The following is a 114,056-nucleotide window of genomic DNA, read 5'->3' as shown; positions in this document are numbered from 1 at the left end:
GTGGCCGGAGCTCTACTTCGAGGGCGTCGGCTGGCTGCCCTTCGAGCCCACGCCCAGCCGCGGCGCCCCCGCCTCGTACACCCTGCCGAGCGCGACGTCGTCGACCGGTTCGACCCCGGGCGCCTCGTCGAGCGCGGCGCCGGAGGAGGAGAGCGAGGAGGAGGCGACCCCGACTCCCACCGCGTCGACGGCCACCGCGACTCCGGGAGCCGCCGGAACCGTCGTCGGCCCCTCGGCTCCGGCGGTCACCGCCTGGGTCCTCCTCCTGCTCCTGCTGCTCGTGCCCTGGCTTTTGCGCGTGGTGCAGCGCTCGCTGCGGCGACGCGCTGCGGGGGCGGGCTCCGCGGAGGCGGCCTGGGCAGAGGTGCTCGCGAGTGCCCGGGATCTCGGCGTGCCGGTGGAGGAGACCGACTCGCCCCGTGCTCAGGAGGCTCTGATCGGGGGCTCGCTCGGCGACGACTCCGACGCTCGTCGGGCGCTGGGCGGACTCCGAGACACCGTCGAGCGCGCCCGGTACGCCCCGGTGCCCGCGGCCGAGGCCTCCGGCTGGACCGCGGGCGCACGGGTGGTGCGGGCGCTGCGCGCCGCGGCGGGCACCCCGCGCCGCACCTTCGCCGCGGTGCTCCCGCGCTCGGCGCTCGGGGCGTTCTCCCGCGTCCGACGTCCGAGGGTCGACCTATGATCGCTAGGTGATCCCGGACCCCCTCGACGCCTCGCTCGCGCCGGTCGTCGGCCCGCGCACCGCCGCGGCCGTCGAGAAGGCCTTCGGCTACCGCACGGTCGGCGAGCTGCTGGGCCACTACCCCCGTCGGTACGCCCAGCGCGGCGAGCTGACGGAGCTCTCCCGGCTCCCCGTCGGCGAGAGCGTGACGATCGTGGCGGAGGTGCGCGAGGTCCGGGAGCGGCCGATGCGCAACCGCCGCGGCTCACTGCTCGAGGTCATCATCTCGGACGGCACCGGCACGCTGTCCCTGACCTTCTTCGGGCAGCCGTGGCGGGCGGCGAAGCTGCGGAGGGGAGTGCGGGGGATCTTCGCCGGGACCGTGTCGATGTTCCGCGAGACCGTGCAGCTCACGCACCCCGATTACCGGCTCTTCGAGGACGAGGAGGCCGCGACGGCCGAGGCCGACAAGGGCTCCGCGCTCGCGAAGGACTGGGCCGAGCGCCCGATCCCGATCTACCCCGCGACGAGCGCGATCTCGAGCTGGCAGCTGCAGGCCGCCATCGGCGTGATCCTCGACGGGCTGCGCGACGTCCCCGATCCGATGCCGGAGTCGGTCCGGGCAGGCCGCTCGCTGATGCCGCTGGGCCGGGCGCTCGAGCTGATCCACCGGCCGGCGCGCGAGGGCGAGGAGTCGCAGGCGCGCGAGACGCTGCGCTTCCACGAAGCGTTCCTCCTGCAGCTCGCGCTGCTCGAGCGCCGTGCCGCCGCCCGGGCGACTCCTGCGACCCCCCGGGTGCCGGCCCCCGGCGGCTGGCTCGAGCGCTTCGACGCCGCTCTCCCGTTCGCCCTGACGGGCGATCAGCGCTCCGTCGGCGCCGAGATCGCGGACGACCTCGCGGGGGAGAGTCCGATGTCTCGCCTGGTGCAGGGCGAGGTGGGGTCGGGCAAGACGCTCGTCGCGCTGCGCGCCATGCTGGCCGCGGCCGAGAGCGGCGGCCAGGCCGCTCTGCTCGCGCCGACCGAGGTGCTCGCGGGCCAGCATCTGCGCTCCATCGTGAGGACCCTCGGTCCGGAGCTGTCGACGGCCCTCGTCCCGACGCTCCTCACGGGCGGGCTGGGAGCGGCCGAGCGGCGCGCGGCGCTGCTGCGCATCGTCTCGGGCACGGCCAAGATCGTCGTCGGCACGCACGCGCTGCTCGGCGACAAGGTGACCTTCTACGACCTGGCACTCGTCGTCATCGACGAGCAGCACCGGTTCGGGGTCGACCAGCGCGACGCGCTCCGGCGCAAGGGCGCCGTGCCGCCGCACGTGCTCGTGCTCACCGCGACGCCGATCCCGCGCACGGTCGCGATGACGGTGTTCGGCGACCTCGACACGTCCACGATCCGCGAGCTGCCCGCCGGTCGTCCCGGCATCACGAGCCACGTCGTGTCCCTCACCGACACCCCCGGCCTGATCGCGAGGGCGTGGGAGCGGGCGGAGGAGGAGATCCGCAAGGGCCACCAGATCTACCTCGTCTGCCCGGCCATCGAGCCCGGCGAGGCGGCGGAGGGGGCGGCGGCGACCGCGCCGGAGGAGGCGGCCACGCCGCTGTCGACCGTGGCGCAGACGCTCGAGGGCGTCCGCTCGCACGCGCTTCTGAAGCACCGCCGCTCGGCCGCACTGCACGGCCGCATGACGACGGAGGAGAAGGACGCCGTCATGCGCTCCTTCGCTGCGGGGGAGATCGACGTCCTCGTGTCGACGACGGTGATCGAGGTCGGCGTGGACGTCCCCAACGCCTCGATGATGATCGTCCTGGACGCCGAGCGCTTCGGCGTCTCGCAGCTGCACCAGCTGCGGGGCCGGATCGGCCGCGGCGGCGTGCCCGGGGTCTGCCTCTTCGTCACGGCTGCGGAGGCGGGCACCATCGCGCGCGAGCGGGTGGAGGCCGTGGCCGCGACGCTCGACGGCTTCGCACTCGCGGAGGTCGATCTCGAGCTGCGCCGCGAGGGCGACGTGCTCGGCGATTCCCAGTCGGGCGGACGCTCCTCCCTGCGCCTGCTGCGGGTCGTGCAGGACGCCCACCTCATCGTCGAGGCGCGCGCGCTGGCCGAGCGCCTGCTCGAGGAGGATCCCTCCCTCGCCGCCCACGACCGGCTCCGCGCGGCCCTCGAGCGCCGAGTGCAGGACCGCGACCGGGAGTTCCTCGCGAAGAGCTGATCGCCCCTGACGGGTGACGCCGACGCCCGGAGGGGCGGGGGACCGGCCGGTACGCTGTCGGCATGGCCCGCATCGCCGTCGTCCCCGGCTCGTTCGACCCCGTCACCCTCGGTCACCTCGACGTCATCGAGCGTGCCGCGCGCCTCGTCGACGAGCTGCACGTGGTGGTCGTGCACAACCCCGCGAAGACGGCGCTTCTGCCGATCTCGCAGCGGGTCGCCCTGATCGAGCAGTCGATCGCGGAGGCGGGCATCGAGGGCTCGATCGTCGTCGCGTCCTGGAGCATGGGCCTGCTGGTCGACTACTGCGTCGACGTGGGCGCGACCATCCTGGTGAAGGGCATCCGCTCGCAGGTCGACGTGGCGTACGAGACCCCGATGGCCATCGTGAACCGCAACCTCGCGCACGTCGAGACGGTCTTCCTGCTCCCCGACCCCGCGCACGCGCACGTCTCGTCGTCGCTCGTGCGTCAGGTCTCGAGCCTCGGCGGCGACGTGGCGCCCTACGTGCCGCCGGCGGTCGCCGCGTACCTCACCGCCTGAACACCGCCGCGTCGGCCGGGCGGCGCGCCGAGGAGGAGAATGGACGGGTGAGTGCGACACGCGTCCAGGCCTGGGCCCTCGACGGGATCCCCGAGGTCTCGCCCGGGGACGACCTGCTCGAGCTGATCCTCGCGGCCGTCGCGGCGGCCGCCGACGAGGACCGCCCCGTCGACGGGGACGTGCTGGTCGTCACGAGCAAGATCGTCTCGAAGGCCGAGGGCCGCGTCGTCGCGGCGGTCGACCGCGAGGACGCGATCACCGCCGAGACCGTGCGGGTCGTCGCGACCCGCGCCCACGCCCACGGCGTCACCCGCATCGTCGAGAACCGCCTCGGCATCGTCCAGGCGGCCGCGGGAGTCGACGCGAGCAACGTGGCAGAGGGCACCGTGCTCCTGCTCCCCGAGGATCCCGACGCGTCCGCCCGCGCCCTCTGCGCCGGTCTCCGTGAGCGCCTCGGCGCCCGGGTCGGCGTGGTGGTGAGCGACACCCTCGGCCGCGCCTGGCGGGTCGGCCAGACGGACGCCGCCATCGGAGCGGCGGGGCTGCACGTCGTCGACGACCTGCGCGGAGCCGTCGACGCGCTGGGGCGCACCCTCGGTGTCACCATGCCGGCCGTGGCCGACGAGATTGCGGCGCTGGGCGACCTGGTCAAGGGCAAGTCGAGCGGGCGCCCTGTCGCCGTCGTCCGTGGGCTCGGACGGTTCGTGACCGGCCTCGACGCCCCGGGCGCGCGCACCCTGACGCGCACCGGACCCGAGGACATGTTCCGGCTCGGCGCCGACGAGGCGTACGCGGAGGGCTGGGCGGCGGCCGTCGCGGCCCGGGGCGAGGCGTCGGAGTGAGCACTCGCTGGAGCGCGGTCGTCGTCTTCAAGGGCCGGGGTGCGTCGAAGACCCGCCTCGAGCACGAGGGCCGGTCCGCCCTTGCCGAGGCGTTCCTGCTCGACACGCTCGCGGCGGTGGGAGCGGCGACCGGTGTCGACCTGCTCGTGCTGGTGACGTCCGACGCGGCCGCCGCCGCGCGAGCCGTCGGGCGGCATCCCGCCCTCGTGCTCGTGGAGGACCCGGGATCTCTGAACTCCGCCGTGACCGCGGGCGTCGACGCGGCGCTCCGCCTCGCCCCCGCTGCTCCCGTGATCGCCCTGACCGGCGACCTGCCCGCACTCGCCGCGGCCGATCTCGACGGCGCACTGACCCTCGCGACGGCGCTCCCGGCCGTCGTCGCCGACCGAGCGGGGACGGGCACCACAGCCCTCCTCGTCGCGGCGGCCGCGCGCGTCGCGCCCGCGTTCGGCCCCGACTCGCTCCGCCGCCACCGCGACGCGGGCTGCCGCGTGCTCGACGTGCCGCGCGACTCGACGCTGCGCCTGGACGTGGACACCGTGGACGACCTGCGCGACGCCGAGGCGGCGGGAGTCGGGCCCTGCACCGCCAGGGAGCTCGCGCAGGCGGCCTGAGGGTCAGCCCGCGAGCAGCCCCTGCTCGAAGGCGTCGGTGAGCTCGCGATCCACACGGAGCGGGGCGCCGTCGACCGAGCGGACCGGAACGGCGCGCCGCGTGCTCGAGACGAGCCACGCCGCGTCCGCGCCGCTCAGCGCCTCGACCGCCAGCTCCCGCCGATCGGTCGCGAGTCCCTGCTGCGCGGCCAGCTCCAGCACGCGGGCGACGGTCGTGCCGTCGAGGATCCCGTTGCCGACGGCGGACGGCGTCAGCAGCGCGCCTCCCGAGAGCAGGACCAGGCTGGAGGTGGCGCCCTCGAGCAGCTGCCCGTCGCTCGTGCGCCAGACCACGTCGTCCGCTCCGCGGCGACGCGCCTCCCGCAGGGCCGCGCGGGTGACCGCGCCCGAGGTCGACTTGACGCCGCCGAGGAGCCAGGGGGCCGCCTCCTGCGCCCCGCGGGCGTAGCCCCGGTCGAGCACGACGACGGCGACGCCGTCGCGCCGCAGGGCGCTCGCGTCGGCCGTGGGCTCCGCGCGCACGGTGCACCGGGCCGCCGGCTCCGCGTGACTCGCGACCAGCCGCACGGACAGATCGTGGACGCCGTCGTGCTCGGCCACGGCGAGGGCGACCGCCGCCTCCCAGGTGGATCGTGCGGGAAGGACGAGGTCGACGGCCGCGGCGGAGGCCTCGAGCCGGGCGAGGTGCTCGTCGAGACCGTGCGCGCGGCCGCGGATCACCGCGAGCGTCTCGAAGACGCCGTCGCCGCGGAGGTAGCCGGGTTCGTCGACCGCGACGAGTCCGGCCGAGGGATCACGCAGAACGGGCGTAGCGGAGGCGTCGATCTCGACGAGGACGGGGGATGACATGACCCCATCCTGGACCGGGCGGGCCGTCAGTGCTCGGCGAGTCCCGCGCGGACGTCGTCGGCGTCGGCGAGCTCGCGCCGCAGAGGTCCGGGGCGCGCTCCGGCCGCGACGAGCACGTCGGCCGCGGCGAGCGAGGAGACGTCGAGGCCGGTGACCTCGCCGATCTCGACGACCGGCACCTGGAAGGTGCGGAAGGCGCCCGGGCCGGGGGCGGCGGCCTCGCGGATCGGCTCGACGAGGTCGGACTGGTCGAGGAGGTACGCGCTGGCGGCGAGGGTGTCGCCGTCCGGGCTCCACGCCGCGATCTTCCAGAAGCGGCGGGGCACGCCGACCCCGCGGTAGACCGGATCGCCCTCGGCCAGAACGGGGCCGGTGAAGACGCTCAGGCGCGTGCGCCAGGTCTGCGCGTACTGGAGGACGAGGTCCTCCAGGCCCAGCCACAGCTCCTTCGACTGGTTGAAGCCGCTCGCCTGCGGAGCCGCGTTGGTGTAGCAGAAGCTGTCGTGGTTGGCCGCGCGCGCCTCGGCCGGCTCGCCCCACACCGGGTCGCGACGGCGCACGAGATGGCCGCGGTCGAGGTCGTTGCGGGAGTACACCTCGGGACCGGTCTGCTCGGAGGCGGGCACCCGGTCGTCCAGGTGCCAGTCGTCGCCGCGACCGAGGTCCAGGAGCGATGCCCCGTCGATGTTCACCGCGGTCGACAGCGCGAGCCGGCGCCGGGGATCCAGCAGCACCTCGAAGTGCGTGTAGGGGAGTCGCCGCACGACCCGGTCGGCCTGCGGCGCCGGCGCGATCAGCGCGGCGCCCAGGAAGGCGGGGTCGAACCCGGTGCTCACTCCGTCACGTCCGCGGTGGGCGTGGCCGTGGGAGCGGCGGTGGGAGTCGCGGTCGGCGCCGCGGGCTCGACCGGCTCGGTGGGAGCCGGAGCGGGCGCCGTCTCGGTCGGGGCCGGCGCAGGAGCCTGGGTCTCGGGAGCCGCGGCGGGCACCTGGGAGCCGTTGCTGATCAGCAGCGTGATGCTCGAGTAGCGCGCGATGGCCGTGCCGGCGCCGGGATCGGTTCCCGCCACGGTGCCCGCGGGGGCGGCGGAGTCGACGGTGCCCCCCTCCTCGACGTCGAACCCGAGGTCCTCGAGCACGTCCGTCGCGGAGTCGACCGAGCGGCCGGTCACGTTCGGGATCGTGACCTGGCGGCCGTTCAAGAGGGCGGCGCTGGGGTCGGCGAAGTCCTCCCCGCCGTACTTCTCGTCGGCGCGGGTCATCACCGCGTTCCAGATGTAGTGGCGGACGTTCGAGGCGTAGGCCCGCGTCCCGGTCTCGGCGTTGCGCACCCGGACGTTGCGCATGGACGCGTCCCCGGTGATGTTGCCCACCCAGACGACGGTCGCGACCTCGGTCGAGGCCCCGTCCATCCAGGTGTGCACCGCGTCGTCGGTGGTGCCGGTCTTGCCGATGTGCTCGATGCCGTCGTCCGGGTCGGAGGCGGCGGCGGTGCCGCCGGTGACGACGTCCTGCAGCGCGTCGGTCGCCACGGCGGTCAGCTCGGGGGAGAGGGCCTGGTTGCAGGTCGACACGGGCGGCTGCACCGGGTTCCCGGCGGCGTCCGTGATGGAGTCGATCGCGATCGCGCTGCACGCGGTGCCGTTGTTGGCGAAGCCGGCGAAGGCGGTCGCCATCGACAGCGGCGCGATCTGGTCGGCCGAGCCGAGGATCGCCGAGGGGAGGTACTGGAGCTCGGCGCCGGACGCGGTCTTCACGCCGAACGCGGCCGCCTGGTCGCGGATCGCGCAGAGGTCGAGCTGCTGGGCCATGGCGACGTAGACGGTGTTGATCGAGCGCATCGTGCCCTGGAGCACGCTGAAGGTGCCGGTCTCGTCGTCGTCGTTGCCGACGGGGAAGTCGCCGAACCACTCGCCGTCCGGTGCGCAGGAGGCCGGGAAGTCCTCGAAGGTGCGCTCGCGGCCGTTCACCGTCTCGTAGATGGTGTGCCCGTTGGCGATCCACTGCGCCAGGGTGAAGACCTTGTAGGTCGATCCGACCTGGAAGCCGTTGGACCCGCCGTAGGCGGTGTCGGTGTTGAAGTTGATGGCCGAGAAGTTCTCGCCGTTGACCGAGCCGGCCGCGTCGTAGTCCTTGTTCTGCACCATCGCGAGGATCCGGCCCGTGCCGACCTCCATCGAGACGGTCGAGCTGCCGATGTTGACCTCCTCGATGGGGGTCTTGGGCACCCACTGGTTCGTGGCGGCCGTGGCGACGGCCTGCAGGTCGCGGTCCAGCGTGGTGTAGATCTTGTAGCCGCCGCGCTGGAAGTTCGCGAGGCGAGTGGCCTCGTCGGCGCCGAACGCGGGGTCGTTCTGCACGACGCGCGTGACGTAGTCGCAGAAGAAGGCGGCGTCCTGGGCGGTCTGGCAGCCGGTCGGGGTCTGCGTGATGGCCGGCACGACCTCCTCGGCGGCGGCGGCGTCGTGGTCGGCCTGCGAGATCTTCCCCTCGTCGAGCATGCGGCCCAGGACGTAGTCGCGGCGCTCCTTGTTCGCGGCGATGTTCTCGGGCAGGTCGATGCGGAGCCCGTTGGGGTTGTTGACGGTGGCGATCAGGCTGGCGGCCTGCGCGAGCGTCAGAGCGGAGGCGGTGGTCGAGAAGTAGTACTCGGCCGCGGCCTGGATGCCGTAGACCTGCCCGCCGAAGCCGGCGATGTTGAGGTAGCCCAGCAGGATGTCGTCCTTGCTGTACTTCTTCTCGAGGTCGACGGCGAGCTTCATCTCCTTGAGCTTGCGCGCAGGAGTGGTCGCGGTGGCCTCGTCGTACGCGGCCTGGGAGGCGACGGGATCGCTCAGCGCCTCGGCCTGCTGGATGAGCACGTTCTTGACGTACTGCTGCGTGATCGAGGAGCCGCCCTGCAGGTCGCCGCCGATCACGTTGCTCACCACGGCGCGGATGGTGCCCTGCAGGTCCACTCCGCCGTGCTCGTAGAACCGCGGGTCCTCGGTCGCGAGGGTGGCGTCCTTGACCGACTGGGCCACCTGGTCGAACGTCACCTCCTCGCGGTTCTGCGCGTAGAAGGAGGCGAGCAGGCCGTCGGTGCCGTCGGCGTTCTTCGCGTAGATCTCGGTCTTCTGGGCCAGCTGCCCGAGCTCGAGGTACTCGGGGACGGTCTCGAACAGCCCGATCGGGTTGTTCGAGGCGAGGCCGGTGACGGCGAGAGCGGGGGTGACGCCGACCGTGATCAGCAGACCCCCGGCGACACTCGCCCCGACGATCCCCAGAACGCGGGCGAGCACGCCGCCGCGGGCGGTTCCTTGCGCAGACATGGCTACGAGAGTAGGCGACGCGTCCGACAAGCGCGCACCGGCGGAGCCGGGAGTACCGTGAGCGGATGAGCCGGAACCGAATGTGAGCGCCTCCGATCCCACCGTCGACGAGGGGGAGCGGCGTCGCCGGGCGGTCCTGGTCGTCGCGATCCTCGCCTCCTTCGTCGCCTTCCTCGACGGCACCGTCGTCAACGTCGCGCTGCCCGCGATCACCGACGAGCTCGGCGGCGGCCTGGCGGTTCAGCAGTGGGTGGTGGACGGCTACCTGATCACCCTCGGGGCGCTGATCCTCGTCGCGGGGTCGTTCGCCGACCGCATCGGACGCGCGCGCAGCATGATGATCGGCCTCGTCGGCTTCGGCGTCACCTCGCTGCTCTGCGCCGTCGCCCCCACGGCCGAGGTGCTCATCGTCGCGCGCATGCTGCAGGGCGCCGCGGGAGCGATCCTCGTGCCGAGCTCGCTCGCCCTCATCGTGTCGACGGTGCGCGGAGCGGCGCAGGCGAGGACGATCGGCGCGTGGACCGCGTGGACGGGCACCGCGACCATCGCCGGACCGGTGCTCGGCGGGCTGCTCGTGGACGCGGGCTCCTGGCGCTACGTCTTCGCGCTGAACGTGCTGCCGATCCTCGTCACGATCGTGCTGCTGCGCCGCCTCGGCCACGTGGACGCGGGCACGCGCGTGCCGATCGACGGCGTCGGAGCCGTGCTCGGCGTCGTCGGACTCGGCGGCCCGGTCTTCGCGCTGATCGAGCAGGAGCGGCTGGGCATCGCTCATCCCCTCGTACTGACGGCGCTGATCGTGGGGGTGGCGGCGCTGGTGGCCTTCGTCGTCTGGGAGCGGCGGGCGCCGCATCCGATGCTGCCGCTCTCGCTCTTCGCGTCGCGCAACTTCACGGTCGGGAACATCGCGACCGCCTTCGTCTACGGCGCCCTGTCGTTCGGCTTCTTCGCGCTGGGGCTCTTCCTGCAGCAGAGCCTGGGCTTCTCGGCGACGCTCGCGGGGCTCGCGACCCTGCCTCCGACGATCCTGCTGCTGCTCGTCTCGCAGTACGCGGGCTCCCTCTCGGCCCGGTTCGGTCCGCGGCTGTTCATGGGATTCGGGCCGATCCTCGCCGGAGGCGGCTTCCTCCTCATGGTGGGCGTGCGCGAGCCGGCCGACTACCTGACGCAGCTGCTCCCGGGGATCCTGCTGTTCGGACTGGGGCTCGCCCTGACGGTCGCCCCGCTGACCTCGACGATCCTGGGCGCCGTGGGGAGCGAGCACAGCGGAGTCGGCTCCGCCGTGAACAACGCGGTGTCGCGCATCGCGGGCCTGGTCGCCATCGCGGCCACGACGCTGGTCGTCGGCGGCACGCTGGACGACGGCGGCTTCTCGCGAGCGGCACTCGCGACCGCCGTCCTGCTGATCCTCGGCGGTCTCGTCTCGCTGGTCGGGATCCGGAACCCGGCGACCGACTCCAGGACCGCGACACGCCAGAAATAGTTGTAGCTACATGGAATAGTCGGATCCTCGATACGCTTGCATGTATCGGACGGGGAGGTGCTCCCCGCGACGACCGTTCTCTCGAGGAGTAATCATGACCGACACGCTTTCCATCCCCGGTTACAAGGCCGGCTCCTGGGTCATCGACCCCACCCACAGCGAGGTCGCCTTCAGCGTCCGCCACCTGATGATCAGCAAGGTCAAGGGCAAGTTCGAGCGCTTCACCGCGACGTTCACCACCGGTGAGAACCCGCTCGACTCGACCGTCGAGGCCACCGCCGAGGTCGCCTCCATCAACACCAACGAGCCCAACCGCGACGGCCACCTCCGCACCGGCGACTTCTTCGAGGCCGAGACGTACCCCGAGATCCACTTCGCGTCGACCGGCGTGCGCGCGAACGGCGACGACTTCCTCGTCGACGGGAACCTCACCATCAAGGGCGTCACCAAGCCCGTCACCTTCGAGGTCGAGTTCGGCGGCTTCGGCACCGACCCGTACGGCAACTACAAGGCCGGACTGACCGCGAAGACCACCATCGACCGCACCGACTTCGGTCTCACCTACAACGCCGCGCTCGAGACCGGCGGCGTCCTCATCGGCGAGAAGGTCACCATCACGCTCGACCTGCAGGCCGCTCACCAGGCGTGATCGTCTGAGAACGGCAGAGGCCGCCGCCCCCTCGGGGACGGCGGCCTCTCGCGTTCCGGCGGCCTCTAGAGCAGGCCGAGCTCGGTGAGCTGCTCCGAGATGCCCGCACCGTCGGGCGCGTAGACCCACGGCGTCCCACTGGTCTCGGAGCGGTCGGCGGCTTTCGAGCGCCCACCCGCCAGCACCGCCTCTCCGGTCGAGAGCTGCCGGATGGCGATCGCGGCGACCCTGTCGGGGTGCTCGCGGGCGAAGTCCGAGTAGATCTCCTCGTCGTGCTGTCCGTCGTCGCCGACGAGCAGCCAGCGCATGTCGGGGAACTCGGCGACCAGGCGGCGCAGGTTCTGCTCCTTGTGCTGCTTGCCGCTGCGGAACCAGCGGTCGTGCGTGGGGCCCCAGTCGGTGAGCAGCAGGGCGCCGGAGGGGTAGAGGTGGCGCGAGAGGAAGCGCGTGAGCGCCGGCGCGACGTTCCAGGCTCCGGTCGAGAGGTAGATGACGGGGGAGCCCTCGTTCCGGCGGGCGAAGCGGTCGAGGAAGACCGCCATGCCGGGAGTGGGCATCCGCGCGTGCTCGTTCAGCACGAACGTGTTCCACGCGGCGATGAAGGGCCGGGGGAGCGCCGTCACCATGACCGTGTCGTCGATGTCGGAGACCATGCCGATCCGGGCCTCGGGATCCACGATGAAGACCGGGGCCTCGACCGGTGCGGCGTCGGCCGTCGTGAAGGTGATCGTGTGCCAGCCCGGCTCCAGCGTGATCGGGATGTCGGAGTCGACGACACCGCCGCGGTCGGCGACGATGTCGTGCCGCTGCCCGTCCACCTCGACCGAGACCACCGCGCCGCTCACGAACACGCTCGTGAAGCTGCGCCAGCCGCGCACGCCCTCGACGGGCGACTCCTCCGCGGCGCCGGGCGGAGTGGGACGGGTGTAGAGCACGCGCGCCAGGACCCGGAGCTGTCCGGTGGAGCCGTAGCCGGTGTACGGGATCACCCGGGCGACGTAGCCCCGGCGCTTCACCCGCCTCATCCGGAACCGGTGGATCGCGTCCTCGAGGCGTGCGGCGCGGTGCATGACCTCCGCCGCCCCGGCGCTCATGGGCTTGCTTGCGGGCGTCAGCGGCATCCGCCCAGTGTGGCAGACGGCGCCCCGGGCCGCAGAGCCCTCTAGACCGGTCGGATGAGCTCCGGCCCGCTGCTGGAGACCGAGCCCACGGCGTCGCCGACCCGCTGGACCTCGAGCTCCTCGGCGAGCTCCGCGGCACCGTCCGACGCCGCGCGCAGGAGCGAGCCGTCCGGCTCCGCGAGCGGGTCGAGCCAGTCCTCGATCAGCTCGGGCTGCAGGAGGACCGGCATCCGCTCGTGCACGTCCGCGAGCACCCCGGCCGACGGGCGGGTGAGGATCGTCGCCGAGAGCAGCCAGGGCGCGCCCGGCTCCGCGGACCGCCACCACTCGTACAGGCCCGCGAACAGCACGACGGAGTCCCCGCCCGGCGAGACGAAGAGGGGCGACTTCGCGCCGTCGGCGCCCGTGCGCCACTCGTACCAGCCGGAGGCGGGCAGGATCGCGCGGCGGGCGGCGTATGCCTCCCGGAACGAGGGCTTCTCGGCGACGGTCTCGATCCGCGCGTTGATCAGCGGCGCACCGGCCGAGGGGTCGGCGGCGGAGCGGGGCACGAGGCCCCAGCGGGCACCCGCGAGACGGCGGCGGGGCGGGCTGCCCTCCTCGACCCCCTTCATCGACTCGGCGACGATCGGCACGCGCTGCGTCGGCGCGATGTTCCAGGACGGCTCGGGCAGATCCGCGCCGACGTCGTCGATGTCGAAGAGGGCGACGAGGTCGGCCGTGGTCTGCGAGAGGACGAAGCGTCCGCACATGGGGTCCTCCTGATGAGGGCGGTTCGTCCTGCGGCCGTCGCCCATCGGGGGGCGTGGAACACGAGGGACATTCGGCGAAGTGACGCGGACGGCGTGTGCGCGTGCGTACGATTGTAGGAACCGTCAGCGAAGGAGCCCGCCGTGCCTCTAGGAAATCTCGTGGATCGACCCTTCGGCGAATCCCCTCAGGTCCGCAACGAGCCCGTGCAGGTGCGCAGTGCCGCGCGACTCGCCTCGCTGCTGGACGCCGCGGCCGCCGTCGTCGACGAGGTCGGATTCGACCGCCTCACCACCGCCATGGTCGCCGAGCGCGCGGGTGCCGCCATCGGCACCGTGTACCGCTACTTCCCCGACCGCATCGCCGTGCTCCAGGCGCTGCGCGAGCGGGCGCTCGAGCGCTTCCGCAAGAAGGTCATCTCCGAGATCCGGGACACGAAGCCCGCGACGTGGTGGGGTGCCGTCGACTGCGCGGTGGACGCGTTCTGCGACATGCACCGCACCGAGGCGGGCTTCCGCTCGATCCGGTTCGTCGACACGGTCCACGCCCCCGAGGTCGCGGGCGAGGCGTTCGAGGCCGGCTTCTTCGCCCGCCGGTTCGCCGAGATCCTCTCGTCCGAGTACGGCCTGCCGGGCGGCGCGCAGCTGTCCTTCCGCCTGGAGGTCGTCGTCGAGGTCGCCGACTCGCTGCTCACCCGCGCGTTCCTGATCGACCCGAACGGCGACCAGCGCTTCATCGACGAGAGCCGGGCGCTGCTGCGCAACTACCTCTCGATGCACTACGGCCCGGTGGGGGACAGCGCTTAGTCGTCCTGGCCGCCGCGCGCAACACTCCGCCATCCGGTTGGCGGGCGTCTCCGAATGATGTTTTGCTGACAGCCGGGTTCGCGAGGTTCCCGACCCGGGACAGGCCCGGTACGGCGGAGCGAGAGCAGGCACAGGCGTGATCGAATTCCGTGGAGTGAGCAAGCGGTACCCGGACGGCACCCGTGCCGTCGACGACTTCTCGCTCGTGCTGCCGTCGCGGCGCACCACCGTCTTCGTCGGCTCCTCCGGCTGCGGGAAGACGACGATCCTGCGGATGATCAACCGCATGATCGAGCCCACGGGCGGCACGATCGAGATCGACGGCGAGGACATCTCGACGCTCCCGGCCGTGGCGCTGCGCCGCCGCATCGGCTACGTCATGCAGAACTCGGGCCTGCTGCCGCACCGCAGGGTCGTGGACAACATCGCCACGGTGCCGCGGCTGAACGGAGTCGCGAAGAAGGCCGCTCACGAGCGCGCGCTCGAGTTGATGGACACGGTCGGCCTCGACCGCTCCCTCGCCACCCGGTACCCGAGCCAGCTGTCGGGCGGGCAGCAGCAGCGCGTCGGAGTGGCGCGCGGCCTGGCCGTCGACCCCAACATCCTGCTGATGGACGAGCCCTTCGGCGCCGTCGACCCGCTCGTGCGCGCCGATCTGCAGCGCGAGACCCTGCGGCTGCAGCGCGAGCTCGACAAGACCGTGGTCTTCGTCACCCACGACATCGACGAGGCCTTCCTGCTCGGCGACCAGGTCGTGATCCTCGAGAAGGGCGGCCGGATCGCGCAGAAGGGCTCGCCGGCCGAGATCCTCGCGGCCCCCGCCAGCGACTTCGTCGCCGGCTTCATCGGCGCCGACCGGGGCAAGCGCACGCTCATCATCGAGGAGCGCGACGGGGTGCGCCTGGTGATCGACGGCGACGGGCGCCCCACGGGAGTGCTCCGCGGCCGGGACGGCGTCGATTCGTGAACTGGGTCGTCAACAACGTCGACTCGATCGTCGCGAACCTGCTCGCGCACCTCGCCCTCTCGGTGCCGCCGATCCTGCTCTCGTTCGTGCTCTCGGTGCCGTTCGGCTGGTTCGCCAACCGGTACCGCTGGAGTCGCGGCACGCTGCTCACCGCCCTCGGGGTGCTCTACGCGATCCCCTCGCTGGCGATGTTCATCCTGCTCCCGGCCGTGCTCGGCATCCCGCTGCGCTCGACCGCCAACGTCGTCATCGGCCTGACGCTGTACGGCATCGCGCTCATGGTGCGCACGACCGCCGACGCGCTGTCGGCGGTGTCGGACGACGTCATCCAGTCCGCGACGGCGATGGGCTACTCCAGCTGGGCGCGCTTCTGGAGGGTCGAGTTCCCCCTCGCCGGCCCCGTCCTGCTCTCGGGGCTCAGGGTGGTCACGGTCAGCACCGTCAGCCTGGTCACGGTCGGCGCCGTGCTCGGCATCCAGAGCCTCGGCCTGCTCTTCACCGACGGCTTCCAGCGCGGGATCACCGGCGAGATCGTCACCGGCATCGTGCTCACGATCGCGCTGGCCCTCGCCCTGGACGGCCTGCTGGTCCTGCTCGGACGCCTGCTGATGCCGTGGACCGCGGCGGACCGCGTCCGCTCCGACCGCAGAGCCTCCGCGCCCCGGAAGGCGGTCACGTCGTGAACCTCATCCTCGAGGCCTTCGCCTGGATCGGCGACGCGGAGCACTGGACCGGGATCTACGGCATCCCCACCCGGGTCGCCCAGCACCTGGGCATCAGCCTCCTCGTCCTCGTGATCGCCGCGGCGATCGCGATCCCGATCGGCTACGCGATCGGGCACACCGGCAAGGGCAAGGGCGTCGCGGTGCCCGTCGCCGGCGGTCTGCGCGCGCTCCCCACGCTCGGCGTGCTGGTGCTCGCCGCCATGAGCCTGGGCCTGGGCCTGGGCGCACCGCTCATCGGGCTGGTGATCCTCGCCGTCCCGTCGATCCTCGCCGGCGCCTACTCCGGTCTCGAGGCCGTCGACCGTCGCACAGTCGACGCCGCGCGCTCGGTCGGCATGACGGAGTGGCAGATCCTCACGAAGGTCGAGATCCCGCTCGGGCTCCCGCTGCTGATGGGCGGCCTCCGCTCGGCGACGCTCCAGATCATCGCCACCGCCACGCTCGCCGACTTCATCGGCGCCGGGGGGCTCGGCCGTTACATCTTCCAGGGCGTGAAGGCGGGGGACTACCCGCAGATGCTCGCCGGGTCGATCATCGTCATCGTGCTCACTCTGATCAGCGAGGTGGTCTACGCCGTCCTCCAGCGGGTCGCCGTCCCGCGCGGAGTGGTCCTCGGTCTCGCCGGCAGCGCCGCCGGCCGTTCGAACATCCGCGCCTCGTCGCCCCGACGACGCGCGGTGGTGGGGATCCCCACCGAAGAGAGGAAATAGCAATGTTCACAGCACACTTCACGAAGGGCCGTGTCGCGCTGGGCGCACTCGCGGTCGGTGCCGTCGTGGCACTGGCAGGGTGTTCCTCGAGCGATCCGCTGGACGAGGGATCGGGTGCCGCCGAGGGCGGCGACACGATCGTCGTCGGCTCGCAGGACTACTACTCGAACGAGATCATCGCCGAGATCTACGCGCAGGCGCTGGAGGACGGCGGTTTCACCGTGCAGCGCGACTTCCGCATCGGACAGCGCGAGATCTACCTCCCCGAGATCGAGAGCGGCTCGATCGACGTCTTCCCCGAGTACGGCGGAAGCCTCCTCCAGGCTCTCGAGCCCGACACCACCGCGACCTCCGCCGACGACGTGTACTCGGCGCTGACCGAGGCGCTGCCCGAGGGCCTGCGCGCCCTGGACGCGGCGGACGCCAGCGACCAGAACTCGTACACGGTCACCCAGGCCTTCGCGGACCAGTGGGGCCTCACCGACATCGCCTCGCTCTCGAAGGTCACCGACCCGATCGTGCTCGGCGGCAACTCCGAGCTGCAGACCCGCCCCTACGGGCCGGACGCGCTGCAGGAGAAGTACGGCGTCGCCACCACGTTCCAGGCGATCGAGGACAGCGGCGGATCGACGACCGTCGACGCGCTGACCAGCGACCAGATCCAGCTGGCGAACATCTACACCGCCGACCCCAACATCGAGTCGAACTCGCTGCTGCCCCTCGAGGACCCCGACGGCCTGTTCGTCGCGGACAACGTGGTGCCGATCGTCTCCGAGAAGGTCGACGAGGAGGCCGCGGACGTGCTGAACGCGGTCAGCGCCGAGCTGAGCGCCGAGGACCTCGTCTCGCTCAACTCCGAGAGCGTCAACGAGCAGAAGTCGGCCGCGGCCATCGCGACCGAGTGGCTCACCTCGGCCGGCCTGATCGGCTGACCGGGTCGGCTCCGGCCGACCGCACTGCGCAGGGGCGCGTCACTCGTCGAGGTGACGCGCCTCTGCTCGTGAGAGCAGCTTCTTGCCGCCGAGCACGAGCAGCACGAACAGCACGATGACCCCGACGAAGAGGTACCCCGCCCAGTGCAGGGTGTCCGAGAGCTCCCGGTAGCCGCCCGCGACCGCCGTGCCGACTCCGACGTAGGCGAAGGACCAGATGACGCAGGCGGGCGTCGTCCACGCCATGAACGTGCGGTAGCCCATCCCGCTCATCCCGACCGTGAGCGGGATGAGCGAGTGGAGCACGGGGAGGAAGCGCGAGAGGAAGACGGCGATCCCGCCGCGGCGCGCGAGGTAGCGCTCGGCGCGGAGCCAGTTCCTCTCGCCGAGCCGGCGCCCGAGGCGTGAGCCGCGGATCCGGGGCCCGAAGAAGCGGCCCAGTGCGAATCCGACGGACTCGCCGCCGAGCGCTCCCACGATCACCGTGAGGGCGAGGGCGAAGAACTGCAGGGGAGTGGTGACCCCCGTCGCGCTGACGATCACCACCGTGTCGCCCGGCACGATCAGTCCGGCGAGGATCGTCGTCTCGAGGAAGATCGCGAGCCCGGCGAGCAGGGTGCGCCACACGGGCGGCACGGAGACGACGACGTCCAGGATCGCGGTGAGAGCGTCGTTCACGTCGGACCCGTCGCCTCAGTGCACGCGCTTGAGCAGCGCCCAGAAGGTCTCGACGATCGAGCCCATGTCGACCTCGTCGTCGAGGAGCCACTGGATCTGCAGGCCGTCGGAGAGGGCCGTAATCATGCGCGCCGCGATCTCGGGATCGACGTCCGCCGCGATGAGCCCCTCGCGCTGGTCCTCGCGGACCCGCGACGCCAGGAGCTCGATGACCATGCCGTAGCGCTCGACGAAGAACGGGTGCGCGGGATGCGACCGGTCGGTCCCGTCGGCGGACAGCGTGGCGTAGAGGTGAACGAGCCCGGGCACGTCGCTGTTGTGCCGGATGAGGCGCACGAGCTCCTCGATCGCGGCGTCGCCCGACTGGTCGAGGTCGTAGGCCGTCCGGTCGAGGTCGTCGCGCTTGCGGAGGACCTCGGCGAAGAGCTCCTCCTTCGAATCGAAGTAGTGCAGCAGGCCCGCCTGCGTCAGTCCGACCGCCTCCGAGATCTCGCGCAGTGAGGCCTTGCGGTACCCCTGGCGCGAGAACACCTCGAGCGCGGTCTGCAGGATCTCCTCGCGCTTGGCGACACCCTTGGCGTAGCTCCCCTTGCTCGGCATGGATCGATCGTACGGGGCGCGGCCGGGCGTGCGGTGCATGCGCGGTCACCCGCGGTCACCCGCGCTGGACGGACGTTCAACACGCCGGTGCGATCCGTTCATCCTGAGAGGAAGCCGGGAACCGGGGCGTCGGATCCTCAGCTTCTGCGCGCTGCGGGAATCGCTCGTCCTCGAGACGTCCGCGGCAGCGCCTCTGCCGATCCCGAGTCCTTCTCGACCGTCCTCAGGCGGAGGTGTTCCTCGACGTCGAGACACTCCCCCTCGACGTCGACAGACCTTCTGCGCGCGGCCCTCCGGAGGCGGTCGAGAGCGGCCCGTGCAAGGGTGTCGCAGGAGGAGTCGGAAGGGGCGCACATCCGCCCCAGTACTGGGATCGGAAGCCATCGGCGGCCCGACGCGGACCTAGGCTCGGGGCCGTGAACGAACTCCTGGATCCGCTCCTGCTGTCGAGGTGGCAGTTCGGTCTGACGACGATCTACCACTTCCTCTTCGTGCCGCTGACGATCGGGATGGCCCTGACTGTCGCGATCTTCCAGACCGCCTGGGTGCGGACCTCGAAGATCCACTACCTGCAGCTCACGAAGTTCTTCGGGAAGCTCTTCCTGATCAACTTCGCGATGGGCGTCGTCACCGGCATCGTCCAGGAGTTCCAGTTCGGCATGAACTGGAGCGACTACTCCCGATTCGTCGGCGACGTCTTCGGCGCGCCGCTCGCGTTCGAGGGGCTCCTCGCCTTCTTCCTCGAGGCGACCTTCATCGGCCTCTGGATCTTCGGCTGGGACAAGCTCCCCGAGAAGCTGCACCTCGCCACCATCTGGCTGACCTCGCTGGGCACGACGCTCTCGGCGTACTTCATCATCGCCGCGAACGCCTTCATGCAGAACCCGGTCGGCTTCCGGATCAACGAGGCGAAGGGCCGGGCCGAGCTCACCGACATCTGGGCCCTGCTGACCAACAAGGTGGCGCTCGCGGCGTTCCCGCACACGGTCTTCGCCTGCTTCATGGTCTCGGCCGCGGTCATCATCAGCGTCGCCGCGTACCACCTCTCGCGCAGCCAGCACCTCGAGACCATGCGCCCGGCGCTCACGTTCGGCGCCTGGATGATGATCATCAGCGGCGGTCTCACCCTTCTGACCGGCGACCAGCTCGGCCTCGCGATGGTGGACACCCAGCCGATGAAGATGGCGGCGGCCGAGGCGCTGTACCGCACCTCGACCGGCGTGGACGCCTCGTTCTCGGTCTTCACCTGGGGCACGCCCGACGGCTCGAGCGAGCTGTTCTCGATCCGCATCCCCTACCTTCTGTCGTTCCTCTCGACGCACACGTTCACCGGCACGGTCGAGGGCATCAACGACCTGCAGGCGCAGTACGAGCAGGTCTACGGCCCCGGCGACTACACGCCGATCATCTGGGTCACCTACTGGTCGTTCCGCTGGATGATGGCGCTCGGCGTCCTCGCGATCGGCGTCGCCGCCGCCGGCCTCTGGTTCACCCGCAAGGGCCGCGAGCCGAAGCAGTGGATGTGGCGGATCGCGATCTGGGCCGCTCCGCTGCCCCTGCTCGCGATGATCGTGGGCTGGATCTTCACCGAGATGGGCCGCCAGCCGTGGCTGGTCTTCGGCCTGCTGAAGACCGCCGACGGCGTCTCTCCCGGCGTCAGCGGAGTCGAGGTGCTGATCTCGCTCCTCGCGTTCACCGCGATCTACGGCACCCTCGCGGTCGTCGAGTTCCGGCTCATCAAGCGGGCGGCCCAGGCCGGACCGGACGACGCCCCCGAGATCGACGAGGAGAGCGGTCGCCCGCAGCTCGTCGGCACCGTCTACTAGGAGGCACCACCATGGATCTGCCCACCCTCTGGTTCTGGATCGTCGCCGCGTTCTTCATCGGCTACTTCGTCCTCGACGGCTTCGACTTCGGCGTCGGCATGTCGCTCCCGTTCCTCGGTCGCGACGACACCGACCGCCGGGTCCTCATCAACACCATCGGCCCGGTGTGGGACCTCAACGAGACCTGGGTCATCGTGGCGGGGGCGGCGATGTTCGCGGCGTTCCCCGAGTGGTACGCGACGCTCTTCAGCGGCTTCTACCTGCCGCTGCTGGTGATCCTGCTCGCGCTGATCGCGCGCGGCGTCTCGTTCGAGTACCGCCACCAGCGCCCGGAGGCGGCCTGGAAGACCCGGTTCGACCGCATGATCGTGGTGGGCTCGGCGCTGCCGGCGTTCCTCTGGGGCGTCGCCTTCGCGAACATCGTGCAGGGCGTGCCGCTGGACGCCGACCACAACTACACCGGCACCGTCTTCGACCTGCTGAACCCCTATGCGCTCCTGGGCGGTCTGACGACCCTCCTGCTGTTCTTCACGCACGGAGTGGTCTTCGTGTCGCTCAAGACGGACGGGGAGATCCGTGAGAGGGCGCGCCGGCTGGCGACGAAGGCGGGGCTGCTCACGATCGTGGTCGCGGCGGTGTTCCTGGCCTGGACGAACCTGCAGTCGGGCACCGGCCCCTCGTGGCTGCTCTCGCTCGCCGCTGCCGGGGCACTGATCCTGGCCTGGGTGGCGAACCTCCGAGGTCGGGAGGGCCGCGCCTTCGGCCTCCTCGCCGGCACGATCGCCCTCGCGGTCCTCGCGCTGTTCACGACGCTGTTCCCCGCGGTGATGCCCGCGTCGAACGACGCGGCGAACAGCCTCACGATCGAGAACGCCTCGAGCACGCCCTATACGCTGACGGTCATGAGCTGGACGGCGCTGGTGTTCGTCCCGCTGATCGTGGGGTACCAGGCCTGGACCTACTGGATCTTCCGCAAGCGCATCACCCGCACGCAGATCCCGGTGGACGCCCACTGACGTGACGCCCGCGACCGGAAGCCCCCTCTGACGTGAAGCCCCTCGACCCCCGTCTGCTCCGCTACGCCCGGGCGGCGCGTGCGTTCCTCGTGCTCGGCGGCGCTCTCGCGCTCGCCCGCACCCTGGGAGCGATCGCGTTCGCCTGGCTGGTCGCGCAGCTCGTCGCCGGAGCGGTCGACGGCCGATCGGCGTCGGCGCTCGGTCCGCTGCTGGGCGGGCTGCTCGTGGTGGTGGCGGTGCGCTCGGCGCTGGCCTGGGCGACCGAGGTCACCGCGGTCCGGGGCGGAGTGGGGGCGAAGGCGCAGCTGCGCGCCGCGGTCCTCGAGGCCGTCGTCGCGCTCGGGCCGTCCGGGCGCTCCGGAAGCGGCTCCGGCGGCGACGTCGCGCTGCTGGGCGGCGGGCTCGACGCGCTCGACGGCTACTTCGCCCGCTACCTGCCGCAGCTGATCGCGACGGCGGTCACGACTCCGATCCTCGTCGGCGTAGTCCTGCTCGCCGATCCGCTCAGTGCGCTCTTCCTGATCGTGACGCTCCCGCTGATCCCGGTCTTCATGATCCTGATCGGCTGGGCGACGCAGGCCGTGCAGAAGCGGCAGTGGGACCGGCTGCAGGCGCTCGCCTCCGGCTTCGTCGACACGGTCGGCGGGCTCGCGACGCTCAAGATCTTCGGGCGGGCGGAGCGCCAGAGCGCGCGGATCCGCGCTCTGACCGAGGAGTACCGCGCGCACACCATGAAGGTGCTGCGCGTGACATTCGTGAGCGGGTTCGTGCTCGAGCTCGCAGGGTCGCTGTCGGTCGCGCTCGTCGCGGTCTCGATCGGGCTGCGACTGGTCGACGGGTCCCTCGCGCTGGCGGTGGGCCTGTTCGTCCTCGTGCTGGCGCCCGACGTGTTCCTGCCCGTCCGGCAGGTCGGCGCCGAGTTCCACGCGGCGGCCGACGGTGTGCAGGCCGCCGACGCGGCCTTCTCGGTGATCGAGCGCGCGGCGCTCCTGCCGGCGGCGTCCCCTGCTCCCCGAGCACGCGGCGCCCTCGAGCTGCGGGAGGTCGCGGTCGACGACGGAGCGGGACGCGTCCTCGCTCCCGTCGACGCGACCTTCGCCCCGGGCACGATCACGGCGGTGGTCGGAGCGAGCGGATCCGGCAAGTCCACCCTGCTCGGCGTCCTCGCGGGCTTCGTGCCCTCCTCCGGAGCCGTCCTCCTCGGCGGGGAGCCGGTCTCGACGCGGTCCGGCCGCGAGTGGCTGGCCTGGGCGGGGCAGCGCGCCGATCTGCTTCCCGGCACGGTGGCCTCGAACGCCGCCCTCGGTGCGAGGTCGGTGGACGCGGACCGCCTCGAGCGGGCCCTGCGGCTCGCAGCGGTGGACGTCGATCCGTCGCGCGGCGTGGACGCGGAGGGGACGGGCCTCTCGGGCGGGCAGAGCGCCAGGGTGGCCGTCGCGCGCGCCGTGCACCGCCTGCTCGAGCGGGACGCCGCCGTGCTGGCGCTCGACGAGCCGACCGCGGCGCTCGACGACGAGTCGGAGCGTCGGCTGCTCGCCGGACTGCGCAGCCTGGCCGACGACGGGGCGATCGTGATCGTCGCGACGCACCGACCGGCGACGATCGCCGCCGCCGATGCCGTCCTCGCGCTGTCTCCGGCCGGGGCGGTGCTCCGATGAAGCGCGCCGACGTCCTGCGCGCGGCGATGCCGCCCGCGCGGCGCTTCCTGCCCGGCCTCTCCTTCGGCCTGCTCTCCTCCGCCTCCGTCGTCGCCCTGCTGGCCTGCTCGGCGTGGCTGATCGTCCGCGCGGCGGAGCAGCCGCCGATCCTCTTCCTCTCGATGGCGGTCGTCGGGGTCCGCGCCTTCGCCCTCGCCCGGGCCTTCTTCCGCTACCTCGAGCGGCTGAGCGGTCACGACGCCGCCTTCCGGGCTCTCGCGGACCTGCGGGCCGGCGTCTACGACCGGCTCGTCCCGGTCGCGCCCGACGGGCTCGGCCGGGTGCGCCGCGGCGACCTCGTCTCGCGCGTGGTCGCCGACGTCGACGCTCAGCAGGACGTGCCGCTGCGGATCGTGCAGCCGCTGGTGGTGGCGCTGACCGTGTCGACGCTCGCCGTCGTGGGCGTCTGGCTCCTGCTCCCCGCCGCGGGAGCGGTGCTGCTCGCGCTCCTGCTCGTGGCCTTCGTCGCGGGGGCGCTGGGCTCCGGGCTCGTCTCGGCCCGCGCCGACCGCGAGCTGGCGCCGTTGCGCGGAGAGCTCGCGGAGCGGCTGAACCTGCTGATCACCCGTCTCGACGTCCTGATCGCCTTCGACGCGGCGGAGGGAGCGCTGGCCGACGTCGCCGAGGCGGAGGCGGCCCTCACCCGCGCGGCCCGGCGCCGCGCGATGTCGACGGGACTCGCCGCGGCGATCCTGGCGCTCTGCTCCGGCGGCGCGGTCTGGGCGTCGCTGGCGCTCGGCATCCCCTCGGTGGAGTCGCTCGGGGGTCCCGCCCTGGGGGTGCTCGCGCTGGTGCCGCTGGCCGTCTTCGAGGTCGTGGCGGTCGCTCCGGCGGCGGTGCAGTCCGCGCGGACCGCCCTGTCGAGCGCGCAGCGTCTCGCCGATCTCGACCGCGAGGCCGCGTCGCCCGCCCTGGCGACCGACGCCGACGTCGATCCGCTCGCACCGGCGCCGCAGGGTGCCGATCTCGTGCTCCGCGACGTGTCGGTGTCGTGGCCGGGTGCCTCCGCTCCGGCGCTGGCGAACGTGACCCTCGATCTGCCCGCGGGCGAGCGGGTCCTCGTGACCGGCGGCAGCGGATCCGGCAAGACCACGCTCGCCCACGCGCTCGTGCGCTTCCTCGACCACTCGGGCTCGTACCTCGTCGGGGGAGTGGAGGCGCGCCTGCTGCCGCAGGCCGACGTGCGCCGCGTGGTCGGCCTCGTCGAGCAGCAGCCCTACCTCTTCGACGACACCGTCCGGCAGAACCTGCTCTTCGCGCGACCCTCCGCGTCGGTCGAGGAGCTCGAGGCCGTGCTCGACCGGGTCGGTCTCGCGGGCTGGACCGCGTCCCGCGGCGGGCTGGACGCCCGCGTGGGGGAGCGCGGCTCCCTCGTCTCGGGCGGGCAGGCGCAGCGCCTCGCCCTGGCGCGCGCCCTGCTGGCCGACTTCGCGGTGCTCGTCCTCGACGAGCCCACCGCCTCGGTCGACGCCCCGGTCGCCGACGCGCTGCTCGCCGATCTGCTGGACGCCGCGGGCGGCCGCACGGTGATCCTGATCGCGCACCGCGTGGATCCGTCGCTCTCCTTCGACCGCCGGGTCGTCGTCTCGGGAGGGACCGCCGTCAGCGTGTGACGAGCGCGGCGGCCCGTGCGGGCATCCCGCCCTCGGACGCCCAGCGGTCCAGGACCGCGTCCATCCGTGCGCGAGCGCGCCCGTCGAGTGCATCGCGCAGGGGTCGCACCACGTCCCGGGCGAGCGGGTCCACGAGCTCGGCCACCCGGCCGTCGCGCACGAAGCCCTCCAATCGGGTCAGATCGGAGGCGCGCAGCAGAGCGACGCGGGACTGCAGCAGCACCACCGCGGCGAGCCGGTGCTCGAAGACGGGGGGCTGCCAGAGCTCCGAGGCGAGCGCGGTCACGCCGTCGTGGTCCAGCCCGCGGAACTTGTTCAGCGCGTCCCGGACGCTCCCGCGCACCGCTCCGACCGACGCCCCGGTCGAGTCCAGGTCGTTCCCCAGCCGCTCGCGCACGTCCTGAGCGCGCCACTCGTCGCCCTCGTAGGCGAGGACGGCGCGCAGGAAGTCACCGGCCTCGCTCATACCGCCACTGCGCGAGAGGCGCACGGGCGCCGTCGGAGGCGAGGAGGATCGCGAGCTCCTCGCGCTCGAGCGACGCGACCGGAGCGTGGTCGGCCATCGCGAGGAAGGCGCCGTCGGACGCTTCGTAGCTGCCGGCACCGCCACCGAGGGTGCCCGGGCGCTCGCCCTCGCCGAGGAAGAGGAGGTAGTCCTCGCCGGGGACGAGGAGGGGCTGTTGCGCGCTGGTGGTCAGCACGCCGTCGAGGACGCCGCCCCACTGCGTGATCACGAGGCGGTCCGGGCTCTCGCCCTTGTGCACGCCGGTCACGTCGAGCACGACCTCGGTGGTGGCGTGGGCGCCTTCGCTGCTCGCCGCCTCCCGCTCCTCCTCGGACGCCTCGGAGAGAGGGTTCAGGTACGGGTCGTCCCCCTCGAAGACCGGGTACGCGACGACGTCCGACGTCGAGACGACGGTGCCCTCGACGATCCGGTCGGCGTCCGCTACCAGTTCCTCGAGCTCGTAGTACGGGTAGTCCATGAGCGCCTGCGCGGTGCTCGTGACCGCGGGCGCGGCGGGAGCGGTCGCGCATCCTGCGACGAAGAGGGCCGGGAGCAGGAGCACCGCCGGGGCGACGGCACGGGTCGGAGGAGAGGGAGGCACCCCTCCATCCTGCAGGATCGGCAGAGCGCCGTCAGGGCAGGGGGCGTCGGAGCGCGTCCAGGCGGCGCCGCCACGCGTCGAGCCGGCCGGGCTCGGCGGCGAGCGCCGGTCCGCCGACCCAGGAGGTCGCCACCCGCGCCCCGTGCAGGGCGTTGACCACCCACACCTCCCGGCCGTCGAGCGACTCCGGCTCCGAGGGAGCCTCGAGGACATCGACGCCCAGGGCGCCGGCGAGCACCGAGATCGTGCGCGCCGTGACGCTGCGCACGCGCGGGCTGGTGGGCGGAGGGACGACGAGGGTGTCGCCGAGCCACCAGAGCACCGCGCTCGTCGCGCCGTCGAGGATCGCGCCGTCGGCGTCGAGGATCACGGCCTCGTCGGCGCCGTTCGCGATCGCCCTCGCCCGCAGGAGCGCGAGCCGGGCGATGTCCGGACCCTTCCACTCCGGGACGCGCCGCGGGTCGACGGGGCTGGTCCAGAGGACGACCGAGCGGGTGCGGGGCGGGGCGGGGCGCAGCCGCAGGCGCAGTCCGCCGGAGTCGAGCTCGACGCGGGGGAAGAGGTCGCCGGTGCGGGGGAGGGCGGTGACGGCCGCGTCGAAGAAGGCGCCGGCGTCGGCCGGGCCCCGGGCCGCCGAGACCGCACCGAGGAAGCGCTCGCGGTGCAGGTCGAGTCCGCGCACGCGGCCCTCGGAGACGAGCCACGAGTCGGCGGCGAGGAGAGGGGGGCTCGACGGCGCGCGCGGGGCGCCGAGCTCCCGCCCGTCCCAGTCCCGCACCTGCTCGTCGTCCACGACGGCCTACGCTAGCCCAGTGGTCGGCGCCCCGCTCTTCGAGGACCTGCACGAGGTGGTCCTGCCGTGGGTGGACCCCGAGCGGGCGTTCCTCGCCCTGTACCGCGACTGCGAGGCCGCCTTCTGGCTCGACTCCGCGACCGGCGCGGGCCGCTCCTTCCTGGGCTCCTGCGCGCCGTCCGAGGCGATCGTCGTTGAGGCCGGCGGCGACGTGCCGGAGGCGCTCGCCCGCGTCGATGCGGAGTCGACGGGCGGCGACCGCGCGCTCGGCCGCTACGGCTGGCTCTCGTACGAGGCGGGCGCGCCCTTCGTCGCGCTGCCCGTCCACGAGGCGTCCGCCGACGCGCCTCCGGCCCTCGTGCTCCTGCGCGGCGACCCCGTGCTCGAGTTCGACCACGCCGCGCAGTCGCTCCGGATCGTGTCCTCCCCGCCCCGGCGGACGGAGGCGGACCGCCTCGCCGCGGTGCTCACGGCGCTCGCCGAGGAGCCCCTCGCGGATCCCGCTCCCGCCGAGCCCGTGGCCGAAGTCCGCTGGCGGCACGGGCGCGATGCCTATCTCGAGCTGATCCGCCTCTGCCAGGCGGCGATCCGCGCCGGCGACGCCTATCAGCTCTGCCTCACCAACGAGGTCGTCGTCGAGGGCTCCTTCGACGCCGTCGAGTGCTACCGGCGGCTGCGCCGCTCGAGTCCGAGCCACCACGGCGGTCTGATCCGCTTCGGCGGGCGCTCCCTCGTCAGCGCCTCGCCCGAGCGCTTCCTGACGCGCGAGGCGGGCGGACGCGCGGCGACGCATCCGATCAAGGGCACCCGCCCCCGCGGTCGCGACGCCGCCGAGGACGAGGCTCTGCGCGAGGAGCTGCTCTCCAGCGTCAAGGAGCGCGCCGAGAACGTCATGATCGTCGACCTCGTCCGCAACGATCTGGCCCGCATCGCGAGTCCCGCGACAGTGCGCGTGGACCGCCTCCTCGAGGTCGAGACCTACCTGCACGTGCACCAGCTGGTCAGCGAGGTGTCGGCGCTGCCGGCCGAGGGAGTGGGACCCGCCGCGCTGATCGCCGCGACCTTCCCCGCCGGCTCGATGACGGGAGCGCCCAAGCGCCGCGCCGTCGAGCTGCTGCGTGAGTGGGAGCGGGGGCCGCGCGGCGTCTACTCCGGCGCGTTCGGGAGGATCGGCTCCGACGGCTCGCTGGATCTGGCGATGACCATCCGGAGCCTCGTGATCGAGCCGGATCGGGCACGGCTGGGCACCGGCGGCGGCATCACGGTCCTCTCGGTGCCCGAGGAGGAGGTCGAGGAGACGCGGCTGAAGGCGCGCGCGCTGCTCGCCGCGCTCGGAGTGCCCCCGGAGGTCGCGGAGGATTCGTCGCCCGGTCGCTAGGGGCCAGTAGGGTGGTTCGTCGGACGCCGCCCCCGGGGGCCGTGCGCGTCCTCCCCACCCTGATGAAGTAGGACACACCTGTGGCAGACGAGACCTCCCAGCACACCGGCGCGAACGACGAGGACCGCTACGACTTCCGCGCGCTTCAAGAGAAGTGGCTCCCGATCTGGGAGGAGACCCGCCCGTTCTCGACGGACCTCCCCGACGACAAGCGCCCCCGCAAGTACGTGCTCGACATGTTCCCGTACCCCTCGGGCGACCTGCACATGGGCCACGCCGAGGCGTACGCGCTCGGCGACGTGATCGCGCGCTACTGGCGTCAGCAGGGCTTTAACGTGCTCCACCCGATCGGCTGGGACAGCTTCGGCCTGCCCGCCGAGAACGCGGCCATCAAGCGCGGCCTGAACCCCCGCACCTGGACCTACGACAACATCGAGCAGCAGAAGCGCTCGATGAAGCGCTACGCCGCCTCCTTCGACTGGGACCGCGTCATCCACACGTCCGACCCGGACTACTACAAGTGGAACCAGTGGCTGTTCCTGAAGATGTACGAGAAGGGCCTGGCCTACCGCAAGGACAGCTGGGTCAACTGGGACCCGGTGGACCAGACGGTCCTCGCCAACGAGCAGGTCCTCGCCGACGGCACGTCCGAGCGCTCGGGCGCCGTCGTGGTCAAGAAGAAGCTCACCCAGTGGTACTTCAAGATCACCGACTACGCCGACCGCCTGCTGGACGACCTCAACCAGCTCGAGGGCTCCTGGCCGTCGAAGGTCATCGCGATGCAGCGCAACTGGATCGGCCGCTCCATCGGTGCCGACGTCGAGTTCGAGATCGAGGGCCGCGACGAGCGCGTCACCGTCTTCACGACGCGCCCCGACACGCTCTACGGCGCGACCTTCATGGTCGTCGCCCCCGACTCCGACCTCGCGACCGAGCTGGTCGAGGGCGCGGAGCCGGAGCTCCGGGAGGCGTTCCGGTCGTACCTCGAGAAGGTGCAGAAGTCGAGCGAGATCGAGCGTCTCACCGCCGACCGCCCCAAGACCGGCGTGTTCCTCGGCCGCTACGCGGTCAACCCGGTGAACGGCGAGCGGCTGCCGATCTGGGCGGCCGACTACGTGCTGTCCGACTACGGTCACGGCGCGGTCATGGCCGTGCCCGCGCACGACCAGCGCGACCTCGACTTCGCCCGCGCCTTCGACCTGCCGGTGCGCGTCGTCGTCGACACCTCCGCGCCCGTCACCGGCGCGATCCCCGTGATCCCCGAGGACCCGGAGGAGCTCGCCGCACTCGAGGCGCGCTACTCCGCCGATCCCGCGGTCACCGGCGAGGCGTTGACCGGCGACGGACGCCTGATGAACTCGGGCCCGCTCGACGGACTCTCCAAGCGCACCGCGATCGAGCGCGTGATCAAGCTGCTCGAGGAGCGCGGCCGCGGCCGCTCGGCGAAGAACTACCGCCTCCGCGACTGGCTCATCTCGCGCCAGCGCTACTGGGGCACGCCCATCCCGATCATCCACGGCGAGAACGGCGAGCTGATCCCCGTGCCCGAGGACCAGCTGCCGGTGGTGCTCCCGCCGACCGAGGGCCTCGACCTGCAGCCCAAGGGCTCGTCGCCGCTCGGTGCGGCGCAGGACTGGGTGAACGTGCCGAACCCGATCGACGGCACCCCCGCGCGCCGCGACCCGGACACGATGGACACGTTCGTCGACTCCTCCTGGTACTTCCTCCGCTTCCTGTCGCCCAAGGACGACACGCAGGCGTTCGATCCGAAGCTCGCCGAGAAGTGGGCGCCCGTCGACCAGTACGTCGGAGGCGTGACCCACGCGATCCTGCACCTGCTGTATGCGCGGTTCATCACCAAGGTGCTCTTCGACCTCGGCTACGTGTCCTTCACCGAGCCGTTCACGGCGCTGCTCAACCAGGGCATGGTGCAGATGGACGGCGCCGCGATGTCGAAGTCCAAGGGCAACATCGTGCGCCTGTCGGAGCAGCTCGACGAGTACGGCGTCGACGCCGTGCGCCTGACCATGGCGTTCGCCGGCCCGCCCGAGGACGACATCGACTGGGCCGACGTCTCGCCGTCCGGCAGTGCGAAGTTCCTCGCGCGCGCCTGGCGCCTGGCGAAGGACGTCACCTCGAAGCCCGACATCGAGTGGAAGAACGGCGACGCGGCTCTGCGCCGCCAGACGCACCGGTTCCTCGCCGAGTCGCCGTCGCTCATCGAGGCGTTCAAGTTCAACGTCGTCGTCGCCCGCCTGATGGAGCTCGTCAACGCGACCCGCAAGACGATCGACTCGGGAGCCGGAGGCGGCGACGCCGCGGTGCGCGAGGCCACCGAGGTCATCGCGATGGCGCTCAACCTGTTCGCGCCGTACACGGCCGAGGACATGTGGAACCGGCTGGGCTACCAGGGTCCCGTCGCGCACGTCGTCTGGCGCAAGGCCGACGCGACGCTGCTCGTCGAGGAGAAGGTCACCGCGATCCTGCAGGTCGACGGCAAGGTGCGCGACCGCCTCGAGGTGTCGCCCAAGATCTCGTCCGACGAGCTCGAGGAGAAGGCGCGGGCCACGGCCGGCGTCGCACGGGCTCTGCAGGGCCGCGAGGTCGTCAAGGCGATCGTGCGAGCGCCGCGCCTGGTGAACCTGGTGACGAAGGCCGTCTAGCTCTCCGTCTCGAGGGCGCGACTCCGCGTCCGGCCGCAGGGGCTCCTCCACATCGGAGGGGCCCCTGCGTCGTCCACGGATGAGTGCTGCCGGTCCGCTCGGCCGATCGCTGCGCTCCTACCGTTCTCGGATGCAGCAGAGCGACGGGACGGAGGAACTGGCGCTCCTCCTGCGCCCGCGGCGGCCCCGGGCCCGCTGGCGGATCGGGACGGGGGCCGCCGTCGTGCTGGTGCTCGCCGCGGCGGTGATCGCCGTACTGCTCGCCGGGGCGCAGGCGAGCGGCCGGACGAGAGTGCTGCCGGCGGTCGCCGCGGCGCAGAGCGGAGCACCGTCCGCAGCGCCCTCCTCCGCGGCGTCCTCGACGCTCTACGTGCACGTCGCGGGAGAGGTCGTGTCGCCCGGGCTCTACCTGCTGACGGACGGTGCGCGCGTCGCGGACGCTCTCGCGGCCGCGGGCGGGGCGACGGAGTCGGCCGATCCGGACGCCGTCAACCTCGCTCGCCGCGTGGTCGACGGGGAGCAGCTGCTGGTGCCCGCGGTCGGCGCGGTTCCGGCGGCGGGTGCCGCGCCGGGAGCGGCGGCCGCCTCCGACCCGGTCAGCCTCAGCACCGCCACAGCCGCGCAGCTCGAGGAGCTGCCCGAGGTGGGGCCCGCGACGGCGGCGAAGATTGTCGCCTACCGCGAGGCCAACGGGCCTTTCAGCTCCGTCGATCAGCTGCTCGAGGTGCCGGGGATCGGCGAGAAGACCCTCGAGGCCTTCCGCGACCGGGTGGGACCGTGAGGGCGGCCGACCTCCGGCTCGCGCCGATCGCCCTCGCGACGTGGACCGCCTCGGCCTCGTGCGGACTGCTCCCGATCTCCGTCGTCCTCGGCAGCGGCGCCGGGATCGTCACGACGGCCTGGGTCCTCGTGGTCGTCGGACTGCTCGTGGCGGTGCGGACGCGCAGAGCGGTCCTCGCGGTCGTCGCCGTCTCGCTCGCCGGAGCCGCCCTGGCGGTCACCGCGGTCGTCCTCTCGGCTCCGGGACGGCATCCGGAGCCGCTCGTGCGGGCGGCCGAGGAGCGGACGCGGATCGAGCTGGAGGTCGGGGTCGAGACCGCGGCCCGGCCTCTCGCCACGGGCGGCGTCTGGTTCGATGCGGTCGCGCTCTCGGTCCGAGGCGCCGCGACCGCCGCACCCGTCCGCGTGTTCCTGGCCGATCCCGGCGGACGGGTCCCCGTCGGCTCCGAGCTGCTGCTCGAGGTGAGGGCGGACGGCGGAGGGGACGATCCCGTGGGGGAGCGCACCCTCGTCACCGCATCGGCGGTCCTGGGCAGGCGACCGCCTGCGGGAGTCGCCGGTGCCGCCGAGGTCCTGCGGTCCCGCTTCCTCGCCCGGACCGCGGTGCTCGGCGGAGACGTCGCCGGGCTGCTGCCCGGGCTCGCGACCGGCGACACGACCGCCCTGCCGGCCGATCTCGAGGAGGACATGCGGACCGCGTCGCTCACCCACCTCACGGCCGTGTCCGGAGCGAACTGCGCCGTGGTCGTCGTCGCGGGCTGGACGCTCGCCTCCCTCCTCGGAGCGAGCCGGTTGCTCCGGACGCTCGCGGCCCTCGCCGCGCTGGCCGCTTTCGTGGTCCTCGTCACGCCGGAGCCGAGTGTGGTGCGCGCCGCGGCGATGGCGACCGTGGTCCTCCTGGCCCGCCTGAGTCGGCGATCAGGAGCGGCCGTGCCGGCGCTGCTGCTGAGCGTCGTCGTGCTCGTGGTCGCCGATCCGAGCATCGCGGGGAAGCTCGGCTTCGTGCTGTCAGTCCTCGCCACGGCCGGTCTGCTGCTGCTCGCCGAGCCGCTGATGCGCCGGCTCGCCGAGATCCTGCCGCGTCCCCTCGCCCTCGTCCTCGCCGTGCCGACGGCCGCACAGCTCGCCTGCCAGCCCGTCGTGCTGCTCGTCGACCCGTCCGTCCCCGTCTACGGGATCCTCGCGAACCTGCTCGCCGAGCCCGCCGCTCCGCTCGCCACCGGGCTCGGGCTGGTCGGCTGCCTGCTCGCGCCCTGGTGGCCGTCCGCGGCCGACGTCGCGATCCGCCTGGCCGCGGTGCCCACCTGGTGGATCGCGTCGATCGCCCGCGCCGTGTCGGAATGGCCGTCACCGCGGCTCGCCTGGTGGCCGGGGCTCGTCGGGGTGCTCGCGCTGACCGTGCTGACCGTGCTGGCGCTGCTCCTGCTGACGCGCTCGCGCCGATGGGCGGCGGCACGACGAGTGATCGCCGCCGGTCTGGCCGCTCTGCTCGTCGCCGGAGCGGCCTCCACTCTCGCGACTCCACTCCTGCGCTCCGCGTCGGTGCCCGAGGACTGGCGCGTGGCCATGTGCGACGTGGGTCAGGGCGACGCGATCCTGCTCCGGGGAGACGCGGGCGTGCTGCTCGTGGACGCCGGCCCGCTGCCGGAGCGGCTCGACGCCTGTCTCGACCTCCTCGGCGTCGAGCGCGTCGCGCTGCTCGTGCTCACCCACTACGACCTCGACCACGTCGGAGGGCTGGAGGCGGTGGTCGGTCGGGCGGACGCCGCGCTCGTCGGCCCCGCCGCCGAGGTCGAGGACGAGCGCGACCGGTGGGCGCTCCGGGAGGGAGGTGCGGAGGTGCGCGAGACGGCACGGGGCGAGGAGGGGGCACTCGGGTCCCTCCGCTGGCGCGTGCTGTGGCCTGGGCAGGGGAGCGCGCTGAGCGGCAACGCCGCGAGCGTCACCCTCCGCGTCGACATCGGACCGGACTCGATCGGCGGTCCGCTGTCGATCGCGCTGCTGGGCGATCTGGGGGCGGAGGAGCAGGGCAGGCTCGCGCGCCTGGCACCGGAGCGGGTGGACGTGGTCAAGGTCGCCCACCACGGATCGTCCGACCAGGGTCCCGCGCTGTACGACGCCCTCGACGCGCGCCTCGGTCTGGTCTCGGTCGGTGCGGACAACGACTACGGGCATCCCGCTCCGTCGCTGCTCTCGCTCCTCGCCGAGCGCGGGGTCGAGGCAGTGAGGTCGGATGTCGAGGGTACGGTCGTCCTGGCGTCGCGGCCCGACGGGATCGCGGTGTGGGCGAGCGGCGCGGCGGTGGTCCCGGCGGCCGCGGGCGGGCACGGGCAGACCGTAGGGTGGATGGCGCTCGAACGGGCGGGCGACGGCGATCGCAGGACGGAAGGACGACGGCATGGCAGGCAGAGCCCCCTCGCGCGCGAAGGCGGCGCCCTCGAAGGCGGCGATCCCGCAGCTCGCGTGGAACGAGACGAGGCCCGCTCCCGTCGTGCTCATCACCGGCCCCGAGCAGTTCCTCGCCGATCGCGCCCTGCGCTTCCTCCGCGAGTTCCTCCGAGCAGAGGATCCCAGCCTCGAGGTCAGCGACATCGACGCCGGCGGCTACGCGCCCGGCGAGCTGCTGACGCTCGCGAGCCCGTCCCTGTTCGACGAGCCGCGCCTCATCCGCGTCTCGAACGTCGAGAAGTGCACCGACGCGTTCCTCATCGAGGCGGTCGAGTACCTCGCGGCGCCCGCCGACGGAGCGACCGTGGTGCTGCGGCACGGCGGCGGCAACCGCGGCAAGAAGCTCCTCGACGCCATCCGCTCGGGCAGTGGAGGCGGCATCGAGATCGTCTGCGCCGAGCTCAAGCGCGAGAGCGACAAGGTCGACTTCGCCGTCGCCGAGTTCCGCACCGCCGGCCGCACCGCGACGACCGGCGCCGTCCGCGCTCTGGTGTCGGCGTTCTCGGACGACCTCGACGAGCTCGCGTCCGCCTGCCAGCAGCTCATCTCGGACGCCTCGGGAGAGATCACCGAGGCGACCGTCGCGAAGTACTACGGCGGCCGGGTCGAGACGACCGCGTTCACCGTCGCCGACTCCGCGATCGCCGGCCGTCACGGAGAGGCGCTGCTGGGCCTTCGGCACGCACTCGCCTCCGGAGCCGATCCCGTCCCGATCGTCGCCGCCTTCGCCAGCAAGCTCCGCACGATGGCGAAGGTCGCCGGCTCCCGCGAGGGCTCCGGCCAGATCGCCTCGCGCCTGGGCCTCGCCCCCTGGCAGGTCGACCGAGCGCGCCGCGACCTCCAGGGCTGGACCGGCGACGGCCTGGGCACCGCGATCGAGACCGTCGCCGACGCCGACGCGAACGTCAAGGGGGGCGGCCGCGACCCCGTCTACGCCCTCGAGCGCATGGTCTCCGTCATCTCCGCCCGCGGCCTGCACCTCTGAGGAGGTGTGGGAAGCGCGGGGGCGCGGGGTCTCGGGGTCTCTTGGTCTCGGTACGCCCCTGCGAGGCTGCTCGACCACCAGTACACCGGTCCACCCCGCGTGACAGACGACCCGCGTTCCGCAGCCGGACTCGACCCGCGCAGCGGGAGCCCTCCTCGACCAGCCGCGCACCCTGCAGGGTCACCGACGATCCGCGTGCCAGCGGATCGCCGTACCCGGAACGCACCACGCTCCTCCCACCGCGACCCCCTCCGCGAGCCGACCGCGCGACGGACGACGAGGAACGAGGAGTCCGTCGACCGCGAAGCGGAAACGACGAAGGGCCCGGCCATCGGCCGGACCCTTCGTCGTTGCAGCGCAGCGCAGAGTTACAGCGCAGCGACCTGCTTCGCGATGGCCGACTTGCGGTTCGCGGCCTGGTTCTTGTGGATGACGCCCTTGCTGGCGGCCTTGTCGAGCTTCTTGGCGGCGAACGCGAGGGCGGTCGCGGCCTGGGCGGCGTCGCCGGCGGCGATGGCGGTGTGGACCGAGCGGACGGCGGTCTTGAGCTGGCTCTTGACCGCCTTGTTGCGGTCGTTCGCCTTCTTGTTCGTGAGGTTGCGCTTGATCTGCGACTTGATGTTTGCCACGTGGATTACCTTCTTCTCGGATGTGCGTGTGTGCAGCCGGCTACTCGTCGGAGTGCCCCTTCCGGGCGGCGCGGGCCGTCCCGGTGCGACTGGAGGTCGCCGGCTTCTGATCACTCCACGTACGCCGGGGGTGCCGGTGGTGGAGCGCAAGCCAACAAGGAACTTTAGCGCACCCGTCGTCCCGCTTCAACCGCGGCCCGCCGACGAGTCGGCCCCTCGGGCGGTACGGTGATCAGCGATGCCACGTCTCGCCGATCACCTCCCCGCGGTGCCGCCGTCCGGCATCCGCCGTCTGTTCGAGATCGCCCTCCGTCTCGAGGGCGTCACCTTCCTCTGCGTCGGTGAGCCCGACGTGCCGACCGCGCCGCACATCATCGAGGCCGCGCGCGCGGCGTGGGCCGCGGACGACACGGACTACGGGCCCAACGGCGGCCTCCCCGAGCTCCGCCGCGCGATCGTCGAGAAGCTCGCCCGCGACAACGGCATCCGCGCCGATGTCGAGCAGGTCTGGCTCACGGTCGGCGGCACTCAGGCGCTCTACCAGGCGATGACGCTGACGCTGCGCACCGGGGACGAGGTGCTGGTGCCCGATCCCGGGTACACCACGTTCACCATGAACGCCCGGATGATCGAGGCCGTCCCGGTGCCCTACACGCTCCGTCCCGAGAACGGCTTCCTCCCCGATCTCGACGAGCTCGAGCGCATCGTCACCGACCGCACCCGGGTGATCATCGTGAACAGCCCGTCGAACCCGCTCGGGATCGTCTTCCCGCGCCCGGTCCTGGAGCGGCTCCTCGAGTTCGCCCGCCGGCACGACCTGTGGATCATCAGCGACGAGGTCTACGAGTACTTCACCTACGGGCGCCCGCACGTCAGCCTCGCGAGCATCGCGCAGGAGCTCGGGCACGACGACGACCGCGTGTTCAGCGTGTTCTCCTTCTCGAAGACCTACGCCATGACCGGCGTCCGCGTCGGCTACCTCGTCACCCCTCCCGGCCTGACGACGACCATGGTCACCGTGCAGGAAGCGGCGATCAGCTGCGTCGCCTCGCCCGACCAGCGCGCGGCCCTCGCGGCGCTGACCGGCCCGCAGGAGGCGGTGGCCGACGCCGCCGCGCACTACCTGTCGAACCTGCGTCTGGCGACGTCGATCCTCGACGAGCGGGGGATCCGCTACCGCGAGCCCGAGGGCGCCTTCTACCTGTGGATCGACCTGTCGCACGCGACCGGTGGCGACGTCGCGTCCTGGGTCGAGGCGTTCCTCCTCGAGACGCTCGTCGCCGTCGCCCCGGGCAGCGCGTTCGGGCGCACGGGCGAGGGCTGGATCCGGATCTGCCTCGCGGCGGACCCCGCCGACATCGAGCACGGCCTGCGCACGCTGCCCGCTCCGGCGCGCCCGTGAGCGCGGACGGGATCCTCGTCCGCCGCGTGCGCGAGGACGAGCACGCCGAGGTGTCGCGCCTGCGTCTGGCCGCGTACGCGCACGACTACGAACTGGGGGAGGAGTACGCGGCCGACGTCGCGGACGTGTCCCGGCACGACCGCGAGGGCGAGGTGTGGGTGGCCGAGGACGCCGACGGCCGGATCCTCGCGACGGTGACCACCGCCGCTCCGAGCACGAACCTCTACTCCCTCGGCCGCCCGGGCGAGCTCGACTGGCGGCTGCTCGCCGTCGCTCCCGAGGCGCGCGGCCGGGGCCTGGGCCGCCTGCTCACCGAGTTCGTCGTGATGCTCGCGGTCGAGCGGGGCCTCGACCGCGTCGTCATGAACAGCGGGACCGACATGGTCGCCGCGCACGCGCTCTACGAGAGCATGGGCTTCGTCCGCCTTCCCGAGCGCGAGAACCCGCCCGGAGTCGAGCCGACGCGCACCTACGGCCTCGACCTGTAGCGCAGAGCGGCGCACGCTCGCGGAGGGGGCGTCCCGGCCGACAGCGCCCGATCCCTCTTCTCCGCTCAGGTTCTGCACCGGATACCACCCGCCGCGCACCGACGTCACCGGCCCTCCAGGCCCTCCGCCCGCCGACGCACCCCGACCGTGGGACAATGGCCCCACGATGTCTCCACGTGCACACCTCGGGCTCGAGCCCGCCGCGACCGATCCGGCGTCCATCCGCAACTTCTGCATCATCGCCCACATCGATCACGGCAAGTCCACACTCGCCGATCGCATGCTCGGCATCACGGGCGTGGTCGAGGACCGCGCGATGCGCGCGCAGTACCTCGATCGCATGGACATCGAGCGCGAGCGCGGCATCACGATCAAGTCGCAGGCCGTGCGCATGCCGTGGGAGCACGAGGGGAAGACCTTCGCCCTCAACATGATCGACACCCCCGGTCACGTCGACTTCTCGTACGAGGTCAGCCGCTCGCTCGCCGCGTGCGAGGGCGCGATCCTCCTGGTCGACGCCGCGCAGGGCATCGAGGCGCAGACCCTCGCGAACCTCTACCTGGCGCTCGAGAACGACCTCACGATCATCCCGGTCCTGAACAAGATCGACCTCCCCGCCGCCGACCCCGACAAGTACGCGAAGGAGCTCGCGAGCCTCATCGGCGGCGATCCCGACGACGTGCTCCGCGTCTCGGGGAAGACGGGCATGGGCGTCGAGGCCCTGCTCGATCGCGTGACGCAGCTCATCCCGCCGCCCGTCGGCGACGCCGACGCCCCCGCGCGCGCCATGATCTTCGACTCGGTCTACGACGCCTACCGCGGAGTCGTCACCTACGTCCGCATGATCGACGGCAAGCTCTCGCCGCGCGAGAAGATCCAGATGATGTCGACGCGGGCCACTCACGAGATCCTCGAGATCGGCGTCTCGAGCCCGGAGCCGGTCGCCACCCAGGGTCTCGCCGTCGGCGAGGTGGGCTACCTGATCACCGGCGTGAAGGACGTCCGCCAGTCGAAGGTCGGCGACACCGTCACCACGGCGTCCAAGCCCGCGACGCAGGCGCTGCCGGGCTACACCGAGCCGCTGCCGATGGTCTTCTCGGGCCTCTACCCGATCGACGGCAGCGACTACCCCGACCTCCGCGAGGCGCTCGACAAGCTCAAGCTCTCGGACGCCGCGCTCGTCTACGAGCCCGAGACCTCGGTCGCGCTGGGCTTCGGCTTCCGCTGCGGCTTCCTGGGCCTCCTCCACCTCGAGATCGTGACCGAGCGCCTGGACCGCGAGTTCGGCCTCGACCTCATCACCACCGCTCCCTCCGTCATCTACGAGGTGACCACGGAGGACAAGAAGACCGTCACCGTGACGAACCCGAGCGAGTTCCCGGGCGGCAAGATCGCCTCGGTCACCGAGCCGATCGTGAAGGCCGCGATCCTCGCGCCCAAGGACTACGTCGGCACGATCATGGAGCTCTGCCAGAGCCGCCGCGGCACGCTGATCGGCATGGAGTACCTCGGCGAGGACCGGGTCGAGATCCGGTACCACATGCCCCTCGGCGAGATCGTCTTCGACTTCTTCGACAACCTCAAGTCCAAGACCGCCGGCTACGCGTCGCTCGACTACGAGCCGGCGGGCGACCAGGAGGCCGACCTCGTGAAGGTCGACATCCTGCTCCAGGGCGAGCAGGTCGACGCGTTCAGCGCGATCGTGCACCGCGAGAAGGCCTACGCCTACGGCGTGCTGATGACGGGGCGCCTGCGCAAGCTCATCCCTCGGCAGCAGTTCGAGGTCCCCATCCAGGCCGCGATCGGCGCCCGCATCATCGCGCGCGAGTCCATCAGCGCGATGCGCAAGGACGTCCTGGCCAAGTGCTATGGCGGTGACATCACCCGCAAGCGCAAACTGCTCGAGAAGCAGAAGGAGGGCAAGAAGCGCATGAAGATGGTGGGCCGGGTCGAAGTGCCGCAGGAGGCGTTCATCGCCGCGCTCTCCGGCGACGTCGAGACGAAGGACAAGAAGTGAGCATCCGGCGCTCGAGCTTCGAGGGGCAGCCGCAGGTCACCTACGCGGCCGTCGGCGGCACCCTCGCACCCGATCTCCTCGAGTACCCGCCGGACGGCTTCACCGCCGAGCGCTTCGAGGCGAGGCTGGGCTCGGGAGCCGAGCGCTTCGCGATCACGACGGCGTCGCTCATGACCTGGGGCGTGCAGCGCGGCAGCGGCATCCGCGTCGAGGACATCACGAGCGGCAGCGGCGTGCAGTACACGGGCGTCAACTTCGACTCCGCCGGAACTCCGATCGATCTCACGAGCCGCCCCACGGAGGAGCGGTTCGGCCCCGACGGCACTCCCTACATCACCGCCGGCGTCACCGCGGTGCTCAAGGTCGACCTGCTGGGCCGCACCTTCGACGCTCCAGTGCGCGTGGTCTACGTCGTCGACGAGCCCGACCAGGTCGGCTTCGCCTACGGCACGCTCGAGGGCCACCCCGAGAGCGGCGAGGAGTCGTTCGTCGTCGAGAAGCGCGCCGACGACTCCGTCTGGCTGGTCATCCGCGTCTTCTCGCGCCCCTCCACCCGCCTCTACCGCCTCGGCTCCCCGGTGCTGCGCGCGGTGCAGAAGAAGCAGGTCAAGAAGTACCTGCGCGCGCTGCTGCCGGCGCGCGTCAGCTGACGTGGGCAGCGCCCTCCCACTGGCCGACCCGGCCCCGCTCGACGGGCTCCTGCCCGGTTCCGCCGCCGACGGCGCCCAGCAGCGCGACCTCGGACTGTACGTGCACGTGCCGTTCTGCCGGGTGCGCTGCGGCTACTGCGACTTCAACACCTACACGGCGACCGAGCTGCGGGGCGCGAAGCAGTCCGACTACGCCGAGCAGGCCGTCGCCGAGATGACCCTCGGCGCCGAGGTGCTGCGCCGTGCGGGACTGCCCGAGCGGCCCGCCGCGACGGTGTTCTTCGGCGGAGGCACGCCCACGCTGCTCCCGGCGGAGGACCTCGTCCGCATGCTCGACGGTCTGCGCTCGCGCTTCGGCATCGCCGACGGCGCCGAGATCACGACCGAGGCGAATCCCGACTCCGTCGACGCCGCGTATCTGCGCGCCCTCGCCGACGCCGGGTTCACCCGCGTCAGCTTCGGGATGCAGTCGGCAGTGCCGCACGTGCTCGCGACCCTCGAGCGCACCCACGACCCCGAGCGCGTCCCGCTGGTGGTCGAGTGGGCGCGGGAGGCGGGCCTGCAGGTCAGCCTCGACCTCATCTACGGAACGCCGGGGGAGTCGCTCGCCGACTGGGAGCGGTCGCTCGACTCCGCTCTCGCGAACCGCCCCGACCACCTCTCGGCTTACGCGCTGATCGTCGAGGACGGCACGAAGCTCGCCCGGCAGATCCGCCGCGGCGAGGTCGCGACACCCGACGACGACCTCACGGCCGACATGTACGAGCTGGCGGACGAGCGCCTCGCGGCCGCCGGCTACTCCTGGTACGAGGTCAGCAACTGGGCGATCGACGACGCCCACCGCTCGCGCCACAACCTGTCCTACTGGCTCGGCCACGACTGGTGGGGCGTCGGACCGGGTGCGCACAGCCACGTCGGAGGCGTGCGCTGGTGGAACGTGAAGCATCCGGCGGCGTACGCGGACCGGCTGCGGGCCGGATCGAGTCCTGCCGCCGGTCGCGAGACCCTCGATGCCGCGACGAGGGGCGTCGAGGACGTGCTGCTGCGCTCGCGCCTCTCGGACGGCCTGCCCGTCGAGGCGATCGACCCGGAGCGCCGGCGCGAGGTCGCCGGGCTCATCGCCGACGGGCTGATCGACGGCCGGGCGGCTCTGCAGGGCCGCGTGGTGCTGACGCTGCGCGGCCGGCTGCTGGCCGACGCGGTGGTGCGCCGCCTGGCCGACGGCTGACGGGATTCAGCCCCCCCCGCTGGTCGAGTAGCCCGCGAAGCGGGCGTATCGAGACCGACCCCTGCAGAGGACGTGGGTCTCGATACGCCGCCTGCGGTGGCTGCTCGACCAGCCGAGGTCGCCTGCGGCTGCTCGACCAGCAGGGGGACGGGCCGCCCGACCGGCGGCAGCCGCCCTACTTGAAGAACGGGATGCTCAGCGGGTACGTGTAGTACTCGCCGGCGCTCGCGCGCACCGAGGCGATGATCGCGAACACGATCACGAGGATCGGCACGACGAGGAAGACGATGAACCCGACGAGGACGAACGTCAGGATCGTGCCCGCCACGTAGGCGATCAGCGTCGTCAGGTGGAAGTTCAGCGCGGTCTTCGCGTGCGCCTCCAGGAACGGGCCCCGGCCCTTGAACACGAGGTACACGATCAGCGACGGCAGGAAGCTGAAGAAGATGCCCAGGACGTGGGTCACGATCGCCCAGGTCTTCTCGTCGGCCGGGTTCAGCGGGGGCGCCGGCGTGCTGTACGCGGGGGGCGGGGGAGGGGGAGGCGTGGTCGACATGAGGTCTCCTGTTCCGGGCGTCATCGCGACGGGCGACCCCCGTGCGCTCGGCGTCCATCGTGGCACGTCGTGTGGCGCACCGCGCGGGCCGCGCAGCAGCACCGGAGGAGGAGTCCCCTCCGCACCACGCCGATCCCGCGCGATCCTCCGTCCGGCCCCCCGCTCGCGGGTATGATTGGCACTCGAAGTTGCGGAGTGCCAAGCTCCGTGCGGCGCGTCGGCGCCGCGGTGGTTCGTGCCGAGAGGCACCCGGAGCCCGGCGGGAGGTCGGTCGTATGGTGACGGAGCGCGGTCTCCAGGTCCTGCGCGTGATCGTGCAGGACTACGTGGCCCACCGCGAGCCCGTGGGCTCGAAGTCGATCGTCGAGCGGCACTCGTTCGGCGTCTCGGCGGCGACGATCCGCAACGAGATGGCGCAGCTCGAGGAGGAGGAGCTGATAGCGGCTCCGCACACCTCCTCGGGGCGCGTTCCCACCGACAAGGGCTACCGCCTCTTCGTCGATCAGCTCACCGACCTGCGCCCGCTCACCGCCGCGCAGCGCCAGGCCATCGAGACCTTCCTCGGCCAGAGCCCCGACCTCGACGAGGTGCTGGTCAAGACCGTGCGGCTGCTCTCGCAGCTCACCAACAGCGTCGCGCTCGTGCAGTACCCGTCGTTCGGAGCCGCCCGCATCCGCCACGTGGAGCTCGTCGCCCTCGCGCCGCGCCGCCTGCTCTCGGTGCTCATCACCGACACCGGCCGGGTCGATCAGCGCGTCCTCGAGACCCCGACCGACGTCGACGCCGAGTTCCTCGGCGAGATCCGCGCCAAGCTCAACACGGCCGTGATCGGCCTCGGGCTCCAGGCCGCCGCCGAGACGCTCCAGGCGGCCGCCGAGCGGTTCACGCCGGAGCGCCGCGACGTGCTCGCGCCGATCCTCCAGACGCTCCTCGAGCAGGTCGGCGCGAATCGGCAGGACCGCCTCGTCATGGCCGGCGCCGCCAACCTCGTCCGCACCGAGGAGGACTTCTCGGGAAGCATCTACCCGGTGCTGGAGGCGATCGAGGAGCAGGTGGAGCTGCTCCGGCTGTTCGCCGAGATGGTGCCGGACCCCCGCGGCATCTCGGTGCGGATCGGCCGCGAGAACGCGCCCTTTGGCCTGCAGGAGACCTCGGTGCTGACGAGCGGCTACAACACCGCCGGCGGCCAGGTCTCGCGCCTGGGCGTCCTCGGACCGATCAGGATGGACTACTCCGGCAACATCGCCGCGGTGCGCGCCGTCGCCCGCTACCTCTCCCGCCTCCTCGGCGAGGACTGACCCCCACTTCCCCGACTCGCCGGTCGCCCCGGCTCCCACCCGGTCCGCCGTACCCGGTGCACCGACCCACGAACGAAGGACGAAGCCACCTGTGGCCGATCACTACGAAGTGCTGGGCGTCGCCCGCGACGCCTCCGCCGACGAGATCAAGAAGGCGTACCGCCGACTCGCCCGCGAGCTGCACCCCGACGTCAATCCGAGCGCCGACGCCTCCGAGCGGTTCAAGCTCGTCACGCACGCCTACGACGTCCTGAGCGACGCCCAGCAGCGCCAGCAGTACGACCGCGGGCCCCAGGAGGGCTTCCCCGGCGGCGGTCAGGGCTTCGGCGGCTTCGGCGACATCTTCGAGACGTTCTTCGGCCAGGGCGCCCAGGGCTCCTCCCGCGGGCCGCGCTCCCGCCGTGAGCGCGGGCAGGACGCGCTCCTGCGCGTCGAGGTCTCGCTCGACGAGGTCATCTTCGGCACGCACCGCGATCTCGAGGTCGACACGGCCGTGCTCTGCGAGACCTGCCAGGGCTCCTGCTGCCAGCCCGGCACCTCGCCGGTCACCTGCGACATCTGCCACGGCTCCGGCCAGATCCAGCGCACCGTCCGCTCGCTCCTGGGCAACGTCATGACGGCGAGCCCCTGCGGCACCTGCCGCGGCTACGGCACCGTCATCGCCACTCCGTGCTCGACCTGCCAGGGCCAGGGCCGCGTCCGCGCGCGCCGCACGATCCCCGTCGACGTCCCCGCGGGCGTCGACACCGGGCTCCGCCTCCAGATGCCGGGCAGCGGCGAGGTCGGCCCCGCCGGCGGACCGAACGGCGATCTCTACCTCGAGATCAAGGTCAAGCACCACGACGTCTTCAGCCGCAACGGCGACGACCTGCTCTGCACCCTCGAGGTGCAGATGACGGATGCGATCCTCGGGTCCACCACGACGCTCGCCGCCCTCGACGGCGACATCGAGATCGAGGTCAAGCCGGGCACCCAGAGCACCGAGATCGTCACGATCAAGGGCCGCGGAGTCACGAAGCTGCGCGGCAACGGCCGCGGAGATCTGCGCGTGGGCATCCAGGTCGTCACCCCGACCAAGCTCGGCCACCGCGAGCGCGAGCTCGTGCAGGAGTTCGCGAAGCACTACAAGCCGCAGAAGCCCGCGCTCACCCACTTCCAGCAGGGCCTCTTCTCGAAGCTCCGCGACCGCTTCCTCGGCTGATCGGCGCACGGCGGTGGCGCACCACTACATCGACGAGTCCCTCGACTCCGGCGACTTCGTCGCGGGCGGGCGTCTCGCCCTGACCGGTGCCGAGGCGCGTCACGCCGCGACGGTGAGCCGGATCCGCGCGGGCGAGACGATCCGGGTGGGCGACGGCCGGGGTCTCGTGGCGATGGCCGTCGTCGAGAGCGCCGAGCCGTCCCGCGTCGCCCTGGTCGTCGAATCGGTGGAGGAGTCGGCCGCTCCGGCGCCGCGCCTCGTGCTCGCCCAGGCGCTCGCGAAGGGCGACCGGGACGAGCTGGCCGTGCAGGCGGCCACCGAGCTCGGGATCGACGAGGTCGTCCCGTGGCAGGCCGCCCGGTCGATCTCGCGCTGGAGCGGACCCAAGGAGGAGAAGGGCCGCGAGCGCTGGCGCAGCATCGTGCGCGAGGCGAGCAAGCAGTCGCTCCGCGCCCGGGTGCCCGAGGTCTCGGCCGTCGCCTCGACGCGCCTGCTCGCCGACCGCGCGGCGACCGAGCGCGTCCTCGTGCTCGAGCCGTCCGCCGAGGTCCGTCTCTCCTCCCTCGAGCCCGACGGCCGCGACATCGTCCTGGTGGTCGGCCCGGAGGGCGGTGTCGCTCCGGAGGAGCTGGCGCTGCTCGCGGCGGCGGGCGCCGAGGCCGTCGCGTTGGGCGACACCGTGCTCCGCACCTCGACCGCTGGCCCGGCGGCCATCGCCGTGCTCTCGGCCCGTCTGGGCCGCTGGTAGCCGCGACGCGCGCCCTGGGCGAACGGGGCCCCCTCGCCGGCTCCCCGGCGTTTAAGATGGACCCATGAGCGAACCCACCGTCTTCACGCGCATCGTCCGGGGCGAGATCCCCGCCGACGTGGTGTTCGAGAACGAGCGGGTTCTCGCCATCACCGACATCGCGCCGAAAGCGCCGGTCCACCTGCTGGTCTTCCCCAAGACGCAGGAGTACGCGACCGTCGCCGAGCTCGGCGCCGCCGACCCGGCCCTGCTCGCCGAGATCGTCCAGGTCGCGCAGACCCTGGCCGACGCCCACTGCGGCGGGCAGTTCCGCCTCGTCTTCAACTCGGGCGAAGCGGCCGGGCAGACCGTGTTCCACGTCCACGCCCACGTGATGGGCGGACACCTGACGGAAGGCTCCCTTGCCACCGGTTGACCACGCGGGCGACAGCCCCGAAGCACCGACCCCCGCCGAGTCGACCCCGACCGGCACGACCCCCGGCACGACGCGACGCGTCATCGCCGTCGACGGAGTCGCCATGGTGCGCCTCCTCGGACCCCAGGACCGCCTCATCAAGGCGGTCGAGACACGATTCCCCGACGTCCAGGTGCACGTGCGCGGCAACGAGGTGACGCTCGAGGGCGAGCCCTCTCCCGTCTCCGCGGCGGCGCGCCTGGTGGAAGAACTGGTGACCATGACCGCAGGCGGCCACGACCTCGACCCCGAAGGGGTCCGCGAGTCCGCTCGCATCCTCCAGAACGGCGGATCCGTCAGCCCGGCGGAGGCATTCGGGCAGGCGATCCTGACGGCGCGCGGCAAGAGCATCCGCCCCAAGACCCTCGGTCAGCGCGAGTACGTCGACGCCGTCGATCACAGCACGATCGTGTTCGGCATCGGCCCGGCCGGAACCGGCAAGACCTACCTGGCGATGGCGAAGGCCGTGCAGGCGCTGCAGCGCAAGGAGGTCGAGCGGATCATCCTGACCCGTCCGGCCGTCGAGGCGGGGGAGCGGCTGGGATACCTGCCGGGCTCCCTCACCGACAAGATCGACCCCTACCTCCGTCCGCTCTACGACGCGCTCAACGAGATGATGGATCCGGAGATCGTCCCCAAGCTGCTCGCCGCGGGCACCATCGAGGTCGCTCCGCTCGCGTACATGCGCGGGCGCACCCTCAACAACTCGTTCGTCGTGCTCGACGAGGCGCAGAACACCACGCCGGAGCAGATGAAGATGTTCCTCACCCGGCTCGGCTTCGGCTCCAAGATGGTCATCACCGGTGACATCACGCAGGTCGACCTGCCGACCGGGGCCAGCGGCCTCCGGCTCGTCACCCGGGTGCTCGACGGCATCGACGACATCCACTTCTCGAGGCTGACCAGCGAGGACGTGGTGCGCCACAGCCTCGTGGGCCGGATCGTGGACGCCTACACCGAGTACGACCAGCAGAAGCAGGCGCAGCACTACGAGCGCGAGCAGGCCCGCGAGTTCGCGAACCGCGCCGAGCGGCGCGCCGGCTCCCCGCGCGCCTCCGGCGATGCGCAGCCCAAGCGCCCGCGCGGCTGAACCGCCGACCCGATCATCCCGACGAAGAGGAACACCGCCCCCGTGAGCATCGAGATCAACAACGAGTCGAGCGTCCCCGTCGACGAGGCGGCGCTGCTGCGCCTCGCCGGCTACGCGCTCGACACGATGCACGTGCACCCCGACGCCGAGCTGGCGATCGTGCTCGTCGACGAGGGCGCGATGGAGCAGCTGCACGTGCAGTGGATGGACGAGCCGGGCCCGACCGACGTGCTCAGCTTCCCGATGGACGAGCTGCGACCCGGCACCGAGGACGAGCAGACCCCGGCCGGTCTGCTCGGCGACATCGTGCTCTGCCCGCAGGTCGCTCAGACGCAGGCCGAGGCCGCGGGCCACTCGGTCCTCGACGAGCTCCTGCTGCTGACGGCCCACGGGCTCCTGCACCTGCTCGGCTTCGATCACGCGGAGCCCGACGAGGAGCGCGAGATGTTCGGCATCCAGCGCGACATCCTCGTCGGCTTCCACATCAGCGAGCGACGCCGCTAGGCCTCGCCGTGCTCACCCTCCAGCTCCTCATCGCCGCCCTCGTCCTCGTCGCGGTCGGCGGATGGTTCGCCGCGACCGACGCGGCCCTCGGCGTGCTCTCGCGCAGCGACGTGCTCGAGATGGCGAACCACTCGCGCAGCGCTCGCGCCCTGCGCGCCATCGCCGGCGACATGAGCGCGCACGTGAACGTCGTCAACTTCTCCCGGATCGCCGCCGAGACGACGGCCGCGGTCTTCGTCACGACGGTCCTCGTGGTCGTCGTCGACCAGCTCTGGCTCGCGCTGCTGCTGGCGATCCTGATCATGGCCGCCGTCTCCTTCGTGCTCGTCGGCTCGAGCCCCCGCAGCGTCGGCCGGGCGCACGCGCGCGCCGTGCTGGGCACGAGCGCCTCCCTGATCCACGTGCTGCGCGTGGCCCTCGGGCCCGTGGCGCACGGCCTCGTCGCTCTCGGCAACCGGGTGACCCCCGGCACCGGCCGCTCCGCCGGCTTCTCCTCCGAGGAGCAGCTGCTGAGCATGGTGGACGAGGCCACGGAGCAGGACGTCCTCGAGCAGGACGACCGCGAGCTCATCCACTCGATCTTCGAGTTCAACGACACCCTCGTGCGCGAGGTGATGGTCCCGCGCACCGACATGGTGACGATCGAGGCGACGGCGTCGATCGGAGCGGGCATGGGACTCCTGCTCAGCCGCGGCATCTCGCGGCTCCCCGTCATCGGCGAGGGCGTGGACGACGTCCTCGGCGTGCTCTACCTCCGCGACGTCGCCCGCCACACCTACGAGCGGCCCGACGACGACGACGTCGTCGCCGACCTCGCTCGACCGGCGCTCTTCGTGCCGGAGTCGAAGATGGCGGACGAGCTGCTTCGCCAGATGCAGCTGGAGTCGAACCACCTCGCCATGGTGGTCGACGAGTACGGCGGCATCGCCGGCCTCGTGACCCTCGAGGACCTCATCGAGGAGCTCGTCGGCGACATCTCGGACGAGTACGACCGCGAGGTCGATCTCTTCGAGGAGATCGAGCCCGGCGTCTACCGGGTCTCGGCGCGGCTCCCGGTCGACGAGCTCGGCGAGCTGTTCGAGATCGATCTCGAGGACGACGACGTCGACTCGGTCGGCGGACTGCTCACCAAGGCCTACGGCCGCCTCCCGGATCGCGGTGCCAGCGCCCGGATCGACGGCGTGATCCTCGAGGCCGAGCAGGCGGACGCGCGCCGCGGCACCATCTCGACCGTGCTGGTCCGCCGCGATCACGACTACGACCCGAGCGGCGAGACCGGCGACGGTTCCGCTCCGATCGGGGGCGACGACGGCGAGGCCGACGCCGATGAGGGCCCGACCGGGGATACTCGGAGCCGGGACGCACGCGCCCGGGACCCGCGCGCCGCTCCGACCCGGACGGCCCCGTCGCGGGCGTCGCAGACCCGAGCGGCGAACGCCCGGGCCGCGAAGGACCGCGAGACGCGGAGCCGAGCAGCCGACGGCCGATCAGCGGGCGCCCCCGCCGACGACAGACAGAACGAGGACGCACGATGACCGACTCCAGCCCGCCCACGACGCCCTTCCGCGCGGGATTCGTGTCGTTCGTCGGCCGCCCCAACGTCGGCAAGTCGACCCTGACGAACGCCCTGGTCGGCGAGAAGATCGCCATCACGAGCTCCAAGCCGCAGACCACGCGCCGCGCGATCCGCGGCATCGTCCACCGGCCCGACGGCCAGCTCATCGTCGTCGACACCCCGGGCATCCACCGCCCGCGCACGCTCCTCGGCGAGCGCCTGAACTCGCTCGTCACCTCGACGCTGGGCGATGTGGACGTCATCGGGATGCTCTTCCCCGCCGACGAGCCGATCGGCCCCGGCGACCGCTTCATCAACGAGCAGCTCGACGCGTTCCCGCGTGCCCGCAAGGTCGCGATCGTGTCGAAGGTCGACCTCTCCTCGAAGAAGTCGGTCGCCAAGCAGCTGCTCGCCGTCTCCGAGCTCCGCGAGTGGGACACGATCGTGCCGATCTCGGCGGTCACCGACGAGCAGCTCGACGTGCTCGCCGTGGAGCTGCTCCGTCTGATGCCGGTGTCGCCCGCCCTCTACCCCGAGGAGGCCGTGACCGACGAGGACCTCGGCTCGCGCATCGCGGAGTTCATCCGCGAAGCCGCTCTCGAGGGCGTCTCGGACGAGCTGCCGCACTCCCTCGCCGTGACCCTCGACGACATGGCCGAGCGCGAGGACGGCTCCTTCATCGACATCTACGCCAACGTCTTCGTCGAGCGCGACAGCCAGAAGGGCATCATCATCGGCAAGGGCGGGCAGCGCCTGCGCGAGGTCGGCGCGGTCTCGCGCGAGCAGATCGAGCGCCTGCTGGGACGCCGGGTGTTCCTCTCGATCCGGGTGAAGGTCGCCAAGGAATGGCAGCGCGACCCGAAGCTGCTGGGGCGCCTGGGCTTCTGATCCGCTCGGCGCACGTCGATCAGCCGTCGGGACGACGACTCCGCGGCGCTCGACGTCTAGCGTGAGAGGCATGCGCGTGCTCCTGGACCGACCGGCGACGCTCCCGATCGCCGGCGCCCTGCTCGCCGTCGCGCACCTGCTGGCGCTCGCGAGCGGCGTGTCGAGCGCCTCGCCGTCCGCGGGCCTGCTCCTCGGGCTCGCCCTCGCGCTGGCGGGCCTGCTCCCGGCGCTCGCCCCCACCCTGGCCGCCGCGGGGATCCTCCTCGGCGGAGCGGTGCCGGTCGTCGGCCTGCCGCTGGACGGCGTCGTCGTCGGAGCGGTCGTGCTCTGGTCGACGGCGCGCCGACTCGGGCCGTGGACCCGATCGCTCGCGCTGGTCGGCGCCCTCCTGCTCTGCGGGCTCGGCGGCGTCGTCCTGTCGGCGTCGCTCCGCCCGTCGCTCGACTCGCCCGAACCGCCCCCGAGCATCCGCTTCCTCGTCCTGGTCGCGGTCGCGGTCCTCGTCGCCGCCGTCCTGGCGGCGATCGCGGTGCTGTCCTTCGTCCGCGGGCTGCGGAACCCGGTCGGTCCGGAGGATCGGATCGAGCGCCTCCTCGAGCGCGTCGCCGGACCGCAGGACGCGTTCGCGGCCGGATCGGCCGGTGCCCAGGCGCTCGTGCTGCTCGTGATCTCGGTCGTGCCGTACTCCGTGGGCGAGGACTCGCTGCACCCCTTCGTCGCCGGAGTGCTGGCCGTCGCGCTGGTGCTGCACCGCCGCTCGCCCGGGCTCGCGCTCGGCATCGCTTGGATCGGCGCCGCCCTGCAGATGGGCGTCCGGCTGGAGCCCGCTCCGTCCGACCTGGCGATCCTCGTCGTGCTCTTCGGGGCCGGCGCCGCCGACTCGAAGCGGGTGCGCACGGCGGGTGCGGTGTCGGCGGTCGTCGGCACGGTCGTCGCGGTGGCGTACCTCTCGATCGCCTTCGGCCTGGCCCAGGACTCGCCGAGCAGTCTGATCACCGTCGGCGCATCCTCCGGCGGCATCCTCGCCACGCTCGGCCTGTCCTGGACCATCGGCCTCCTCTCCCGCGCGGCCCGCCGCGCCCGCGTGGGCCAGTCCGAGCGCGACGAGGCCGAGCGCGAGCGCGCGCGAGCCCAGCGCGAGCTCGACACCGTCGAGGAGCGCAACCGCATCGCCCGCGACATGCACGACGTCGTCGCGCACTCGCTCGCGGTCGTGATCGCCCAGGCCGACGGTGCCCGCTACCTCGGCTCCGCCAGTCCCGAGCAGACCGACGCGGCCCTCCTGACGATCTCGGGCGTGGCGCGGGACGCCCTCGGCGACGTGCGACAGCTCCTCGCGCAGCTGCGCCACAGTCAGATGGACGGCCCGCAGCCCGAGGCGCGCGATCTGCCCGCGCTGCTCGAGAGCGTCAGCGGCACGGGCGCTCCCGTCCGCTCCGAACTGGGTCTCGACCTCGAGTCCGTCCCGCGGGCCACCGGACTGGCGCTCTACCGGATCGCGCAGGAGGCGACGACCAACGCCCTCCGCCACGGCCGGCCCGGCGCGCCCCTCGACATCGCGCTGCGCCGCGAGGGCGGCGATGTCGTGCTGACGGTGCGCAATTCCCGGTGCGAGGACGCGCTCGACACTCCGGGGGAGGGCCACGGCCTGATCGGCATGCGCGAGCGCGCGGTCCTCGCGGGCGGCACGCTGCTCGCCGGTCCCGACGGCGACCACTTCGTGGTCGACGCCCGGCTCCCCGCTCCACCCGTGCCCCCGCGCACCTCGCCCGTCACCCTCGTCCCGCCGCTCGCCTCCGGAGGCATCCCGTCATGACCGACCCCATCCGCATCGTCCTCGTCGACGACCAGGCGCTGTTCCGCGCCGGCATCCGCATGCTGCTCAGCTCGCAGCCCGACCTCGAGGTGGTCGGCGAGGCGTCCGACGGCGCCGAGGGCGCGGAGGTCGTCGCCCGGGTCGCACCGGACGTCGTGCTGATGGACATCCGGATGCCCGGTGTCGACGGCATCGAGTCGACGCGGCGGATCCTCGCCCGCGCCGCCGAGACGGGGACGCCCGCCCCGCGCATCCTCGTGCTGACGACCTTCGACCTGGACGAGGCCGCGGCCCGGGCGATCCGCGCCGGGGCGAGCGGCTTCCTCCTCAAGGACACCGAGCCCGGTTTCCTCCTCGCCTCGGTGCGGACGGTCCACGCGGGCACGGCCGTGGTCGCGGCCTCCGCCACGCGCGAGCTCTTCGAGCACTTCGGCGCGCCGGGCAGCGGTCGGGAGACCCCCGTCGCGTTCTCGACGCTCACCGACCGCGAGCGCGAGATCTTCCACCACGCGGCGCGAGGACTGAGCAACACCGAGATCGCGACCGCCGAGTTCCTCAGCGAGGCGACCGTCAAGACCCACATCAGCCGCACGCTGGGCAAGCTGGGCCTGCGCGACCGCGTCCAGCTGGTCGTCTACGCGTACGAGAACGGCCTCGTCGCCTGAGCGCGCCCGGGTGACCTGGGCGCGGGGGCAGTGCTAGCCTGGCCCCGTGCGCTTCGGTCTGCTCCTTCTTAGCTGCCGCGACGAGTCCTAACCCCCAGGCCTCCCTCGTCGCGGAGTCCGTCGACGCCTGATCGCAGTTCCCTCCGCGAGGTCGCATCCGATTCCCGGATCCCCGCGAGACCGACACGGGCGCGCATCCGCGCCAGGAGACCCTCATGAAGAACACGCAGAAGCCCTCGACCATGCCGATCCACAAGTACCGGCCGTACCACGAGCAGATCACGGTCGATCTGCCCGACCGCACGTGGCCGACCAAGCGCATCACGACCGCGCCGCGCTGGTGCGCCGTCGACCTCCGCGACGGCAACCAGGCGCTGATCGACCCGATGAGCCCCGAGCGCAAGCGGATCATGTTCGATCTGCTGGTCTCGATGGGCTACAAGGAGATCGAGGTCGGCTTCCCGAGCGCGAGCCAGACCGACTTCGACTTCGTCCGCAGCCTCATCGAGGAGGGAGCGATCCCCGAGGACGTCACCATCCAGGTGCTGACGCAGGCGCGGGACCACCTGATCGAGCGCACGTACGAGTCGATCCGGGGCGCCCGGCAGGCGATCGTGCACCTGTACAACTCCACCAGCGTGCTGCAGCGCGAGGTCGTGTTCCGCAAGGACCGCCAGGGGATCATCGACATCGCCCTGGCCGGTGCCCGCAAGTGCCGCGAGATGGAGGAGTCGGTCCCCGGCACCACCGTCTACTACGAGTACTCGCCCGAGAGCTACACGGGCACCGAGCTCGAGTTCGCCCGCGAGATCTGCGACCGCGTGGTCGAGGTCTTCGAGCCGACCCCGGACCGCAAGGTGATCCTCAACCTGCCCGCGACCGTCGAGATGGCCACGCCGAACGTCTACGCCGACTCGATCGAGTGGATGAGCCGCAACCTGGCGCAGCGCGAGAACATCATCCTGTCGCTGCACCCCCACAACGACCGCGGCACGGCCGTCGCCGCCGCCGAGCTGGGCTACCTGGCCGGCGCCGACCGCATTGAGGGCTGCCTCTTCGGCAACGGCGAGCGCACCGGCAACGTCGACCTCGTCGCGCTGGGCGTCAACCTGTTCACGCAGGGCATCGACCCGCAGATCGACTTCGGCGACATGGACGGCATCAAGCGCACCGCCGAGTACTGCAACCAGCTCGCCGTGCCCGAGCGCAGCCCCTGGGCGGGCGACCTCGTCTTCACCGCGTTCAGCGGTTCGCACCAGGACGCGATCAAGAAGGGCTTCGAGGCCATGGAGGCCGAGGCCGAGCGCACCGGTCGCGGCGTCGACGAGCTCACCTGGGCCGTTCCCTACCTGCCGGTCGACCCGAAGGACCTGGGGCGCTCCTACGAGGCGGTCATCCGCGTCAACTCGCAGTCGGGCAAGGGCGGAGTCGCGTACCTGCTGAAGACCGACCACGCGCTGGACCTCCCGCGCCGCCTCCAGATCGAGTTCTCGGGCGTCGTGCAGGCCAAGACCGACGCCGAGGGCGGCGAGGTCACGAGCGAGCAGATCTGGACGATCTTCCAGGACGAGTACCTGCCCGCTCCCGCGCACCGCGCCGACGAGAAGTGGGGCCGGTTCGAGCTGACCCGCACCAGCACGTCGAGCGACCTGGGCGGCACCATCGCCCTGAACGCGGTGCTGCGCGTCGGCGACGAGATCATCGAGGCGAACGCCTCGGGCAACGGCCCGGTCAACGCCTTCGAGTCCGTGCTGAGCCAGCACGGCGTCGAGGTGCGGGTGCTGGACTACGTCGAGCACGCTCTCAGCGCCGGCGGCGACGCGCTGGCCGCCTCGTACGTCGAGTGCTCGGTCAACGGCCGCACCCTGTGGGGCGTGGGCGTCGACGCCGACATCTCGACCGCCTCGCTGAAGGCGATCGTCTCGGCCGTGAACCGCGCCCTGCGCGAGGAGGCTCCCGACCGCGAGCTGGCGTCCGCCTCCGTGTGACGCGCCGTCCTCCGGCCCCGCCGAGGGAACCCCGCACCGTCCAGGGAGCCTGCACCAGCGGGTTCCCTGGGCGGGTCGGGGTTCCCTCGGTGCGGGGGACGGGGCTAGGCGCGGCGGCGCCAGCGGAGGCGCGGCACGCCGCTGAGGGCGCGCTGCTCGGGCAGGCTCCAGCCGTAGCGCACGGCGAGCAGACGGATCAGCGTGGTGACGCCCACGGCGAGCGGCGCGGCGAAGTCGATGAGCATCCCGAAGCGCAGGCCGGTGACGAGGACGGCCGTGCCCGCGGTCGCGGCGACGGCGTAGAGCGAGCCGACGTGCATCAGCGCGATCGGCCGGTTCAGCAGGATGTCGCGGATGACCGAGCCGCCCACCGCCGACACCGTGCCGACGAAGACGGCCGGCACCTCCGGGACTCCGAGCGCCAGCGCCTTCGTGGTGCCGATCGCGCCGAAGAGGCCCAGGGTCAGGGCGTCGAGGGCGGTGATCGTGCCGTCGGCCCGGTTGAGCACATGCTGGAGCAGCATCCCGACGAGCGAGGCCGTCACCGCGACGATCAGGTACGCGTTGGTGTGCAGGGCCACGAGCGGCGTCTGCAGCAGCAGATCGCGCAGCACACCGCCTCCCAGGCCCGTGGCCGTGCCGATGATCGTCACGCCGAGCAGATCGATGCGGCGGTCGCGGAACTCGCCCGCGAACATCGCGCCCTGGAGGCAGCCGATGGCGATCGCCAGGAGGTCGGCCCAGGCGGGGATCACGAAGAGGGTGTCGGCCACCGGCCCATCGTTCCACGGGGGGAGACCGGCCCGTCGGCCCGGCGGCCGGGAGGTTGTCGGTGGCGGGGAGGATAATCGAGGGCATGCCCACCTATCGTGACGAAGCCGTGGTGCTCCGCACGCACAAGCTGGGCGAGGCCGACCGCATCGTGACCCTGCTCTCCCGCGGGCACGGCAAGATCCGCGCCGTCGCCAAGGGCGTCCGCAAGACCGGTTCCAAGTTCGGCTCGCGGCTCGAGCCGTTCATGGTCGCCGACCTGCAGCTCTACGAGGGCCGCAGCCTCGACATCGTCACGCAGGCCGAGTCGATCGGCGCGTACGGCGCTCTCATCGCGGCCGACTACGACTGCTACACCGCGGCGAACGCGATGGTCGAGACGGCCGACCGGCTGACCGACTCCGACGCGTCCCTCCAGCAGTACCTGCTCCTCGTCGGCGCCCTGCGCTCGCTCTCGCGCCGCGAGCACGAGGCGGTGCTCACCCTCGACTCCTACCTCCTGCGCGCACTGTCGATCGCGGGATGGGCGCCGAGCTTCGAGGACTGCGCCCGGTGCGGCGCGCCCGGCCCGCACGGCGCCGTCGTCGTGCAGATGGGCGGCGTGGTCTGCCAGGACTGCACCCCGCCCGGTGCTCCGCGCGTCGCCCCGGAGGTCGTCGTCCTTCTCGGAGCGCTCCTCACCGGAGACTGGGCGCACGCCGAGACGACCGAGCCCTCGACGCGGTCGCGGGCGAGCGGAGTCGTCGCCGCCTACACGCAGTTCCACCTCGAACGCGGACTGAGATCACTGGAGCACGTCACCCGATGAAGCCCTTCACGCACAAGGACGCCGAGCCCTACCGCGAGCTCGACTGGACCGGCGTCCATCCGCCCGAGATCCCCCGGAAGGCCGTGCCGGGTCACGTCGCGATCGTGATGGACGGGAACGGCCGCTGGGCGAACGGCCGCGGACTCACGCGCGTCGAGGGGCACAAGCGCGGCGAGGCGGCGCTGCTCGACGTGGTGGCGGGAGCGATCCAGATCGGCGTCAAGCACCTCAGCGTCTACGCGTTCTCGACCGAGAACTGGAAGCGCTCGCCCGAGGAGGTGCGCTTCCTGATGGGCTTCAACCGCGACGTCCTGCACCGCCGCCGCGACCAGCTCAACGAGTGGGGCGTGCGCATCCGCTGGGCCGGTCGCAAGCCCCGGCTCTGGGCCTCGGTCATCAACGAGCTCCAGTTCGCCGAGAAGCTGACCGAGGGCAACGACGTCCTCACGCTCACGATGTGCGTGAACTACGGCGGGCGCACCGAGATCGCGGACGCCGTGCAGCGTCTCGCGGGCGAGGTCGCGGCGGGCAGGCTGAAGCCGTCCGGCATCACCGAGAAGACCATCGCGAAGGCGCTCTACGTGCCCGAGATGCCCGACGTCGACCTCTTCGTCCGCTCCTCCGGCGAGCAGCGGACGAGCAACTTCCTGCTCTGGCAGAGCGCCTACGCCGAGATGGTGTTCCTCGACCGGCTCTGGCCGGACTTCTCGCGCACGGATCTCTGGGAGGCGATCGAGCACTACTCCGGACGCTCCCGCCGATTCGGCGGTGCCGTCGACGTGCCGGGGGCGTCGAGGTGATCCGTGTCGGCGTCGTCGGCTACGGACTGGCCGGCAGCGTCTTCCACGCGCCGTTCCTGGCGGCCGATCCGGCCTTCGGGATCGTCGCGATCGCGACGTCGAACGCCGAGCGCGCGGCGTCGGCGGCCGCCTCTCATCCGGGTGCGCGCATCGTGCCCGACCTCGAGGCGGTGCTCGAGGAGCGTCCGGAGCTCGTGGTGCTCGCCTCCCCGCCGTCGGTGCACCGCGAGCAGGCCGTGGCCGTGCTCGAGGCGGGCGTCGCCGTGGTCGTCGACAAGCCGTTCGCGCCGAGCGTCGCCGACGCCGAGGCGATCATCGCGGCGTCCGAGGCGAGCAGAGCGCCGGTGCTCGTCTTCCAGAACCGCCGCTGGGACGCCGACCTCCTGACTCTGCAGCGGCTCCTCGGCGAGGGTGCGCTCGGCGACGTCCTCCGCTTCGAGTCGACCTTCGAGCGCTGGAGTGCTCCGAAGACCGGCCGCTGGCAGGGCGAGATCGGCCCCGAGCAGGGCGGCGGGATCCTGTTCGATCTCGGCAGCCACCTCGTCGACCAGGCGCTGGTCCTGTTCGGGCCGGCCGTGGTCACCGCGGCTGAGACGCGCATCGTGCACCCGGGCGGTGCGAGCGAGGACGACGCGTTCCTCTCGCTGCTGCACGAGAGCGGCGTGCGCTCGCACCTCGCGATGAGCCGCGTCGCCCGCGCCTCCGGTCCGCGGTTCCGCGTGCTCGGCACGACGGCGGCCTTCTCGGTCGACGGCCTGGATCCGCAGGAGAACGCGCTGCGTCACGCGGGCGCCCGCCCCGACGACGCGGACTTCGGCGAGGTCCCGCGCCGAGCGTGGGGGCTGCTGACCGACGACGCCGGATCGCGCGCAGTGCCGAGCGAACGGGGGCGCTACTCCTCCTTCTACGACGGAGTCGCCCGCACCCTGCTCGAGGGAGCGCCGCCGCCCGTCGATGTGCGCGAGGCGCTGGCGGTCGTCGCCGTGATCGAGCAGGCGCACCGCCTCGCCGCCCGCTGAGCGCCGACGCGCCCGGCGAGGGTGCGGTCTTGGCGATCGGGCGGGGGAGGGGGATCCTCGAAGGGTGAGTACTCCGGGACCGTCCATGACCGCTCTGCGCGAGCGGTTCTCCGGGGCGCGCGGCTATCACAACGCCTGCACCCTCGGCCTGCCGCCGCGCGAGAGCGTCGAGGCGCTGCGGGTCGACCTCGACCGCTGGTCGGCGGGGGAGAGCACTGCGGCCGGCTACGGAGTGGTCGCCGAGAGCGCCCGCTCCTCGTTCGCGGGACTCGTCGGCGTGCCGGTGGATCGTGTGGCGATCGGCTCGCAGACATCGGTGATGGCGTCGGTCCTCGCGGGATCGCTGCCCGACGGCGCCCGGGTGCTGTGCGTAGACGGCGACTTCTCCTCCATCGTCTTCCCGTTCCTCGCGCAGGCGCACCGGGGGATCGAGGTCCGCTCGGTGCCGCTGGAGGCGCTGGCCGACTCCGTCGAGCCGGCGGACGACCTCGTCGTGTTCTCGGCCGTGCAGTCGAGCAGCGGCGCGATCGCCGACCTCGACTCCGTGATCGAGGCGGCGGCCCGGTGCGGTGCCCGCACGGCGTGCGACCTGACGCAGGCGGCGGGGGTGCTGCCCGTCGACGCCTCCCGCTTCGACGCGACCCTGACCCACGCCTACAAGTGGCTGTGCTCGCCCCGCGGAGTGGCGTTCCTGACCGTCTCGCCCGAGTACGCGGCCGAGCTCGTCCCGCTGCAGGCCGGCTGGTACTCCGGAGAGGACGTCTGGTCCTCCTGCTACGGACCCGCCATGCATCTCGCCGAGAACGCGCGCCGCTTCGACGTCTCGCCCGCGTGGCAGGCCTTCGTCGGAGCCGAGGCGTCCCTCGCGCTCCTCGGGTCGCTGGACGCCGACGAGGTCTGGCGGCACGCCTCCGGGCTCGGCGATCTGCTCTGCGAGCGGCTCGACCGCGACCCGCAGCACCGAGCGCTCGTCTCGTGGCCCGACGAGGACGGCGCCGATCTCGCCCGCCTGCTGGAGGCGGGCATCCGCGTGTCGGGGCGCGGCGGTCGGCTGCGGGTGGCCTTCCACGTCTGGAACGACGAGTCCGACGTGGACGAGCTGGTCCGGCTGCTGAGGGAATAGCAGTGCCGCGGCGCGGTTGTCCTCCACGTGACTGACGCGCAGCCCCCCATCACCGTCGACATCTGGTCGGACATCGCCTGCCCCTGGTGCTACATCGGCAAGCGGAAGTTCGAGCGCGGGCTGGAGGCGTTCCGCCTCGCCCACCCGGAGGCCCCCGAGGTGTCGCTCGAGTACCGCAGCTTCGAGCTGTCGCCCGACACCCCCGAGGACTACCGCGGCGGGGAGGCGGCGTTCCTGGCCGAGCACAAGGGCATCCCCGAGGCGCAGGCCCAGCAGATGCTGGACGACGTCACCGCGATCGCGGCGAGCGTCGGCCTCGACTACCACTTCGAGACGGTCCGGCACGTCAAGACCGTCACCGCGCACCAGGCCCTGCACCACGCCAAGACCGAGGGGCTCCAGCTCGAGCTGAAGGAGCGCCTGCTGCGCGCCTATTTCGTCGAGGGGCACGACCTCGCGGATCCCGCCGTGATCGCGTCGCTCGCCGCGGAGGTCGGCCTGGACGAGACCGGCACCGCGCAGGCTCTCGCCGAGCAGCGCCACCTCGCCGACGTGCAGTCCGACATCGCCCAGGCACGCGAGTACGGGATCAACGGCGTGCCCTTCTTCGTGCTCGACGGGCGCTTCGGCGTCTCGGGAGCGCAGGAGCCGCAGGCGTTCACCGAGGTGCTCGAGCACGTCCTCGCCGAGCGGGTGAGCGCCGCGTGAGCGGATTCGAGATGCTCGGCGCGGCGGACGTGCCGGTGTGCGAGGACGGCGTCTGCGCCGTCCCCGCCGTCGTCGCTCCGGTCAGCGCGGAGGCTCCTCGACGCTGATGTCGGCCACGGTCGCGCCGTAGGCCGCGATCAGCGCGTCCGCGTCGACGAACGCGCTGCGCCCGCCGGTGCCCGCGCCCATCGCGATCCGCTGCCCGCGGATCCGCTCGTCGGCGAAGACCGGCCACGCGGTGGTGGAGCCGATCGGGGTGATGGTGCCGCGACGGTAGCCGGTGGCCTCGAAGGCCGCCGTCTCGTCGGGGAGGCGCAGCTTGTTCACTCCGACGACGGCGCGGAGCTTCGGCCACGAGATCTGCCGGCCGCCCGGGATCAGCGCGAACAGCAGGGCGCCGTCGTGGCGCTTCACGACGAGCGATTTCACGATCGTGGCGGGGTCGATGCCCAGCAGCCGCGCCGCCTCCGCGAGGCTGCCCGCCTCCGGTCGGTCGACGACCTCCACGTCCAGGCCGCGCGCTCGCGCATCCTCCTCGAACCGGGCCGGTCCGTCCTCCACAGCGTCGATCGTGCTCATCGTCCGGGTCTCCTCTGCTCGTCCCGCCTTCCCCAACACAGGATCTGGGAGAATCATTACCGATGTCCTCCACTCTTCTGGCCCCACCGCCCGCGCGACCCGCGCCGGCGCTGCGCATCGGCCCCCTCGAACTCGACGCGCCGGTCGTCCTCGCTCCCATGGCGGGGATCACCAACACCGCGTTCCGCCGCCTGTGCCGCGAGTTCGGCGCGGGCCTCTACGTGAGCGAGATGATCACCTCCCGCGCGCTCGTCGAGCGCACGCCGGAGTCGATGCGGCTCATCCGCCACCACCCGAGCGAGTCCGTCCGCTCGATCCAGCTCTACGGAGTCGATCCGAAGACGGTCGCCGAGGCCGTCACCATGCTCGTCGCGGAGGACCGCGCCGATCACATCGACCTCAACTTCGGCTGCCCCGTCGCCAAGGTGACCCGCAAGGGCGGGGGAGCGGCGCTGCCGTGGAAGCTGCCCCTGTTCCGCCAGATCGTCGAGGGAGCGGTGAAGGCGGCGGGCGACGTCCCGCTCACCGTCAAGATGCGCAAGGGCATCGACGCCGACCACCTGACCTACCTCGAGGCCGCCCGCGCGGCGGAGGGCGCCGGAGTCGCGTCGATCGCCCTGCACGCGCGCACCGCATCCGAGTTCTACAGCGGTCACGCCGACTGGTCGGCGATCGCGACGCTCAAAGAGGCGATCACGAGCGTGCCCGTGCTCGGCAACGGCGACATCTGGTCGGCCGAGGACGCGCTGCGGATGATGGCCGAGACCGGCTGCGACGGCGTCGTCGTCGGTCGCGGCTGCCTCGGCCGCCCGTGGCTGTTCGGCGATCTCGCCGCGGCCTTCGCCGGGTCCGACGAGCGCTTCCGCCCGACGCTCGGGCAGGTGGCCGCCGCGTTCCGGCGCCACGCCGAGCTCATCTGCGAGTTCTTCGAGAGCGAGGAGCGCGGCTGCCGCGACATCCGCAAGCACGTCGCCTGGTACTTCAAGGGCTACCCCGTCGGCGGCGAGCTGCGCGCGCGCATGGCGTCCGCCGAGACGCTCGCCGAGCTCGACGAGCTGCTCGCGCAGCTCGACCCCGAGGTGCCGTACCCGGGCGAGGCCGCCGAGGGGCAGCGCGGTCGCGCCGGATCCCCGAAGGTCCCGTCGCTGCCCGACCGCTGGCTCGAGTCGCGCGAGCTCGACGCCGGTCAGCGCGCCGACGTGTCCGCCGCCGAAGTCCACCACAGCGGTGGATGACCGCGCGCTCTGGGGGTACTCGCTCGTCGATGTCGAGCGGTTCCTGCCGGAGGACCACTCCACCCGCCGCTCCGACTTCGCCCGCGACCGGGCGCGGCTCTTCCACTCCAGCGCGCTGCGCCGCCTCGCGGCCAAGACGCAGGTCCTGAGCCCCACGGCCGGAGTCGACTTCGCCCGCAACCGCCTCACGCACTCGCTCGAGGTGGCCCAGATCGGCCGGGAGCTCGCCACGAGCCTCGACCTCGACCCCGACGTCGTCGACACCGCCTGCCTCGCCCACGACATCGGGCACCCGCCCTTCGGGCACAACGGCGAGCGCGCCCTCAACGCCTGGACCGACGGCATCGGCGGCTTCGAGGGCAACGCGCAGACGTTCCGCCTGCTCACCCGCCTCGAGCCCAAGGTCTTCGGCGACGACGCGCGGCCGTACGGACTCAACCTGACCCGCGCGAGCCTCGACGCGAGCTGCAAGTACCCCTGGCCCGACACCCGCTCCGTCGCCGACCCGTCCGGGCGGGCCAAGTTCGGCTTCTACGCCGACGACGCGCCGGCCTTCACCTGGATGCGGGAGGGCGCGCCCGAGGGCGTGCGCTGCATCGAGGCGGAGGTCATGGACCTCTCGGACGACATCGCCTACTCGGTCCACGACTTCGAGGACGCCGTCGTCTCGGGCTACATCGACGTCGAAGCGCTCGGCTCCCGGAGCGACCACGACGACCTCGTCGCCTCGATGCACGCCTGGGTGGGCGGCGAGATCGAGCACTCCGAGCTCGTCGCGGCCTTCGACCGTCTCGACTCGCTCGACGTCTGGCTCGACTCCTGGGACGGCTCCCGCCGCGACCAGGCGCGCCTGAAGAACCTCACCAGCCAGCTCATCGGCCGCTTCGCCGCCGCCGCCACCGAGGCGACCCGCGAGGCGTACTCGCACCCCGACCTCGTCCGCTTCGGCGGTCACGTCGTCGTCCCGCGCGAGCAGCAGGCCGAGATCGCCGTGCTCAAGGGCATCGTCGCCACCTTCGTCATGTCGCGGAACACCCGCCAGCCGATCTACGCGCAGCAGCGCGAAGTCCTCACCCGCCTCGCCGACACCCTCCTCGAGCGCGGAGAAGGCGCCCTCGAGCCCGGCTTCGCCGAGGACTGGCGCGCGAGCGACTCCGACGACTCCCGCCGCCGCGTCGTCGTCGACCAGGTCGCCAACCTCACCGACCAGAGCGCCCTGGCGTGGTTCGAGAGGCTGTGCCCATGACGGGGCCGGTCCCCGCCCGGCCCCGCGCGGTCGGCTGTGCTCATGAGGAGCCGGTCCCTGCCCGGCTCCTCGCCGTCGGCCGTCGCGGTCGGTCGCGTTCCGAGGAGCGGGTCGCGTCCGCCTAGGGCGATCCGCTGGCACGCGGATCGCCCGTTCGGCTGTGCCGATACGGGGCCGGTCCCTGCCCGGCTCCGCGCGGTCGGCTTTCGCGGATGGTCGCGTTCCGAGGAGCGGGTCGCGTCCGCCTAGGGTGATCCGCTGGCACGCGGATCGCCCGTTCGGCTGTGCCGATACGGGGCCGGTCCCTGCCCGGCTCCGCGCGGTCGGCTTTCGTGGATGGGCGCGTTCCGCAGAGCGGGGTGCGTCCGCCTAGGGTGATCCGCTGGCACGCGGATCGCCCGTTCGGCTGTGCCGATACGGGGCCGGTCCCTGCCCGGCTCCGCGCGGTCGGCTTTCGTGGATGGTCGCGTTCCGCAGAGCGGGGTGCGTCCGCCTAGGGTGATCCGCTGGCACGCGGATCGCCCGTTCGGCTGTGCCGATACGGGGCCGGTCCCTGCCGGGCCCCGCGCGGTCGGCTTTCGTGGATGGGCGCGTTCCGAGGAGCGGGTCGCGTCCGCCTAGGGTGATCCGCTGGCACGCGGATCGCCCGTTCGGCTGTGCCGGTACGGGGCCGGTCCCTGCCGGGCCCCGCGCGGTCGGCTTTCGTGGATGGGCGCGTTCTGCAGAGCGGGGTGCGTCCGCCTAGGGTGATCCGCTGGCACGCGGATCACCCGTTCGGCTCGGAGAGGGTCGGCGGGTCGTCCGCTCGCCTCTTCGTGATCGAGTAGGGCGCGGAGCGGCCGTATCGGGATCCGCGTCGTCCGGTGGCGGTCTCGATACGCCCCTGCGGGGCTACTCGACCAGCAGAGGAAAGCGAGAGCGTCTCCGGAGCGGCAGCGCGATACGCAACGTCTGCTGACAAGGGGGTCTAGAGCCTGTCAGCGGTTGAACCCCCTCCTCAGCTCATGTTGTGCAGCACAACCCGACCGCAGCGCCCGAGAGCGCGCCGCCGCGGCCCCATCCGAGCGGAACAGGTGATCCGCGTGCCAGCGGATCGCCGTAGGCGGACGGGATCCGCTCTGCGGGACCCTCTCCATCGAGAAGTCGACTGCGCGGTGCCGGGCAGGGACCGGCGTCGACGAGAGCACTTCCGCGTGCCAGCGGATCGCCGTAGGCGGACGGGACCCGCTCTGCGGGACCAGCTCCATCGAGAAGCCGACTGCGCGGCGCCGGGCAGGGACCGGCGTCGACGAGAGCACCTCCGCGTTCCAGCGGATCGCCGGAGGCGGACGGAACCCGCTCCACGGGACTCCGCACGTCGAGAAGCCGACCGCGGGGAGCCGGGCAGGGACCGGCTCCGGATGAGTACTGCCGACTGCGCGACGTCGGGCGGGGACCGGCGCCGACGACGGCACAGCCGAACAGGTGATCCGCGTGTCAGCGGATCGCCGTAGGCGGACGGAGGACGCTCCACGGAACCCGCACCATCGAAAAGCCGACCGCGAGTCGCCGGGCAGGGACCGGCGACTACGATGGACACCGTGCCAGGACGGATTCGACAGCAGGATGTCGAGGAGGTCAAAGCCCGCGTCAACATCGGCGACATCGTCGGCGAGTACGTCACCCTGAAGTCGGCGGGTGTCGGCTCGCTGAAGGGCCTCTGCCCCTTCCACGACGAGCGCAGTCCCAGCTTCCACGTGCGTCCGCAGGCCGGCTTCTACCACTGCTTCGGCTGCCAGGAGTCGGGCGACGTCTACAGCTTCATCATGAAGATGGACCACACGTCGTTCAGCGAGACGGTCGAGCGGCTCGCCGCCCGCGTCGGCATCGTCCTGCAGTACGAGGAGGGCGGCGGTCAGGCCCCCGAGACGGGCGGTCGCGTGCGCCTGCTCGAGGCGAACAGGGCGGCGGAGGAGTTCTTCCGCGAGCAGCTCGCCACTCCGGGAGCCGACGTCGGGCGCCGCTTCCTCGGTGAGCGCGGCTTCGACCGCGCCGCGGCCGATCGCTTCGGCGTCGGCTTCGCGCCCGACGGCTGGGACGGTCTGACGACCGCCCTCAAGCACCGCGGCTTCTCCGAGACCGAGCTCACCGCCGCCGGCCTCGTCAGCAGCAGCAACCGCGGCGGCGTCTACGACCGGTTCCGCGGTCGGGTCGTCTGGCCCATCCGGGACGTGACCGGTCAGACCGTCGGCTTCGGCGCCCGCCGCCTCCTCGAGGAGGACAAGGGGCCGAAGTACCTCAACACCCCCGAGACGCCCGTCTACCACAAGTCCCAGGTCCTCTACGGGCTCGATCTCGCCAAGCGCGACATCTCGCGGGGCCACCGCGTCGTCGTCGTCGAGGGCTACACCGATGTGATGGCCTGCCATCTCGCGGGCGTGACCACCGCGGTCGCCACCTGCGGCACGTCCTTCGGCGTCGACCACATCAAGGTGCTCCGCCGGGTGCTGGGGGACGACAGCGGAGTCGGCGAGGTCGTCTTCACGTTCGACCCCGACGCGGCCGGCCAGAAAGCGGCGATGCGCGCGTTCCAGGAGGAGCACCGCTTCGCCGCGCAGACGTTCGTCGCGGTCGCTCCCGAGGGGCTCGACCCCTGCGACCTACGGCTGAACCGCGGCGACGACGCCGTGCGACGGCTCATCGACGACAAGAAGCCGATGTTCGAGTTCGTGATCCGCCAGCTGCTCGCGCGGTACGACCTCGAGACGGTCGAGGGGCGGATCGCCGCCCTGCGCGCCGCGGCCCCGGTCGTCGCCGAGATCCGCGACCCCGCGCTGCGGCCCGGGTACTCCCGTGAGCTGGCGCGGATGCTCGGCCTCGACATGTCGGAGGTCAACTCGGCCGTCCGCTCGGCCGGCTCCCGCCCCCGCTCCTCCGGATCCCGGGACGAGCGACGCGAGCCCGAGAGCGCGGCGCCCGAGGCGCCCGCCGGCGCGCGCCTCGCCGACCTCCCGGTCGACGTCGTCACGCGCATCGAGCGCGAAGCGCTGATGGCGATGCTCCAGCTCCCGCAGGCCATGGGCACCGAGCTGCTCGCGCGCGCCGCTCACGCCGCCGTGACGAACGAGACCCTGCGCGTCGTCCGCGACGCCGTCGTCGCCAACCTCGAGCGGGCGGAGGACCGCGACTGGGTCGAGCACGTCGCGAACGACGTCCCCGGCCCGTTCGCCTCGCTCGTCCGCCAGCTCGCCGTGGCGCCGATCCCCGCGGCTGACGAGGCGAAGCTCGCCCGGTACGCGCGCGACGTCGCCGTCTCGCTGATCGAGCGCGATCTTCTGCGCGAGATCGCCGAGCTGCGCGGTGCCCTGCAGCGTGCCTCCGCCGATCCCGTGATGTCCCGAGCCGTGCAGGTGCGCCTCGTCGAGCTCGAGCGCGAGAAGCGCGCCCTGCGGAGCGAGTGATCGCCGCCCGCGGCGCGGCCGTCACCCGTCCAGGGGCGTGTTGCAGTCGTGTGAAGTTTCGGACGCGGCGGACCCCGCCTGTCCGGAGAGCGCTTCCACATGTGTTACCCATGAACAACAGCACTGCGGGCGCACGCCTCCGCGCGCCCGTGCGCTCACAGGAGACCTGTGCGCCACGAGACCGCGCCACGAGCGCACCCGCATCGAATCCTTACCAGGAAGAGGTAGACGGACAATGACATCCGCATCCACCCGCAGCGCTCGCGCGCTCTCCGCCGCCGCCGGCTTCGCCGCGGTCGCGATCGTGCTCGCGGGCTGCTCCGCCGGCGGTTCCGATTCGTCCGGCGACAGCGCCGGCGGGGGCACCCTCACCATCGGCACCACCGACAAGATCACGACGCTCGACCCGGCCGGCTCGTACGACAACGGCTCGTTCGCCGTGATGAACCAGGTCTACCCGTTCCTGATGAACACCCCCTACGGCAGCCCGGACGTCGAGCCGGACATCGCCGAGTCGGCCGAGTTCACCGCGCCGACCGAGTACACCGTGACCCTCAAGGAGGGTCTGAAGTGGGCGAACGGCAACGACCTCACCTCCTCCGACGTCAAGTTCACCTTCGACCGCCAGCTCGCGATCGCGGACGCGAACGGCCCGTCGTCGCTCCTCGCGAACCTCGACAGCGTCGCGGCACCGGACGACACCACCGTCGTCTTCACGCTCAAGTCCGAGAACGACCAGACGTTCCCGCAGATCCTCTCGAGCCCCGCGGGCCCGATCGTAGACGAGGACGTCTTCTCGGCCGATGCGCTCACCTCGGACGACGAGATCGTCTCGGGCGAGGCGTTCGCCGGCCAGTACACGATCGCCAACTACGACGTGAACAACCTCATCCAGTACAAGGCGTACGAGGGCTACGAGGGCGTGCTCGGCGCGGCCGAGACCGGCACCGTCAACGTCAAGTACTACGCCGACTCGTCGAACCTCAAGCTGGACATCCAGGAGGGCAACATCGACGTCGCGTTCCGGAGCCTCTCCGCGACCGACGTCGAGGACCTGCGCGGCAACGACGCGGTCAAGGTCGTCGACGGCCCCGGCGGCGAGATCCGCTACATCGTCTTCAACTTCGACACCCAGCCCTTCGGCGCGACGACCCCGGAGGCGGACGCCGCCAAGTCGCTCGCCGTGCGCCAGGCCGTGGCCGACCTGATCGACCGCGAGGAGATCGCCGACCAGGTCTACAAGGGCACCTACACGCCGCTCTACTCCTTCGTCCCCGAGGGACTGACCGGCGCGACCGAGCCCCTCAAGTCGCTCTACGGCGACGGCGAGGGCGGACCGGACGCCGACAAGGCGAAGGCGACCCTCGAGGCCGCCGGTGTCACCGAGCCGGTGAACCTCAGCCTCCAGTACTCGAACGACCACTACGGCCCGTCCTCGGGCGATGAGTACGCGCTGATCAAGGACCAGCTCGAGTCGTCGGGTCTGTTCACCGTCGACCTGCAGACCACGGAGTGGGTCCAGTACTCCAAGGACCGCAGCTCCGACGTCTACCCCGCCTACCAGCTGGGCTGGTTCCCGGACTACTCGGACGCCGACAACTACCTCTCGCCGTTCTTCATCAAGGAGAACTTCCTCGCGAACCACTACGACGACGCCGAGGTCCAGGGGCTGATCGCCGAGCAGGTCTCGACGACCGACGCCGACGCCCGCACCGCGCTCATCGAGCAGATCCAGGAGAAGGTCGCGGCGCAGCTGTCGACCGTCCCCTACCTGCAGGGCTCGCAGGTCGCCGTCGTCGGCAGCGATGTCAGCGGCACCGAGGACACGCTCGACGCGTCCTTCAAGTTCCGCTACGCCGCGCTCAGCAAGGGCTGATCCACCCTCCGGCGGTCGGCGCCTCCCCGCTCGGGAGGCGCCGGCCGCCGTTCTCCACGAAAGGCATCACGTGACGACAGCCACGACGGCTGCGGCGACGGCGCCCACCCGGCGACCGCGCGGCTCCGGGGGCGGACTCGGGCGCTACCTGCTCGTCCGCTTCCTGCTCATCATCCCGACCGTCTTCATCCTCGTGACGATGGTGTTCCTGCTCATGCGCACGACGGGCGACCCGATCACGGCCGCCCTCGGCGGCCGCCTGACCGCCGACCAGCTCGCCGAGCGCGTCGCGGCGGCGGGCTACGACCGCCCGCTGATCGTGCAGTACTTCGAGTACCTCGGCCAGCTGCTCACGGGCGACTTCGGCACCACCCTCAGCGACAACCGCCCCGTCACCGAGGTGCTGCTCACCTACGGAGCGGCGACCGTCGAGCTCGCGTTCTACGCGCTCCTCGTCGCGTTCCTCGTCGGCATCCCGCTGGGCATGCTCGCGGCCTACCACCGCGACCGCACGCCCGACGCGGTGCTGCGCATCTTCGCGATCCTCTGCTACGCCACTCCGGTGTTCTTCGCGGGCCTGCTGCTCAAGCTCGTCTTCGCGGTCTGGCTGAAGTGGTTCCCGGTCGCCGGGCGCGCCTCGACCAGCACCGAGCTGTCGCTGCAGTTCCTCGAGAACAAGACCGGCATCTACCTGATCGACGCCTTCCAGACCGGAGATCCGGCCGCCGTGTCGGACGTGCTCTCGCACGCCGTCCTGCCCGCCGTCGCGCTGGGCCTGCTGACCGCCGGCATCTTCCTCCGGCTCGTGCGCACCAACGTGATCGGCACCCTGGGCACCGACTACGTCGACGCGGCGCGGTCGCGCGGAGTGGGGGAGTTCCGCCTCGTCCGCACGCACGCCTACCGGCCGGCGCTCATCCCGATCATCACGGTGATCGGCCTGCAGATCGCCCTCCTGCTGGGCGGTGCGGTCCTGACCGAGACCACCTTCGAGTGGAAGGGCCTCGGCTTCCAGCTGGCCGAGTACCTCCAGGCCCGCGACTTCGTCGCCGTGCAGGGCATCGTCGCCCTGCTGGCCGTGATCGTGGCGCTGACCAACTTCATCGTCGACGTCATCGCGGCGCTCATCGACCCGCGAGTGAGGTACTGAGCATGAGCACCACCACCGCCTCCGCCGCGCGACCGCGGCGCCGCCTCGTCGACCGCCTGCCCGTCGTGCACCAGCTCCGCCAGAGCGTGGGGCTGCAGCGCGGGATGCTCGTCACGGGCCTCGTCATCACCGGTGCGTTCCTCCTGGTCGCCCTCTTCGCTCCGCTGATCGCGCCCTACGGCTACTCGCAGCTCCGCTCCGACAGCGGATCCTTCGGCGCCCAGCAGCCGCCCAGCGCCGAGCACCTGCTCGGCACGACGGTCGGGGGCTACGACGTCCTCAGCCGCGTGCTCTGGGGAGCGCAGACCGCCTTCCTCGTGATCGTCGTCGCCGTCGTGCTCTCGATCTTCGTCGGCGTCTTCCTCGGCCTCGTCTCGGGCTATCTCGGGGGCTGGCTCGACCGGGTCCTCGTCGTGATCTGCGACGCGATCTACGCCTTCCCGACCCTCCTGCTCGCAATCGTGATGTCGATCGTGATCTCCGGCGGGCAGTCGAACCTGTGGGCCGGCATCTTCGCGGCCGCCGTCTCGATCACGGTCGTCTACATCCCGCAGTACTTCCGCGTGATCCGCGCCGAGACGGTGCGGATCAAGGGCGACGCCTACGTCGAGTCCGCGAAGGTCGTCGGAGCCTCGACGAGCCGCATCATGTTCCGCCACGTGCTGCGGAACGCGACACGGACCCTCCCGCTGATCTTCACCCTCAACTCCTCCGAGGCGATCCTGACCCTCGCAGGCCTGGGCTTCCTCGGCTTCGGCATCGAGCCGACCTCGGCGGCCGAGTGGGGCTACGACCTCAACAAGGCGCTCTCGGACGTGACGAGCGGCATCTGGTGGACCTCCGTCTTCCCGGGCCTCGCCATCGTCCTCGTCGTGCTGGGCATCACGCTCGTCGGCGAGAGCCTGAACGACCTCGCCGACCCGCGCCTGCGCGGTCGGCGCGCGGTGGCCGCCGGTTCCGGCGACGTGGCCGCGACGTCCGTCGTCCCGGGCGGCGTGCTCGCCGCGGACGGCCTGGAGACGCCGGGGCACGACCCCGTCGCCGGAGTGGAGGGGACGCGATGAGCGACCAGCGGCCGATCGTCGACATCAGCGACCTCGAGGTCGCCTTCGCCAGCGACAGGGGCGCCGTGCGCGCCGTCGCCGGGGTGAGCCTCCGGGTCGAGCGCGGCGAGGTGCTCGCCATCGTCGGCGAGTCCGGCAGCGGCAAGACGGTGACGGCGAAGACGATCCTCGGCCTCCTGCCCGAGACGGCGACCGCCTCGGGCGTCGTGCTGCTCTCGAAGAAGGACGGCAGCTCCTCCACCGATGTCGTCTCGGTGCCGAAGGCGCGCCTGCGCGAGATCCGCGGCACCGACGTCGCGATGGTGTTCCAGGAGCCCTCGACGGCGCTCAACCCGGTGTTCACCGTGGGCTGGCAGATCGCCGAGGGGCTGCGCGCCCACGGCAGCGTCTCGAAGAAGGAGGCGCGCGCCCGGGCGATCGATGTGCTGCGCACCGTCGGCATCCCGGAGCCGGAGAAGCGGGTCGACTACTACCCGCACCAGTTCTCGGGCGGGCAGAAGCAGCGCGTCGTCATCGCGATGGCACTCGTGCTCGATCCCGGCCTCATCGTCGCCGACGAGCCGACGACGGCGCTGGACGTCACGGTGCAGGCCGAGATCCTCGATCTCCTCCGCCGCTGCCGCGACGATTTCGGCACCTCCATCGTGCTGATCACCCACAACATGGGCGTGGTCGCCGATCTCGCCGACCGCGTCGCGGTGATGTACCAGGGCGAGCTGGTCGAGGAGGCGCCCGTGGCCGAGCTCTTCGCCTCGCCGAAGGCCGACTACACGAAGAAGCTGCTCGCCGCCGTGCCGCACGTGGGCCAGGGCGTCGCTCGCGCGAAGGACCGCGCCATCGAGCGCGCGAGCCGGCCCCAGGCCGAGGTCCTGGTCGAGGCCGACGACCTGCGGATCCAGTACCCGGGCCGCCTGGGCCGCGCCGGCTTCGTCGCGGTCGACGGCGTCTCGTTCCGCATCCGCGCCGGCGAGGTCCTCGGACTCGTCGGCGAGAGCGGTTCGGGCAAGACGACGATCGGGCGGGCGATCGCCGGCCTGACGACGGTGACCGGCGGATCCCTGCGCGTGCTCGGCAAGGAGATGCGCGGCATCCGCGAGCGCTCCTTCCGCCCGGTGCGGGGTGACATCGGCTTCGTCTTCCAGGACCCGGCGTCGAGCTTCAACCCGCTGCTCACCATCGCCGAGTGCGTCGCCGAGCCGCTCGTCGTGCACCGCAGGTTCCCCGACGCGGGGTCGGCCAGGACCCGCGTCGACGAGCTCCTCGAGGCCGTGCAGCTGCCGAAGTCGTACGGCGACCGGTATCCGCACGAGCTCTCGGGCGGCCAGCGCCAGCGCGCGAGCCTCGCACGGGCGCTGGCGCTGCAGCCCAAGCTGCTGATCGCCGACGAGCCCACCTCGGCGCTCGACGTCTCGGTCCAGGCGCGCGTGCTCGAGCTGTTCTCGGAGCTGCAGCGGGAGTTCGGCTTCGCCTCGCTCTTCATCAGCCATGATCTCGCGGTCGTCGATCTGCTCGCGGACCGGATCGCCGTGCTCTACCGTGGCGAGCTCGTCGAGGAGGGCACGGGCGAGGAGGTCCTCTCGGCGCCGAAGCACCCGTACACGCAGCGCCTGCTCGCCTCGCTGCCCGTTCCGGATCCGGCCGAGCAGGCCGAGCGCCGCGAGCTCCTGCGCAGCATCACGCGGGCGGAGCGCGACGCGTGAGCACCCCGGCCGCGCCGATCGTCGTCGACGATCTCAGCGTCGAGTACCCGCCCCGCGGCATCAGCCGGCGCTGGACGGCCCTGCGCGGCATCAGCCTCCGGGTGGAGCCGGGGGAGGTGCTCGGGATCCTCGGTGGCAGCGGCTCGGGCAAGTCGACGCTCGCCCGCGTGCTGGGCGGCGACGGGCTCGGCAGCGACGGCGACCGCGCGCGCCCGGTCATCACCGGCGGCGACGCGACCGTAGCCGGTCACGGCCTGCGCCACCTGCCCGCCCGCGAGGTCAAGCGCTTCACGTTCGACGTGGCCTACCTGGCGCAGGACGCCGGAGCGACTCTCCGCCCCGAGCTGACCGTGTCCGAGCTGATCGCCGAGCCGATCTACCTCCGCGATCGCCGCTACGACCCCAAGAGCGCCGCGGTGCGCGTGGCCACACTGCTCGATTCGGTGCATCTGCCCCTGTTCCTGCTCGACCGCTTCCCGTACGAGCTCTCGAGCGGGCAGCGGCAGCGCGTCGCGATCGCGCGGGCACTCGTCCTCGGACCCAGGGTGCTCGTCGCCGACGAGCCCACCTCGGGCATCGACGCGACGGTCCGGGAGTCGATCGTCGACCTGCTCGCCGATCTGCGCCGCCAGGAGGACTTCGCGGCGGTCGTGGTGAGCCACGACATCGACGTCCTCAGTCGGGCGACCGACCGCATCGCGGTCCTCGTCGGCGGGGAGGTGGTCGCCTACGGCCGGCTGCTGGAGGTGCTGACCGAGTCGCGCCACCCGTACGTGCAGGAGCTCGGCGCCGCCTTCGCCGAGTACGAGCGCTTCGACGCCACCCGCGCCCAGCGCGTCGCTCCGGCCGAGGAGGTCCTGTGACCGCGCCGCGCGTCGCGGTCCTGCCGCGCTCCAAGGACGTCTTCACCCGCGCGATCCGGGAGGGTGGCGGACGCCTCGTCGACCTGGACGACGCCCCCGACGCGCTCCTCTGGCTCTCGTACGGGCGCACGCAGGAACTCGAGGACGTGCTCGCCGAGCACCCGACGATCCGCTGGGTGCAGCTGCCGTGGGCGGGGGTCGACGCCTTCTCGGAGGTGCTGCAGCGCGCCGCGCGGCCGGGACTCGCCTGGACGAGTGCGAAGGGCGCCTACTCCGAGCCGGTGGCCGAGCACGCCCTCGCGCTGACGCTCGCGCTGCTGCGCTCCCTGCCGGAACGGGCGCGGGCGGAGTCGTGGGGCGCGAAGCACGCCACGACGCTCCACCGGGCCCGGGTCGTCGTCGTCGGAGCGGGCGGCATCGCCACGGAGCTCCTGCGGCTCCTCTCGGTGTTCGACGCCCGCGTGAGCGTCGTGCGACGCAGCCCCGAGCCGATGCCCGGTGCGGAGCGGACCGTGACCGCGGACCGCCTGGCCGAGGTCGCGGCCGAGGCCGACGTGCTGGTGCTCGCCGCCGCCGCCACGACCGGGACGAGGCGTCTCGTCGATGCCGAGCTGCTCTCGCGGCTGCCGGCCCGCGCCGTCCTCGTCAACATCGCCCGGGGCACGCTGGTCGACACCGACGCCCTCGTCGCCGCGCTGGCCGAGGGACGTCTCGCCGGCGCAGCCCTCGACGTGACCGATCCGGAGCCGCTGCCGGACGGGCACCCGCTCTGGACCGAGCCGCGCTGCCTGATCACCCCGCACACCGCCGACACCCCGGAGATGACCGCTCCGCTGCTCGCGGAGCGCGTCCGCGCCAACGTGGCGGCGTTCGCCGCGGGGGAGGACCTGCTGGGATCGGTCGACCCGGAGGCGGGCTACTGACCTCCGCTCCTCTCGATTTGGTCTTCACGCAGAGTTTGCTAAAGTAGACGTGCGCTGATCGCCTCCGGGTGGTCGGATGATCCTCGATAGCTCAATTGGCAGAGCAATCGGCTGTTAACCGGTAGGTTCTTGGTTCGAGTCCAAGTCGGGGAGCGAAGGGCCTGGGACTCCACTCTCAGGTCCTTTCTTTTTGCCCTGGTGGGTCGTCCCGCGCTCCGGCGGCGGGTGTCCCGTCGCCGATCGGAGGCGCGATGCGCGAGGACGTCCTCGGCCTCCTGCGTCGCCGGCCCGACGTCGAGGCGCCGTCCCTCGTCGCCGTCGACGCGACCGACCGGCTCCTCCTCGGGCTCCTGGAGCAGAGCTCGCAGGTCGCCGTCGTGCAGGACGCCTACGGAGCGCTGACGCTCTCCCTGGCCGCCGAGGGGATCGCGGTCCGCAGCGTGCAGGACTCCGTCACCGCCGAGCGGGCGCTCGACGAGAACGCCCGGATCGTCCGCGAGGCCGGCATCGAGCTCGCCCCGTTCACCGTCGTCGACTCGGTCGCCGACGCGGTGCGCGGGAGCGACGCCGTCCTCCTCCGCCTGCCGCGCTCGCTCGACGCGCTCGCGGCGATCGCCGCCGGCACCGCGCTCTCCGCTCCCTCCGCGCCCCTGATCGCAGCGGGCCGCATCAAGCACATGACGCACGGCATGAACGAGGTGCTGCGCACGCGCTACGAGCGGATCGACGTGAGTCTCGCGCGTCAGAAGTCGCGGGCGCTGCTCGCGAGCGCCGCGCACGCCGTGCAGCCGCCCGCTCCTGCAATGCAGCGCCGTCGGCTCGACGAGCTCGACCTGGAGGTCGTCGCCGTCGCCGGAGCATTCGCGGGCGCCCGGCTCGACATCGGCACCCGCGCCCTCCTCGCCGCCCTCGACACCGCGGCCCTCCCGGGAGGCACTGCCGTCGATCTCGGCTGCGGCACCGGCATCCTGGCCTCTGTGCTCGCCCGATCGCGCCCCGACCTCGACGTCGTCGCCACCGACACGTCCCGCGCGGCGACGGAGTCGGCCCGCGCCACCGCCGAGGCGAACGGACTGCGCGTCCGTGTCCTCCGCGACGACAACGCCTCCACGCTCGATGCGGGCTCGGTCGACGTGGTCGTCTGCAATCCGCCGTTCCACTCGGACGGAGCGGTCACCGACCTGGTCGCACGCCGCATGATCCGCGCGGCCGGACGCCTCCTCCGACCGGGCGGCGAGCTCTGGACCGTCTTCAACTCCCATCTCGCCCACCCCGCCGAGCTGCGCCGGTCGGTGGGCGCCACCTCGGTCCTCGCGCGCGACGGCAAGTTCACCGTGACGCGATCGGTCCGGGCGACCGGGCGCTGAGCGCAAGCCCCGTCGCCGGCTCAGCGGGCACCCCCCGCTCGCGGGTACCATCGCTCTCCGGCGTCCCCTGCGCCGATCCCCGTCACCCCGCTCCGGAGGCCGTCGTGCTCGAAGTCGTCCTCGTCCTCGCCCTGATCGCCGCCGTCGGCGCGATCGTCCTGTGGCGCCGCTCCGTCACCGCCGAGAAGGAGCTGCGCGAGCGGCACGCTCGCGAGGCCGAGCGCGTCGTGCGCCTCGAGATGACCGTCGGCGAACAGGAGGCGCGCCTGCGGATCGTGGGCGAGCTCGAGCAGCTCGCGGTGCGCAGTGCCGCCCGCGTCGTCGAGGAGGCCGAGAGCGTGCGCCTGACGATCGAGCGCGACCCCGCGGCGGCCGAGCGCTCGGCGGTCAGGGCCGTGCGCGCGGCGGAGTCCTCGCTCGCCCAGCTGCGCCGGATCGCGAGCGTCGCCGCGGTCGACCCGGTCGAGCTCCCCTCCGCGCACGGCGCGGAGACTCTCGTCTCCCTCGCCCGGGACCGCGGACTCGCGGTCCACGAGGAGACGTTCGGAGAGTCGTTCCCGCTGCAGGACGGAGCGGAGGTGGCGGTGCTCAGGGTCCTCGAGTACGCCTTCGACGAGGCGCTCGCCACCGGTGGCTCCGGGACCGAGGTCCGCATCAGCTCCCGCTGGACGTCCACGGGCCTGCGCGTCGAGGTCGACGACGACCGCGAGCGGCACGGCGCCGCCCAGTCCGACGCGAGCGCCGTCGACGCCGACCTGCACGCGCTGACCGAGCGGATCGACAGCCGGGCGCTCGGAGAGCTCCGTCAGCGCGCCGCGCTCTTCGGCGGCGACGTCGTCGAGAAGCGGACGCCGGGCGTGGGCCGCTCGGTCACCGCCTCCTTCCCCGCGCTGCGCCACCACAACGGCGTGCACGGGGTGGACCTCACCTGAGCGCGATCAGCCCTCGAGGTCGTCGACACCCGGCATCCATGACGTGCCGGGAACGCCCCAGCCCCGCTTGCGGGTGACCTTCGCCACGGGCTTGCGGTAGTCGTGCTCGAGGCGGTCCGTGTAGAGGATGCCGTCGAGGTGGTCGAACTCGTGCTGGAAGACTCGCGCGAACCAGCCCTCCGCCTCGATCTCGAAGGGCGTCCCCTCGAGGTCGACCGCCCGGAGGATCGCCTTGTCGGAGCGGCGCAGCGGGAAGCGCTCGCCCGGGAACGACAGGCACCCCTCCGACTCCGTGTCCTCGTCCGCCTCGCCGAGCGGCACGGGTGAGACGAAGAGCTCGGGATTGATCGCCACTCCGCGGCGCGGGGTGCCGTCGTCGGCGGCGTAGTCGTAGACGAAGAGGCGGAGCGCGACTCCGACCTGGGGGCCGGCGAGGCCGACCCCGGGCGCCGTGTCCATCGTCTCGAACATGTCCGCGACGAGCGTGCGGAGCGAGTCGTCGAAGACGGTGACGGGGGCGGCGGGGGAGTGCAGGACGGGGTCGCCGGCGATGAGGATGGGGAGGACGGCCATGAGCACCAGGGTATCGCGGGGCCCCGCGGGGCCCGTCCGGGTGTCATCCGCTGGTCTTCCGCCCTCACCCGTGCGCCGGACGGCCCGCCGGGGGATTGTGGGTAGGGTCGAGCGCATGTCCACAGATCTGTCCGAGTTGACCGAGCAGTTCACGCTCGACCCGGCACAGTTCATCGGCATCCCGATCGCCCTCGTGGGCGCGGTCTTCCTCTCTCTGGGGGCCCAGTTCCAGCACCGCGGAGTCGTCAAGGTCGAGCGCTTCTCGGGCGGCGCCAAGTCGTCCGGGCTCAACGGCGGTCAGCTGTTCGCCCTGCTGTCCCGGCCCTCCTGGGTCGCGGGCACGCTGATGCTGGCCCTCGCCATCGTCTTCCAGCTCACGAGCCTGGGCTTCTCGCCGCTCATCGTGGTGCAGCCGCTCGGCGCCGTCGCGCTGGTCATCACCGCCGTGGTGAACGCGCGCGTGAGCAAGGTCCGCCTGAACAGGGCGTCCGTCCGTGCGATCGTGCTGTGCGTGGCGGGAGTGGGCACCTTCGTCCTCGTGGCAGCCTTCAATGCGGTCGACAGATCCATCCGGACTCCCCAGCTGGTGACGATCCTCGTGATCCTCGCGATCGTCCTGGTGATCTTCGTCCTCGCCTTCTGGATCTTCCGCCGCAAGGCGCGCGCGATCTTCTACATCCTCGGCGCCGGAGTGGTCTACGGCTTCGTCGCGACCCTCGCGAAGGTCGTCCTCAACCGGATCAAGTTCGGCGAGTTCGACCCGCTGACGGTGGTCTGCATCGTGGCCCTGCTGGCGGCCACCGCACTCGGCGGGTACTTCGTGCAGAACGCCTACTCGTCCGGCCCGCCGGACCTCGTCGTCGCGGGGCTCACCGTGATCGACCCGCTGGTCGCCGTGGCGATCGGCATCGTCGTGCTCGGGGAGGCGCAGTACGCCGCTCCGTGGGCGATCCCGCTGTTCGTGCTCGCCGGAGCCGTCGCCATCTGGGGCGTCCTCCTGCTCGCCAAGCACCACCCCCAGGCCCGCTGAGCCCGGGCGACGCGGGTCGCCAATCCGCGGATCCGCGGGCACCGCTGTCTACAATGAGGGCGCGCCGAGGTGCTCCGAAACCGACCGACCACACGCCGATCGTCTCCTCACCGTCACGACCGGCACGACACCGTTAGGAACCACCCCCGTGTCAGACCCCCGCGACGCGTCACGACCGGAGTCGCCCCGGAGCCGCGAGTCGGCTCCCGCCTCCGACGATCCCTCCCCGTCGCTCCCGGAGCCGACCGGCGACGCAGCGCGGCCGCTCACCGTGGTCATCGGCTGCGACACGTTCGCGCCCAACGTGAACGGAGCGGCGAAGTTCGCCGAGCGCCTCGCCGCCGGACTCGTGCAGCGCGGTCACGTGGTGCACGTCGTCGCACCGTCGGCCGACGGCTGGAGGGGCACGCGCTTCGAGACCCACGAGGGCCAGCGGATGATCGTGCACCGCCTCTACAGCTGGCGCTGGTTCCCGCACGACTGGATGCGCTTCGCCATGCCGTGGCGCATCCGGCAGAACAGCGCACGGATCCTCGACGAGGTGAAGCCCGACGTCGTGCACTTCCAGTCGCACATCATCGTCGGCCGCGGCCTCGGCATCGAGGCGGCCGAGCGCGGCATCCGCATCATCGGCACGAACCACTTCATGCCCGAGAACATGCTCGAGTTCACGCTGCTGCCCAAGGCCGTGCAGGCCAAGGCCGTGCAGATGGCGTGGCGTGCAGCCCGCCGCACCTTCGGCCGCGCCGAGGCGGTCACCACTCCGACCCGCAAGGCTGCGCAGTTCCTCGAGCAGTACACGGGCCTGCGCGGAGTGCACGCCATCTCGTGCGGCATCGACGCCGACAACTACACCCCCGACTTCACCCCGCGCACGGCCAACCGCATCCTCTTCGTCGGCCGGGTGACCGGCGAGAAGCACATCGACGTCCTGCTGCGCGCCGTCTCCCTCCTCGACGAGTCGCTCGACGCGCAGCTCGAGATCGTCGGCGGCGGCGACCAGCTGCGCAACCTGCAGCAGCTGGCCACGAGCCTCGGCATCGCCGACCGCGTCCGCTTCACCGGCTACGTCTCGGACGACGAGCTCAAGCAGGCGTACTCGCGGGCGACCGTCTTCGCCATGCCCTCGATCGCCGAGCTGCAGAGCATCGCGACGATGGAGGCGATGGCCTCGGCCCTCCCCGTGGTCGCCGCCGACGCGATGGCGCTCCCGCACCTCGTGCACGAGGGCGAGAACGGCCACCTCTTCGAGCCCGGCAACGCCCAGGCCCTGGCCGACCGCCTCACCGACGTCCTGTCGTCGAGCCCGGAGCGCCTCGAGGAGATGAAGCGGGCGTCCCTCCGCATCGTCGCCGCGCACGACATCAACCGCACGATCAGCACATTCGAGAGCCTGTATCGTGGGGAGCCGGTGGCCGATCCGACCATCGACGCAGCCTCCGCCACGGCTGGCCGAGCCTGACGGCTCTCCCGCCGGCGGGGTCCGCGGGGCGTTAGCTCAGCCGGTCAGAGCAGCGGACTCATAATCCGTCGGTCACGGGTTCAAGTCCCGTACGCCCTACTGCGGACAGGGACTGCGGCGGTTTTCCCGCCTCAGATCCTCGTCTTCCCATGGTTTGCCCGTCGGAAATGATCGTGCTCGACCTGCTCGAGGATCGACGTGTCGACGTCCTCACGACGCCAGCGTAGGTACTTCTCGACCTTGAAGGCCGGTGGGAGCGCATCCGGGTTACGGTTGCGCAGCTGGTAGAGGGTGCCCTCGCCGATCTGTAGCTCGGCGGCGAGGTCGGCGACGGTCAAGTGGATGAGCATCAGTGGCGACGTCCGCCCCGGCCGCGCATTTTGCCTGCGTTGAGCTCGGAGTAGTACCTGTACCTGCCCGTCTCCAAGTTGGTCATCACCGCGCCGTCTCTCCACGTGAGCAGCCACGGCGCCTCACACCCGTTGTCGCGGTACGCCTCGACGGCGAAGCCGAAGTAGCCGTTGGGGTGGTGCGGGTGGTTCGGGTCGCACTTCGTCACCATCCGCGCATACTGCGGTCGACCACCGACACGTGTCGTGGATATGCTCGCGCCAGAAGTTGCCGTTGTGGACGTCCTAGGAGTTCCGTGAGTACTGACCCGACACCCGATCCGACTGGTGAGGCCGCACAGGTAGAACCGCAGAAGCCGGGGCGCCCGCGAAGCAACCGCCGCACTCTCGTCATCTCGGGGAGCGCCCTACTCGCGATCGTCCTGCTTGTCGTGGGTTCGATCGTCGTCGTCAACACGATCCGGGCTCAGGAGGAAGCGAAGGCGGAAGCGGTGGCTTCCTACACCGCGGTGCAGGTCTCACACGAAGGAGCTCTGTCGAGCCTGCGCAACGCGATCAACAGCGCGGAAACACTGGCTCTCACAACAGGCAGCGACGATGTTGCTGACGCGGCCGTGCTCGCAGACCTGACGGTGGAGGCTGAATCGGCGAAGGCGCAGTTAGAAGCGCTCGAGACAGACGAGATCGAGCCAGACGAGCTGAGCCGCGAGGACGTAATTACAGCAACAGACGATTTGAAAGGGGCTCGCGGTTCGGTGCAGGACGCCACGTCCCGGCTCGACGAAGCGCGGGAGGCTGTAGAGGAGAGCGCATCAATTCAATCGGCTCGTGTGGCGGAGGCAGCGGCAGCGGCAGCGGCAGAGGCGGCGCGAATTGCGGCCGAGAAAAGGGCGGCCGAAACGGCAGCCGCCAAGGCAGGAGCTCAAGCGATCTCGTTCGAGGACCTCTCGCGTGCGGGCAACAGCATCGCAGGGAACTACTACCGCTTCGAGGGCGAAATCATTCAGGATGCCGGCTCGGGAACCTACCGAGTCAACATGACAAAGGACCCGGGCTACTCGACGATTTTTTGGGAGGACACGATCCTCGTTTCGATCGTCGGCACTCCGGGCACGCGTTTGCTTGAAGACGACATCATTTCCTTCGTCGCGGCGTCTGTCGGAGTTCAGACGTACACGACGGTCTTCGGAGCGAGCGTGACGCTGCCGAACGTTCTCGCTGAGGCCGGCGACGTCGCGGTGACAGGGCGTTCCGACTAGCCCTCACGAGACAGCAGCGAAACGCCCCCGGCTCGCTCCATAGCGGAGGATCGTGGGCGTTTCTCTGGCACTTTTGTCGAAGAGGATGCGCGCCGAATCCGGCAGAGTGTTCCCGCCGCCGTCGAGCATCCCGTAACCGTTCACGCAGACGTAGCCCGGCAGCTCCTGGTAGTCGACGTAACGGATCCAGCCGCGTTCAATATTGGGCTGGGCGGATGACCTTAGATCCCGCCACCGACATGCCTTCAATCAGTACAGGTGAAGAACCCCGTCAGAAAACCGGTCCTACGTCGGCGCGGACCGGACCGGCCGATACGGCGCGGTAAACGAGCGGCGTGGGAAGACCGGCTCAGCAGGGGTAGAGATTCGAGGGCGTCAAGACGCTGTCCAGGAGCGCTCCCGGCCACGATAGCGTTCGTCTGCGCGACGTTTGTCCCACTACGCTCAGCACGACCTGCACCTCACCAAGGAGAACCATGAGCGTCCCCGCATCCACAGCAACCCCCGCCACGAAGAGGAGCAACGGTCTCGGCCTGGCTGCCCTCATCGTCGGCGCCGTCGCCTTCCTGTTCGGTGTCATCCCGTTCCTCAGTTTCATCGCCTGGCTTCCCGCCCTTGTGGCGATTGGCCTCGGCATCGCCGGCCTCGTCGTGAAGCACCGCAAGCGCCTGTTCGCATGGATCGGCCTCGCGCTCGGCATCCTTGCGATCATCGTCGGCACCGTCGTATCGATCGCGTCTGTTGCAGGCGTTGCGCAGGGCATCAGCGACGCGATCGAGACATCGACCGCTGCGCCCCTCCCGGAGGCGACCACTCCCGCAGAGACCGCCCCCAGCACCGAGGAGTCCGCACCGGCCGAAGCGGCCGCCGGAACTGTGAAGCTGCAGTACGAAGTCACGTCGGACGCGGCCACGGCAGGCAATATCACCTACCTCACCTACGCGAACGGCCAGTCCGGCCAGGAGTCCGCAACGGAGGCGGCGGTGCCGTTCACGAAAGAGATCGACGTCGAGGCGAACGGTGCGTTCGACTTCTCCAGCTTCTCGCTCGTCGCGCAGGCGTCGCAGGACTCGACGACAATCAGCTGCAAGATCACCTACGACGGTGCGGTGCTCGCGGAGCAGACCTCGACGGGTCCGTTCGCAGTTGTGTCCTGTAACGGTACGCCCCAGTAGCGCTCACGCAGAAGAGGCCCCGGCGCCGCTCCGAAAGGAGTAGCGCGGGGCCTCTGTCGTTGTGTCAGTCGCCAGGCTTCGAGCGCCGAATGGTGCCCGCCAAGATTCCGGCCGCTGTCGCAATTGCTCGCATGGAACCCTATGCGCCAACCGCCTCGAGTCAGCATCGCGCAGCTCGGCGTGCGTCTCCTGCCATAAGTGCTCGGTGGTCGTAGGACTCAGGATTACCTCCGCGTCCAGGGCGGAATGTGAACTGGATTGTGTAGCTACGCCGCTACGAAGGAGGCATGGTGGGGCTTGGTGACCGGGCATTGAAGCCGCGGTAAAAGCTACCTCTTCTTCGCCGGCTGCGGATGCTCGAGAACTCCACTCGCGTCTTCACTCTGCGACCGCGTACAGAAGACGACCTGCACGCCCCCCGGTGCGGGGTCGTGACGTGGAGAGATGCCTCGTGAACGCTCGAACGGGCTGGCGAGCATCTAGCGTCGTACCTGCACAACCCCGAACGGCGAGCGGGAACAGGACGCTCGCCACGACCGCGACAACGACGACGCAGCTTGAGGACCCACCATGGACACGATTCTCCGTTCGATTTTCACCACCCGCAGCTGCATGACGTGCGCCAGCGGCAGGGCGCGGGTGATGAGCCTGTTCTGCTCGTCCACGTGCGAGAGCATCAACGAGCTCGACGCCTGACCCCGTCGGCAGCATCCCGGTCCGATCCGATGACCGTTTCGGCGCCGCTCCGACCGTCGGTCGAACCCGGTAGCCAGTAGAACCGCGCGGTTGACCGCAGCCGCCGCCCACCCATCGCGAACGACGAAGCGCCTCCCACCGACCGCTCAGCGGACGGTGAGGGGCGCTTCGCGCGCCGGCGCTCAGGAGACGACGCTGCCTGGGAGAGAGTCCGAGAAATCGGGTGCGCAGAAGTCGTCGTACTCGACGTCGAGTACGACGACTTCCGCCCAGTGGAGCTCCGTCAGGCGGAGGGCGACTTCTTCAGCCGCGACTTCGCCGCGCGCTCGGTGAGCACCGAGAGGTAGTCGCGGACCGGGCGGTCGGCGAGGGCGTCGAGCTCGGCGCGGACCGTCGACTCCACCTCGTCCGCGGAGTGGTCCGGGAAGCGCGCGCGCAGGCGCGCCGATACTTCGGAGGCGATCTCGTCGAGGTTCACGTCAGCAGGCACCAGAGGATGATGCACCACTGCGGTTAACGGGAGGTGCTCGTGCCGTCCGGAGGGGACGGCGCGGACGGGGGGCGCGGATCCCCGCGCGACCTGCCTACCCTGGTGGAGGATGCGACGGAGCGTTCGCCCGCACTGCAGGAGGACCGCGGCGGGCGAGAGGGCCCCGTGTCCGACTCGTCCTCGAGGTCCGGACGGACGACGGAGGACACCGGTGGATCGCATCGAGCTCGCGAGGACGCTGCACGAGATGGGGAGGGGTGCCCTGTCCGACGCGGTCACCCGCGCCGTGAACCGGGGCGAACTGTCGGTGGTGCCGCTCCCGGTCCGCTCCGCGACGCACGAGACCGTCCGCAGGAGCGGGCGCCGGCGTCGCACGGTCGACGCCGTGGTCGAGACGGCGGGGGTCAACGCCTGGCTGCTCGACGACGACACGGCGGTGGCGCTCGCCCGCGGCGGGATCCTCCTCCGGGACCCGGTCGACCGCGTCTTCTCATCACCGACGGTCGACGAGCTCGCCGCCCTGCGCGATGAGGCCGCTCTCGGCGGCTACCTGGCGGACGCGGAGGAGCTCGTCGCGACCGTCCTCGGCACCCCTCCGATCGCCTCGTCGTGATCGCTAGCACGTCCGCCGTCCGCGCGCCCGTACTGGCCGCTCGGAGCGGTTCGTGATTCGCTGTTCTCGTGCCTGACCTCCCGATGTTCCCGCTCGGCTCCGTGCTCCTGCCGCACATGCCGCTCCCGCTCCGGCTCTTCGAGCCGCGGTACCTGCGGATGCTCGGCGACATCCTCGAGGACGAGAATCCGTCGTTCGGCGTGGTCCTGATCGAGCGCGGTCAGGAGGTGGGCGGCGGCGATCAGCGCTTCGCCGTCGGCACCGTGGCGCGCATCCTGAACATCGACGGCGCGGAGTCGTTCGTCACTCTCGACTCGGTCGGCGAGCAGCGCTTCGAGGTCGTCCGCTGGTACGAGGACGATCCCTATCCCCGCGCCGAGGTCCGCTACCTCCCCGATCTCGAGTGGGAGCCGAGGCTCGACGAGTCGCTGGCGACGGCCGAGTCGGCGGTCCGCACCTCCCTCGCCGTGGCGAGCGAGTTCGTCGAGCAGCGCTACGGAGCCGTCGTCGAGCTGGCGGAGGACCCGGCCGCGCACGCGTGGCAGCTCGCCGGAGTCGCCCCGGTGACGGAGTTCGACCGCCTCGCGTTCCTCCGGAGCGGGTCGATGGAGCAGCTGCTCGACGGGGTGCGCGAGAAGTCCACCGAGGCGACGGAGTCCTTCCGCGCCGGCTGGGCCTGACCACCGGCCCGACGGCGGAGTCAGCCCTCGAGGTCGACGCCGCGATCCTGGGCGAGCTTCGCCAGGTCGTCGACGACGACGAGCGCCATCCGCACCGAGCGGTCGCGACGGTAGTCGTCCGCGGTCGGGTCGATCCGCGGGGCGCGATCGAGCGTCTCCTCGATCGACTGCGACAGCTCGCGCCACGCGTCCTGACGGGCGTCGTCGACGAGCGCGGCCAGGTACGCCCTGTCCTCCGCGCGGCTGCGGAGCGTCTCGGCGACGGCCAGCGACAGCCGCTCCCGGTGATCGAGGTTGTCGACGTCGGCGGAGCGGTAGTCGTGCACGTGATCGGAGCGGCCGTCGACGAAGGTGACATCGGCGGCGATGGTGCGCAGCCGCTTCGCCGCCGCTTCGGACTCGTCGGCGAGCTTCCGCAGCTCGACGGCCGCGGCGCGGGAGTAGTGACCCACGTCGAAGGGGACGTCGGCGGTGAGGCCGTCCATCAGGACCCGGTTCTTGACGGCCATCCGGCTCGCGTACTCCGCGAGCATCAGGCCCTCCTCCGTGGCCTCCTCGACCGAGACGGGGTCACGGGCGGGGTTCTCGTCGGGATCGTAGGGCCGCATCTTCAGCCTGCGTCGACGGCGGAACCACACGCGCGTCACCTACATCCTGAGCACGGCGCTCCGCCCACCGGAGCACCTCTTCGAGAATACCGGTCGGGGGAGCGCCGCGGGAGAGCGGCTCAGGCGTCGCGCCAGTCGTCCTGCAGGAGGTGGGAGCCGGCCTGCGGACCCATCTGCAGCATCCCGCCGTCGACGACGTACGACGAGCCGGTCACGTAGGCCGCGCCGGGGGACGCGAGGAACGCGATGACCTCCGCGACTTCCCGGGCGTCCCCCGGGCGGCCGAGCGGGATGCCCGGGCGGTCGATCGTGAACGGATCCACGTCGTCGGCGTCGTTCATCGGGGTCGCGATCTCCCCGGGCGCGACGGCGTTCACGGTGATGCCGTGCCGTCCGAGTTCGAGCGCCGCGACCTTCAACAGCCCGCCGAGGCCGTGCTTGGCGGCGACGTAGGATCCGGCGCCGACCCGCGGCTGGTGCTCGTGGACGCTCGTCACAGCGATGAGCCGGCCGCCGCTGCCGCCCTCCACCATCAGGCGGGCGGCCCGCTGCAGGCAGACGAAAGCGCCGTCGAGGTTCAGCGCGACCGTCCGCCGCCAGCTGTCCAGGCTCTGCTCGAGGAAGGTCTCGCCGCCGCCACCGCCCGCGTTGTTCACGAAGACGTCGAGCCCGCCAAGGCGCCGGGCGAGATCGTCGATCACGTCGCCGGCGCTTTCCAGGTCGGTCGCGTCCAGTCGGGCGATCTCGGCCCTCCGCCCGAGCGAGCGGACCTCCTCGGCGGTGGCCTGGGCGCCCTCCTGATCGCTGTGCCAGGTGATGCCGACGTCCATGCCCGCCCGGGCGAGGGCGACCGCCGTCGCCTTCCCGATCCCCGAGTCGGACGCGGTCACGAGGGCGCGAGTGGGCTGGAAGTCACGGGATCCGTGGGTCATGTCGTCTCCTGAGTGCTCATCGAGGTCCGTCCCCACCGATCCGAGCATCCCGGCGGCGGTCCCGGGACCGCCTTGACAGGGAGCGCGGGAGCACCGACCGGCGTGGGAGGGACCCGTCCACGGTCCCGATCGCGTTGACTGGGCGGATGGATCACCGGCGCATCTCGGTCGTCGTCCCCGTGAAGGACGACGCCCGACACCTCGAGCGACTGCTCGCCCTTCTCGACGAGCAGACGCTCGCCCCCCTCGAGGTGGTCGTCGTCGACGACGGCAGCACCGACGACAGCGCCGACGTCGCGCTGGCGCACGGTGCGCGCGTCGTCGTGCACGAGGGGAGCGGGATCCCGGCGAGCACGGCCTTCGGGTTCGACGTCGCCCAGGGCGACGTCCTGGCGCGACTCGACGCCGATTCGCAGCCCGGGCCGGACTGGATCGCCCGCCTCGCCGGCCACTTCGCCGATCCCGCCGTGGGAGCGGTGACCGGGCCAGGGCGCTTCGTCGAGCTCGCGCCGCTGCCGCGTCTGCTCGCACGCATCCTCTACATGGACGCCTACTTCGCCCTGATGGGCTCCGCCCTCGCGAACTGGCCGCTGTTCGGGTCCAACTGCGCGCTGCGCCGCTCCGCCTGGCAGGAGATCGCGGAGGAGATGCACCGCGACGACGCGTACGTGCACGACGACGTCGAGATCAGCGTGCATCTCGGAGTGCGGCACCGGATCGTGCTCGACCGCCACCTCGAGGTCGGCATCTCGGCGCGGCCCTTCGGCACCGCCGGGGACATGGTCCGCCGGCTCGACCGCGCGATGCACACGCTGCGCCGGCACCCCGGCCTCGGTGCGCCCGTCCTGCGCTGGACCCACCGGGTCCGCCGCTCCCGCCTGGAGCGTCTGCAGCGGATCGCGGCGTCCCGACGCGCGGTGGCCGCGGCCTCCGACCGCACCCGCGACTGAGCGGAGGTCAGTCGGCGGCGGGCCGCCCCTCCTTCGGCATGGCGGCGACGGCGACGAGCATCCCGACCGCCACGACGGCGAGGGCGATGCAGACGAACCGCGTACCGGCGGCGAGATCCTCCGGCGCAGGGGTGCCGCCTCCGGTGGCGGAGTTGACGATGGCGCCGAAGACCGCGACGGCGACGGCACTGCCGATGTTGCGGGCGAAGAAGTTGGTCGACGAGACCACTCCGCGCTCGTTCCACTCGACGCTGGACTGCGCGCGGATGAGGGTCGGAGTGGCGACGAGTCCCATCCCCGCTCCGATGAGGACGCAGTACCCCGCGATCTCCCAGAGGGTCGAGCCGGGGCCGAGCAGGACCGTGAGCGCGCTGCCCACGACGACGAGCAGCGCTCCGATGAGGCCCGTGCTGCGGAATCCGATGCGCAGGTACAGGCGCCCGGACAGGCTCGCGGCGACCGGCCAGCCGAGGGTCATGGCGGCGACGGCGAACCCGGCGCCGAGAGCCGAGCTGCCGAGCACGCCCTGCGCGAAGGTGGGGAAGTAGGAGGTGACGCCGAGCGTGATGGCGCCCACGGCAGCCGAGACGAGACTCGTCGTGAGCAGGAGGCGTCGACTGAGCACCCACAGCGGGAGCACCGGGGCTGCGGCCCGGCGCTCGATCGCGACGAAGCCGGCGAAGGCGAGCGCCGAGAGCGCGAACACCCCGATCCCCGCGGGCGAGAGCCACGGCCACGCCGTCCCGCCTTCGAGCAGCCCCAGGATCAGCAGAGCGGTGCCGACGGCCAGGACCACGGCCCCCGCCACGTCGAGCGGCTGGCGCTCGCCCCTCGTGGTCTCCCGGAAGCTCCTCATCAGGAGGACCGCGGCGAGAAGGCAGAGCGGGATGTTCACCAGGAAGATCCCGCGCCACGCACCCAGATCCGACAGCACGCCGCCGAGGGTCGGCCCCACGACGGAGGAGATGCCCCAGACGCTCGCCAGGTAGCCCTGCGTCTTCGCCCGCTCGGCGACCGTGTAGATGTCGCCGGCGATGGTGATGCCCATCGGCTGGATCGCGCCCGCGCCCAGCCCCTGCAGCGCGCGGAAGGCGATGAGAGCGGGCATGCTCCAGGCGAGGCCGCACAGCAGGGAGCCGACGAGGAACAGTCCGATGCCGATGAGCATGATCGGCTTGCGCCCGATGACGTCCGAGAGCTTGCCGTAGAGGGGCACCGAGACGGCCTGCGCGAGCAGGTAGATCGAGAAGAGCCACGGGAACTGCGCGAAGCCGCCGAGGTCGTCGACGATCGCGGGCACCGCCGTCGCGAGGATCGTGGCGTCGAGAGCGACCAGCGCCGTCGAGATCATCAGCGAGAGGAGGATCGGACCGCGCTCGGAGCGCAGCCCGACGCTGGCGCGGGTCGGGGCGTCGGTCATTCCTCCGACGGTATTCCATGGCAGTGGGAGGGGAGGAGGACTCGACGCGCTCGGTAGACTCGTCGTATGGAACTCGTGCTCTGGCTCGTCATCGCCGCTATCGCCGCCGCCGGCCTCGCCTCGGGCACGGCCGCGCTCATCGCCATGACGAAGTCGCCCTGGTCGGCCGACAAGTAGCACGTCCCGCGTCGCGCCTCACTCGTAGACCCGCACGACGCTCCAGCACGGCTCCGTCGACGCGACGACGTCGAGGACGAACGATCCGCCCGTCTCGACGTGCGTGGCCTGGAACCGCCAGCCGCCGATGCTCACGGGACGCCGCCCGAACGTCGGCGGGAACGGCTCGAGCGGCGCCCACCAGGCGCTCGTGCACGTCCACACCGTCGGCCGGTCGGTGACGCGGTAGCGACCGCCCCGCCAGTCGAGCGCGACAGGCACGCCCTCGCCGTCGGTCGAGACCACTGCCGTCTCGTCGATCACCGCCATCATCGCGCTCCCGTTCCTCCTGCCGGCGACCCGCCCGGGGGTGCCCGGGACGGTTGGCCGTTCGAACGTGTGTTCGATAGTCTGCGAGTGTACGCCGGGGCGGTCCTGCCCGCCACGGCCCCACGAGCGAACGGCTGGAGGCGCGATGATCGAGTGGAGTCCTCTGCAGATGCTGCGCAGCAGCGGTCCCGACGAGTGGGTGATGGTCGACGCGCTCCGCACCGGCAGGATCGGTCTGGTGCGCCGGATCGAGACGGGCCCGTACCGCGAGACGTGGTTCAGGGCCGTCACCTGGGCCGCGGAGCCCGAGAAGCGGACGCTCGTCGGCTACTCCCGCGACATGGAGACGATCGCGAAGGCGCTCTGGGAGCGCCAGCCGCCCACGGCGCAGGAGAAGCCCTTCCCGGGCTACCCGCCGTCGCGGCCGGCCCAGGGCGCGGCCACGCGGTGAGCGGAGCCCGTGCCGACGCCGCCGACACTGCTGGGGCGGAGGAGAATGGCCGGATGCTCCTCGTCCTCGCCGGTTCCCCCTCGGGCGCCTGGACGGCGTCGTCGATCGACGACTCCGGAGCGGTGACCGAGGAGCGCGGCGGTCGCGGACCGGCGTCCCTGGCCGCGTTCGTCCGAGCGGGCGAGCAGGGCCGACCGCGCTGGGTCTGGGACGACACGGCGCGCTGGTACCCCGGGCTGCTCGAGGCGGGGGTCGCGGTCTCGCGCTGCCACGATCTGCGCCTGTGCCGCGCGATCCTCCGACGCTCCTCCGCAGCGACCGGCTCGGTCCTCGCCCGCGCTCCGCGGGACGCCTGGGACGCGGAGGCGGCCGCACCCGCCGCCACCGACACGCTGCTCGGCTTCGAGGAGGCCGCCGTCGACCCCGCGGCGCTGGATCCCGTCGTCGAGCTCGCGCTGCAGGAGGATGCGGTGGCGGGCTCCCCGCAGTCCGGACGCCTGCGCCTCCTCCTGGCCGCGGAGTCCGTGGGAGCTCTGATCGCGCGTGAGATCGCCGCGGCCGGACTCCCGTGGCGCGAGGACGTCCACGACCGCGTGCTGACGGAGGCGCTCGGTCCGCGACCCGTGTTCGGCGGTCGGCCGGCCCGGCTCGAGGCCCTCGCGAACCGCCTCCGCGAGGAGCTGGCGGCGCCCGAGCTCAACCCCGATTCGCCGGCCGACGTCATCCGCTCGCTCCGCCGCGCCGGGCTCCCCGTCGAGTCGACCCGCTCGTGGGAGCTCCGCACGATCGAGCACCCCGCGATCCCTCCGCTCCTGGAGTACAAGAAGCTGTCCCGCCTCCTCACGGCCAACGGCTGGGCGTGGCTCGACGCCTGGGTCCACGGGGGCCGGTTCAGGCCCGAGTACGTCGTCGGGGGCGTGGTCACCGGACGGTGGGCGACCTCCGGTGGCGGCGCGCTGCAGCTCCCTCGGCAGATCCGCGCCGCCGTGGTCGCCGACGACGGCTGGAAGCTGGTCGTGGCCGATGCCGCGCAGCTGGAGCCCCGGATCCTCGCAGCGCTGTCCGGCGACGCGGCGATGGCCGCAGCGGGGCGCGGCCGCGACCTCTACCAGGGCATCGTCGACGCCGGAGTCGTCCCCGACCGCCCGCGCGCGAAGGTCGCGATGCTCGGCGCCATGTACGGGGCGACGAGCGGAAAGGCGGGCGGCCTCCTGCCCCGGCTCGCAAGCGCCTACCCGCGCTCGATCGCGCACGTCGAGGCCGCCGCGCGGGCGGGGGAGCGCGGCGAGTCCGTCTCGACCTGGCTCGGCCGCAGCTCGCCTCCCGGAGCGGTGGGCCCGAACGACGAGAGCCCCGACGCCCGCAGCGCGCAGCGCGCCCGCGACTGGGGGCGCTTCACCCGCAACTTCGTCGTGCAGGGGACGGCCGCCGAGTGGGCGCTGTGCTGGATGGGCGACCTGCGCGCACGGCTGCGCGACGGCGGGCCGGGCCTGGACCGCGCGCACCTCGTGTACTTCCTGCACGACGAGGTCATCGTGCACGCGCCCGCCGAGGCGGCGGACCGGGTCGCCGAGATCGTCCGGGAGTCCGCGGCACGCGCGGGTCGGGCGCTGTTCGGCGGAGCCGACATCGACTTCCCGGTCACCGTCGCGGTGGTCGACGCCTACGACGAGGCGAAGTGAGGCGCGGGCTCAGTACCAGTGCGGCGAGCGGCTGTTCCACTTCGCCCAGGCGCTGCAGGGCGAGCCGTACGAGCTCTTGATGTACGAGAGACCCCAGTTCACCTGCGTCGCCGCGTTGGTCTGGTAGTCCATGCCCGCGGAGGCCATCTTGCTGGCGGGCAGCGCCTGGGGGATGCCGTAGGCACCGGAGGAGCGGTTCAGCGCGTTCCAGCGCCAGCCGGACTCGCCGTTCCACAGCGGGACGAGGCACGCGTCCATCTGATCCGAGCCCCAGCCGTAGTTCCCGAGGACCGACCGTGCGTAGGCCTGCGCCTGTGCGGGCGACATGCCGTCGGTGCGGCCGGCGTAGGTGCTGAGCGCGGCGATGGTCTCGGCCGAGCTGTTCTTCGCTCCGGTCGGGTCGTCGTTGCCGAGCTGCAGCGGGCCGCCGCCGGGAGCGGCCGGAGCCGGAGCAGGTGCGGCGGGTGCCGCGGGGCGGGGAGCGGCGGCGGGTGCCGTGCGGCGGGCCTCGGCCTCGGCCGCCTCGCGTGCACGGCGCTGCTGGTCCTCGAAGACCGCCTTCTCCTGCTGACCCGTCGCGTACTGCTCCTCGAGCGCCGCGGTCGTGTTCTTGAGATCGGCGAGCTGCGCGTAGAGAGTCGAGCTGTACTGCTCCTGCTCGGCGACCTTGGCGTCGGCGGCGCTCTGGGCCGACTCGGCCGCGTCGAGAGCAGCACTCGCCGCGTCGACGAGGGCGACGCGCTCGGAGCGGGCCTGCTCGGCCTGGGAGGCGAGGGCGCCCGCCGTGTTCTCGGTGGTCTCTGCAGCGGTCTGCAGGGTGCTCGTCTGCAGCGTGAGCTGGCTCATCGTGCCGAGGCGGTAGAGCAGCTCGTCCGACTGCTCGCCGCCGACGAGGAGGTTCAACGTCGCATCGGTGCCGCCGCTGCGGTAGAGCTGCGCGGCCAGTCGGCCGGCCTGCTCCTTCGCGGCGTCCGCATCGGCGCGCGCGGCGTCGGCGCGGCTCTCGAGAGCGGTGACGCGCTGGTTCGCCTCGTCGAGCGCGGTCCGGGCGGCATCGGCCTCGGAGGCCCGCGCGATCGCGGCGTCGGTGAGCTCGGCGGCCTGGTCGCGGAGGTCGGCGAGGAACGCGGTGATCCGGTCGACCTCGGCGGCGGTCGCGCTCTCGCTGTCCTTCGCGGACTCGACGTCCGACCACGACGGGTAGTCGGACGGATCGTAGGCGGCGGAGGCGGTCAGTGGCGAGGCCAGCGAGGCGCAGAGGACGAGGAGGGTGCCCGCACCGGCCGCGATCAGGCGTCGGCGCGCGCGCGAGGGCTCGCGGAGGCCGAGGGGTGTGCGGGACATGCGCTCCACCCTAGGCGACGGCACCCGCGCCTGTCTCGTCGCGGGACACCGCTCTGCGGCCGCGGCGGGGGCGCTCCAGGGCGAATCCCCGCACTCCGGCGCCGGCGTCGGCGCCGGACAGCTCCTCCCGGGCGGCGGCGAGCAGGCCGCGGAGGGCGTCGTCGCGGACCCGCATCGCGCGGGCGGCGAGGCGCCGCTGCGGGTGGTCGTCGAGCGGCTCCTCCTCCTCGGGGAGGGTCACGGCGTACGCCGACAGCACGGCCTCCAGGTCGGCCTCCTCGAGACTCGAGGCGAGCAGGATGCGGTCGAGCACGTCGTCCCAGTCCTCCTGGGCCGTGGCGCCGTCGCCGTGGAGCCAGGCGACGGCCTCGACGCGGCCCTCGTCGGTGAGTGCGTGGAGGGGGAGCCCGTCCTCCGTCGCGCCCGCCGAGACGACGAGGCCGCGCTCGCGCAGGCGATCGAGGGTGGAGTAGATCTGACCGACGTTCACCCGGCGGCGATGCGCGGCGCGGTCCAGAAGCTCGGAGTGCAGCTGCAGACCGTAGGCCGGGCCGAGGGTGAGGAGTGCCAGGAGGCCGTCGCGGACCGACACGGGACTCCTCTCGGGTGGGCCCGGACGCGAGGAGGCACCGGACGATCCCGAGTATAGGCAGGGGATCCGAGCGCTCCCGGGGCGGGCGCGGCGAGCCGCCTTGTCGGCGCGGGACGCCTCATGCATACTCTGACGTGGTGGCTCGTCCACCGCACAATCGAAGAATGCACCACTTGTCGTACGTGGTCCGGGTCGTTGGGGAAGACGCACCAGGACGGACGGAGGACAGCATGGTGGCGCAGCAGACTCGGGGTGTGCTCTTCGTGCACTCCGCCCCTCGCGCGCTCTGCCCCCACCTCGAGTGGGGAGCCGGGCGCGCTCTCGGTCGTGCCGTGAACTTCGAGTGGATCGAGCAGCCGGTCCTCCGGGGCACGCAGCGGGCCGAGTTCACCTGGGAGGGACCTCCCGGGACCGGTGCGGGCATCGCCTCCGCCCTCCGCGGCTGGGAGGACGTCCGCTACGAGGTGACCGAGGAGCCGTCCCCCGGAGTGGACGGCGGCCGCTGGATGCACACGCCCGGCCTGGGGATCTTCTTCGCCCAGACCGACAGCGTCGGCAACACGGTGATCCCCGAGGACCGCGTCCGCGCCGCCATGGAGACCGCCGGTGCCGACCCGATCGAGCTGCACCGCGAACTCCGCCTCGCCCTCGGCCAGGCCTGGGAGGACGAGCTCGAGCCGTTCCGCTACGCGAGCGACTTCGCGCCGGTCATCTGGATGCACGGAGTCGGCTGACGCCGACTCCGTGCATCGTCGACGCCGCTCCCCGCGCGGCGTCGCGCGGTCGGCTTCGCGACGGGGTCGCGTTCTGCAGAGCGGGTTGCGAACGGCGACGGCGAATCGCTGGTACGCGATTCGGCGGATACGCCTTGCGGGGCTCGGCGATCCGGAGCCGGAGGCTTCAGTGCTTCGGCTCGTCGAGGGGGCGCGTTCGGGACCTTCGGCTCGTAGGTTCGGACGGGCGCAGCAGCGTCGGCGCGTGGAATGCCGTCGGGCTCGTCAGGATCGTCGGTTCTCGCGAGCCGAGTGCGATTCTGCGAGCCGGAGTCGACGTCCGGGTGTCGCGACAACGCCTCGGCTCTGGGGAGACTGGCCCAGATCATCCCGCTGGGATGGTCCGCCCGTGGGTGCGGTTCGACCATCGGTGTCGGAGCGTATCGGTCACAGGTCCCGGCTCGTGGAAGAGGGTCGGGCTCGTGGGACATGGCCGTTCTCGCGAGTCGGATGCGATCCAACGAGCCCCGAGTCGCGATCGGCGACGCCGTGATCGAGTGCCGATGCCGGGCGCGGCGCGCGGTGCATCCGTTTCCGCTCGCGCATCCAGTCCCGGCCGAGAGCCTGCCGGATGACCCCCCAGCCGATCGCTGGTCAAGCGAATCCTCTGCCGGCCGTCGTCAGGGCGACTCGGCGCCGCCAGTCGGCAAACCGGGCTCCCTTCCGAGGCCCGGTGAGGAGAGCACTGCACCGGTGCCCGTCAACGGTGTGCCGATACCGGCAGGCCGAGCCGTGCCCCGATGCCCGTGAGGGCGAGCACTGCGCCGATGCCCGTGAGGGCGAGCCGTCTGCCGATGCCCGGTAGGGCGAGCACCGCACCGCCGCCCGGAGGGTGGCGCGCAACCCACCCGAGCGCCGCGAGGCGTATCCGGCGATCCGCGTCCCAGCGGATCGCCGTCGCCGCACCGCACCGGCCCTCGGCAACCCAGCCACGCAGGGAGCGGACGCGCCTTCGTTGCGCTACGCGCAACGAAGGCGCGTTCCGCTCGGTCTACGGGGCTACGCCCCGTCAGACCGACCGGAACGCGGCAACAGCATTGTGCCCCCCGAACCCGAACGAGTTCGAGAGGGCGACCAGCGGGCCGGCGCCGAGGGCGCGGGGGCTGGTGACGACGTCGAGCGGGATCTGGGGGTCCTGCTCGGTGAGGTTGATCGTCGGCGGCGCGGTGCGCTCGTGGAGCGCGAGCACCGTGAAGATGGCCTCGAGGGCGCCGGTGCCGCCGAGGAGGTGGCCGGTGGCCGCCTTGGTCGCCGACACGGCGATGTTCGGGAGGTGGTCGCCGAAGACGCGGGCGAGGGCGCGGTACTCGGCGACGTCTCCGACCGGGGTGCTCGTCGCGTGGGCGTTGACGTGGGTGACGTCGGTACGGGAGGCGCCGGCCTGCTCGAGGGCGGCGATCATCGCGCGGGCGGCGGCGGATCCCTCGGGGTCGGGCGCGGTGATGTGGTACGAGTCGCTGGTGACGGCACCGCCGGCGAGCTCCGCGTAGATGCGGGCGCCGCGGGCGAGCGCGTGCTCCTCGGTCTCGAGGACCAGCGAGGCGGCTCCCTCGCCCAGGACGAAGCCGTCGCGGCTGACGTCGTAGGGCCGGGAGGCGGTGGCCGGGTCGTCGTTGCGGCGCGAGAGCGCCTGCATGGCCGCGAAGGCGGCGAGGGGGAGCGGGTGCACGACCGACTCCGTGCCGCCGGCGATGACGACGTCGGCGAGGCCCTGCTGGAGGTGCTCGTAGGCGTTCGCGATCGCCTCGGTGCTCGACGCGCAGGCCGAGACATCGGTGCGGGCGTAGGCGCGCGAGGGGATGGACATGCTGATCGCCGCGGCGGCGGCGTTGGGCATGAGCATCGGGATGGTCATGGGCAGGACGCGGCGGGGTCCGCGCTCGCGCAGGGTGTCCCAGGCGTCGAGGAGGGTCCAGAGGCCGCCGATGCCGGTGGAGTAGTCGACGCCCACGCGCAGCGGGTCGACGTCGGTGATGCCGGAGTCGGCCCAGGCCTCGCGTGCCGAGATCAGTGCGAACTGGCTCGAGGGGTCGAGGCGCTTGAACTCGGGGCGGGGGAGGACGTCCTCCGGGCGCACCTTCGCCTGAGCGGCGAACGTCACGGGGAGGTCGTGCTCGGCGACCCAGTCGGCCTCGATGGTGCTGACGCCGGACTCGCCCGCGAGGAGGGCGTTCCACGACTCGCGCGCCGTCCCTCCCAGGGGGGTGCTGGCGCCGATGCCGGTGACGACGATCTTCTTGCTGCTCATGACGACGATCTCTGTTCCGTGACGGGGTGGGTGCCGGGCGCACCCCGGCCGGGCCTGTGCCGGGCCGGGGTGTCCGCCTCGCGGACGGTGGAGCGGTGAGTCCTACTCGGACGCCTTGACGATGAAGGTGACCGCGTCGCCCACCGTCTTGAGGTTCTTGACCTCGTCGTCCGGGATCTTCACGTCGAACTTCTCCTCGGCGTTGACGACGATCGTCATCATCGAGATGGAGTCGATGTCGAGGTCGTCGGTGAACGACTTGTCCAGCTCGACGGAATCGGTCGCGATGCCGGTCTCGTCGTTGACCAGTTCGGCCAGGCCGGCGAGGACTTCTTCGGTGGACAGTGCCATGGTTCTCTCCTTGAGGGGTGTGATTCGAGTTGTCGTCGAGTGACCGTGAGTCAGTTTAGGGGTGGGGCGTCTCCCCCTAAGGGAGCACCACGACCTGCGCGCCGAACACGAGTCCGGCTCCGAAGCCGATCTGCAGGGCGAGTCCGCCGCTGAGCTCGGGGTGCTCCTCGAGCAGGCGGTGCGTGGCGAGCGGGATCGACGCGGCCGACGTGTTGCCGGTCGTCTCGATGTCGCGGGCGATCGTGACGGTGTCCGGCAGCTTCAGCTGCTTGGCGAACTCGTCGATGATGCGCATGTTGGCCTGGTGGGGGATGAACGCGGCGAGGTCCGAGGGCTCGACTCCGGCCTCGGCCAGCGCCTGCTTGGCGACCTTCGCCATGTCCCAGACCGCCCAGCGGAAGACGGAGGGGCCGTCCTGGCGCAGGGTCGGCCACTCGGCGCGCCCCTCGCGGTAGGCGAGCAGCGGGTTGTCCATGCCCACGGTGTCCCAGCGGGATCCGTCGGAGCCCCAGACGGTCTTGGAGATGCCGGCGGAGTCGCTCGGCCCGACGACCGCGGCGCCCGCTCCGTCGCCGAGGAGGAAGGAGATGCTGCGGTCGGTGGGGCTGACGAGGTCCGAGAGCTTCTCGGCGCCGACGACGAGCACGTACTCGGCGAGTCCGGAGCGGATGAACGAGTCGGCCTGGGCGATGCCGTAGGTGTACCCGGCGCAGGCGGCCGAGATGTCGTACGCGGGAGCGGGGTTCGCTCCGATGCGGTCGGCGAGCAGCGCGGCGAGCGACGGGGTCTGCACCGTGTTGCTGATGGTCGAGACGAGCACGACGCCGATCTGGTCCGGGCGGATGCCGGCCTTCTCGATCGCCTCGAGGGAGGCCGTGGTCGCCAGGTCGACGGCCTCGACGCCGGCCGAGGCGCGGCGGCGCTCGATGATGCCGGTGCGCTGGCGGATCCACTCGTCGGAGGAGTTGATCGGCTCGATCAGGTCGTCGTTCGGCACGACGCGGTCGCCGCGCGCGGCTCCGATGCCGAGGATCCGGGTGTACGCGGTGCCGCTGGACTGGGTGAGGGTGGGGGGCGTCATGGGGGTCTCTCCTGCTAGGCGGCGTGCTCGTCGATGAAGGCGCGGGCGGCGTCGAGGTCGTCGGGTGTCTTGACCGCGAGGGTCGGCAGACCCTTGAGGCCGCGCTTGGCCAGGCCCACGAGGGCGCCGGCGGGGGCGAGCTCGATGAGGCCGGTGACCCCGGCCTCGGCGAACGCCGCCATGCAGAGGTCCCAGCGCACGGGGGAGGCGACCTGGCCGACCAGCAGCTCGAGGAACGCGGAGCCGGAGTCGACGACGGAGCCGTCGCGGTTGGTCCAGAGCCGGAGCGACGGGTCGGAGGGGGTGATCCCCGCGGCGACCGCGGCGAGCGAGTCGCGCGCGGGCGCCATGTAGCGGGTGTGGAACGCTCCGGCGACCTGGAGGGGGATGACGCGGGTGCCGGCGACCGGCTCGTCCTTGAGCGCCTGCAGCGCGTCGACGGCTCCGGCGACCACGATCTGGCCGCCGCCGTTGTAGTTGGCGGGCTCGAGGCCGAGCTCGTCCAGACGCGCCAGGAGCGCCTGCTCGTCGCCGCCGAGGACGGCGCTCATGGCGGTGGGCTGCGCGGCGGCGGCCGAGGCCATCGCGCGGGCCCGCTCGCGGACGAAGACGAGGGCGTCGGACTCGGAGAGGACGCCTGCTCCGGCCGCAGCCGTGATCTCGCCGACCGAGTGGCCCGCGATCCCGGCGATGCGGTCGCGGCGTCCGCCCTCGAGCAGTGCGGCGAGGCTGACGAGCCCGGCCGAGACGATCAGGGGCTGGGCGACGGCGGTGTCGCGGATGGTGTCCGCGTCGGACTCCGTGCCGTGGGCCGAGAGGTCGATGCCGACGGCCTCGGAGTGGGCGGCGACCTGCTCCGCGACGGAGGGGACGGCCAGCCAGGGGGCGAGGAATCCGGGGGTCTGGGAGCCCTGACCCGGGGCGATGACGACGATCACGTGTTCAGTCTTCCGATCCGCGCCGCCGGGAGCGGCGCTGGTACGCACGGAGAAACCACAAAAGGCTTGTGGCGGTTCTACAACGGGCGGCGCTCAGCCGCGCGTCGGCCGGCGGCGGACGGCACCGTCGGGATCGCTCATCGAGCCCAGGATCAGCGCGGACTGGAGGATCAGGGCTTCCCGCGCGCCGGTCGCATCCCAGCCGATGACCTCGGCCACGCGCTTCAGCCGGTACCGCACCGTGTTGGGGTGCACGAACAGCTCGCGCGCCGTGGCCTCCAGGGAGCGCCCGTTGTCGAGGTACGCCCACAGGGTCGTGAGCAGCTCGGTCGAGTGCTTCTGCAGCGGCTTGTAGATCTGGGAGATCAGGCTCTGACGCGCGAGCGGATCCCCGGCCAGGGCGCGTTCCGGGAGCAGGTCGTCGGCGCTGACCGGGCGCGGGGCGTTGCGCCAGGAGCGGGCGACGGCGAAGCCGGCGAGGGCGGCGCGGGCGCTCCGCGACGCCTCGACCAGGGTCGGGACCTCGTGCCCGAGGACGAGGTGACCCGTCCCGAAGCCGGGCTCGAGCGCCTCCGCGATCTCGAGGAAGGCGACCGGCGGGCCGGTCTCCTCCGTCGCGTTCTCGCTCGGCTCGGCGCGGCCGATGACCAGCACGAGCCGGCTGCCCTGCACGCCGATGAGGACGTCCGCGTCCATGTGCCTCGCGGTGCGGCGCAGCTGGTCGACGTCGAGCATCTTCGGGGCCGTGCCGACCAGCACGGCCACCTCGCCGTGCCCGTGCCAGCCGAGCGCGGCGATGCGGCTGGGGAGCTCGTCGTCCGCTTCGCCCGTGAGGATCGAGTCGACGACGAGCGCCTCGAGGCGGGCGTCCCAGAGTCCGCGCGCCTCGGCGGCGCGGGCGTAGACGTCGGCCGCGGCGAAGGCGACCTCGCGCGAGTAGAGCAGGATCGCCTCGCGGAGGTCCTCGCTTCCGTTCTTGACCCGGTCCTCGACGACCTCGACCGTGACCTTGATCAGCTGGAGGGTCTGGGTCAGCGAGACGGAGCGGAGGAGCTCCCGCGGCGCCGCTCCGAAGACGTCGGCGGCGATCCACGGAGTGGCCGCCGGGTCGTCGAACCACGAGATGAACGAGGTGATCCCGGCCTGGGCGACCAGGCCCACCGCCGAGCGCCTCCCCGGAGGCATGGCGCCGTACCAGGGCAGCGTGTCGTCGAGTCGCTTGATGGTCTGCGTCGCGAGCTCACCGGCGATGGTGCGCAGCCACGCGAGGGTCTGCTCCTTGGTGCGGGCAGCACCCGGCCGGGAGGCCGGGGCTGCCGCAGCAGACCCTCGCGCGGTCGACGACGACCCGTGGGGGGAGGGCACCGACTCGACCGTCAGCTCTCGCCGCCCGCGTTGCCGGTGGTGCCGGCGTTGACGTCGTGCAGACGGTACTTCTCGATCGCCTGGACCGAGAGCGACGGGTCGACCTCGCCCTGCTTGGCGAGCAGCTGCAGCGTGCGCACCACGACCGACGGTCCGTCGATCTTGAAGTGGCGACGCGCGGCGGCGCGGGTGTCCGAGAAGCCGAAGTCGTCCGCTCCGAGCGTCGCGAAGTCGCCCGGGATGAACTGGCGCAGCTGGTCGGGGACCTGGTGCGAGAAGTCCGTGACGGCGACGAAGGGGCCCTTCGCGTCGGCGAGCTTCTGCGTGACGTACGGCACCTGCTGGGCGTCCTCGGGGTGGAGGAAGTTGTGGTGCTCGGCCTTGATGCCGTCGCGCCGCAGCTCGTTCCAGGAGGTCACCGACCAGACGTCGGCCGAGACGCCCCAGTCCTCGGCAAGGAGCTTCTGCGCCTCGATCGCCCACGGCACCGCGACGCCGCTGGCGAGCAGCTGCGCCTTGGGACCGTCCCACTGGCCCCAGGAGACGCGGTGGATGCCGCGGACGATGCCGTCCACATCCACGTCCTCGGGCTCGGCGGGCTGCACGATGGGCTCGTTGTAGACCGTGAGGTAGTACATCACGTTCGGGTCGGAGTGCTTCCCGCCGTACATGCGCTCGAGTCCGGACTGCACGATGTGCGCGATCTCGTATCCGTACGCCGGGTCGTAGCTCACGACGGCCGGGTTGGTGGCGGCGAGGATCGGGGAGTGGCCGTCCGCGTGCTGCAGGCCCTCGCCGGTCAGCGTGGTGCGTCCGGCGGTCGCACCGATCATGAAGCCGCGGGCCATCATGTCGCCCGCCGCCCAGATCGCGTCGCCCGTGCGCTGGAACCCGAACATCGAGTAGAAGACGTAGACCGGGATGAGCGGCTCGCCCTGCGTCGAGTACGAGGTGCCCACCGCTGTGAACGCCGCCAGGGCGCCCGCCTCGTTGATGCCGACGTGCAGGATCTGGCCCTGGGGGCTCTCCTTGTACGCCAGCAGCAGCTCGCGGTCGACCGACGTGTAGTGCTGTCCGCGCGGGTTGTAGATCTTCGCGTTCGGGAAGAACGCGTCCATGCCGAAGGTGCGCGCCTCGTCCGGGATGATCGGGACGACGCGGTTGCCGAAGTCCTTCGAGCGGAGGATGTCCTTCAGGATGCGGACGAACGCCATGGTCGTGGCGATCTCCTGCGTCCCGGAGCCCTTCTTGCCGATTTTGTACGCGGAGTCGTCCGGGAGGTTGAGCTGCGTGTACTTCGAGCGGCGCTCGGGGAGGTATCCGCCCAGCGCGCGACGGCGCTCCTGCAGGTACTCGATCGCCTCGTCGTTCTGACCGGGGTGGTAGTACGGCGGGAGGTAGGGGTTCTCCTCGAGCTGGGCGTCCGTGATCGGGATCCGCATGGTGTCGCGGAAGCCCTTCAGGTTGTCCAGCGTCATCTTCTTCATCTGGTGGGTCGCGTTGCGGCCCTCGAAGCTGCGGCCGAGACCGTAGCCCTTGATGGTGTGGGCGAGGATGACGGTGGGCTGGCCCTTGTGCTCCGTCGCGGCCTTCATGGCCGCGTAGATCTTGCGGTAGTCGTGGCCGCCTCGGCGAAGGCCCCAGATCTGCTCGTCGGAGTAGTCCTCGACGAGCTTCTTAGCGCGCTCGTCGCGGCCGAAGAAGTTCTCGCGGACGTACGCGCCGTCCTCCGTCTTGTAGGTCTGGAAGTCGCCGTCGGGCGTCTTGTTCATCAGGTCGAGGAGCGCGCCCTCGGTGTCGCGGGCGAGCAGGTCGTCCCACTCGCGGCCCCAGATGAGCTTGATGACGTTCCAGCCGGCGCCGCGGAAGTACGACTCGAGCTCCTGAACGATCTTGCCGTTGCCGCGGACGGGTCCGTCGAGGCGCTGGAGGTTGCAGTTGACGATGAAGTTGAGGTTGTCGAGACCGTCGTTCGCCGCGACCTGCAGCTGACCGCGCGACTCGACCTCGTCCATCTCGCCGTCGCCGAGGAAGGCCCAGACCTGCTGGTCGGACGCGTCCTTGATGCCGCGGTTGGTGAGGTACTTGTTCGCCTGCGCCTGGTAGATCGCGTTGATCGGTCCGAGGCCCATCGACACGGTCGGGAACTGCCAGAACTCGGGCATGAGGCGCGGGTGCGGGTAGCTCGAGAGCCCCCCGCCGCTGTGCGAGCGCTCCTGGCGGAAGCCGTCGAGCTGGTGCTCGGTCAGGCGGCCCTCGAGGTAGGCGCGGGCGTAGGGGCCGGGGGAGGCGTGGCCCTGGATGAAGACCTGGTCACCGCCGCCCGGGTGGTCCTGACCCCGGAAGAAGTGGTTGAAGCCGACCTCGTACAGCGAGGCGCTCGACGCGTAGGTCGAGATGTGGCCGCCGACGCCGATGCCGGGTCGCTGCGCGCGGTGCACGAGGATCGCCGCATTCCAGCGGATCCACGCGCGGTAGCGGCGCTCGACGTCCTCATCACCGGGGAATTCGGGCTCGTTCTCGGGCGCGATGGTGTTGATGTAGTCCGTGGTCGGCACCATCGGAACGCCGAGGTGCAGCTCCTTGGAGTGCTTGAGGAGGCTGAGCATGACGTCGCGTCCGCGACCCGCACCCCGCTCCGCAACGAGCGCGTCGAGCGACTCGTTCCACTCCGACGTTTCCTCGGGGTCCGAGTCCACGTGACCGACGGAATACGGGTCCTGATCGTTAACAGTCACCCTCGACCTCTCTCTGGGGGCAGATCGTGCCCGAGACATCATTCTCATGAAGCGGTGCCGGATCCGCGCGCGGGCTGCGGATTGACGAGCCGCGCGCGGGCACCTGTGCCAGCCTAGCGATTCTGGCCTACTGTGGCGATCCACGACGGAAGCGCTCAGCGGTCTGTGGGGTTCCACCATCCGGAGGGCCCTCCGCGGCCATCGGTGGGCCGGTTCCGATGCCGCTTCGCCGATCCCCCTTGGTGGGGGCTCGCAGCGGGTCTAGCATTGCCCCTCGTGCTCGCGCGACTCTCGTGCGCACGGAAGGACATCGGACCGATGGCTCTCGAGAAGCTGACGCTCGCTCCCGACTTCGAACTCGCCAACCAGTACGGCGAGCGGATCCAGCTCGGCGACTTCCACGGACGGCGCAACGTCGCCCTCGTCTTCTTCCCCCTCGCCTTCTCGGGCACGTGCACGGGCGAGTTCTGCGCCCTGCGCGAGAACCTCTCCCTCTTCGAGCACGCCGACGTCGAGGTGATCGGCATCTCGGTCGACTCGAAGCACACGCTGCGCGCCTGGGGCGAGAAGCAGGGCTACGACTTCACTCTGCTGTCGGACTTCTGGCCGCACGGCGATGTCGCCAAGCAGTACGGCGTCTTCGTCGAGAGCAAGGGCTACGCGACCCGCGCGACGTTCCTCATCGACCGCGAGGGCGTCATCCGCGACACCTTCATCACCGCGCCCGGCGAGCCGCGCTCGATCGAGGCGTACCGCGCGGCCATCGAGGCTCTGCAGCCGGCCCACGCCTGACGCTGCCCGCGAGATGCCGCTTCCGTACGGCTCCTGCGGCGTGTCGTGCACCGGAGCGGCATCCCGTGGAGACGCAGCCCGAGTGATCGGGGAGAGGGTCAGTTCAGGATGTTCACCGCGCGGGCGATGACCAGCGCGAGCAGGACGAAGCCGGTGACGCCCTCGACGGCCATCAGCAGCTTCGCGCGGCTCGAGAGCGGCATGGTGTCGGTCGGGCTGAACGCCATGGTGTTCGTCGTCGAGACGTAGAGGTAGTCGACGAAGCCGGGCCGCCAGTCGGCGCGCTCGGACGAGGTCGCCGAGACCTCCTGCACGGTGTCCCGGTAGCCGTCCTGCGGGAACGCGAGATCGGCGGCGGGCAGGTCGCTCCGCGGGAGTGTTCCGCGGGCGACGGGGCCGCCGCGGTCCAGCTCCCAGTAGAGCAGTGCGTAGGCGACCAGGTTCGTGACCCAGACCTGCAGCGCGGTGAGCAGGAGCAGTGGACCGTCCGTCGATCCGTCGACGAGCGCCGTGACCAGGGCGACGACGTTCACCTGGTTCGCCACGGCGAGCACCACCGCGAGCGCGATCGAGACGACGCGCGACCACTTCGTCTCGGTGTCGAGCCGGTGCGGATTGACCACGAACAGCGGAACGAGGAGCGCCAGCGTGAGGGCCGCGGCGGCCAGTCGCACCGCCGACGTCCGGTCGTCGTGCCCGACCACGTTGAGGACGACGGCCAGGAGGATCGCCGCGGAGGCGGGCCAGCGGCTCTCGGCGCGTCGGCGGGCGCGGTCTGCCGGGGCGTCGTCGGTCATGGGGCGAGAGTAGCGGCGACCCGCGCGTCGGCGCCCCGGCCTCCGGAGCGACGGTGCCGTACGATGGGGACGCTCGTGCGGCCCTGCCGCCACGAGGGCCTTTAGCTCAGTTGGTAGAGCGCCACGTTTACACCGTGGATGTCATCGGTTCGAGCCCGGTAGGGCCCACACCTCGACTCCCGGCTCCGCCGGATCCTCCCGACCCGCTCCGGGCCTCGCCCCGCCGCCCCGGTCCCGGCGTCGGTCCGCGGAGCGCCTCGGAACGCGCCGATGCCGACGGCGGCCCGACCGTGCGCGACCCAGCGGCGTCCCGGCGACCGGGGGACGGTTCCGACCGACGGGGCCCGGGCGGTCGCGTCCCGGCGTGCCCGCGGAGCATCCGTCGGGGGACGCCTCGCGTGAGGATCCGCGCTCGGTCTCCTCGCACTCTTCGCGCCAGGCCCCTCGTTGCGCTGCCGGGGTGCCCCACAGTTCTGGGCGCCCCTGCCTCCTCGCGAACGGACTCCGCATGACCGAGCACACGCCCTCCGGCCCCCGCCGCCGCACCGTCGCCTGGGCGGTGCCCGTCGTCGTCGCCGCCGTCGCCGCCCCGCTGGCCGCGGCGTCGCCGACCCTGGACACCCTGGTGCTCGCAGCGGTCTCCCCCCTCGGCGGAGCACCCCTGACGATGCGCGTCGGGCAGCACCCGGTCGCGTCGGGCGGGGATGTGGAGGTCGCGGTGACCGACCGGGAGACGGGAGCCGCGGTCGAGGGTGCGCTCGTCACGTTCGTCCTGGTCGCGGGTACGGGCCGCGCAGCCTTCTCGACGACCGGCGGCCCCGGCACGGTGACCGGCACCACCGGTGCGACCGGACGCGCGGCGAGCCGCGTCGTATGCGGTGCGGCGGTCGGGAGCGCGGTCCTGCTGGTCTCGACCCCCGGCGCACCGACTCTGTCGTACCCGGTCGTCGTCCAGCACTCCGCGGTGCTGCAGCTCGAGGCGGCAGCCGTCGACCGGGCGTCCGTCGCCGCCGGTCAGGTGCTCGTCCTCAGCGCCAGGATCGACCTCGATCTCGGGACGATCGGGGACGACGAGCCCGATCCCCTCCACCTGACCTGGCGGAACGCGCCCGCAGCGCTGTTCGGCGATCCCGTCCTCGGGCGCCGGACGGGAACGCAGGACGACTCGCCGAACTGGACGCTCGAGCGGTCCGGGGACGACATCGTGCTCACCCGTCCCGCCGGATTCCCGCGCGAGGGCCTGGAGGGCACGGCCGGCTGGGTCCACCTCAGCGTCACGCGCCCCGTCGGTTCGCCCGCCGGGAGGAACCCGCTCGACGCCGTGCTCTCGACGGACGACGCCTTCCGCCTGGTCGATCCGTCGACGCGCACCGTCGCGGTGCGCTACTCCTGATCGCGGATCAGCGCGACTGGCGGCGCTTGTAGGGCTTGGGCTGGCCCTTCACGATCGGGGCCCGGCCGGTGCCCTTGGAGGCCTTGGCCTTGCCTCCGGCGGGGGCGCTGGTGCCGGGCTCGTCGCCCAGAGCGGCGAGCTCCTCGCGGGCCTGCGCCAGCCGCTGGCGGCCGGCCGCGGTCAGCACCGTGCGCGAGGCGCCCGGCTCGAACAGCGGGCGTCCGAGGTCGAGCTCGACGGCGGCGACGGAGGAGTCGAGCTTCTGCCGCGAGATGCCGAGCTTCTCGGCGGCGCGTACGAAATGCAGCTCCTCGGCGACCGCCACGAAGTGACGCAGCTGGCTGATCTTCATCCGGAACCCTTCGCGGCCGCGGGAACGGCCTCGGCCACTTTACGCGGTCGAGCGGGGCACAGCGGGGTGGAGTGCCGCGACCCTCCGCCGATCGCCGCCGGATGTGCCGTCGATCTTGCGTGGGAGCGCTCTCGCGCCTACCCTCGCGCTCGTGGGCGGAACCCGAAGCCGTCCGCAGGGAGGCCGACGTGGGCGCGCTCGTCTACAGCGGGATCGCCTCGATCGACGGGTTCACCACCGACGAGGCCGGCGGCTTCGCGTGGGCGGAGCCGCGACCCGAGGTGCACCGCTTCATCACCGAGACCGAGGAGCGGGTGCGGACCTACCTGTACGGGCGCCGCATGTACGAGACCATGCTGCCGTGGGAGGCGGGCTTCGCGCTCGCGGAGGACTTCGCGTTCATCCAGGACTACCAGCGGATGTGGCGCGCGGCCGACAAGGTCGTGTACTCCCGGACGCTCGACGAGGTGCGCACCGGGCGCACGCGTCTCGAGCGCCGCTTCGATCCCGCGCGGGCGAGGGAGGACGCCGCGGCCCTGGAGGACGACGTGTCGATCGGGGGAGCCCAGCTCGCCGCCCAGGCGCTCCTGGCGGGGATCGTCGACGAGATCCGCTGGTACGTCGTGCCGATCGTCGTCGGCGGCGGCACGCGGTTCCTGCCGCGAGGGCTCCGGAGCGCACTGGAGCTCACCGAGGAGCGGCGCTTCGCCGACGGCACGGTGTTCCTGCGCTACAGGGTCGCGCACTGAGGCGGGCGCGCGAGGGCGCCCCGGCTCAGGCGCCGACCAGTGCCGAGACCACTCCGGCGATCCGGGCGCCCTGCGCGCGACCGGCCTCGGCCGACGCGGCGCGCACTGCCGGATCGAGCGAGTTGGGCCCGAACGCGCGGATCGACGCGTCGTCGGCGTAGACCACCTCGACGCGGGAGCCGGACAGGGCGTCCAGCTCGTTCGTCGGCAGCGTGCCCGCTCCCGGCGACCCGACTCCGGGGAGCGGAGTGACGATGAGGACCCAGTCGGCTCCGGCCGCGAGGTCGGCGTTGCTGCCGGAGCGCACGCCTCCGTCCATGTAGCGGACGCCGTCGATGGTGACCGGGGGCCAGACGCCCGGGACGGCGCAGCTGGCGGCGATCGCATCGACGAGCCCGACTCCGCTCGTGCGGTCGAAGACGGCGAGCGCGCCCGTGGCGGTGTCGACCGCCGTGATCAGCAGGCGGCGCTCGGGCCAGTCGGCGTCGGCGACGCGAGCGGCGATGACGGCGCGGCGCGACTCCTCGGGCAGCGTGGCGGTGGTCAGGGCGAGCGCCCCGATGCGGCGCCGCGCGTCCTCGGCCGACACCGCGCCCTCGACCGCGGCGGCGAACATCGCCTGCAGCCCTTCGGCGTCGATGACGGCTCCGATCTCGGCGGACTCCTCGCGCAGCTGCGCGGCGTACGACTCGTCGAGTCCGACGGAGGTGCTGAGCTGGGCGGCGACCGCCGAGCCGGCGGACGTGCCGATGAAGACGGTCGAGGGATCGAGCAGGAGGCGGGCCGCCTCGGGAGAGGCGTCGGCGATGCCGCGGACGACTCCGAGCTCCCAGGCGATCCCGGCGAGGCCGCCTCCGGCGAGGACGAGGGCACCGGGCATGACGTGTTCCTTCCGACGGGGGTCTGCGGCGTCGGCGGACGCGCAGCGGAGTCCACGCTGGCACATCGGCCTGGGCGCGGACTCCTCGCACCGGTGCCCCGGAGGACCGGGTCAGGAGCGCTTGCGCTCGCGGACGATCGTCCAGACGTTGCGGCCGTCGACCCGCTGATGCTCGAAGCGGGTGACGAGCGCCTGGATGAACGGGATGCCGCGGCCCGCCTCCGCCCATTCGTCCGGCATGGCCCGCGGGTCGGCGACGTCGATCCCGACGGCGTCGCCGGCGTCCTCGAGGACCGCGCGCATCTCGTGCTCGTCCAGGCCGAGATCGATCCGGCAGACGACGTCCCGAGGGCCCCGGCCGTGCTGGAGGACGTTCGTCGCCAGCTCGACGACGGCGGTCGTGAACGCCATGCGGTCCCACGAGCCGAGCTCGGGGGCCTCGGCCCACAGCTCCTCGAGAGCGGAGTGGACGTCCTCGAGGCCGTCCTCCGCCGTGCGCACGATCACGGAGCGCTCAGGCACCGGGAGCCTCCGCGGCTCGATCCGGTCGGACTGCCGACGCGCGGACCCGGGGGCCCGTCGACCGGGTGCTGTGCTCCATGCGTCCTCCTGCGGGCGTCCGCGCCCTGCGGTCCGGCCGGAGGATCACGCGGGAGGCGGTCCGGGACGGGTCGTGCGACTCCGGATCCGGTGCGGGCGCCGGGAAGTCGATCCGGGACGACCGTACAAGGGATCGGGTCCGCCGGCGCGCCCCTCTCCGGGCCGATCGCGGACGTGAGGGAGCCCGGACTCGTCGGGTCAGCCGCGCGAGGCCGCGATCGCGTCGGCGGCGAGGCGCACCGAGGAGGCTCGGTCGCGCAGCCAGAGAGGCACCGAGCGGGCGCGCAGCCCGGTGGACTCGAGCGCGGCGACGGCGTCCGCGTCCTCCTCGCCGACGAGCCAGGCGTCGAGCAGCCCGCCCGACGAGCGGGCGCCGTAGTGCCGGCCGACGGCCTCGGCCGAGGTCTCCACGCCGATCGCGGCGAGGCAGGCGTCGGCCATGCCGCGCACGACCGCCCCGCCGATCACGGGGGAGACTCCGACGACGGGCGCCGCCGTCTCACGCACGGCGTCGGCGATGCCGGGCACGCCGAGGATCGTGCCGATGGACACGACGGGGTTCGACGGAGCGACGAGCACCGCGTCCGTGTCGGCGATCGCCTCGAGGACGCCGGGGGCGGGGCGCGCGGCCGCGACCCCCTGCTGCACGAAGCGGCGCGCGGGGACGGAGGCGCGCAGCCGCACCCACCACTCCTCGAAGTGCAGCAGGCGCACGCCCTCGCCGGAGAGCTCGACCTCGACGTGCGTCTCGACGTCGTCGTCGGACATGGGGAGCAGGCGGACGCCGAGAGGCCAGCGCGCGGTGATCCGCTCGGTCGCCTCCGAGAGGGTGAGGCCGTCGCGGAGCATCGAGGTGCGGGCGATGTGCGTGCCGAGGTCGAGGTCGCCGAGGGTGAACCAGGGCCAGCCGACGCCGAACGCGGTGAGCTCGGCCGACACCCGCTCCGACTCGCCCGCGCGGCCCCAGCCGCGCTCGGAGTCGTTCACGCCGCCGAGCGCGTAGGTGAGGGAGTCGAGATCGGGGCAGACCTTGAGGCCGGTCAGCCACATGTCGTCGCCGGTGTTCGCGACGACCGTGATCTCGGAGGGACCGCCGCCCGCGGCCTCCAGATCGCGGAGGTGCTCCCGCACGGCGGAGGTGAAGCGGGCTCCGCCGACGCCGCCGGCCAGGATCGTGATGCGCATCCGCTCACGGTACCGCGGGTGGCGCGCACCGACGGAAACGGTGGCGCGTGAGCCTTAATGCTGCGGATCCCCGTTCGAAACACGCGGGAAACGTCGAAGGACGACGATGGCCCCTGTCCACGGAGCTCGGCCGGGAGCGTTGCCTTCGGGCGCACGGCCCACCACAGTGGGGACCACGGTCTCTCGGCTCCGCATCCGCACGGCGCCGAGGCGCCCGAGGAGTTCCGCCGATGGAGACCCGCCGGCGGATGACCCCACGTCATGGAGGTACCGATGACCATCGTCCGCGCAGCGATTACCCAGACCACCTGGACCGGCGACAAGGAGTCGATGCTCGACAAGCACGAGCAGATGGCCCGCGACGCCGCGGCCGAGGGAGCGCAGATCGTCTGCTTCCAGGAGCTGTTCTACGGCCCCTACTTCGGCATCACGCAGGACAAGAAGTACTACCGCTACGCGGAGCCCGCGGACGGGCCGATCGTGCAGCGCTTCGCGGCGCTGGCGAAGGAGCTCGGCGTCGTGATGATCCTCCCGATCTACGAGGAGGAGCAGACCGGGGTGTACTACAACACCGCTGTCGTGGTCGACGCCGACGGCACGATCCTCGGCAAGTACCGCAAGCACCACATCCCGCACCTCGACCGCTTCTGGGAGAAGTTCTACTTCCGCCCGGGAAACCTCGGCTTCCCGGTGTTCGACACCGCCGTCGGCAAGGTGGGCGTGCACATCTGCTACGACCGGCACTTCCCGGAGGGGTGGCGCGAGCTGGGCCTGAACGGGGCGCACCTCGTCTTCAACCCCAATGCGACCAAGCCCGGGCTCTCCAACCGCCTGTGGGAGGTCGAGGGACCGGCCGCCGCCGTGGCGAACGGCTACTTCGTGCTCCAGCCCAACCGCGTGGGCCGTGAGGACAACGAGTACGGCGAGCTCGCCGTCGACTTCTACGGCACGAGCCAGGTCATCGATCCGCGCGGGAACTTCGTCGGCGAGCGCGGCTCCGGGGAGAGCGAGGAGATCCTGATCCGCGATCTCGATCTCGACATGGTGCAGCAGATGCGCGACGACTGGCAGTTCTACCGCGACCGCCGACCGGAGTCGTACACCAGCATCCCGAAGCCGTGACCGCCCGATCCACCCAGGAGCGACGATGAAGACACTCATCACCAACGGCACGGTCGTGAACGCGACCGGCACCGGCACCGCGGACGTGCTGATCGACGGCGAGACCATCGCTGCGGTCCTCGCGCCGGGATCCACGCTGCTCGGCTTCGATCTCGCGGCGAACGTCGACCGCGTGATCGACGCGACGGGCAAGTACGTGATCCCCGGCGGCATCGACGCCCACACCCACATGGAGATGCCGTTCGGCGGCACGTTCGCCTCGGACACCTTCGAGACGGGCACGCGGGCCGCGGCGTGGGGCGGCACGACCTCGATCGTCGACTTCGTGGTCCAGTACCCCGGCGAGAGCGTCGTCGACCGCTACCAGGCCTGGCAGGCGAAGGCCGCGGGGGAGTGCGCGATCGACTACGGGTTCCACCAGATCCTGTCGGACGTGCAGGACTCGTCGCTGGTCGCGATGGACGAGCTGATGGACGAGGGCGTGACCAGCTTCAAGCTGTTCATGGCCTACAAGGGCGTGTTCCTCTCGGACGACGGGCAGATCCTGCGGGCGTTCCAGAAGGGCGCCTCGAACGGGGCGATGATGATGATGCACGCCGAGAACGGCGCGATCATCGACGAGCTGGTGAAGCAGTCGTTGGCGGCCGGGAACACCTCGCCCTACTTCCACGGCACGTCGCGGCCGTGGCAGGCGGAGGAGGAGGCGACGCACCGGGCGATCATGATCGCCGACCTCACCGGCGCGCCCCTCTACGTCGTGCACGTGTCGGCGAAGCAGGCCGTGGAGCAGATCGCCCAGGCCCGCGACCGCGGGATGAACGTGTTCGGCGAGACCTGCCCGCAGTACCTCTACCTCTCGCTCGAGGAGCAGCTGGGCGCTCCGGGCTTCGAGGGTGCGAAGTGGGTGTGCTCCACCCCGCTGCGCTCGAAGGCGGAGGGGCACCAGCACCACATGTGGCAGTCGCTGCGGACCAACGACATCCAGATGGTCTCCACCGATCACTGCCCCTTCTGCATGAAGGGCCAGAAGGACATGGGCGTCGGCGACTTCTCGAAGATCCCCAACGGCATCGGCTCCGTGGAGCACCGGATGGACCTGATGTACCAGGGCGTGGTCTCCGGGCAGATCTCGCTGCCGCGCTGGGTGGAGCTGACCTCGACGACTCCGGCGCGGATGTTCGGCATGTACGGCAAGAAGGGCGTGATCCAGCCCGGCGCCGACGGCGACGTCGTCGTCTACGACCCGGACGGCCACACCTCGATCGGCATCGGCGAGGGGCGCAGCCACCACATGAACATGGACTACTCGGCGTGGGAGGGGTTCGAGATCGACGGCCACGTCGACACCGTGATCTCGCGCGGGAAGGTCGTCGTCGACGACGGGCAGTACATCGGCACGAAGGGCGACGGGAAGTACATCAAGCGGGGCCTCTCGCAGTACTTGATCTGAGTTCGGAGCATCGCTCCGAGCTCCGATCAAGAAAGGCGGCCAGCCCCGCGACCACCGTCGCGGCCCCACGGAAGACCTCGAAGCGCGACGGCGACCCTCAATGGGTCGCATGACACGTCCGCCAGCACCTGCACGACCGCATCTCAGAAGGAACCCCATGGATTTCGGAGTCGTCCTCCAGACCAACCCGCCCGCCTCGCGCACCGTCGCCCTGGCCGTCCTGGCCGAGACCTACGGCTTCGACTACGCGTGGACCTTCGACTCGCACCTGCTCTGGCAGGAGCCCTACGTGATCTACTCGCAGATCCTCGAGAAGACCCACCGGATCACCGTCGGCCCGATGGTCACCAATCCCGCGACGCGCGACTGGACGGTCATCGCCTCCCTGCACGCGACGCTCAACGAGATGTACGGCAACCGCACGGTGTGCGGGATCGGCCGCGGCGACTCGGCGGTGCGGGTGACGGGAGGGGCCCCGACGACGCTCAAGGCGCTGCGGGAGTCGATCCACGTCATCCGCGAGCTCGCCAACAGCCGCTCGGTCGAGTACAACGGCTCGACCCTGCAGTTCCCGTGGAGCCGCGGGTCCTCCCTGGAGGTGTGGGTGGCGGCCTACGGACCGCTCGCGCTCAAGCTGGCGGGCGAGGTCGGCGACGGCTTCATCCTCCAGCTCGCCGACGTCGACATCGCGCGCTGGATGATCAGCACGGTCAAGGAGGCGGCCGCGAACGTGGGCCGCGATCCGGAGTCGCTGCAGTTCTGCGTCGCAGCGCCCATGTACATCGGCACGGACCGGGCCCACATGTACGAGCAGTGCCGCTGGTTCGGCGGCATGGTCGGCAACCACGTGGCCGACATCGTCGGACGCTACGGGACGAGCGGCGCGGTGCCCCAGGCCCTCACCGACTACATCGCGGGGCGCGAGGGCTACGACTACAACGAGCACGGACGGGCGGGCAACAGCCACACCTCGTTCGTGCCGGACGAGATCGTGGAGCGCTTCTGCGTGCTGGGCACGGCTGAGGAGCACATCGCGAAGCTCGAGGCGCTCGCCGCGATCGGCGTCACGCAGTTCGCCGGCTACCTCCAGCACGACAACAAGGAGGAGACGCTGCGCGTCTACGGCGAGCGTGTCATCCCGGCTCTCGGCCCGCACATCACGGCCAAGGCATGAGGGCTACGGCCGCGACGCGCGGGATCCTGCTCGGCGCGGCCGGCCTGCTCCTGCTCGCTGCGGTCTGGGAGGCGTACAAGGCGCTCGGACCCGAGGCGGGAGTGGTCGTCGGCGGTGTCACCGTGCTCCCGCGCACGAGTGCGATCGCGATGCCGCACCTGTGGGAGATCGCGGCGCGCCTCGCCGAGCCGGTGACGGGTGCCCGTGGCGCGCCGGCGCTGTGGCTCGCGGTGCTGCAGGCCAGCGCCTTCTCCCTCGGCATCGCCGCGGTCGGCTGGGTCGTCGGGGTGGTCGTCGGGATGCTGCTCGCCCTGCTGATGCAGCGCTTCCGCACCGCGGAGTCGGCGGTGCTGCCGTGGATCGTGCTCAGTCAGACGGTGCCGCTCATCGCGATCGCCCCCCTGGTGCGCCGCTGGGGCTCGCAGCTCGAGCTCGGCGCGTTCACGTGGGAGAACTGGATGTCGGTGGCGCTGATCGCCTCCTACCTCGCCTTCTTCCCGGTCTCGATCGGGGCGCTGCGCGGGCTCGGATCCCCGCCCGTGCACCAGGTCGAGCTGATGCGGGTCTACGGGGTGGGCTGGTGGAAGACGCTGCTGCGCCTCCGTCTGCCCGCGAGCGTGCCTTACCTGCTGCCGGCGCTGCGCCTGGGCGCGGTCAGCGCGGTCATCGGCACCGTGGTCGCCGAGGTCTCGATCGGCCTGCGCGGCGGAGTGGGCCGCATGATCATCGAGTTCGCCTCCGCCGCCGGGGGAGACCCGGCCAAGCCCTGGGCGCCGATCCTGGGCGCGGTGCTCGTCGGCCTCGCGGCCGCCGGCGCCGTCGCGCTGATCGGGGTCGCCCTCCGTCCGTACCGCAGAGGGGAGCAGCCCGCATGAGCGCTGCCGAGTCCGCCGTCGTCGTCGACGCCGTCACCAAGACGTTCAGCACGAAGAAGGGTGCGAGCGTCACCGCCCTGCAGGACGTGTCGCTCGAGATCTCGGCGGGCGAGTTCGTCTCGCTGATCGGGCCGTCCGGCTGCGGCAAGTCGACGCTCCTGCGCCTGATCGCCGATCTCGACGAGCCGTCGTCGGGCGCGATCTCGGTCTTCGGCAAAACCTCCCGGCGCGCCCGCCTCGACCAGGACTACGGCATCGCCTTCCAGCAGGCGGGCCTTCTGCCCTGGCGCAGCATCCGCGCGAACATCGCGCTGCCGCTCGAGCTGCACGGGGCGAGCACGGCCGCCCGCCGCTCGCGCGTCGACGAGCTGCTCGCGCTCGTGGGGCTCGGCGACTTCGCCGACTCCTACCCCGACCAGCTCTCGGGAGGCATGCAGCAGCGCGTCGCGATCGCGCGGGCGCTCGCCGAGAGCCCGCGGCTGCTCCTGATGGACGAGCCCTTCGGGGCGCTGGACGAGATGACCCGCGAGCGGATGCAGACGGAGCTGCTGCGCATCCGCACCGAGACCGGGGCGGCCGTGGTGTTCGTGACCCACTCGATCCCGGAGGCGGTGTTCCTGTCGGATCGTGTCGTCGTGATGTCTCCGCGCCCGGGCCGCATCCGCGACGTGCTGAGCATCCGCCTGCCCGAGGCCGCCTCTCGCGATGAGGGCGTTCGCGAGGACGAGGCCTTCTTCCGTGACGTGAGCGCCGTGCGCGAGCTGCTGCACGGCGAGGCGGCGGCCGTGCCGCGCGGCGTGGAGAACCGATGACGACCCCGGCGCTGGCGCGCAGCGTCCTCGCGCCGCTGCTGCTCGGCGTGGCGGCGC

107 protein-coding genes, 3 tRNA genes and 1 pseudogene (2 of these 111 only partly in view) are annotated in these 114,056 nt (G+C 71.9%); 76 read left to right on the top strand and 35 right to left on the bottom strand.

Annotated features, from left to right (window positions below):
* The 5 genes from IOC53_RS00825 to cofC all read left to right on the top strand — a co-directional run.
* Positions 1–682, top strand: partial view of a DUF3488 and transglutaminase-like domain-containing protein gene (locus tag IOC53_RS00825; protein WP_207402487.1) — the 3' end only. The gene continues 1,571 nt to the left of window position 1, outside the view; the window shows 682 of its 2,253 coding nt (coding positions 1,572–2,253); its start codon lies beyond the left edge, outside the window; the stop codon is at positions 680–682.
* Positions 683–689: 7 nt separating this feature from the next.
* Positions 690–2,867: an ATP-dependent DNA helicase RecG gene (locus tag IOC53_RS00820; protein ID WP_374070064.1), complete on the top strand. Its 2,178-nt coding sequence runs from the start codon at positions 690–692 to the stop codon at positions 2,865–2,867.
* Between the two features lie 62 nt (positions 2,868–2,929).
* The gene (coaD, locus tag IOC53_RS00815) at positions 2,930–3,409 is read left to right on the top strand and encodes a pantetheine-phosphate adenylyltransferase (RefSeq protein WP_207402486.1); all 480 of its coding nucleotides are present in this window, start codon (positions 2,930–2,932) and stop codon (positions 3,407–3,409) included.
* Between the two features lie 47 nt (positions 3,410–3,456).
* A complete protein-coding gene (locus IOC53_RS00810) occupies positions 3,457–4,251 on the top strand; it encodes a coenzyme F420-0:L-glutamate ligase (RefSeq protein ID WP_207402485.1) in 795 nt (264 codons plus the stop codon).
* Positions 4,248–4,865 carry a 2-phospho-L-lactate guanylyltransferase gene (cofC, locus tag IOC53_RS00805; RefSeq protein ID WP_207402484.1) on the top strand — a complete coding sequence of 206 codons (618 nt, stop codon included), beginning with the start codon at positions 4,248–4,250 and terminating at the stop codon, positions 4,863–4,865. The genes IOC53_RS00810 and cofC overlap by 4 nt, the downstream gene beginning before the upstream one ends.
* A gap of 3 nt (positions 4,866–4,868) precedes the next feature.
* On the opposite strand, the gene IOC53_RS00800 is transcribed toward cofC, so the two are convergent.
* Genes IOC53_RS00800 through IOC53_RS00790 form a run of 3 tightly spaced genes read right to left on the bottom strand, consistent with a single transcriptional unit; the run spans position 4,869 to position 9,024 of the window.
* Entirely contained in the window at positions 4,869–5,714 is an 846-nt protein-coding gene (locus tag IOC53_RS00800) for an aminotransferase class IV (RefSeq protein ID WP_207402483.1), read from the bottom strand.
* A gap of 26 nt (positions 5,715–5,740) precedes the next feature.
* Entirely contained in the window at positions 5,741–6,550 is an 810-nt protein-coding gene (locus IOC53_RS00795; RefSeq protein ID WP_307786007.1) for a DNA/RNA non-specific endonuclease, read from the bottom strand.
* A complete protein-coding gene (locus IOC53_RS00790; RefSeq protein WP_207402482.1) occupies positions 6,547–9,024 on the bottom strand; it encodes a transglycosylase domain-containing protein in 2,478 nt (825 codons plus the stop codon). The genes IOC53_RS00795 and IOC53_RS00790 overlap by 4 nt, the downstream gene beginning before the upstream one ends.
* A gap of 82 nt (positions 9,025–9,106) precedes the next feature.
* On the opposite strand from IOC53_RS00790, the gene IOC53_RS00785 reads away from it, so the two are divergent.
* Together IOC53_RS00785 and IOC53_RS00780 are read left to right on the top strand one after the other, a co-directional pair.
* Complete coding sequence (locus IOC53_RS00785; protein ID WP_207402481.1) at positions 9,107–10,507, top strand: MFS transporter; 1,401 nt, start codon at positions 9,107–9,109, stop codon at positions 10,505–10,507.
* A gap of 94 nt (positions 10,508–10,601) precedes the next feature.
* Positions 10,602–11,156 carry a YceI family protein gene (locus IOC53_RS00780; RefSeq protein ID WP_055792972.1) on the top strand — a complete coding sequence of 185 codons (555 nt, stop codon included), beginning with the start codon at positions 10,602–10,604 and terminating at the stop codon, positions 11,154–11,156.
* Positions 11,157–11,221: 65 nt separating this feature from the next.
* Here IOC53_RS00780 and IOC53_RS00775 read toward each other — a convergent pair whose 3' ends face one another.
* Positions 11,222–12,277: an App1 family protein gene (locus tag IOC53_RS00775; RefSeq protein WP_242682612.1), complete on the bottom strand. Its 1,056-nt coding sequence runs from the start codon at positions 12,275–12,277 to the stop codon at positions 11,222–11,224.
* A 41-nt stretch (positions 12,278–12,318) separates the two neighbouring features.
* Positions 12,319–13,029, bottom strand: coding sequence for an SOS response-associated peptidase (locus IOC53_RS00770; protein WP_207402480.1), 711 nt, complete (start codon positions 13,027–13,029; stop codon positions 12,319–12,321).
* Between the two features lie 159 nt (positions 13,030–13,188).
* On the opposite strand from IOC53_RS00770, the gene IOC53_RS00765 reads away from it, so the two are divergent.
* From IOC53_RS00765 to IOC53_RS00745, 5 genes are all read left to right on the top strand, one after another.
* Positions 13,189–13,833 (top strand): TetR family transcriptional regulator, encoded by a 645-nt coding sequence (locus IOC53_RS00765; RefSeq protein WP_307786006.1) that lies wholly within the window; start codon positions 13,189–13,191, stop codon positions 13,831–13,833.
* Positions 13,834–13,969: 136 nt separating this feature from the next.
* Positions 13,970–14,800 (top strand): ABC transporter ATP-binding protein, encoded by an 831-nt coding sequence (locus IOC53_RS00760; protein WP_207402478.1) that lies wholly within the window; start codon positions 13,970–13,972, stop codon positions 14,798–14,800.
* Positions 14,797–15,483, top strand: a complete 687-nt coding sequence (locus tag IOC53_RS00755) for an ABC transporter permease (protein WP_207402477.1) — start codon at positions 14,797–14,799, stop codon at positions 15,481–15,483. Before IOC53_RS00760 ends, IOC53_RS00755 begins: the two co-directional genes overlap by 4 nt.
* Positions 15,480–16,235 carry an ABC transporter permease gene (locus tag IOC53_RS00750; RefSeq protein WP_207402476.1) on the top strand — a complete coding sequence of 252 codons (756 nt, stop codon included), beginning with the start codon at positions 15,480–15,482 and terminating at the stop codon, positions 16,233–16,235. Before IOC53_RS00755 ends, IOC53_RS00750 begins: the two co-directional genes overlap by 4 nt.
* Positions 16,236–16,237: 2 nt before the next feature.
* Positions 16,238–17,167 carry an ABC transporter substrate-binding protein gene (locus IOC53_RS00745; protein WP_207402475.1) on the top strand — a complete coding sequence of 310 codons (930 nt, stop codon included), beginning with the start codon at positions 16,238–16,240 and terminating at the stop codon, positions 17,165–17,167.
* A gap of 39 nt (positions 17,168–17,206) precedes the next feature.
* Here the strand turns inward: IOC53_RS00745 and IOC53_RS00740 are convergent, their stop codons facing one another.
* Both IOC53_RS00740 and IOC53_RS00735 read right to left on the bottom strand, forming a co-directional pair.
* On the bottom strand, positions 17,207–17,845 hold the full coding sequence (locus IOC53_RS00740) for a DedA family protein (RefSeq protein WP_207402474.1): 639 nt from the start codon (positions 17,843–17,845) through the stop codon (positions 17,207–17,209).
* Between the two features lie 15 nt (positions 17,846–17,860).
* The gene (locus IOC53_RS00735) at positions 17,861–18,445 is read right to left on the bottom strand and encodes a TetR/AcrR family transcriptional regulator (RefSeq protein WP_207402473.1); all 585 of its coding nucleotides are present in this window, start codon (positions 18,443–18,445) and stop codon (positions 17,861–17,863) included.
* Between the two features lie 416 nt (positions 18,446–18,861).
* On the opposite strand from IOC53_RS00735, the gene IOC53_RS00730 reads away from it, so the two are divergent.
* Genes IOC53_RS00730 through cydC form a run of 4 tightly spaced genes read left to right on the top strand, consistent with a single transcriptional unit; the run spans position 18,862 to position 24,597 of the window.
* Positions 18,862–20,271, top strand: coding sequence for a cytochrome ubiquinol oxidase subunit I (locus tag IOC53_RS00730; RefSeq protein ID WP_207402472.1), 1,410 nt, complete (start codon positions 18,862–18,864; stop codon positions 20,269–20,271).
* Between the two features lie 11 nt (positions 20,272–20,282).
* Positions 20,283–21,287, top strand: a complete 1,005-nt coding sequence (gene cydB / locus IOC53_RS00725) for a cytochrome d ubiquinol oxidase subunit II (RefSeq protein ID WP_207402471.1) — start codon at positions 20,283–20,285, stop codon at positions 21,285–21,287.
* A gap of 32 nt (positions 21,288–21,319) precedes the next feature.
* A complete protein-coding gene (cydD, locus tag IOC53_RS00720) occupies positions 21,320–22,945 on the top strand; it encodes a thiol reductant ABC exporter subunit CydD (RefSeq protein ID WP_207402470.1) in 1,626 nt (541 codons plus the stop codon).
* Positions 22,942–24,597, top strand: a complete 1,656-nt coding sequence (gene cydC, locus IOC53_RS00715; protein ID WP_207402469.1) for a thiol reductant ABC exporter subunit CydC — start codon at positions 22,942–22,944, stop codon at positions 24,595–24,597. The genes cydD and cydC overlap by 4 nt, the downstream gene beginning before the upstream one ends.
* On the opposite strand, the gene IOC53_RS00710 is transcribed toward cydC, so the two are convergent.
* From IOC53_RS00710 to IOC53_RS00700, 3 genes are read right to left on the bottom strand one after another with little or no spacing between them, the layout of a single operon-like run.
* Positions 24,587–25,063 (bottom strand): DNA alkylation repair protein, encoded by a 477-nt coding sequence (locus IOC53_RS00710; protein WP_207402468.1) that lies wholly within the window; start codon positions 25,061–25,063, stop codon positions 24,587–24,589. The two genes, cydC and IOC53_RS00710, sit on opposite strands and share 11 nt — an antisense overlap.
* Complete coding sequence (locus IOC53_RS00705; RefSeq protein ID WP_207402467.1) at positions 25,047–25,703, bottom strand: hypothetical protein; 657 nt, start codon at positions 25,701–25,703, stop codon at positions 25,047–25,049. The genes IOC53_RS00710 and IOC53_RS00705 overlap by 17 nt, the downstream gene beginning before the upstream one ends.
* A gap of 31 nt (positions 25,704–25,734) precedes the next feature.
* Positions 25,735–26,496, bottom strand: coding sequence for an aminotransferase class IV (locus tag IOC53_RS00700; RefSeq protein WP_207402466.1), 762 nt, complete (start codon positions 26,494–26,496; stop codon positions 25,735–25,737).
* A 19-nt stretch (positions 26,497–26,515) separates the two neighbouring features.
* On the opposite strand from IOC53_RS00700, the gene IOC53_RS00695 reads away from it, so the two are divergent.
* The 5 genes and pseudogenes from IOC53_RS00695 to holA all read left to right on the top strand — a co-directional run bounded on the left by IOC53_RS00695 (position 26,516) and on the right by holA (position 34,750).
* Complete coding sequence (locus IOC53_RS00695; RefSeq protein WP_307786005.1) at positions 26,516–27,874, top strand: anthranilate synthase component I family protein; 1,359 nt, start codon at positions 26,516–26,518, stop codon at positions 27,872–27,874.
* 80 nt (positions 27,875–27,954) lie between these two features.
* Positions 27,955–30,537, top strand: a complete 2,583-nt coding sequence (gene leuS / locus IOC53_RS00690; protein WP_207402465.1) for a leucine--tRNA ligase — start codon at positions 27,955–27,957, stop codon at positions 30,535–30,537.
* Positions 30,538–30,667: 130 nt separating this feature from the next.
* Positions 30,668–31,318: a helix-hairpin-helix domain-containing protein gene (locus IOC53_RS00685; protein ID WP_207402464.1), complete on the top strand. Its 651-nt coding sequence runs from the start codon at positions 30,668–30,670 to the stop codon at positions 31,316–31,318.
* 686 nt (positions 31,319–32,004) lie between these two features.
* Positions 32,005–33,147: pseudogene (locus IOC53_RS19605) on the top strand (ComEC/Rec2 family competence protein); the annotation flags it as partial.
* Between the two features lie 568 nt (positions 33,148–33,715).
* Positions 33,716–34,750 (top strand): DNA polymerase III subunit delta, encoded by a 1,035-nt coding sequence (holA, locus tag IOC53_RS00670; RefSeq protein ID WP_207402463.1) that lies wholly within the window; start codon positions 33,716–33,718, stop codon positions 34,748–34,750.
* 368 nt (positions 34,751–35,118) lie between these two features.
* On the opposite strand, the gene rpsT is transcribed toward holA, so the two are convergent.
* The gene (rpsT, locus tag IOC53_RS00665) at positions 35,119–35,379 is read right to left on the bottom strand and encodes a 30S ribosomal protein S20 (protein WP_207402462.1); all 261 of its coding nucleotides are present in this window, start codon (positions 35,377–35,379) and stop codon (positions 35,119–35,121) included.
* A gap of 238 nt (positions 35,380–35,617) precedes the next feature.
* Here rpsT and IOC53_RS00660 point away from each other — a divergent pair, with 238 nt between their 5' ends.
* From IOC53_RS00660 to hemW, 5 genes are all read left to right on the top strand, one after another.
* Positions 35,618–36,781: a pyridoxal phosphate-dependent aminotransferase gene (locus tag IOC53_RS00660; RefSeq protein ID WP_207402461.1), complete on the top strand. Its 1,164-nt coding sequence runs from the start codon at positions 35,618–35,620 to the stop codon at positions 36,779–36,781.
* Positions 36,778–37,269, top strand: a complete 492-nt coding sequence (locus IOC53_RS00655; RefSeq protein ID WP_207402460.1) for a GNAT family N-acetyltransferase — start codon at positions 36,778–36,780, stop codon at positions 37,267–37,269. The genes IOC53_RS00660 and IOC53_RS00655 overlap by 4 nt, the downstream gene beginning before the upstream one ends.
* Positions 37,270–37,435: 166 nt before the next feature.
* Positions 37,436–39,286, top strand: a complete 1,851-nt coding sequence (gene lepA / locus IOC53_RS00650) for a translation elongation factor 4 (RefSeq protein WP_207402459.1) — start codon at positions 37,436–37,438, stop codon at positions 39,284–39,286.
* Complete coding sequence (locus tag IOC53_RS00645) at positions 39,283–39,936, top strand: DUF1990 domain-containing protein (protein ID WP_307786002.1); 654 nt, start codon at positions 39,283–39,285, stop codon at positions 39,934–39,936. The genes lepA and IOC53_RS00645 overlap by 4 nt, the downstream gene beginning before the upstream one ends.
* A 1-nt stretch (position 39,937) precedes the next feature.
* The gene (gene hemW / locus IOC53_RS00640) at positions 39,938–41,164 is read left to right on the top strand and encodes a radical SAM family heme chaperone HemW (RefSeq protein WP_207402458.1); all 1,227 of its coding nucleotides are present in this window, start codon (positions 39,938–39,940) and stop codon (positions 41,162–41,164) included.
* A gap of 175 nt (positions 41,165–41,339) precedes the next feature.
* Here the strand turns inward: hemW and IOC53_RS00635 are convergent, their stop codons facing one another.
* Positions 41,340–41,720 carry a DUF4870 domain-containing protein gene (locus tag IOC53_RS00635; RefSeq protein ID WP_207402457.1) on the bottom strand — a complete coding sequence of 127 codons (381 nt, stop codon included), beginning with the start codon at positions 41,718–41,720 and terminating at the stop codon, positions 41,340–41,342.
* A gap of 275 nt (positions 41,721–41,995) precedes the next feature.
* Here IOC53_RS00635 and hrcA point away from each other — a divergent pair, with 275 nt between their 5' ends.
* From hrcA to leuA, 11 genes are all read left to right on the top strand, one after another.
* Positions 41,996–43,018: a heat-inducible transcriptional repressor HrcA gene (gene hrcA, locus IOC53_RS00630; protein ID WP_207402456.1), complete on the top strand. Its 1,023-nt coding sequence runs from the start codon at positions 41,996–41,998 to the stop codon at positions 43,016–43,018.
* Positions 43,019–43,109: 91 nt separating this feature from the next.
* A complete protein-coding gene (dnaJ, locus tag IOC53_RS00625; protein ID WP_207402455.1) occupies positions 43,110–44,219 on the top strand; it encodes a molecular chaperone DnaJ in 1,110 nt (369 codons plus the stop codon).
* Between the two features lie 13 nt (positions 44,220–44,232).
* Positions 44,233–44,967 carry a 16S rRNA (uracil(1498)-N(3))-methyltransferase gene (locus IOC53_RS00620; protein WP_207402454.1) on the top strand — a complete coding sequence of 245 codons (735 nt, stop codon included), beginning with the start codon at positions 44,233–44,235 and terminating at the stop codon, positions 44,965–44,967.
* A gap of 64 nt (positions 44,968–45,031) precedes the next feature.
* The gene (locus IOC53_RS00615) at positions 45,032–45,382 is read left to right on the top strand and encodes an HIT domain-containing protein (RefSeq protein WP_207402453.1); all 351 of its coding nucleotides are present in this window, start codon (positions 45,032–45,034) and stop codon (positions 45,380–45,382) included.
* Between the two features lie 103 nt (positions 45,383–45,485).
* Positions 45,486–46,511, top strand: coding sequence for a PhoH family protein (locus IOC53_RS00610; RefSeq protein WP_207402540.1), 1,026 nt, complete (start codon positions 45,486–45,488; stop codon positions 46,509–46,511).
* A gap of 42 nt (positions 46,512–46,553) precedes the next feature.
* A complete protein-coding gene (ybeY, locus tag IOC53_RS00605; RefSeq protein ID WP_207402452.1) occupies positions 46,554–47,015 on the top strand; it encodes an rRNA maturation RNase YbeY in 462 nt (153 codons plus the stop codon).
* Positions 47,016–47,023: 8 nt separating this feature from the next.
* Positions 47,024–48,550: a hemolysin family protein gene (locus tag IOC53_RS19345; protein WP_307786001.1), complete on the top strand. Its 1,527-nt coding sequence runs from the start codon at positions 47,024–47,026 to the stop codon at positions 48,548–48,550.
* Entirely contained in the window at positions 48,547–49,458 is a 912-nt protein-coding gene (gene era / locus IOC53_RS00595; protein WP_207402451.1) for a GTPase Era, read from the top strand. Before IOC53_RS19345 ends, era begins: the two co-directional genes overlap by 4 nt.
* 70 nt (positions 49,459–49,528) lie before the next feature.
* Complete coding sequence (locus tag IOC53_RS00590) at positions 49,529–51,274, top strand: histidine kinase (protein WP_207402450.1); 1,746 nt, start codon at positions 49,529–49,531, stop codon at positions 51,272–51,274.
* A complete protein-coding gene (locus IOC53_RS00585; protein ID WP_207402449.1) occupies positions 51,271–51,939 on the top strand; it encodes a response regulator transcription factor in 669 nt (222 codons plus the stop codon). The genes IOC53_RS00590 and IOC53_RS00585 overlap by 4 nt, the downstream gene beginning before the upstream one ends.
* A gap of 215 nt (positions 51,940–52,154) precedes the next feature.
* Positions 52,155–53,927: a 2-isopropylmalate synthase gene (gene leuA, locus IOC53_RS00580; RefSeq protein ID WP_207402448.1), complete on the top strand. Its 1,773-nt coding sequence runs from the start codon at positions 52,155–52,157 to the stop codon at positions 53,925–53,927.
* A gap of 104 nt (positions 53,928–54,031) precedes the next feature.
* Here leuA and IOC53_RS00575 read toward each other — a convergent pair whose 3' ends face one another.
* Positions 54,032–54,700 carry a trimeric intracellular cation channel family protein gene (locus tag IOC53_RS00575; RefSeq protein ID WP_207402447.1) on the bottom strand — a complete coding sequence of 223 codons (669 nt, stop codon included), beginning with the start codon at positions 54,698–54,700 and terminating at the stop codon, positions 54,032–54,034.
* An 83-nt stretch (positions 54,701–54,783) separates the two neighbouring features.
* Here IOC53_RS00575 and recO point away from each other — a divergent pair, with 83 nt between their 5' ends.
* From recO to IOC53_RS00550, 5 genes are all read left to right on the top strand, one after another.
* Positions 54,784–55,506, top strand: a complete 723-nt coding sequence (gene recO / locus IOC53_RS00570) for a DNA repair protein RecO (protein ID WP_207402446.1) — start codon at positions 54,784–54,786, stop codon at positions 55,504–55,506.
* The gene (locus tag IOC53_RS00565; protein ID WP_207402445.1) at positions 55,503–56,306 is read left to right on the top strand and encodes an isoprenyl transferase; all 804 of its coding nucleotides are present in this window, start codon (positions 55,503–55,505) and stop codon (positions 56,304–56,306) included. The genes recO and IOC53_RS00565 overlap by 4 nt, the downstream gene beginning before the upstream one ends.
* Positions 56,303–57,325 carry a Gfo/Idh/MocA family oxidoreductase gene (locus IOC53_RS00560; RefSeq protein WP_207402444.1) on the top strand — a complete coding sequence of 341 codons (1,023 nt, stop codon included), beginning with the start codon at positions 56,303–56,305 and terminating at the stop codon, positions 57,323–57,325. The genes IOC53_RS00565 and IOC53_RS00560 overlap by 4 nt, the downstream gene beginning before the upstream one ends.
* An 85-nt stretch (positions 57,326–57,410) precedes the next feature.
* Positions 57,411–58,448 carry an aminotransferase class V-fold PLP-dependent enzyme gene (locus IOC53_RS00555; protein WP_207402443.1) on the top strand — a complete coding sequence of 346 codons (1,038 nt, stop codon included), beginning with the start codon at positions 57,411–57,413 and terminating at the stop codon, positions 58,446–58,448.
* Between the two features lie 27 nt (positions 58,449–58,475).
* Positions 58,476–59,156 (top strand): DsbA family protein, encoded by a 681-nt coding sequence (locus IOC53_RS00550; RefSeq protein WP_207402442.1) that lies wholly within the window; start codon positions 58,476–58,478, stop codon positions 59,154–59,156.
* Positions 59,157–59,237: 81 nt separating this feature from the next.
* Here IOC53_RS00550 and IOC53_RS00545 read toward each other — a convergent pair whose 3' ends face one another.
* Positions 59,238–59,735, bottom strand: a complete 498-nt coding sequence (locus IOC53_RS00545; protein ID WP_207402441.1) for an aminoacyl-tRNA deacylase — start codon at positions 59,733–59,735, stop codon at positions 59,238–59,240.
* Between the two features lie 62 nt (positions 59,736–59,797).
* Between IOC53_RS00545 and dusB the strand changes: the two genes are divergently transcribed.
* The 12 genes from dusB to IOC53_RS00485 all read left to right on the top strand — a co-directional run bounded on the left by dusB (position 59,798) and on the right by IOC53_RS00485 (position 75,531).
* Complete coding sequence (dusB, locus tag IOC53_RS00540; RefSeq protein ID WP_207402440.1) at positions 59,798–60,970, top strand: tRNA dihydrouridine synthase DusB; 1,173 nt, start codon at positions 59,798–59,800, stop codon at positions 60,968–60,970.
* Positions 60,963–62,216, top strand: coding sequence for a deoxyguanosinetriphosphate triphosphohydrolase (locus IOC53_RS00535; RefSeq protein WP_207402439.1), 1,254 nt, complete (start codon positions 60,963–60,965; stop codon positions 62,214–62,216). Before dusB ends, IOC53_RS00535 begins: the two co-directional genes overlap by 8 nt.
* A 1,571-nt stretch (positions 62,217–63,787) precedes the next feature.
* Entirely contained in the window at positions 63,788–65,656 is a 1,869-nt protein-coding gene (gene dnaG / locus IOC53_RS00530; protein ID WP_207402438.1) for a DNA primase, read from the top strand.
* A 235-nt stretch (positions 65,657–65,891) separates the two neighbouring features.
* Positions 65,892–67,532 (top strand): ABC transporter substrate-binding protein, encoded by a 1,641-nt coding sequence (locus IOC53_RS00525; protein WP_207402437.1) that lies wholly within the window; start codon positions 65,892–65,894, stop codon positions 67,530–67,532.
* A gap of 70 nt (positions 67,533–67,602) precedes the next feature.
* The gene (locus tag IOC53_RS00520; RefSeq protein ID WP_207402436.1) at positions 67,603–68,682 is read left to right on the top strand and encodes an ABC transporter permease; all 1,080 of its coding nucleotides are present in this window, start codon (positions 67,603–67,605) and stop codon (positions 68,680–68,682) included.
* A 2-nt stretch (positions 68,683–68,684) separates the two neighbouring features.
* Positions 68,685–69,746 (top strand): ABC transporter permease, encoded by a 1,062-nt coding sequence (locus tag IOC53_RS00515; RefSeq protein WP_207402435.1) that lies wholly within the window; start codon positions 68,685–68,687, stop codon positions 69,744–69,746.
* Positions 69,743–71,446 (top strand): ABC transporter ATP-binding protein, encoded by a 1,704-nt coding sequence (locus IOC53_RS00510; protein WP_207402434.1) that lies wholly within the window; start codon positions 69,743–69,745, stop codon positions 71,444–71,446. Before IOC53_RS00515 ends, IOC53_RS00510 begins: the two co-directional genes overlap by 4 nt.
* The gene (locus tag IOC53_RS00505; protein ID WP_207402433.1) at positions 71,443–72,309 is read left to right on the top strand and encodes an ATP-binding cassette domain-containing protein; all 867 of its coding nucleotides are present in this window, start codon (positions 71,443–71,445) and stop codon (positions 72,307–72,309) included. The genes IOC53_RS00510 and IOC53_RS00505 overlap by 4 nt, the downstream gene beginning before the upstream one ends.
* Positions 72,306–73,232 carry a D-isomer specific 2-hydroxyacid dehydrogenase family protein gene (locus tag IOC53_RS00500; RefSeq protein WP_207402432.1) on the top strand — a complete coding sequence of 309 codons (927 nt, stop codon included), beginning with the start codon at positions 72,306–72,308 and terminating at the stop codon, positions 73,230–73,232. The genes IOC53_RS00505 and IOC53_RS00500 overlap by 4 nt, the downstream gene beginning before the upstream one ends.
* Positions 73,233–73,312: 80 nt before the next feature.
* A tRNA-Asn gene (locus IOC53_RS00495) sits at positions 73,313–73,385 on the top strand.
* A 98-nt stretch (positions 73,386–73,483) separates the two neighbouring features.
* On the top strand, positions 73,484–74,599 hold the full coding sequence (locus IOC53_RS00490) for a methyltransferase (RefSeq protein WP_207402431.1): 1,116 nt from the start codon (positions 73,484–73,486) through the stop codon (positions 74,597–74,599).
* Between the two features lie 104 nt (positions 74,600–74,703).
* Positions 74,704–75,531 carry an ATP-binding protein gene (locus tag IOC53_RS00485; RefSeq protein WP_207402430.1) on the top strand — a complete coding sequence of 276 codons (828 nt, stop codon included), beginning with the start codon at positions 74,704–74,706 and terminating at the stop codon, positions 75,529–75,531.
* A gap of 6 nt (positions 75,532–75,537) precedes the next feature.
* Here IOC53_RS00485 and def read toward each other — a convergent pair whose 3' ends face one another.
* Positions 75,538–76,104 (bottom strand): peptide deformylase, encoded by a 567-nt coding sequence (gene def / locus IOC53_RS00480; RefSeq protein ID WP_207402429.1) that lies wholly within the window; start codon positions 76,102–76,104, stop codon positions 75,538–75,540.
* Positions 76,105–76,219: 115 nt separating this feature from the next.
* Here def and IOC53_RS00475 point away from each other — a divergent pair, with 115 nt between their 5' ends.
* The 3 genes from IOC53_RS00475 to IOC53_RS00465 all read left to right on the top strand — a co-directional run bounded on the left by IOC53_RS00475 (position 76,220) and on the right by IOC53_RS00465 (position 78,695).
* Entirely contained in the window at positions 76,220–77,134 is a 915-nt protein-coding gene (locus IOC53_RS00475; RefSeq protein WP_207402428.1) for a DMT family transporter, read from the top strand.
* Between the two features lie 277 nt (positions 77,135–77,411).
* Positions 77,412–78,596, top strand: coding sequence for a glycosyltransferase (locus tag IOC53_RS00470; protein ID WP_207402539.1), 1,185 nt, complete (start codon positions 77,412–77,414; stop codon positions 78,594–78,596).
* 25 nt (positions 78,597–78,621) lie between these two features.
* A tRNA-Ile gene (locus tag IOC53_RS00465) sits at positions 78,622–78,695 on the top strand.
* 32 nt (positions 78,696–78,727) lie between these two features.
* Here the strand turns inward: IOC53_RS00465 and IOC53_RS00460 are convergent.
* Together IOC53_RS00460 and IOC53_RS00455 are read right to left on the bottom strand one after the other, a co-directional pair.
* On the bottom strand, positions 78,728–78,934 hold the full coding sequence (locus IOC53_RS00460) for an AlpA family transcriptional regulator (RefSeq protein ID WP_207402427.1): 207 nt from the start codon (positions 78,932–78,934) through the stop codon (positions 78,728–78,730).
* An 11-nt stretch (positions 78,935–78,945) separates the two neighbouring features.
* A complete protein-coding gene (locus IOC53_RS00455; RefSeq protein WP_207402426.1) occupies positions 78,946–79,158 on the bottom strand; it encodes a hypothetical protein in 213 nt (70 codons plus the stop codon).
* An 84-nt stretch (positions 79,159–79,242) separates the two neighbouring features.
* Between IOC53_RS00455 and IOC53_RS00450 the strand changes: the two genes are divergently transcribed.
* From IOC53_RS00450 to IOC53_RS19125, 3 genes are all read left to right on the top strand, one after another.
* Positions 79,243–80,205: a hypothetical protein gene (locus IOC53_RS00450; protein WP_207402425.1), complete on the top strand. Its 963-nt coding sequence runs from the start codon at positions 79,243–79,245 to the stop codon at positions 80,203–80,205.
* A gap of 476 nt (positions 80,206–80,681) precedes the next feature.
* Positions 80,682–81,380: an MmpS family transport accessory protein gene (locus IOC53_RS00445; RefSeq protein WP_207402424.1), complete on the top strand. Its 699-nt coding sequence runs from the start codon at positions 80,682–80,684 to the stop codon at positions 81,378–81,380.
* Positions 81,381–81,950: 570 nt separating this feature from the next.
* Entirely contained in the window at positions 81,951–82,076 is a 126-nt protein-coding gene (locus tag IOC53_RS19125; protein WP_278249978.1) for a hypothetical protein, read from the top strand.
* A 283-nt stretch (positions 82,077–82,359) separates the two neighbouring features.
* Here the strand turns inward: IOC53_RS19125 and IOC53_RS00440 are convergent, their stop codons facing one another.
* Positions 82,360–82,566 carry a three-helix bundle dimerization domain-containing protein gene (locus tag IOC53_RS00440; RefSeq protein ID WP_207402423.1) on the bottom strand — a complete coding sequence of 69 codons (207 nt, stop codon included), beginning with the start codon at positions 82,564–82,566 and terminating at the stop codon, positions 82,360–82,362.
* A 211-nt stretch (positions 82,567–82,777) separates the two neighbouring features.
* On the opposite strand from IOC53_RS00440, the gene IOC53_RS00435 reads away from it, so the two are divergent.
* The gene (locus IOC53_RS00435; protein ID WP_207402422.1) at positions 82,778–83,179 is read left to right on the top strand and encodes a hypothetical protein; all 402 of its coding nucleotides are present in this window, start codon (positions 82,778–82,780) and stop codon (positions 83,177–83,179) included.
* Between the two features lie 68 nt (positions 83,180–83,247).
* Positions 83,248–83,859: an LON peptidase substrate-binding domain-containing protein gene (locus IOC53_RS00430; protein ID WP_207402421.1), complete on the top strand. Its 612-nt coding sequence runs from the start codon at positions 83,248–83,250 to the stop codon at positions 83,857–83,859.
* A gap of 20 nt (positions 83,860–83,879) precedes the next feature.
* Here IOC53_RS00430 and IOC53_RS00425 read toward each other — a convergent pair whose 3' ends face one another.
* Both IOC53_RS00425 and IOC53_RS00420 read right to left on the bottom strand, forming a co-directional pair.
* Positions 83,880–84,506, bottom strand: a complete 627-nt coding sequence (locus IOC53_RS00425; protein WP_207402420.1) for a hypothetical protein — start codon at positions 84,504–84,506, stop codon at positions 83,880–83,882.
* A gap of 80 nt (positions 84,507–84,586) precedes the next feature.
* Complete coding sequence (locus IOC53_RS00420) at positions 84,587–85,399, bottom strand: SDR family oxidoreductase (protein ID WP_207402419.1); 813 nt, start codon at positions 85,397–85,399, stop codon at positions 84,587–84,589.
* A 146-nt stretch (positions 85,400–85,545) separates the two neighbouring features.
* On the opposite strand from IOC53_RS00420, the gene IOC53_RS00415 reads away from it, so the two are divergent.
* The gene (locus IOC53_RS00415) at positions 85,546–86,349 is read left to right on the top strand and encodes a glycosyltransferase family 2 protein (RefSeq protein ID WP_242682608.1); all 804 of its coding nucleotides are present in this window, start codon (positions 85,546–85,548) and stop codon (positions 86,347–86,349) included.
* A 7-nt stretch (positions 86,350–86,356) separates the two neighbouring features.
* On the opposite strand, the gene IOC53_RS00410 is transcribed toward IOC53_RS00415, so the two are convergent.
* Positions 86,357–87,769, bottom strand: coding sequence for an MDR family MFS transporter (locus IOC53_RS00410; RefSeq protein WP_207402418.1), 1,413 nt, complete (start codon positions 87,767–87,769; stop codon positions 86,357–86,359).
* Positions 87,770–87,964: 195 nt separating this feature from the next.
* Positions 87,965–88,258: a hypothetical protein gene (locus IOC53_RS00405; protein ID WP_207402417.1), complete on the bottom strand. Its 294-nt coding sequence runs from the start codon at positions 88,256–88,258 to the stop codon at positions 87,965–87,967.
* A 142-nt stretch (positions 88,259–88,400) separates the two neighbouring features.
* Here IOC53_RS00405 and IOC53_RS00400 point away from each other — a divergent pair, with 142 nt between their 5' ends.
* Both IOC53_RS00400 and IOC53_RS00395 read left to right on the top strand, forming a co-directional pair.
* Positions 88,401–88,706, top strand: coding sequence for a hypothetical protein (locus tag IOC53_RS00400; RefSeq protein ID WP_207402416.1), 306 nt, complete (start codon positions 88,401–88,403; stop codon positions 88,704–88,706).
* 53 nt (positions 88,707–88,759) lie between these two features.
* A complete protein-coding gene (locus tag IOC53_RS00395; RefSeq protein ID WP_207402415.1) occupies positions 88,760–90,388 on the top strand; it encodes a bifunctional 3'-5' exonuclease/DNA polymerase in 1,629 nt (542 codons plus the stop codon).
* Between the two features lie 9 nt (positions 90,389–90,397).
* On the opposite strand, the gene IOC53_RS00390 is transcribed toward IOC53_RS00395, so the two are convergent.
* Together IOC53_RS00390 and IOC53_RS00385 are read right to left on the bottom strand one after the other, a co-directional pair.
* Positions 90,398–91,732, bottom strand: a complete 1,335-nt coding sequence (locus IOC53_RS00390; protein WP_207402414.1) for a hypothetical protein — start codon at positions 91,730–91,732, stop codon at positions 90,398–90,400.
* A gap of 10 nt (positions 91,733–91,742) precedes the next feature.
* The gene (locus IOC53_RS00385) at positions 91,743–92,324 is read right to left on the bottom strand and encodes a PadR family transcriptional regulator (protein ID WP_207402413.1); all 582 of its coding nucleotides are present in this window, start codon (positions 92,322–92,324) and stop codon (positions 91,743–91,745) included.
* A gap of 230 nt (positions 92,325–92,554) precedes the next feature.
* Between IOC53_RS00385 and IOC53_RS00380 the strand changes: the two genes are divergently transcribed.
* Positions 92,555–93,058, top strand: coding sequence for a DUF3145 domain-containing protein (locus tag IOC53_RS00380; protein WP_207402412.1), 504 nt, complete (start codon positions 92,555–92,557; stop codon positions 93,056–93,058).
* A 1,048-nt stretch (positions 93,059–94,106) separates the two neighbouring features.
* On the opposite strand, the gene IOC53_RS00375 is transcribed toward IOC53_RS00380, so the two are convergent.
* The 6 genes from IOC53_RS00375 to aceE all read right to left on the bottom strand — a co-directional run bounded on the left by IOC53_RS00375 (position 94,107) and on the right by aceE (position 101,818).
* The gene (locus tag IOC53_RS00375) at positions 94,107–95,345 is read right to left on the bottom strand and encodes a beta-ketoacyl synthase (protein WP_207402411.1); all 1,239 of its coding nucleotides are present in this window, start codon (positions 95,343–95,345) and stop codon (positions 94,107–94,109) included.
* A gap of 102 nt (positions 95,346–95,447) precedes the next feature.
* The gene (locus tag IOC53_RS00370) at positions 95,448–95,696 is read right to left on the bottom strand and encodes an acyl carrier protein (RefSeq protein WP_207402410.1); all 249 of its coding nucleotides are present in this window, start codon (positions 95,694–95,696) and stop codon (positions 95,448–95,450) included.
* 76 nt (positions 95,697–95,772) lie between these two features.
* A complete protein-coding gene (locus IOC53_RS00365; RefSeq protein WP_207402409.1) occupies positions 95,773–96,777 on the bottom strand; it encodes a beta-ketoacyl-ACP synthase III in 1,005 nt (334 codons plus the stop codon).
* 14 nt (positions 96,778–96,791) lie between these two features.
* Positions 96,792–97,715, bottom strand: coding sequence for an ACP S-malonyltransferase (locus IOC53_RS00360; protein WP_207402408.1), 924 nt, complete (start codon positions 97,713–97,715; stop codon positions 96,792–96,794).
* A 93-nt stretch (positions 97,716–97,808) separates the two neighbouring features.
* Positions 97,809–98,975, bottom strand: coding sequence for a CdaR family transcriptional regulator (locus IOC53_RS00355; RefSeq protein ID WP_207402537.1), 1,167 nt, complete (start codon positions 98,973–98,975; stop codon positions 97,809–97,811).
* Positions 98,976–99,091: 116 nt separating this feature from the next.
* Positions 99,092–101,818 (bottom strand): pyruvate dehydrogenase (acetyl-transferring), homodimeric type, encoded by a 2,727-nt coding sequence (gene aceE / locus IOC53_RS00350; RefSeq protein WP_207402407.1) that lies wholly within the window; start codon positions 101,816–101,818, stop codon positions 99,092–99,094.
* A gap of 318 nt (positions 101,819–102,136) precedes the next feature.
* Between aceE and IOC53_RS00345 the strand changes: the two genes are divergently transcribed.
* Positions 102,137–102,610: a peroxiredoxin gene (locus IOC53_RS00345; protein WP_207402406.1), complete on the top strand. Its 474-nt coding sequence runs from the start codon at positions 102,137–102,139 to the stop codon at positions 102,608–102,610.
* Positions 102,611–102,708: 98 nt separating this feature from the next.
* Here the strand turns inward: IOC53_RS00345 and IOC53_RS00340 are convergent, their stop codons facing one another.
* Positions 102,709–103,407, bottom strand: coding sequence for a DUF1345 domain-containing protein (locus tag IOC53_RS00340; RefSeq protein ID WP_207402405.1), 699 nt, complete (start codon positions 103,405–103,407; stop codon positions 102,709–102,711).
* Positions 103,408–103,502: 95 nt separating this feature from the next.
* Here IOC53_RS00340 and IOC53_RS00335 point away from each other — a divergent pair.
* A tRNA-Val gene (locus tag IOC53_RS00335) sits at positions 103,503–103,575 on the top strand.
* A 340-nt stretch (positions 103,576–103,915) separates the two neighbouring features.
* Positions 103,916–104,800, top strand: coding sequence for a hypothetical protein (locus tag IOC53_RS00330; RefSeq protein WP_207402404.1), 885 nt, complete (start codon positions 103,916–103,918; stop codon positions 104,798–104,800).
* Between the two features lie 7 nt (positions 104,801–104,807).
* On the opposite strand, the gene IOC53_RS00325 is transcribed toward IOC53_RS00330, so the two are convergent.
* Positions 104,808–105,152, bottom strand: a complete 345-nt coding sequence (locus IOC53_RS00325; protein WP_207402403.1) for a LysR family transcriptional regulator — start codon at positions 105,150–105,152, stop codon at positions 104,808–104,810.
* Positions 105,153–105,340: 188 nt separating this feature from the next.
* Between IOC53_RS00325 and IOC53_RS00320 the strand changes: the two genes are divergently transcribed.
* Complete coding sequence (locus tag IOC53_RS00320; protein ID WP_207402402.1) at positions 105,341–105,901, top strand: dihydrofolate reductase family protein; 561 nt, start codon at positions 105,341–105,343, stop codon at positions 105,899–105,901.
* 25 nt (positions 105,902–105,926) lie between these two features.
* On the opposite strand, the gene IOC53_RS00315 is transcribed toward IOC53_RS00320, so the two are convergent.
* The 3 genes from IOC53_RS00315 to cofD all read right to left on the bottom strand — a co-directional run bounded on the left by IOC53_RS00315 (position 105,927) and on the right by cofD (position 108,566).
* Positions 105,927–106,781: a patatin-like phospholipase family protein gene (locus tag IOC53_RS00315; protein WP_207402401.1), complete on the bottom strand. Its 855-nt coding sequence runs from the start codon at positions 106,779–106,781 to the stop codon at positions 105,927–105,929.
* A 111-nt stretch (positions 106,782–106,892) separates the two neighbouring features.
* Complete coding sequence (locus IOC53_RS00310; RefSeq protein WP_207402400.1) at positions 106,893–107,303, bottom strand: ATP-binding protein; 411 nt, start codon at positions 107,301–107,303, stop codon at positions 106,893–106,895.
* A 276-nt stretch (positions 107,304–107,579) separates the two neighbouring features.
* Positions 107,580–108,566: a 2-phospho-L-lactate transferase gene (gene cofD / locus IOC53_RS00305; protein ID WP_207402399.1), complete on the bottom strand. Its 987-nt coding sequence runs from the start codon at positions 108,564–108,566 to the stop codon at positions 107,580–107,582.
* Positions 108,567–108,839: 273 nt separating this feature from the next.
* Here cofD and IOC53_RS00300 point away from each other — a divergent pair, with 273 nt between their 5' ends.
* The 6 genes from IOC53_RS00300 to IOC53_RS00275 form a co-directional block, all read left to right on the top strand.
* Positions 108,840–109,688, top strand: a complete 849-nt coding sequence (locus tag IOC53_RS00300) for a nitrilase-related carbon-nitrogen hydrolase (protein WP_207402398.1) — start codon at positions 108,840–108,842, stop codon at positions 109,686–109,688.
* A gap of 25 nt (positions 109,689–109,713) precedes the next feature.
* Positions 109,714–111,138, top strand: coding sequence for a dihydropyrimidinase (hydA, locus tag IOC53_RS00295; RefSeq protein WP_207402397.1), 1,425 nt, complete (start codon positions 109,714–109,716; stop codon positions 111,136–111,138).
* A 157-nt stretch (positions 111,139–111,295) separates the two neighbouring features.
* Positions 111,296–112,312, top strand: coding sequence for a TIGR03842 family LLM class F420-dependent oxidoreductase (locus IOC53_RS00290; RefSeq protein WP_207402396.1), 1,017 nt, complete (start codon positions 111,296–111,298; stop codon positions 112,310–112,312).
* The gene (locus IOC53_RS00285; RefSeq protein ID WP_207402395.1) at positions 112,309–113,187 is read left to right on the top strand and encodes an ABC transporter permease; all 879 of its coding nucleotides are present in this window, start codon (positions 112,309–112,311) and stop codon (positions 113,185–113,187) included. The genes IOC53_RS00290 and IOC53_RS00285 overlap by 4 nt, the downstream gene beginning before the upstream one ends.
* Complete coding sequence (locus tag IOC53_RS00280; protein WP_207402394.1) at positions 113,184–113,999, top strand: ABC transporter ATP-binding protein; 816 nt, start codon at positions 113,184–113,186, stop codon at positions 113,997–113,999. The genes IOC53_RS00285 and IOC53_RS00280 overlap by 4 nt, the downstream gene beginning before the upstream one ends.
* On the top strand, positions 113,996–114,056 hold the 5' end (the start) of the coding sequence (locus IOC53_RS00275; RefSeq protein WP_207402393.1) for an ABC transporter permease. The gene runs 707 nt beyond the window's last position; 61 of the gene's 768 nt are visible here — the first part of the coding sequence; its start codon is at positions 113,996–113,998; its stop codon lies beyond the right edge, outside the window. Before IOC53_RS00280 ends, IOC53_RS00275 begins: the two co-directional genes overlap by 4 nt.

Source organism: Rathayibacter sp. SD072 (assembly GCF_017355185.1).
GTDB lineage: Bacteria > Actinomycetota > Actinomycetes > Actinomycetales > Microbacteriaceae > Rathayibacter.
The sequence above is the reverse complement of the archived record's forward strand: the minus strand, read 5'-3'. Positions and strand labels throughout refer to the sequence as shown.

Coding starts and splice junctions, on each gene's coding strand:
- recO (WP_207402446.1), top strand. CDS start 54,784: ATGCCCACCTATCGTGACGAAGCCGTGGTGCTCCGCACGCACAAGCTG.
- IOC53_RS00290 (WP_207402396.1), top strand. CDS start 111,296: ATGGATTTCGGAGTCGTCCTCCAGACCAACCCGCCCGCCTCGCGCACC.
- IOC53_RS00660 (WP_207402461.1), top strand. CDS start 35,618: ATGCCACGTCTCGCCGATCACCTCCCCGCGGTGCCGCCGTCCGGCATC.
- IOC53_RS00490 (WP_207402431.1), top strand. CDS start 73,484: ATGCGCGAGGACGTCCTCGGCCTCCTGCGTCGCCGGCCCGACGTCGAG.
- def (WP_207402429.1), bottom strand. CDS start 76,104: ATGGCCGTCCTCCCCATCCTCATCGCCGGCGACCCCGTCCTGCACTCC.
- IOC53_RS00555 (WP_207402443.1), top strand. CDS start 57,411: ATGACCGCTCTGCGCGAGCGGTTCTCCGGGGCGCGCGGCTATCACAAC.
- IOC53_RS00525 (WP_207402437.1), top strand. CDS start 65,892: ATGACATCCGCATCCACCCGCAGCGCTCGCGCGCTCTCCGCCGCCGCC.
- IOC53_RS00780 (WP_055792972.1), top strand. CDS start 10,602: ATGACCGACACGCTTTCCATCCCCGGTTACAAGGCCGGCTCCTGGGTC.
- IOC53_RS00635 (WP_207402457.1), bottom strand. CDS start 41,720: ATGTCGACCACGCCTCCCCCTCCCCCGCCCCCCGCGTACAGCACGCCG.
- IOC53_RS00710 (WP_207402468.1), bottom strand. CDS start 25,063: ATGAGCGAGGCCGGTGACTTCCTGCGCGCCGTCCTCGCCTACGAGGGC.
- IOC53_RS00515 (WP_207402435.1), top strand. CDS start 68,685: ATGAGCACCACCACCGCCTCCGCCGCGCGACCGCGGCGCCGCCTCGTC.
- IOC53_RS00315 (WP_207402401.1), bottom strand. CDS start 106,781: ATGCCCGGTGCCCTCGTCCTCGCCGGAGGCGGCCTCGCCGGGATCGCC.
- IOC53_RS00340 (WP_207402405.1), bottom strand. CDS start 103,407: ATGACCGACGACGCCCCGGCAGACCGCGCCCGCCGACGCGCCGAGAGC.
- IOC53_RS00475 (WP_207402428.1), top strand. CDS start 76,220: ATGTCCACAGATCTGTCCGAGTTGACCGAGCAGTTCACGCTCGACCCG.
- IOC53_RS00395 (WP_207402415.1), top strand. CDS start 88,760: ATGCTCCTCGTCCTCGCCGGTTCCCCCTCGGGCGCCTGGACGGCGTCG.
- holA (WP_207402463.1), top strand. CDS start 33,716: ATGGCAGGCAGAGCCCCCTCGCGCGCGAAGGCGGCGCCCTCGAAGGCG.
- IOC53_RS00380 (WP_207402412.1), top strand. CDS start 92,555: ATGGTGGCGCAGCAGACTCGGGGTGTGCTCTTCGTGCACTCCGCCCCT.
- lepA (WP_207402459.1), top strand. CDS start 37,436: ATGTCTCCACGTGCACACCTCGGGCTCGAGCCCGCCGCGACCGATCCG.
- IOC53_RS00400 (WP_207402416.1), top strand. CDS start 88,401: ATGATCGAGTGGAGTCCTCTGCAGATGCTGCGCAGCAGCGGTCCCGAC.
- cydB (WP_207402471.1), top strand. CDS start 20,283: ATGGATCTGCCCACCCTCTGGTTCTGGATCGTCGCCGCGTTCTTCATC.
- coaD (WP_207402486.1), top strand. CDS start 2,930: ATGGCCCGCATCGCCGTCGTCCCCGGCTCGTTCGACCCCGTCACCCTC.
- IOC53_RS00610 (WP_207402540.1), top strand. CDS start 45,486: ATGGTGCGCCTCCTCGGACCCCAGGACCGCCTCATCAAGGCGGTCGAG.
- IOC53_RS00790 (WP_207402482.1), bottom strand. CDS start 9,024: ATGTCTGCGCAAGGAACCGCCCGCGGCGGCGTGCTCGCCCGCGTTCTG.
- IOC53_RS00375 (WP_207402411.1), bottom strand. CDS start 95,345: ATGAGCAGCAAGAAGATCGTCGTCACCGGCATCGGCGCCAGCACCCCC.
- IOC53_RS00510 (WP_207402434.1), top strand. CDS start 69,743: ATGAGCGACCAGCGGCCGATCGTCGACATCAGCGACCTCGAGGTCGCC.
- IOC53_RS00345 (WP_207402406.1), top strand. CDS start 102,137: ATGGCTCTCGAGAAGCTGACGCTCGCTCCCGACTTCGAACTCGCCAAC.
- IOC53_RS19125 (WP_278249978.1), top strand. CDS start 81,951: ATGGACACGATTCTCCGTTCGATTTTCACCACCCGCAGCTGCATGACG.
- IOC53_RS00775 (WP_242682612.1), bottom strand. CDS start 12,277: ATGCCGCTGACGCCCGCAAGCAAGCCCATGAGCGCCGGGGCGGCGGAG.
- IOC53_RS00390 (WP_207402414.1), bottom strand. CDS start 91,732: ATGTCCCGCACACCCCTCGGCCTCCGCGAGCCCTCGCGCGCGCGCCGA.
- IOC53_RS00585 (WP_207402449.1), top strand. CDS start 51,271: ATGACCGACCCCATCCGCATCGTCCTCGTCGACGACCAGGCGCTGTTC.
- IOC53_RS00685 (WP_207402464.1), top strand. CDS start 30,668: ATGCAGCAGAGCGACGGGACGGAGGAACTGGCGCTCCTCCTGCGCCCG.
- IOC53_RS00565 (WP_207402445.1), top strand. CDS start 55,503: ATGAAGCCCTTCACGCACAAGGACGCCGAGCCCTACCGCGAGCTCGAC.
- era (WP_207402451.1), top strand. CDS start 48,547: ATGACCGACTCCAGCCCGCCCACGACGCCCTTCCGCGCGGGATTCGTG.
- IOC53_RS00410 (WP_207402418.1), bottom strand. CDS start 87,769: ATGACCGACGCCCCGACCCGCGCCAGCGTCGGGCTGCGCTCCGAGCGC.
- IOC53_RS00420 (WP_207402419.1), bottom strand. CDS start 85,399: ATGACCCACGGATCCCGTGACTTCCAGCCCACTCGCGCCCTCGTGACC.
- IOC53_RS00735 (WP_207402473.1), bottom strand. CDS start 18,445: ATGCCGAGCAAGGGGAGCTACGCCAAGGGTGTCGCCAAGCGCGAGGAG.
- IOC53_RS00325 (WP_207402403.1), bottom strand. CDS start 105,152: ATGAAGATCAGCCAGCTGCGTCACTTCGTGGCGGTCGCCGAGGAGCTG.
- IOC53_RS00370 (WP_207402410.1), bottom strand. CDS start 95,696: ATGGCACTGTCCACCGAAGAAGTCCTCGCCGGCCTGGCCGAACTGGTC.
- IOC53_RS00615 (WP_207402453.1), top strand. CDS start 45,032: ATGAGCGAACCCACCGTCTTCACGCGCATCGTCCGGGGCGAGATCCCC.
- IOC53_RS00590 (WP_207402450.1), top strand. CDS start 49,529: ATGCGCGTGCTCCTGGACCGACCGGCGACGCTCCCGATCGCCGGCGCC.
- leuA (WP_207402448.1), top strand. CDS start 52,155: ATGAAGAACACGCAGAAGCCCTCGACCATGCCGATCCACAAGTACCGG.
- IOC53_RS00330 (WP_207402404.1), top strand. CDS start 103,916: ATGACCGAGCACACGCCCTCCGGCCCCCGCCGCCGCACCGTCGCCTGG.
- dnaG (WP_207402438.1), top strand. CDS start 63,788: ATGGACACCGTGCCAGGACGGATTCGACAGCAGGATGTCGAGGAGGTC.
- IOC53_RS00455 (WP_207402426.1), bottom strand. CDS start 79,158: ATGGTGACGAAGTGCGACCCGAACCACCCGCACCACCCCAACGGCTAC.
- hrcA (WP_207402456.1), top strand. CDS start 41,996: ATGGTGACGGAGCGCGGTCTCCAGGTCCTGCGCGTGATCGTGCAGGAC.
- IOC53_RS00800 (WP_207402483.1), bottom strand. CDS start 5,714: ATGTCATCCCCCGTCCTCGTCGAGATCGACGCCTCCGCTACGCCCGTT.
- IOC53_RS00415 (WP_242682608.1), top strand. CDS start 85,546: ATGGATCACCGGCGCATCTCGGTCGTCGTCCCCGTGAAGGACGACGCC.
- dusB (WP_207402440.1), top strand. CDS start 59,798: ATGTCCTCCACTCTTCTGGCCCCACCGCCCGCGCGACCCGCGCCGGCG.
- IOC53_RS00770 (WP_207402480.1), bottom strand. CDS start 13,029: ATGTGCGGACGCTTCGTCCTCTCGCAGACCACGGCCGACCTCGTCGCC.
- cofD (WP_207402399.1), bottom strand. CDS start 108,566: ATGCGCATCACGATCCTGGCCGGCGGCGTCGGCGGAGCCCGCTTCACC.
- IOC53_RS00280 (WP_207402394.1), top strand. CDS start 113,184: ATGAGCGCTGCCGAGTCCGCCGTCGTCGTCGACGCCGTCACCAAGACG.
- IOC53_RS00745 (WP_207402475.1), top strand. CDS start 16,238: ATGTTCACAGCACACTTCACGAAGGGCCGTGTCGCGCTGGGCGCACTC.
- IOC53_RS00365 (WP_207402409.1), bottom strand. CDS start 96,777: ATGACGCCCCCCACCCTCACCCAGTCCAGCGGCACCGCGTACACCCGG.
- IOC53_RS00300 (WP_207402398.1), top strand. CDS start 108,840: ATGACCATCGTCCGCGCAGCGATTACCCAGACCACCTGGACCGGCGAC.
- cydC (WP_207402469.1), top strand. CDS start 22,942: ATGAAGCGCGCCGACGTCCTGCGCGCGGCGATGCCGCCCGCGCGGCGC.
- IOC53_RS00405 (WP_207402417.1), bottom strand. CDS start 88,258: ATGATGGCGGTGATCGACGAGACGGCAGTGGTCTCGACCGACGGCGAG.
- IOC53_RS00285 (WP_207402395.1), top strand. CDS start 112,309: ATGAGGGCTACGGCCGCGACGCGCGGGATCCTGCTCGGCGCGGCCGGC.
- hydA (WP_207402397.1), top strand. CDS start 109,714: ATGAAGACACTCATCACCAACGGCACGGTCGTGAACGCGACCGGCACC.
- IOC53_RS00545 (WP_207402441.1), bottom strand. CDS start 59,735: ATGAGCACGATCGACGCTGTGGAGGACGGACCGGCCCGGTTCGAGGAG.
- IOC53_RS00445 (WP_207402424.1), top strand. CDS start 80,682: ATGAGCGTCCCCGCATCCACAGCAACCCCCGCCACGAAGAGGAGCAAC.